General features: G+C 60.1%; 97 protein-coding genes, 3 tRNA genes, 1 other RNA gene and 1 pseudogene (1 of these 102 only partly in view). 67 read left to right on the forward strand and 35 right to left on the reverse strand.

The genetic code is table 11. The features are described from left to right. Positions 1–119 precede the first annotated feature (119 nt). The 3 genes from I6E73_RS07350 (at position 120) to I6E73_RS07360 (ending at position 1,621) form a co-directional block, all read left to right on the forward strand. On the forward strand, positions 120–656 hold the full coding sequence (locus tag I6E73_RS07350; RefSeq protein WP_197124241.1) for a hypothetical protein: 537 nt from the start codon (positions 120–122) through the stop codon (positions 654–656). A 158-nt stretch (positions 657–814) separates the two neighbouring features. Further along, positions 815–1,462: a DsbA family protein gene (locus I6E73_RS07355; protein ID WP_197125196.1), complete on the forward strand. Its 648-nt coding sequence runs from the start codon at positions 815–817 to the stop codon at positions 1,460–1,462. A 3-nt stretch (positions 1,463–1,465) separates the two neighbouring features. After that, positions 1,466–1,621, forward strand: a complete 156-nt coding sequence (locus I6E73_RS07360) for a hypothetical protein (protein ID WP_197124243.1) — start codon at positions 1,466–1,468, stop codon at positions 1,619–1,621. Positions 1,622–1,643: 22 nt separating this feature from the next. Here the strand turns inward: I6E73_RS07360 and I6E73_RS07365 are convergent, their stop codons facing one another. Further along, complete coding sequence (locus tag I6E73_RS07365) at positions 1,644–2,084, reverse strand: hypothetical protein (RefSeq protein WP_197124256.1); 441 nt, start codon at positions 2,082–2,084, stop codon at positions 1,644–1,646. Continuing rightward, complete coding sequence (locus I6E73_RS07370) at positions 2,084–2,563, reverse strand: aminoacyl-tRNA deacylase (protein WP_197124258.1); 480 nt, start codon at positions 2,561–2,563, stop codon at positions 2,084–2,086. Before I6E73_RS07370 ends, I6E73_RS07365 begins: the two co-directional genes overlap by 1 nt. 15 nt (positions 2,564–2,578) lie before the next feature. Between I6E73_RS07370 and dusB the strand changes: the two genes are divergently transcribed. From dusB to I6E73_RS07440, 14 genes and pseudogenes are all read left to right on the forward strand, one after another. Beyond that, positions 2,579–3,787 (forward strand): tRNA dihydrouridine synthase DusB, encoded by a 1,209-nt coding sequence (gene dusB / locus I6E73_RS07375; protein ID WP_231600587.1) that lies wholly within the window; start codon positions 2,579–2,581, stop codon positions 3,785–3,787. Continuing rightward, positions 3,777–5,021, forward strand: coding sequence for a deoxyguanosinetriphosphate triphosphohydrolase (locus I6E73_RS07380; protein WP_197109848.1), 1,245 nt, complete (start codon positions 3,777–3,779; stop codon positions 5,019–5,021). Before dusB ends, I6E73_RS07380 begins: the two co-directional genes overlap by 11 nt. Before the next feature lie 32 nt (positions 5,022–5,053). Beyond that, positions 5,054–6,961 carry a DNA primase gene (dnaG, locus tag I6E73_RS07385; protein WP_197124262.1) on the forward strand — a complete coding sequence of 636 codons (1,908 nt, stop codon included), beginning with the start codon at positions 5,054–5,056 and terminating at the stop codon, positions 6,959–6,961. Positions 6,962–7,121: 160 nt separating this feature from the next. Next, complete coding sequence (locus I6E73_RS07390) at positions 7,122–8,744, forward strand: ABC transporter substrate-binding protein (protein ID WP_197124264.1); 1,623 nt, start codon at positions 7,122–7,124, stop codon at positions 8,742–8,744. Positions 8,745–8,852: 108 nt separating this feature from the next. Next, on the forward strand, positions 8,853–9,947 hold the full coding sequence (locus I6E73_RS07395; RefSeq protein ID WP_197124266.1) for an ABC transporter permease: 1,095 nt from the start codon (positions 8,853–8,855) through the stop codon (positions 9,945–9,947). 2 nt (positions 9,948–9,949) lie between these two features. Then, the gene (locus tag I6E73_RS07400) at positions 9,950–10,978 is read left to right on the forward strand and encodes an ABC transporter permease (protein WP_197124268.1); all 1,029 of its coding nucleotides are present in this window, start codon (positions 9,950–9,952) and stop codon (positions 10,976–10,978) included. Next, entirely contained in the window at positions 10,975–12,654 is a 1,680-nt protein-coding gene (locus I6E73_RS07405) for an ABC transporter ATP-binding protein (RefSeq protein WP_197124270.1), read from the forward strand. The genes I6E73_RS07400 and I6E73_RS07405 overlap by 4 nt, the downstream gene beginning before the upstream one ends. Before the next feature lies 1 nt (position 12,655). Then, on the forward strand, positions 12,656–13,477 hold the full coding sequence (locus I6E73_RS07410) for an ABC transporter ATP-binding protein (protein ID WP_307784248.1): 822 nt from the start codon (positions 12,656–12,658) through the stop codon (positions 13,475–13,477). After that, positions 13,464–14,501, forward strand: coding sequence for a beta-propeller fold lactonase family protein (locus tag I6E73_RS07415; RefSeq protein WP_307784249.1), 1,038 nt, complete (start codon positions 13,464–13,466; stop codon positions 14,499–14,501). Before I6E73_RS07410 ends, I6E73_RS07415 begins: the two co-directional genes overlap by 14 nt. A gap of 51 nt (positions 14,502–14,552) precedes the next feature. Beyond that, positions 14,553–14,625 (forward strand) — tRNA-Asn (locus I6E73_RS07420). Between the two features lie 68 nt (positions 14,626–14,693). Further along, positions 14,694–14,876 carry a hypothetical protein gene (locus I6E73_RS07425; RefSeq protein WP_197124272.1) on the forward strand — a complete coding sequence of 61 codons (183 nt, stop codon included), beginning with the start codon at positions 14,694–14,696 and terminating at the stop codon, positions 14,874–14,876. Positions 14,877–15,171: 295 nt separating this feature from the next. Continuing rightward, positions 15,172–15,699, forward strand: a complete 528-nt coding sequence (locus I6E73_RS07430) for a hypothetical protein (protein WP_197124274.1) — start codon at positions 15,172–15,174, stop codon at positions 15,697–15,699. A gap of 123 nt (positions 15,700–15,822) precedes the next feature. Then, positions 15,823–15,999: pseudogene (locus I6E73_RS07435) on the forward strand (recombinase family protein); the annotation flags it as partial. 151 nt (positions 16,000–16,150) lie between these two features. Beyond that, positions 16,151–16,861, forward strand: a complete 711-nt coding sequence (locus tag I6E73_RS07440; RefSeq protein ID WP_197124276.1) for an HIRAN domain-containing protein — start codon at positions 16,151–16,153, stop codon at positions 16,859–16,861. Here the strand turns inward: I6E73_RS07440 and I6E73_RS07445 are convergent. Together I6E73_RS07445 and I6E73_RS07450 are read right to left on the reverse strand one after the other, a co-directional pair. Further along, the gene (locus I6E73_RS07445; protein WP_197124278.1) at positions 16,839–17,246 is read right to left on the reverse strand and encodes a hypothetical protein; all 408 of its coding nucleotides are present in this window, start codon (positions 17,244–17,246) and stop codon (positions 16,839–16,841) included. The genes I6E73_RS07440 and I6E73_RS07445 overlap by 23 nt on opposite strands. Before the next feature lie 1,796 nt (positions 17,247–19,042). Continuing rightward, entirely contained in the window at positions 19,043–19,771 is a 729-nt protein-coding gene (locus I6E73_RS07450; RefSeq protein ID WP_197124280.1) for a hypothetical protein, read from the reverse strand. 232 nt (positions 19,772–20,003) lie between these two features. On the opposite strand from I6E73_RS07450, the gene I6E73_RS07455 reads away from it, so the two are divergent. Further along, positions 20,004–20,879 (forward strand): hypothetical protein, encoded by an 876-nt coding sequence (locus I6E73_RS07455; protein WP_197124282.1) that lies wholly within the window; start codon positions 20,004–20,006, stop codon positions 20,877–20,879. 375 nt (positions 20,880–21,254) lie between these two features. Beyond that, positions 21,255–23,108: a DUF262 domain-containing protein gene (locus I6E73_RS07460; protein ID WP_197124284.1), complete on the forward strand. Its 1,854-nt coding sequence runs from the start codon at positions 21,255–21,257 to the stop codon at positions 23,106–23,108. A gap of 1,341 nt (positions 23,109–24,449) precedes the next feature. Here I6E73_RS07460 and I6E73_RS07470 read toward each other — a convergent pair. Together I6E73_RS07470 and I6E73_RS07475 are read right to left on the reverse strand one after the other, a co-directional pair. After that, positions 24,450–26,474 (reverse strand): SIR2 family protein, encoded by a 2,025-nt coding sequence (locus I6E73_RS07470; protein ID WP_197124286.1) that lies wholly within the window; start codon positions 26,472–26,474, stop codon positions 24,450–24,452. A 179-nt stretch (positions 26,475–26,653) separates the two neighbouring features. Next, positions 26,654–27,004, reverse strand: a complete 351-nt coding sequence (locus tag I6E73_RS07475) for a hypothetical protein (protein WP_197124288.1) — start codon at positions 27,002–27,004, stop codon at positions 26,654–26,656. A 640-nt stretch (positions 27,005–27,644) separates the two neighbouring features. Between I6E73_RS07475 and I6E73_RS07480 the strand changes: the two genes are divergently transcribed. The 3 genes from I6E73_RS07480 to I6E73_RS07490 all read left to right on the forward strand — a co-directional run bounded on the left by I6E73_RS07480 (position 27,645) and on the right by I6E73_RS07490 (position 30,347). Then, positions 27,645–28,091, forward strand: coding sequence for a hypothetical protein (locus tag I6E73_RS07480; protein ID WP_197124290.1), 447 nt, complete (start codon positions 27,645–27,647; stop codon positions 28,089–28,091). A 352-nt stretch (positions 28,092–28,443) separates the two neighbouring features. Continuing rightward, on the forward strand, positions 28,444–29,685 hold the full coding sequence (locus I6E73_RS07485) for a sensor histidine kinase (RefSeq protein WP_197124292.1): 1,242 nt from the start codon (positions 28,444–28,446) through the stop codon (positions 29,683–29,685). Further along, positions 29,682–30,347, forward strand: coding sequence for a response regulator transcription factor (locus tag I6E73_RS07490; protein ID WP_197124294.1), 666 nt, complete (start codon positions 29,682–29,684; stop codon positions 30,345–30,347). The genes I6E73_RS07485 and I6E73_RS07490 overlap by 4 nt, the downstream gene beginning before the upstream one ends. A gap of 4 nt (positions 30,348–30,351) precedes the next feature. Here the strand turns inward: I6E73_RS07490 and def are convergent, their stop codons facing one another. Then, positions 30,352–30,915 (reverse strand): peptide deformylase, encoded by a 564-nt coding sequence (gene def / locus I6E73_RS07495; protein WP_197105799.1) that lies wholly within the window; start codon positions 30,913–30,915, stop codon positions 30,352–30,354. Positions 30,916–30,955: 40 nt separating this feature from the next. Between def and I6E73_RS07500 the strand changes: the two genes are divergently transcribed. Both I6E73_RS07500 and I6E73_RS07505 read left to right on the forward strand, forming a co-directional pair. Continuing rightward, positions 30,956–31,897, forward strand: a complete 942-nt coding sequence (locus I6E73_RS07500) for a DMT family transporter (RefSeq protein ID WP_197124296.1) — start codon at positions 30,956–30,958, stop codon at positions 31,895–31,897. Between the two features lie 130 nt (positions 31,898–32,027). Next, positions 32,028–33,272, forward strand: coding sequence for a glycosyltransferase (locus tag I6E73_RS07505; protein WP_307784250.1), 1,245 nt, complete (start codon positions 32,028–32,030; stop codon positions 33,270–33,272). 56 nt (positions 33,273–33,328) lie between these two features. Here the strand turns inward: I6E73_RS07505 and I6E73_RS07510 are convergent, their stop codons facing one another. Next, positions 33,329–33,871 (reverse strand): Dps family protein, encoded by a 543-nt coding sequence (locus tag I6E73_RS07510; protein ID WP_197105796.1) that lies wholly within the window; start codon positions 33,869–33,871, stop codon positions 33,329–33,331. A gap of 131 nt (positions 33,872–34,002) precedes the next feature. Here I6E73_RS07510 and I6E73_RS07515 point away from each other — a divergent pair, with 131 nt between their 5' ends. Together I6E73_RS07515 and I6E73_RS07520 are read left to right on the forward strand one after the other, a co-directional pair. Next, positions 34,003–34,263, forward strand: a complete 261-nt coding sequence (locus tag I6E73_RS07515) for a hypothetical protein (protein WP_197124300.1) — start codon at positions 34,003–34,005, stop codon at positions 34,261–34,263. A 112-nt stretch (positions 34,264–34,375) separates the two neighbouring features. Then, positions 34,376–34,449, forward strand: a tRNA-Ile gene (locus I6E73_RS07520). A gap of 117 nt (positions 34,450–34,566) precedes the next feature. On the opposite strand, the gene I6E73_RS07525 is transcribed toward I6E73_RS07520, so the two are convergent. The 3 genes from I6E73_RS07525 to I6E73_RS07535 form a co-directional block, all read right to left on the reverse strand. Continuing rightward, positions 34,567–35,211: a hypothetical protein gene (locus tag I6E73_RS07525; RefSeq protein ID WP_197124302.1), complete on the reverse strand. Its 645-nt coding sequence runs from the start codon at positions 35,209–35,211 to the stop codon at positions 34,567–34,569. Between the two features lie 175 nt (positions 35,212–35,386). Further along, positions 35,387–36,064 (reverse strand): haloacid dehalogenase type II, encoded by a 678-nt coding sequence (locus tag I6E73_RS07530; RefSeq protein WP_197124310.1) that lies wholly within the window; start codon positions 36,062–36,064, stop codon positions 35,387–35,389. Positions 36,065–36,130: 66 nt separating this feature from the next. Then, positions 36,131–36,793, reverse strand: coding sequence for a Pr6Pr family membrane protein (locus I6E73_RS07535; protein ID WP_197124312.1), 663 nt, complete (start codon positions 36,791–36,793; stop codon positions 36,131–36,133). A gap of 222 nt (positions 36,794–37,015) precedes the next feature. Between I6E73_RS07535 and I6E73_RS14760 the strand changes: the two genes are divergently transcribed. Then, the gene (locus I6E73_RS14760; RefSeq protein WP_255528456.1) at positions 37,016–37,141 is read left to right on the forward strand and encodes a hypothetical protein; all 126 of its coding nucleotides are present in this window, start codon (positions 37,016–37,018) and stop codon (positions 37,139–37,141) included. Positions 37,142–37,283: 142 nt separating this feature from the next. On the opposite strand, the gene I6E73_RS07540 is transcribed toward I6E73_RS14760, so the two are convergent. Further along, a complete protein-coding gene (locus I6E73_RS07540) occupies positions 37,284–37,472 on the reverse strand; it encodes a PLDc N-terminal domain-containing protein (RefSeq protein ID WP_197124314.1) in 189 nt (62 codons plus the stop codon). Positions 37,473–37,506: 34 nt separating this feature from the next. On the opposite strand from I6E73_RS07540, the gene I6E73_RS07545 reads away from it, so the two are divergent. Next, the gene (locus I6E73_RS07545) at positions 37,507–38,865 is read left to right on the forward strand and encodes a CoA transferase (RefSeq protein ID WP_197124316.1); all 1,359 of its coding nucleotides are present in this window, start codon (positions 37,507–37,509) and stop codon (positions 38,863–38,865) included. 113 nt (positions 38,866–38,978) lie between these two features. Next, positions 38,979–39,806, forward strand: a complete 828-nt coding sequence (locus I6E73_RS07550; RefSeq protein ID WP_197124318.1) for a DUF1684 domain-containing protein — start codon at positions 38,979–38,981, stop codon at positions 39,804–39,806. A 56-nt stretch (positions 39,807–39,862) separates the two neighbouring features. Here the strand turns inward: I6E73_RS07550 and I6E73_RS07555 are convergent, their stop codons facing one another. Continuing rightward, positions 39,863–41,332 (reverse strand): helix-turn-helix transcriptional regulator, encoded by a 1,470-nt coding sequence (locus I6E73_RS07555; RefSeq protein ID WP_197124320.1) that lies wholly within the window; start codon positions 41,330–41,332, stop codon positions 39,863–39,865. Positions 41,333–41,474: 142 nt separating this feature from the next. On the opposite strand from I6E73_RS07555, the gene aceA reads away from it, so the two are divergent. From aceA to I6E73_RS07570, 3 genes are all read left to right on the forward strand, one after another. Next, a complete protein-coding gene (gene aceA, locus I6E73_RS07560) occupies positions 41,475–42,776 on the forward strand; it encodes an isocitrate lyase (protein WP_197109862.1) in 1,302 nt (433 codons plus the stop codon). An 80-nt stretch (positions 42,777–42,856) separates the two neighbouring features. Beyond that, entirely contained in the window at positions 42,857–44,476 is a 1,620-nt protein-coding gene (gene aceB, locus I6E73_RS07565) for a malate synthase A (protein ID WP_231600589.1), read from the forward strand. 125 nt (positions 44,477–44,601) lie between these two features. Further along, positions 44,602–46,284, forward strand: a complete 1,683-nt coding sequence (locus tag I6E73_RS07570) for a bifunctional 3'-5' exonuclease/DNA polymerase (protein ID WP_197124322.1) — start codon at positions 44,602–44,604, stop codon at positions 46,282–46,284. Between the two features lie 50 nt (positions 46,285–46,334). Here I6E73_RS07570 and I6E73_RS07575 read toward each other — a convergent pair whose 3' ends face one another. Further along, a complete protein-coding gene (locus I6E73_RS07575; protein ID WP_197124324.1) occupies positions 46,335–46,973 on the reverse strand; it encodes a PadR family transcriptional regulator in 639 nt (212 codons plus the stop codon). A 275-nt stretch (positions 46,974–47,248) separates the two neighbouring features. On the opposite strand from I6E73_RS07575, the gene I6E73_RS07580 reads away from it, so the two are divergent. Continuing rightward, positions 47,249–47,998 (forward strand): hypothetical protein, encoded by a 750-nt coding sequence (locus tag I6E73_RS07580; RefSeq protein WP_307784251.1) that lies wholly within the window; start codon positions 47,249–47,251, stop codon positions 47,996–47,998. 4 nt (positions 47,999–48,002) lie between these two features. Here I6E73_RS07580 and I6E73_RS07585 read toward each other — a convergent pair whose 3' ends face one another. Beyond that, on the reverse strand, positions 48,003–48,611 hold the full coding sequence (locus I6E73_RS07585) for an Lrp/AsnC family transcriptional regulator (RefSeq protein WP_307784252.1): 609 nt from the start codon (positions 48,609–48,611) through the stop codon (positions 48,003–48,005). Between the two features lie 113 nt (positions 48,612–48,724). Here I6E73_RS07585 and I6E73_RS07590 point away from each other — a divergent pair, with 113 nt between their 5' ends. The 8 genes from I6E73_RS07590 to I6E73_RS07625 all read left to right on the forward strand — a co-directional run bounded on the left by I6E73_RS07590 (position 48,725) and on the right by I6E73_RS07625 (position 55,702). Then, positions 48,725–50,287, forward strand: coding sequence for an ABC transporter substrate-binding protein (locus tag I6E73_RS07590; protein ID WP_197124328.1), 1,563 nt, complete (start codon positions 48,725–48,727; stop codon positions 50,285–50,287). A 14-nt stretch (positions 50,288–50,301) separates the two neighbouring features. Then, positions 50,302–51,363 (forward strand): ABC transporter permease, encoded by a 1,062-nt coding sequence (locus I6E73_RS07595; RefSeq protein WP_197105782.1) that lies wholly within the window; start codon positions 50,302–50,304, stop codon positions 51,361–51,363. Further along, entirely contained in the window at positions 51,360–52,214 is an 855-nt protein-coding gene (locus I6E73_RS07600) for an ABC transporter permease (protein WP_197105781.1), read from the forward strand. The genes I6E73_RS07595 and I6E73_RS07600 overlap by 4 nt, the downstream gene beginning before the upstream one ends. After that, complete coding sequence (locus tag I6E73_RS07605; protein WP_197124330.1) at positions 52,211–53,065, forward strand: ABC transporter ATP-binding protein; 855 nt, start codon at positions 52,211–52,213, stop codon at positions 53,063–53,065. The genes I6E73_RS07600 and I6E73_RS07605 overlap by 4 nt, the downstream gene beginning before the upstream one ends. After that, positions 53,062–53,904, forward strand: a complete 843-nt coding sequence (locus I6E73_RS07610) for an ABC transporter ATP-binding protein (protein ID WP_197124332.1) — start codon at positions 53,062–53,064, stop codon at positions 53,902–53,904. The genes I6E73_RS07605 and I6E73_RS07610 overlap by 4 nt, the downstream gene beginning before the upstream one ends. Before the next feature lie 195 nt (positions 53,905–54,099). Further along, the gene (locus I6E73_RS07615) at positions 54,100–54,603 is read left to right on the forward strand and encodes a DUF3145 domain-containing protein (RefSeq protein WP_197124334.1); all 504 of its coding nucleotides are present in this window, start codon (positions 54,100–54,102) and stop codon (positions 54,601–54,603) included. Between the two features lie 2 nt (positions 54,604–54,605). Further along, positions 54,606–54,761 (forward strand): hypothetical protein, encoded by a 156-nt coding sequence (locus I6E73_RS07620; RefSeq protein ID WP_197124336.1) that lies wholly within the window; start codon positions 54,606–54,608, stop codon positions 54,759–54,761. Positions 54,762–54,964: 203 nt separating this feature from the next. Further along, a complete protein-coding gene (locus tag I6E73_RS07625; protein WP_197124338.1) occupies positions 54,965–55,702 on the forward strand; it encodes an SDR family oxidoreductase in 738 nt (245 codons plus the stop codon). A gap of 130 nt (positions 55,703–55,832) precedes the next feature. On the opposite strand, the gene I6E73_RS07630 is transcribed toward I6E73_RS07625, so the two are convergent. From I6E73_RS07630 to aceE, 6 genes are all read right to left on the reverse strand, one after another. Continuing rightward, a complete protein-coding gene (locus I6E73_RS07630; RefSeq protein WP_197124340.1) occupies positions 55,833–57,068 on the reverse strand; it encodes a beta-ketoacyl synthase in 1,236 nt (411 codons plus the stop codon). Between the two features lie 113 nt (positions 57,069–57,181). Beyond that, positions 57,182–57,430 (reverse strand): acyl carrier protein, encoded by a 249-nt coding sequence (locus I6E73_RS07635; RefSeq protein ID WP_010202791.1) that lies wholly within the window; start codon positions 57,428–57,430, stop codon positions 57,182–57,184. 68 nt (positions 57,431–57,498) lie between these two features. After that, positions 57,499–58,503: a beta-ketoacyl-ACP synthase III gene (locus I6E73_RS07640; RefSeq protein ID WP_197124342.1), complete on the reverse strand. Its 1,005-nt coding sequence runs from the start codon at positions 58,501–58,503 to the stop codon at positions 57,499–57,501. Continuing rightward, entirely contained in the window at positions 58,500–59,420 is a 921-nt protein-coding gene (locus tag I6E73_RS07645) for an ACP S-malonyltransferase (RefSeq protein ID WP_197124344.1), read from the reverse strand. The genes I6E73_RS07640 and I6E73_RS07645 overlap by 4 nt, the downstream gene beginning before the upstream one ends. 93 nt (positions 59,421–59,513) lie before the next feature. Continuing rightward, positions 59,514–60,662 carry a CdaR family transcriptional regulator gene (locus I6E73_RS07650; RefSeq protein ID WP_231599685.1) on the reverse strand — a complete coding sequence of 383 codons (1,149 nt, stop codon included), beginning with the start codon at positions 60,660–60,662 and terminating at the stop codon, positions 59,514–59,516. Positions 60,663–60,713: 51 nt separating this feature from the next. After that, positions 60,714–63,440, reverse strand: coding sequence for a pyruvate dehydrogenase (acetyl-transferring), homodimeric type (aceE, locus tag I6E73_RS07655; RefSeq protein WP_197105773.1), 2,727 nt, complete (start codon positions 63,438–63,440; stop codon positions 60,714–60,716). Between the two features lie 179 nt (positions 63,441–63,619). Between aceE and I6E73_RS07660 the strand changes: the two genes are divergently transcribed. The 7 genes from I6E73_RS07660 to rnpB all read left to right on the forward strand — a co-directional run bounded on the left by I6E73_RS07660 (position 63,620) and on the right by rnpB (position 74,080). Further along, the gene (locus tag I6E73_RS07660) at positions 63,620–64,090 is read left to right on the forward strand and encodes a redoxin domain-containing protein (RefSeq protein ID WP_197124346.1); all 471 of its coding nucleotides are present in this window, start codon (positions 63,620–63,622) and stop codon (positions 64,088–64,090) included. An 81-nt stretch (positions 64,091–64,171) separates the two neighbouring features. Further along, a tRNA-Val gene (locus tag I6E73_RS07665) sits at positions 64,172–64,244 on the forward strand. A gap of 127 nt (positions 64,245–64,371) precedes the next feature. Continuing rightward, positions 64,372–65,775 (forward strand): aminotransferase class V-fold PLP-dependent enzyme, encoded by a 1,404-nt coding sequence (locus I6E73_RS07670; RefSeq protein WP_197124348.1) that lies wholly within the window; start codon positions 64,372–64,374, stop codon positions 65,773–65,775. 366 nt (positions 65,776–66,141) lie between these two features. Continuing rightward, complete coding sequence (locus tag I6E73_RS07675; RefSeq protein ID WP_197124350.1) at positions 66,142–72,078, forward strand: cytosine permease; 5,937 nt, start codon at positions 66,142–66,144, stop codon at positions 72,076–72,078. A 9-nt stretch (positions 72,079–72,087) separates the two neighbouring features. After that, on the forward strand, positions 72,088–72,906 hold the full coding sequence (locus tag I6E73_RS07680) for a Nif3-like dinuclear metal center hexameric protein (RefSeq protein WP_197105769.1): 819 nt from the start codon (positions 72,088–72,090) through the stop codon (positions 72,904–72,906). A 24-nt stretch (positions 72,907–72,930) separates the two neighbouring features. After that, positions 72,931–73,677 carry a zinc ribbon domain-containing protein gene (locus I6E73_RS07685; protein WP_231600592.1) on the forward strand — a complete coding sequence of 249 codons (747 nt, stop codon included), beginning with the start codon at positions 72,931–72,933 and terminating at the stop codon, positions 73,675–73,677. Between the two features lie 32 nt (positions 73,678–73,709). Next, an RNA gene (rnpB, locus tag I6E73_RS07690) (RNase P RNA component class A) lies at positions 73,710–74,080 on the forward strand. Positions 74,081–74,139: 59 nt separating this feature from the next. On the opposite strand, the gene I6E73_RS07695 is transcribed toward rnpB, so the two are convergent. The 3 genes from I6E73_RS07695 to map are packed head-to-tail and all read right to left on the reverse strand — an operon-like array spanning position 74,140 to position 76,504. Then, on the reverse strand, positions 74,140–74,850 hold the full coding sequence (locus I6E73_RS07695) for a VIT family protein (RefSeq protein ID WP_197105768.1): 711 nt from the start codon (positions 74,848–74,850) through the stop codon (positions 74,140–74,142). Between the two features lie 2 nt (positions 74,851–74,852). After that, complete coding sequence (gene ppgK / locus I6E73_RS07700) at positions 74,853–75,599, reverse strand: polyphosphate--glucose phosphotransferase (RefSeq protein ID WP_197124352.1); 747 nt, start codon at positions 75,597–75,599, stop codon at positions 74,853–74,855. Between the two features lie 38 nt (positions 75,600–75,637). Beyond that, positions 75,638–76,504, reverse strand: coding sequence for a type I methionyl aminopeptidase (gene map / locus I6E73_RS07705; protein ID WP_197124354.1), 867 nt, complete (start codon positions 76,502–76,504; stop codon positions 75,638–75,640). A gap of 49 nt (positions 76,505–76,553) precedes the next feature. Here map and I6E73_RS07710 point away from each other — a divergent pair, with 49 nt between their 5' ends. Then, positions 76,554–76,721 (forward strand): methionine aminopeptidase, encoded by a 168-nt coding sequence (locus tag I6E73_RS07710; RefSeq protein WP_197105765.1) that lies wholly within the window; start codon positions 76,554–76,556, stop codon positions 76,719–76,721. Positions 76,722–76,763: 42 nt separating this feature from the next. On the opposite strand, the gene panB is transcribed toward I6E73_RS07710, so the two are convergent. Beyond that, positions 76,764–77,594, reverse strand: a complete 831-nt coding sequence (gene panB, locus I6E73_RS07715; RefSeq protein ID WP_197124356.1) for a 3-methyl-2-oxobutanoate hydroxymethyltransferase — start codon at positions 77,592–77,594, stop codon at positions 76,764–76,766. A 151-nt stretch (positions 77,595–77,745) separates the two neighbouring features. On the opposite strand from panB, the gene I6E73_RS07720 reads away from it, so the two are divergent. From I6E73_RS07720 to I6E73_RS07740, 5 genes are all read left to right on the forward strand, one after another. Beyond that, positions 77,746–79,083, forward strand: coding sequence for a glutamine synthetase family protein (locus I6E73_RS07720; protein WP_197105763.1), 1,338 nt, complete (start codon positions 77,746–77,748; stop codon positions 79,081–79,083). 13 nt (positions 79,084–79,096) lie between these two features. Further along, the gene (locus I6E73_RS07725) at positions 79,097–82,030 is read left to right on the forward strand and encodes a bifunctional [glutamine synthetase] adenylyltransferase/[glutamine synthetase]-adenylyl-L-tyrosine phosphorylase (protein ID WP_197124358.1); all 2,934 of its coding nucleotides are present in this window, start codon (positions 79,097–79,099) and stop codon (positions 82,028–82,030) included. A 546-nt stretch (positions 82,031–82,576) separates the two neighbouring features. Next, on the forward strand, positions 82,577–84,070 hold the full coding sequence (locus tag I6E73_RS07730; protein WP_197105761.1) for a glycosyltransferase family 2 protein: 1,494 nt from the start codon (positions 82,577–82,579) through the stop codon (positions 84,068–84,070). Next, complete coding sequence (locus I6E73_RS07735; protein ID WP_197124360.1) at positions 84,054–85,520, forward strand: glycoside hydrolase family 26 protein; 1,467 nt, start codon at positions 84,054–84,056, stop codon at positions 85,518–85,520. Before I6E73_RS07730 ends, I6E73_RS07735 begins: the two co-directional genes overlap by 17 nt. 22 nt (positions 85,521–85,542) lie before the next feature. Next, the gene (locus I6E73_RS07740) at positions 85,543–86,991 is read left to right on the forward strand and encodes a UDP-glucose/GDP-mannose dehydrogenase family protein (RefSeq protein ID WP_197124362.1); all 1,449 of its coding nucleotides are present in this window, start codon (positions 85,543–85,545) and stop codon (positions 86,989–86,991) included. A gap of 71 nt (positions 86,992–87,062) precedes the next feature. Here I6E73_RS07740 and glnA read toward each other — a convergent pair whose 3' ends face one another. After that, complete coding sequence (glnA, locus tag I6E73_RS07745; protein ID WP_197124364.1) at positions 87,063–88,499, reverse strand: type I glutamate--ammonia ligase; 1,437 nt, start codon at positions 88,497–88,499, stop codon at positions 87,063–87,065. 137 nt (positions 88,500–88,636) lie between these two features. Here glnA and I6E73_RS07750 point away from each other — a divergent pair, with 137 nt between their 5' ends. Next, on the forward strand, positions 88,637–89,041 hold the full coding sequence (locus I6E73_RS07750) for an RDD family protein (RefSeq protein WP_197124366.1): 405 nt from the start codon (positions 88,637–88,639) through the stop codon (positions 89,039–89,041). 77 nt (positions 89,042–89,118) lie between these two features. Here the strand turns inward: I6E73_RS07750 and I6E73_RS07755 are convergent, their stop codons facing one another. Further along, positions 89,119–89,844 (reverse strand): DUF4191 domain-containing protein, encoded by a 726-nt coding sequence (locus tag I6E73_RS07755; RefSeq protein ID WP_197105756.1) that lies wholly within the window; start codon positions 89,842–89,844, stop codon positions 89,119–89,121. A gap of 177 nt (positions 89,845–90,021) precedes the next feature. Between I6E73_RS07755 and I6E73_RS07760 the strand changes: the two genes are divergently transcribed. After that, complete coding sequence (locus I6E73_RS07760) at positions 90,022–91,500, forward strand: hypothetical protein (protein WP_197124368.1); 1,479 nt, start codon at positions 90,022–90,024, stop codon at positions 91,498–91,500. A gap of 11 nt (positions 91,501–91,511) precedes the next feature. On the opposite strand, the gene sucB is transcribed toward I6E73_RS07760, so the two are convergent. From sucB to I6E73_RS07775, 3 genes are all read right to left on the reverse strand, one after another. Further along, positions 91,512–93,023, reverse strand: a complete 1,512-nt coding sequence (gene sucB, locus I6E73_RS07765) for a 2-oxoglutarate dehydrogenase, E2 component, dihydrolipoamide succinyltransferase (protein WP_197124370.1) — start codon at positions 93,021–93,023, stop codon at positions 91,512–91,514. Between the two features lie 59 nt (positions 93,024–93,082). Then, entirely contained in the window at positions 93,083–94,456 is a 1,374-nt protein-coding gene (gene lpdA / locus I6E73_RS07770; protein ID WP_197124372.1) for a dihydrolipoyl dehydrogenase, read from the reverse strand. A 99-nt stretch (positions 94,457–94,555) separates the two neighbouring features. Then, complete coding sequence (locus tag I6E73_RS07775) at positions 94,556–96,043, reverse strand: leucyl aminopeptidase (protein WP_197124374.1); 1,488 nt, start codon at positions 96,041–96,043, stop codon at positions 94,556–94,558. A 101-nt stretch (positions 96,044–96,144) separates the two neighbouring features. Between I6E73_RS07775 and I6E73_RS07780 the strand changes: the two genes are divergently transcribed. The 3 genes from I6E73_RS07780 (at position 96,145) to I6E73_RS07790 (ending at position 99,339) form a co-directional block, all read left to right on the forward strand. Beyond that, a complete protein-coding gene (locus I6E73_RS07780) occupies positions 96,145–97,080 on the forward strand; it encodes a proteasome assembly chaperone family protein (RefSeq protein WP_197109881.1) in 936 nt (311 codons plus the stop codon). 212 nt (positions 97,081–97,292) lie between these two features. Further along, a complete protein-coding gene (locus tag I6E73_RS07785) occupies positions 97,293–98,633 on the forward strand; it encodes an RNA polymerase sigma factor (RefSeq protein ID WP_197124376.1) in 1,341 nt (446 codons plus the stop codon). A gap of 7 nt (positions 98,634–98,640) precedes the next feature. Next, the gene (locus I6E73_RS07790) at positions 98,641–99,339 is read left to right on the forward strand and encodes a coenzyme F420-0:L-glutamate ligase (RefSeq protein ID WP_197124378.1); all 699 of its coding nucleotides are present in this window, start codon (positions 98,641–98,643) and stop codon (positions 99,337–99,339) included. A 56-nt stretch (positions 99,340–99,395) separates the two neighbouring features. Here I6E73_RS07790 and I6E73_RS07795 read toward each other — a convergent pair whose 3' ends face one another. Both I6E73_RS07795 and I6E73_RS07800 read right to left on the reverse strand, forming a co-directional pair. Next, positions 99,396–100,397: a sugar-transfer associated ATP-grasp domain-containing protein gene (locus I6E73_RS07795; RefSeq protein ID WP_197124380.1), complete on the reverse strand. Its 1,002-nt coding sequence runs from the start codon at positions 100,395–100,397 to the stop codon at positions 99,396–99,398. A 73-nt stretch (positions 100,398–100,470) separates the two neighbouring features. Then, a complete protein-coding gene (locus I6E73_RS07800) occupies positions 100,471–100,689 on the reverse strand; it encodes a hypothetical protein (RefSeq protein ID WP_197105747.1) in 219 nt (72 codons plus the stop codon). A gap of 215 nt (positions 100,690–100,904) precedes the next feature. Here I6E73_RS07800 and I6E73_RS07805 point away from each other — a divergent pair, with 215 nt between their 5' ends. After that, positions 100,905–102,983 carry a type IIA DNA topoisomerase subunit B gene (locus I6E73_RS07805; protein WP_197124382.1) on the forward strand — a complete coding sequence of 693 codons (2,079 nt, stop codon included), beginning with the start codon at positions 100,905–100,907 and terminating at the stop codon, positions 102,981–102,983. Between the two features lie 140 nt (positions 102,984–103,123). Here I6E73_RS07805 and I6E73_RS07810 read toward each other — a convergent pair whose 3' ends face one another. Then, positions 103,124–105,583: a DNA topoisomerase (ATP-hydrolyzing) subunit A gene (locus tag I6E73_RS07810; RefSeq protein ID WP_197124383.1), complete on the reverse strand. Its 2,460-nt coding sequence runs from the start codon at positions 105,581–105,583 to the stop codon at positions 103,124–103,126. 12 nt (positions 105,584–105,595) lie between these two features. Between I6E73_RS07810 and I6E73_RS07815 the strand changes: the two genes are divergently transcribed. Next, the gene (locus I6E73_RS07815; RefSeq protein ID WP_197124385.1) at positions 105,596–106,735 is read left to right on the forward strand and encodes an alkaline phosphatase family protein; all 1,140 of its coding nucleotides are present in this window, start codon (positions 105,596–105,598) and stop codon (positions 106,733–106,735) included. Here the strand turns inward: I6E73_RS07815 and sepH are convergent. Further along, positions 106,732–107,742, reverse strand: a complete 1,011-nt coding sequence (gene sepH, locus I6E73_RS07820; protein ID WP_197124387.1) for a septation protein SepH — start codon at positions 107,740–107,742, stop codon at positions 106,732–106,734. The genes I6E73_RS07815 and sepH overlap by 4 nt on opposite strands. A 199-nt stretch (positions 107,743–107,941) precedes the next feature. Here sepH and I6E73_RS07825 point away from each other — a divergent pair, with 199 nt between their 5' ends. Beyond that, positions 107,942–108,235, forward strand: coding sequence for a DUF4193 domain-containing protein (locus I6E73_RS07825; RefSeq protein WP_100389298.1), 294 nt, complete (start codon positions 107,942–107,944; stop codon positions 108,233–108,235). On the opposite strand, the gene I6E73_RS07830 is transcribed toward I6E73_RS07825, so the two are convergent. After that, a complete protein-coding gene (locus I6E73_RS07830) occupies positions 108,210–108,665 on the reverse strand; it encodes a DUF3093 domain-containing protein (protein ID WP_197105742.1) in 456 nt (151 codons plus the stop codon). The genes I6E73_RS07825 and I6E73_RS07830 overlap by 26 nt on opposite strands. Positions 108,666–108,734: 69 nt before the next feature. Here I6E73_RS07830 and dut point away from each other — a divergent pair, with 69 nt between their 5' ends. From dut to dxs, 5 genes are all read left to right on the forward strand, one after another. Beyond that, entirely contained in the window at positions 108,735–109,199 is a 465-nt protein-coding gene (dut, locus tag I6E73_RS07835) for a dUTP diphosphatase (protein ID WP_197124389.1), read from the forward strand. Further along, entirely contained in the window at positions 109,196–109,804 is a 609-nt protein-coding gene (locus I6E73_RS07840) for a DUF3710 domain-containing protein (protein WP_197105740.1), read from the forward strand. Before dut ends, I6E73_RS07840 begins: the two co-directional genes overlap by 4 nt. Beyond that, positions 109,801–110,532: a DUF3159 domain-containing protein gene (locus I6E73_RS07845; protein WP_197124391.1), complete on the forward strand. Its 732-nt coding sequence runs from the start codon at positions 109,801–109,803 to the stop codon at positions 110,530–110,532. Before I6E73_RS07840 ends, I6E73_RS07845 begins: the two co-directional genes overlap by 4 nt. 181 nt (positions 110,533–110,713) lie before the next feature. Then, positions 110,714–113,530: an aconitate hydratase gene (locus I6E73_RS07850; RefSeq protein ID WP_307784281.1), complete on the forward strand. Its 2,817-nt coding sequence runs from the start codon at positions 110,714–110,716 to the stop codon at positions 113,528–113,530. A gap of 141 nt (positions 113,531–113,671) precedes the next feature. Further along, positions 113,672–115,343 carry the 5' portion of a 1-deoxy-D-xylulose-5-phosphate synthase gene (gene dxs, locus I6E73_RS07855; protein ID WP_197124395.1) on the forward strand. It continues 275 nt past the right edge of the window, so 1,672 of the gene's 1,947 nt are visible here — the first part of the coding sequence; the start codon lies at positions 113,672–113,674; the stop codon falls past the right edge of the window.

The raw sequence follows: 115,343 nt of genomic DNA on the forward strand, positions 1-115,343 counted from the left end.
CCCAGAACGCCTCGCGATTGCGCAGCCAGTGGAATCGGCGGCGCCCACTGGGCCGAAGAAACGGGGTGCAGTTGCACTGGGATCCGCGCTCGGTCCACGAGCGGGGAACAACGTGGCACGTGAGTATTCTCGAGGCGCTCAGACGTGTGGTGGTCGACGAGAGCCTCGAGACGGCCGTTGCTGCAGTGGACTGGGCGCTGCACACCGGGCGGATCGATGAGTTCGATTGTGAGCAGTTGATTCTCATGCTGCCGCGGTACAAGCGCGGGATACGGTCCTGGGTGGATGGGCGTTCTGAGAGCTTGCCGGAGAGCCTTGCGCGCGTTCGGCTACAGCTTCGGGGCCATCGCGTCGAGATTCAAGTTCCTCTGGGGTCCAAGCGGATTGATCTGGTGGTGAACGGTGTCGTTGGGCTTGAGATCAATGGCAAGCAGTTTCATGCGCACACCTTCGAAGAGGATCATCTGAAGGCGATCGAAGTCACCATCGCGGGATTTCACGCGATGAGTGTCAGCGCCAAAATGGTTTTTGCGCAATGGGAGCTGTTTCTGACGGCACTGGAGACGGTACTCGCCTCTTATGCGCGTGCTGACGTTGGAAATTCAGGAGATCTGACGGCTTGCGCGGTCAGGCGCCCCAGATTCCGCGAGACCTAGCGGCGACGATCCCGAATCTCCTGAGTTTCCGACAGCACACGCGGAGAAAGCGCGAACCCAATGACCCAGCAGCGGGGAACGCAAGAGAGAACCCGCACGTGAGGGAATATCTTGGGGCGCAGCGCGTTGACCTTGAGGTGAATAATGCAGCAGCAACCGTGACCGAACCCGTACAAGTCGATATCTGGTCTGATGTTCAGTGCCCCTGGTGCTACATCGGAAAGCGACGCTTTGAAGCCGCCGTAGAAACGTCGGGCATCCCCGTCGAGATCGTGTACCACTCGTTTGAACTCGCTCCCGATACCCCGGTCGAGTATGAGGGCACCCCCATCCAGTTCTTGAGCGAGCGCAAAGGACTCCCGATGCCGCAGGTCGAAGAAATGCTCACGCGCGTCACCGACATCGCATCGAGCGTTGGGCTCGACTATGACTACGAACATATTCACCAGACCAACACGGTGAAGGCGCACGAGCTTCTGCACTTTGCGAAGGCTCGCGGTCGCCAGCTTGAGATGAAAGAGCGTCTTCTTGACGCCTATTTCATCAAGACTGAGCACGTCGGCCGCATCGAGGACCTCGCTGATATCGCGGCCTCGATTGGTTTCGACCGCGCCGAAGTGGTGCGCGTTCTTGAATCGAGCGAGTACCTCCCCGCGGTGAAGGCTGACATGGAACAAGCCATGCAATACGGCATCCAGGGGGTTCCATTCTTCGTGATTGATGGCAAGTATGGGGTTTCGGGCGCGCAAGAAAGCGAAACGTTCGCTAACGTACTCACACAAGTACTTACCGAAAGAGACGTCTAACCCATGGATGCCGCAACGAAGCCAATCCCGACCTTCGCCCTCCAGCAGCTCGGCGACCCGAACGCAGTAGCGTGTGAAGGCGATGCCTGTGGCATCGTCGTTGATGATCACCGCTCGCAAGCCTTCGTCAACCGCCAGATCGACGAAGGTCTGGTCTAGCCAAACGAGGGCAGTGCGCTATCTAACCGACGAAACCGCGGTTCGACCATTCGACGATTTCGGCAACGCTGGCATGTTCCGGTGCGGCTTTAGCCACTCGTGAGGGAATGAGCGTAAGCGGCACAGTGGTCGGGCGCGCCGGCAAGGAAGCGTGGTGCGCTTCGGGTGCGTTGAAGCGTTTGTTGATGAGAGCACCGAGAATGGCACCGCCTCCGAAGCCGAGCGGCAAGAGGAGCAGGTAGAGGGTCGGGTCGAGGTTCGACGCGGTTCCCACCGCCAAGATTCCTCCAACTCCAATGATTGCTCCGATGCTGAGGGCAACCCACCAGCGCTGAAGTCTCGCGTTGTCTTTATCCCAGGCGCGTTGGGCGCGCAGTTGTTCAAGCGCTTCCTCGCGCGGCGCCGCGCTCACCCAGAGGCGGGTTTCGAAGCGGAAGACATTCGGATGCTCGTCGATGGCCATTAGTCAGTTCCTGTTTCGCTCGTAATGTCGGCGACCGTGGCCTCGAGGCCGGTGATCAGATCATCCGTGTGAACCCATGCGGTGTAGCCGTGGTCTCCTGATCCCATCGATACTCGCTTTCCGGCGATGCGTTCGTCGGCGTACACGGGCCAGGCGGTGCTGCTGCCCAATGGGGTGATGGTGCCGCGCGCAAATCCGGTGGCTTCGAGCGCGAGGGAGGCTTCGGGCATCCGCAACTTATTGACGCCGACGACGGCGCGCAGCTTTGGCCACGAAATCTGGCGGTCGCCGGGAACGAGGGCGAAGAGGTAGCTGCCGTCGCTGCGTTTGACGACGAGCGATTTCACGATCTCGGCGGGGGTGATTCCGAGCAACTCGGCGGCGTGTTCGAGGGAGGTGGCTGGTGCGCGTTCGACGATCTCGATCGGGATGCCGCGGCGCTCGGCGTCGTCGCGGACGCGGTCAGTTCCTGCCGTCATTCGGGGCCTCCCGGTATGTGCGGCGCTGGTTCAGGCGCGCCGTGGGACAATTGCTACGTGACCATTCTTGCCCCTGCCGACCCGCGTGTCGCGCCACAGCTCTCAATCGGGAACCTCGACCTTGATGTTCCTGTCGTTTTGGCGCCCATGGCAGGCATCACCAACACCGCTTTTCGCCGGCTCTGCCGCGAGTATGGCGCTGGTCTGTATGTCAGCGAAATGATCACGAGCCGTGCGCTGGTGGAGCGCACGCCCGAGAGCATGCGTCTCATTACGCACCACGAGTCGGAAACCACTCGCAGCATCCAGCTCTACGGCGTTGACCCGAAGACGGTGCGCGAAGCGGTCACAATGTTGGTCGCCGAAGATCGTGCCGACCACATTGACTTGAATTTCGGATGCCCCGTTCCTAAGGTCACTCGCAAGGGTGGGGGAGCGGCGCTTCCGTGGAAGATCGATTTGTTCCGCGACATCGTCGAGGGCGCGGTGAAGGCTGCCGGCGACGTTCCGCTGACGATCAAGATGCGCAAGGGCATCGATTCTGATCATTTGACTTACCTTGAGGCTGCTCGCGTTGGCGCCGGCGCCGGCGTCGCCAGCATCGCTTTGCACGCGCGCACCGCTGCGGAGTTCTACTCGGGGCACGCCGACTGGTCTGCCATCGAAAAGCTCAAGAACACCATCACCGATACTCCGATTCTCGGTAACGGCGACATTTGGAGTGCTGCCGACGCTCTCCGCATGGTCGACGAGACCGGATGCGACGGAGTCGTTGTCGGTCGCGGTTGCCTCGGTCGTCCGTGGCTGTTCGGTGACCTCGCTGCCGCCTTCCGGGGAGAGTCCCTCAAGGCAGAGCCAACACTCGGCGAAGTCGCCATTGCATTTAAGCGTCATGCCGAACTGCTGGTGGAATTCTTTGGCGATGAAGATCGTGCGTGCCGCGACATCCGCAAGCATGTTGCGTGGTATTTCAAGGGCTATGCCGTCGGCGGAGAGTTGCGCGCAGCGATGGCGACCGTGCACGACCTCGCTCAACTCGACGAACTGTTGGCTCAGCTTGACTGGTCGCAGCAGTACCCGGGTGCCGACGCTGAGGGCCAACGCGGTCGCGCAGGCACTCCCAAGAAGCCATCGCTTCCGCAGGGCTGGCTCGATAGCCGTGAACTGCACGAGACTCACCGAAGCGAACTCAACCAAGCAGAATTGAGCACCAGTGGCGGCTAAGGGCTACACCGAGACTGACGCCGAGCGTTGGTTTCCCGAGCAGCACTCGAGTCGTCGGAGCGATTTTGCGCGCGACCGTGCGCGGGTGCTTCACTCGAGTGCGCTGCGCCGCCTAGCCGCCAAGACTCAAGTCTTGAGCCCCACGATGGGCACCGATTTTGCCCGCAATCGCCTCACGCATTCGCTCGAGGTCGCTCAGGTGGGCCGCGAGCTCGCTGACAGTCTGGGCCTCGACCCGGATGTCGTTGACACCGCCTGCCTCTCGCACGACCTCGGGCATCCGCCCTTTGGTCATAATGGCGAGCGGGCGCTCAACGAGTGGGCAGCCGACATTGGCGGCTTCGAGGGCAATGCTCAGACGCTTCGTCTGCTCACGCGCATCGAGCCGAAGGTGTTCGGTCCTGATGGCAAGAGCTACGGCCTCAACCTCACCCGCGCGAGCTTGGACGCGAGCACAAAGTACCCGTGGCCGAGCGCTCAGGGCATTCCTGATCCGAGTGGCCGCAGCAAGTATGGTTTTTTCGACGATGACACGGCCGCGTTCGAGTGGCTTCGCGCTGGTGCTCCCGATCGTCAGCGGTGCATCGAAGCGCAAGTGATGGATCTCTCTGACGACATCGCCTATTCGGTGCACGATTTCGAAGACGCGATCGTTGGCGACTTTATTGATGTCACCGCGCTCGGTGCTCGCGTCAACCATGACGACCTTGTGAAGTCGATGTTTGAGTGGATCGGCGGCGAGTTCACGCACGACGAACTCATTGCTGCCTTCGACCGTCTCGATCTTCTCGACCCGTGGCTCGATCAGTGGGATGGATCCCGTGCCGCCCACGGTCGCCTCAAGAACCTCACGAGTCAGCTCATTGGCCGCTTCGCCGGTGCCGCCGTTCAGGCCACGCGCGAAGCTCACCCCACTGATGCACTCGCTCGCTTCGGCGGCAGCCTCGTGATCCCGGCTGAAATCCAGGCAGAGATTGCGGTGCTCAAGGGCATCGTCGCCGCATTTGTGATGTCGACGAATGCGCGTCGTCCGATCTATCAGCAGCAGCGGGATGTGCTCACTGAGCTGGCCGATGTTCTGCTGTGGACGGCTCCGGTGAACCTCGATTCCGGATTCACCGCCGATTGGAATTCCGCTGAGAACGATCACCAGCGCAAGCGGGCAGTAGTAGATCAGGTGGCTAGCCTTACTGATCAGTCCGCGATTGCGTGGCATACACGTCTGGTTGGCTAGAGTCACATCCCGGTGAGCCTAGAATTGCGGTTGTGGCTGGCCTGATCAAACGAAGTGATATCGACGAGGTGCGTTCGCGCACGAACCTCGCCGACATTGTGGGCGACTACGTCACTCTCAAGAGCGCTGGTTCTGGCTCGATGAAGGGCCTCTGCCCCTTCCACGAAGAGCGCAGCCCTAGCTTCCATGTGCGACCTCAGGTCGGTTTTTATCACTGCTTCGGATGCGGTGAAGGCGGCGACGTCTACACCTTCCTCCAGCGCATGGATCACGTTTCTTTCTCCGAGGCCGTCGAGCGCTTGGCTGGGCGTCTCGGCTACGAACTTCACTATGAGGACGGCGGCGCGGCGACCGATCACGGCAATCGCGCTCGCATTTTGGCCGCCAACCAGGCGGCATCCGATTTCTTTGTTGCGCAGCTTGCAACCCCAGAAGCCGCTCCCGGCCGCAGTTTTCTCGGTGAGCGCGGTTTCGATCAGTCGGCCGCAGAGCGCTTCGGTATCGGTTTCGCGCCGCGCGGTGGCGTACTCATGAAGCACCTCAACACCCTCGGCTTTTCGTCGGAAGAGCTGGTCGTGGCCGGCCTCATCGGCAAGGGGGAGCGAGGCGACTATTACGATCGTTTCCGCGGCCGACTGGTGTGGCCGATCCGCGATGTCACGGGTCAGACGCTGGGCTTCGGCGCCCGCCGTCTACTGGACGACGACAAAGGCCCTAAGTACCTGAACACTCCTGAGACGCCGGTTTATCACAAGAGCCAAGTGCTCTACGGGCTCGATCTGGCCAAGAAAGATATTTCGCGCGGCAAGCAGATCGTCGTTGTCGAGGGCTATACGGATGTCATGGCCTGCCACCTTGCCGGCGTCACGACCGCTGTCGCTACCTGTGGAACCGCGTTTGGCGTCGACCACATCAAGATTGTTCGTCGCATGATCGGCGACTATGACAACGCAGATACCACCGCCACTGGCGAAGTGATCTTCACCTTCGACCCGGATGAGGCGGGCCAGAAGGCCGCAAACCGTGCGTTCGCCGAGGAGCACCGCTTTGCAGCGCAGACCTTCGTTGCGGTGGCATCCGACGGTCTCGACCCGTGCGATTTGCGACTCAAGAAGGGTGACGGCGCGGTGCGTCGTCTCGTCACCACGCGCAAGCCCATGTTTGAGTTCAAGATTCGTCGCGAGTTGGCGGTGCACGATCTCGAAACGGTCGAGGGTCGCGTTGCTGCCTTGCGTGCTGCGGCCCCCGTGGTTGCCGGTATTCGTGACTCGGCGCTCGGTATTGGCTACGTCCGCAGCGTTGCGGGCTGGCTCGGCATGGAGCCCACTGAGGTTCAGGCTGCTGTCACCGAAGCGAAGCGTCACGTTGCACCGTCTGGGCCCTCGAAGGCACCGCAGCAGTCACAGTCCGCATCGTCGTCGCAGGCTCCGCCTGAGGGCTTCGGGGAGGCCCCTGCGCAACCGGGGCCGTCCATCATGAACTTGCGCGTCGATGCCATTACTCGCCTTGAGCGCGACGCCCTTATGGCGGTACTGCAGCATCCGGATGTCGTGGGCGCCGAGCTGATTGGCAAACTGACCCAGATCTCCATCGCTGAGCCATCGCTTGCTGTCGTGCGGGATGCAATTGCCTCTCTTGCCGATCGAGCGCTGGAGCCAGGGTGGGCATCCGCGATCGCCGATGAGGTGCCGTCGTCGTTTTCCACGTTCGTGAAGCAGCTGAGTGTTGCGCCGATTCCGGAGCGTGAGGAACGAATCCCGGTGTATTGCGTTCAGGTGACGACCGACCTGATTGAGCGTGATTTCTTGAGGCAAAAACGTGAACTTCTGGGGGTACTCCAGCGCATGGATCGCGAGAGCGATCCGGAGCGCTATGTGCAGACTCAGCGCGACCTCATGCGGATCGAAGCGGAGCGTCGAGCGCTGCGCGACGAGTCCTAGCTGCTGCTCTTTGGTTGCGTTCGTGTAAATATCCCTCTTTCGCGGGTAAACGATCTAGTCTCGAAGGTTCCTCGTGTGTTACTACTGAGGAACTACGATGCGCGGTGCCTACAAACGCGCCGTCGCATGTTCTGCACGCAACAGGAAGAGGTAGACGGATATGACATCCGCATCCAAGAGCAGCAAGCGAGTCCTTGCTGTCATTGCCGGCTCAGCAGCGTTCGCGCTCGCTTTGACCGGTTGCCAAGTTGGAGGAGACTCCAGCGGTGGCGGTTCCGAGTCGCTTATCGTGGGCACGACTGACAAAGTCACGTTCCTCGACCCGGCTGGTTCGTACGACAACGGTTCTTTCGCCCTGATGAATCAGGTGTTCCCGTTCTTGCTCAACTCGCCGCTGGGCACCTCCGATGTTGAACCTGACATTGCAGAGTCCGCGGAGTACACGAGCGACGACGAGTACACCGTAGTGCTCAAGTCGGGCCTCACGTTTGCCAACGGCAACGACCTCACGTCGTCAGACGTGAAGTTCAGCTTTGACCGTCAGGTTGCGATCAACGACGAGAACGGTCCTTCCGTGCTCTTGGGCAACATCGACAGCGTTGAAGCCGTCGATGACACCACCGTTGTCTTCCACTTGAAGAACGGAAACGACCAGACGTTCGCGCAGATCCTGTCGAGCCCGGCCGCCCCGATTGTTGACGAGGAAGTTTTCTCGGCTGACGCAGTCACCCCCGACGAGGAAATCGTTGATGGTATGGCGTTCGCTGGCCAGTACGTCATCGAAAGCTACGACTTCAACAACATCGTGTCGTTCACGGCCAACCCTGACTACCAGGGTGTTCTTGGCGCTGCAGCGACCGACAGCATCACGCTGAAGTACTACACCGATGCTTCGAACCTGAAGCTCGATGTTCAAGAGGGCAACATTGACGTCGCGCACCGCAGCCTGTCTGCAACCGACGTCGCTGACCTCGAGGGCAACGACAATGTCAACGTCATCGTTGGCCCCGGTGGCGAAATCCGCTACATCGTCTTCAACTTCGACACGCAGCCGTACGGCGCGAAGACTCCCGAGGCTGACGCCGCGAAGTCGCTCGCTGTTCGTGGTGCTGTTGCTGACCTCATCGACCGCCAGGAAATCTCTGACCAGGTTTACAAGGGCACCTACCTGCCGTTGTACTCCTACGTTCCGGACGGACTGACCGGCGCTACCGAGGTTCTCAAGGACCTCTACGGCGACGGCGACGGGGGACCGAGCGTTGAAGCAGCTCAGAAGCGTCTTGCTGATGCTGGTGTTGACACTCCAGTGAAGCTCAACCTCCAGTACAACCCTGACCACTACGGTGAGTCTTCGGGTGACGAGTACGCGTTGGTTAAGAGCCAGCTTGAGGCTGACGGAGTCTTCGAAGTCAACCTGCAGTCGACCGAGTGGGTTACCTACGCGAGTGAGCGTACGGCCGATGCTTACCCGGCTTACCAGCTGGGTTGGTTCCCGGACTACTCCGACGCTGACAACTACCTGACCCCGTTCTTCGGTGATGGTAACTTCCTCGGAAACCACTACGCGGATGCCGAAGTCAACGATCTGATCGTTGCTCAGGCAACCGAACTCGACCCCGCCACGCGTGAGGGAATGATCGAGGACATTCAGGCGAAGGTTGGAGCTCAGCTGTCGACCGTGCCGTTCCTTCAGGGAGCACAAATCGCTGTTACGGGCAAGGACGTTACCGGAGCTACGCTCGACGGTTCGTTCAAGTTCCGCTACGGCAGCTTGGCCAAGTAGGAGCAATTCGCTCTAGTTAGGCCTTGGCCTAGCGAAATGACTCAAGGGGGTGGCCCACACACAATGTGGGTCACCTCCTCGTCTTCGTTCTCTGCACGATAGGTAGGTATGTCGCAGTCCGCTCCCGCCGTGATCAATCCGGCACAGTCAGAACCGCCCACCCGGCGTTTTCGGGGGATCACAAATCCTCTCGCTCGTTTTCTTATAGTCCGTTTTATCCTGATTTTCCCGACCGTGTTCATCCTTGTGACGATGGTGTTCTTGTTGATGCGCTCGATCGGTGATCCCATCACGGCGGCCCTGGGTGACCGTCTGACGGCCGCTCAGCTCGCTGAGCGCATTAGTGCTGCAGGCTACGACCGTCCGCTCTTGGTCCAATATTTCGAATACCTCGGGCAGGTCTTCACCGGCAACTTCGGCACCGCCATCACCGATGGTCGTCCCGTCTCCGAGTTGCTCGTGACCTACGGCAGTGCAACGCTCGAGCTCGCGTTCTACGCGGTTCTGGTGGCGCTGGTCGTCGGCATTCCCCTCGGTATGGTCGCGGCGTACTTCCGAGACAAGTGGCCGGATGCCGTGCTGCGTGTTGCCGCGATCCTCGCCTACGCAACTCCGGTCTTCTTTGCGGGGCTGCTTCTCAAGCTCGTGTTTGCGGTGTGGCTGAAGGTGCTGCCGGTGGCAGGCCGAGCATCCACTCGCACAGAGTTGCAACTGACGTCGCTCGACAACAAGTCGGGCATCTATCTGATTGACGCGTTCCGGCTCGGTAGCCCGGCAGCAATCGGTGATGTGCTCTCGCACGCCGTGCTGCCTGGTCTTGCGCTCGGTCTCCTCACGGCCGGCATCTTCTTGCGGCTCGTGCGCACCAATGTCATCGGTTCGCTATCGATGGACTACGTGGATGCTGCGCGCTCTCGTGGCGTGAGCGAATACCGTCTCGTGCGCAAGCACGCCTACAAGCCCGCGCTTATTCCGATCATCACGGTGATCGGCTTGCAGATCGCCCTCCTGTTGGGAGGCGCGGTGCTGACTGAAACCACCTTCGAGTGGAAGGGCCTTGGCTTCAAGCTCGTCGAGTATCTGGGTGCTCGTGACTTTGTAGCGGTGCAGGGCATCGTGGTGTTGCTCGCTGTGATCGTGGCACTGACCAACTTCATCGTCGACATCATTGCGGCGATTATCGACCCGAGGGTGAGGTACTAATCATGACAACGACACCCTCACGTTTTGTGGCTGTGTGGCGCAAACTGCCTATTGTTCATCAGGTCCGCCAGTCGGTAGGGCTCCAGCGCGGCATGCTTGTTGCCGGGCTCATCTTGACGGGCATCTTCTTGCTGACGGCACTTTTTGCTCCGCTGCTTGCTCCCTACGGTTTCTCGCAATTGCGCGACGACGAAGGTTCCTTTGGCGCGCAGGTTCCGCCGGGCGGCCAACACATTTTGGGCACCACCGTCGGTGGCTACGATGTGCTCTCGCGAGTGATTTGGGGTTCGCGTACCGCGCTGCTCGTGATCGTCGTCGCCGTTGCGCTGTCGATCTTTGCTGGAGTGCTTCTCGGTCTGGTCTCGGGTTACCTCGGCAGCTGGATCGACCGCGTTCTCGTGGTTATCTCTGACGCGGTGTACGCGTTCCCGACCCTCCTGCTCGCGATCGTCGCGGCTATTGCGATTAGCGGTGGCCAGTCGAGTTTCTGGGGTGGTGTGTTTGCGGCGGCGGTATCGATCACTGTGGTCTATATCCCGCAGTATTTCCGCGTCATCCGTGCTGAAACGGTGCGCATCAAGTCGGAGGCCTACGTCGAGTCGGCGAAGGTCATTGGCTCAAGCACTCCGCGGATCATGTTCCGTCACGTGTTCCGCAACGCGACGCGCACCCTGCCCTTGATCTTCACGCTCAACAGCTCGGAGGCCATCCTGACTCTCGCGGGTCTTGGCTTCCTCGGCTTCGGTATTGAGCCGTCCGCTGCGGCCGAGTGGGGTTACGACCTCAACAAGTCGATTTCGGATGTCACGAGCGGCATTTGGTGGACGTCGCTGTTCCCCGGGCTCGCGATCGTTCTCGTAGTTCTCGGAATCACTCTGGTGGGGGAGTCTCTCAATGACCTCGCTGATCCCCGCTTGCGCACGCGTCGTCGTGCCGACCAGTCGGCGCCGGTTCTCGAAACCGCCGCTCTCTCGACGGTCGACCTTGATGGCGATGTGAATTCTATTGACCCGCTGGAGGCTCGCTCATGAGCAACATTGTTGAGATCAGGAATCTCGAAGTAACGTTCGCGACCGATGGCGGAGACGTCAAAGCTGTCGATGATGTGTCGCTGAGTCTCGCTCCGGGCGAGGTTCTAGCGATCGTCGGCGAGAGTGGCAGTGGCAAGAGCGTGACGGCCAAGTCTGTTCTCGGGCTGTTGCCCGAGACGGCGGTGTCACGCGGTGCCATTGTGCTCAATGGCAAAGAAGTTATTGGCATGTCGGGCAAGCGTTTGCGTGAGCTTCGTGGCGTCGACGTGGCGATGGTCTTCCAGGAGCCATCGACAGCGCTCAATCCCGTTTTCACGGTGGGGTGGCAAATCGCAGAGGGGCTTCGCGCCCACGGCAATGTGAGCAAGCGCGAGGCTCGAACGAAAGCGATCGAGATCCTGCGCAAGGTGGGCATTCCGGAGCCAGAGTCGCGCGTTGACTACTACCCGCACCAGTTCTCGGGTGGACAGAAGCAGCGTGTCGTCATCGCCATGGCGCTCGTGCTCGAGCCAGAGCTCATCGTGGCCGACGAGCCAACAACCGCTCTGGATGTCACCGTTCAGGCAGAAATCCTCGATCTGCTGCGCCGGTGCCGTGATGAGTTCGGTGCCGCGATCATCCTGATCACCCACAACATGGGTATCGTCGCCGATCTCTCCGATCGTGTTGCCGTGATGTATCAGGGCAAGCTGGTTGAAGAAGCCCCAGCTCAGCAGTTGTTTGATTCGGCCAAGCACCCTTACACGCAGAAGTTGCTTGCCGCCGTTCCACGTATCGGTTCTGGTGCTTCGCGCGCCGCGGCACGCGTGTCTGATCGTGCGGCTGCTGGAGGCGAGAAGGATGTCGAACCTGTCGTCATCGCTGACAACCTCGAGATCGAGTTCCCGGGCCGTTTCGGTCGCGCACCGTTCCGTGCTGTCGATCGCGTGAGCTTCACAATCTCACCCGGCGAAGTCCTCGGGCTGGTCGGCGAGAGCGGTTCGGGCAAAACCACGATCGGTCGTGCCATTGGTGGGCTCAACAAAATCACCGGTGGTTCGTTGTCTGTTCTGGGCCACGAGATGCTGGGCTTCAAGGAACGTCAGTTTCGGCCACTGCGCAGCGACATTGGTTTCGTCTTCCAAGACCCTGCCTCCAGCTTCAACCCGCTGCTCACCATCGCCCAGTGCGTTGCTGAGCCGCTGATCGTGCACGGTAAGGCCGAAGACCCGAACGATGCGCGCGGACGTGTTGACGAGCTTCTCGAGGCCGTTCAGTTGCCGCGCGCTTTCGGCGACCGTTTCCCGCATGAGCTGAGCGGTGGACAGCGCCAGCGCGCCAGCCTCGCGCGTTCACTCGCGCTGCGGCCGCGGCTGCTGATCGCCGACGAACCGACGAGTGCGCTTGACGTGTCGGTTCAAGCGAAAGTGCTTGAGTTGTTCGCTGATCTGCAACGGGATCTCGGATTCGCGGCCCTGTTCATTAGTCACGATCTTGCGGTTGTCGATATGCTCTCCGATCGCATTGCGGTGCTCTACAAGGGGCAGCTTGTCGAGGAAGGCGTGGGGTCTGAGGTGCTCGGCAATCCGCAGCATCCGTACACTCAACGACTGTTGGCATCGCTGCCCGTGCCGGATCCTCGCGAGCAGACCGAGCGCCGCGAAGCACTGAGGGCGCTGACTGCCGTAGATTATTGAGGTGACTTCTACTCAGCCCACCGTGAGCGCCCGCGACTTGTCGCTGCGTTACCCGTCACGGAACCCTGAAACGCGTTCGGTTGCCGTCAATGGGCTGAGTTTTGAGATTGCCGCTGGCGAAGTATTGACTGTCGTGGGCGAGAGCGGCTCGGGCAAGAGCACTCTCGCCAAAGCGATTGCCCTTCACGCCGAGACGGGCGCCTACGGCTCGCCGCTGTTCAGCGGGGGAGAGCTCTCTGTGCTCGGCACCGAACTGCGCTCGGTGAGTCGGCGCAAGCGCGATCACTTGAGCTTGCGCGTGGGCTACCTGCCTCAGGATGCCGGTAATCACCTCAACAGTCGTCTCACGGTTGGCGAGAACATCGCCGAACCAATTTTCGTGCGCGATCGTCGTTTCAATCAAAGAGAAGCTGCCGAGGCTGTGGCGACCCTCATTGACACGGTGCGTTTGCCGCTTTCGGTCATGAACCGCTACCCGTACGAGTTGAGCAAGGGGCAGCGTCAACGTGTTGCGATCGCCCGCGCCATGATCTTGGAACCGCAACTTCTCGTGGCCGACGACCCCACCGCGGGTATTGACGTCAACGTGCGCGCAGCCATCCTTGACCTCATCGTTGATCTGCAAGCGCAGCGCGAATTCTCGGCACTGCTGGTCACCGCTGACCTGGCCGCGGTTCGCCGGGTGGCGACGAATGTTGCCATCATGCATCGCGGCATCCTCGTCGGCACCGGAGAGCTGTCAGAAGTCCTTTCCGACCCGTGGCATCCCTACGTGAAGGGGCTCGCCAACTCACTTGTGGAGCTCGAACGTGACCAACACTAGAGAAACAACGCCCGACATCACTCCCGTGCCTGCCTCGACCTGGTTGGTCGGCGGCTGGGGTGCTGACATGGAGTGCGAGTCCGAAGGCATCTCTGTCCTGCGCAGTAGGCCGGATGGATCGCTCGAGCTCGCGCACCGCGTTGCAGACGTGCCCTCGGCATCCTTCATCGTGGTCGACGGTGACCGGGTGTATTCGACGCTCGAAGGATCAGGCCAGGTCGCAGCATTCGAGCGCGATGGCGAGACACTCAGCAATCCGGCGTTCACCGCTAGCGGAGGTCAATACCCCTGCCACATCACGGTTCACGGCTCCACGATTATTGCTGCAAACTATGGCACCGGCACGCTCGGAGTGATTGAAGCCGGCGCTGAGTCCACGGCGCTCGACACGCGTCAGGTCGTCGAGACTGTTGGCCTCGGTCCGCGACCGCAACAGGAGGGGCCGCACGCGCACTCCTCCGTTTTTGTCGATGACAACACCCTCTTCACGCTCGATTTGGGCGCCGACCTCATCCGCATTTTTAGCTATGCCGATTTCGCGATCGAACAGATCGCTGAGCTCGCTACCCCGGCAGGGTTTGGGCCGCGCGATATCGTCGCCCGCCCCGGCAATCTGTTCTATGTGCTGGGGGAACACGGATGCGGCTTGCTCGTTGTCGAGTGGAAGAACCGTGCACTGAAGCAACTGTGCTCCATCGCGCTGCCCGGTGCTGTGGAAGGCGACCAAGCCTCCGCAATCGCGATCTCTGCAGACGGCCGTTTCGCCTATGCCGGCGTGCGCCATAGTAACCAGATTGCGGTCATGACGATTGCCGACGATGGTCGCAGCGTTGCACCGCTTACTTCTGTGTCGTGCGAGGGGAACTGGCCGCGACACATCATCATGGGCGACGACATTCTTCACGTCTGCAACCAGTATTCGCACGAAGTGGCTAGTTTCAGAATCGATCCGAACGGTATTCCGCAGCTGATTGCCCCGCCAACTCGGGTACTTTCGCCAACATACCTCGCCAGAATCGTCTGATGGTTTTTCAACTGCGAAATCATTTGCTAAAGTAATTGAGTTGCACAGCGATCCTCGATAGCTCAATTGGCAGAGCAACGCACTGTTAATGCGTAGGTTCTTGGTTCGAGTCCAAGTCGAGGAGCGGACGCCCCCTGAATTCCACGGAATTCGGGGGGCTTTTTGTTTTCCGATTTATTCGAGAGACGAACATTGGCCAGCAACGTGGCCAAAAACCCGTCTTTGAGCAGCGACGGCGATGGATGCTCGTATGCGACGAGCACTACTCCGTACTGGCGGGTGGGGCTGGCAGTCTCGACGAAAGCTCATGGCCAGCTCCATATCGTTACCGACGGATCGCTTGCCATCCACGTTGTCGACGAAAAGAAGAATTGAACGACTTGGGTCGCAGAAAAACCAAAGGCAGGCACCCAAGAGAGTCCGGGTACTTGCCTTTAGTGCGTGTGAGATGCTGCCGCGCACAGCCCCGATAGCACCTGAAGGACGGGTGCGTCAGATGAACGCGCCCTGCAAGCTAATCCTGTCTCTCAAAGCGGCTCTGTTTTCTGCTCTGTGGCCCGTACTGGGGCACGCGCAGACCTGATGGGCGTCACTAGGCTTTTGGGCGGCCGGATACGCACAGCAACCGAGGCGTTTTCTTTTCGTCTGGCCGTTACAGACAAGGTGTGAATTGACCATTCCAGATGTTCCAACAAATCCCGAAGAACCGACTGGCGAGCCTGCTGCTCCCGAGGCCCCGTCAGCGGGTGCCACCACTGAGCCTGCTGCTGAGGCGAAAGAGGTAGGGTCGTTCAAAGCTCTGATTACGCGACTTCCGTTGTGGGCTCGCATTGCAATCCCCGCGGCCGTTGTTGTGGTGATCGCAGTGATTGTTCTGCTCGCAATTTTGGCGGCACAGCCGTCGAAGTTCACCGCCTCTCTTGACTCGTGCGGGTTGGAAAGCAATTCGGCTGCACGTATCGGCGATGCTGGCCAGAGCCTCATCCTTGACATGGAAGGCGAGGAGGACTGGGAGAAGCTCACCTACAACGAAGTCTTCTGTGTACTTGACGAACTTGAGGTGCCTGACAGCGTCACCGCTCAGATGGGTGAAACCCGTTCGCTCGATGGTCGCCAGACTGCCGAGTGGGACGACATCAAAGCATCCTGGTCCTATCACCCCGATGACGGGTTAGACCTCATCCTTTCGTTCAACTAGCTTGCATCAGCCATCAGGTCACAGCCGGGTTTCGACTCTGCCGCTGCGACCTGATGGCTTTTCTGCACCCGGAGGTCAGGTTGCTGCGGGCCAATGTCTTCCGCGCATGGGACGATCAGGCTCATGTCTGGCATCTCGATCGGCTACGCCCGCGTTTCCACCCACGACCAAGACCTCACAGCTCAGCAGGATGGGCTCACAGCTCTTGGTGTCGCCACTGACCGCATTTATGTCGATCACGGGCTGACGGGAACGAATCGTGACCGCCCTGGTCTGCGTGAGGCGCTGGCGGCGTGTAGGTTCGCAGCGCCCATGACCGAAGTCCTCGCTTTCCGCTTGCGGTGAAACACCTAGACCGATGGATTCGCTCATCCTTCGGCAGAAGTCTCAACTTCACTGACGCTGACAGTCTCGTTTCGATGAGATATGGTCAGCCGAAGAAGCGAGGTAAATGGTGGACCAAACAGAAGCACTGCGTGTGGTGGGCGATGAGTACTTCGCGTCGCCTTTCAAAAAAGCTGGCTTAGACGGAAAAACTGTGCAGGCACGCCTGGTGCGCGACCCCAACAACCGGCACGACAGAAACGCTGTCGGTGTTCATGTCGGCAAGCATCAAGTCGGGTTTCTATCCTCAACCCGAGCCCAAAAAGTCGCCAAATGGATAGACGCTGCCGGGGGAGTATTCGAAACAACTTTGACGCACCGCGGTGGCGGCGCTGACGTACTCGTGCCGGCCGAATGGGTCTACGTTCCCCGCAAAGGTCGCATCAACGTTCAGCAAACCACCAAACATCAGGAAGCGTTAGCTGAGCTGGGCGTTGGCAGCCATAAATGCAAAGTTGTCCGTAACGGCGAGCACATCCATGTCGAAGTAGGTGGTGTTCTCATTGGCAAGCTCTACCCGAACCAGCTCGACGAGGCCACGTTGCAGCGGGTCGACCACAATCGTCAACAAGACCTTCTTGTAGCAGAATCCGACCACCGCAAAGGTCTCTACGCCACAATCATCACCCCGGCTCCTAAGGCACCTAGACCGCCTACTCTCCACGTTCCGCTGCCAGCCACAGCACCAGCAGAGCCAGCGCCCCCGACAGCAACAGGTTCACCGGCAGCACCTGTGCTAGGAATCAAAGGCTTCATCAAGTCTCTGTTCGGTAAGTAGCGCGACGACCTCCAGAAGCAGTCGAAGCAGTTTCTGACAGATCAGAACCGACCTGAGTGTCACGACCGATGATGCTGCCGGCCTCATACCGGGCAACAGCAATGTGCTTCGATTCGAACAGCTCCGGCACGTCTTCGACGAGCTCCACAGCGCGAGCAGCAACCGTCTGCGCAAGATGCAACGCTGACTGCTCCACACCGGTCTCATCCGGGGCAATAAACCAGTGGGTGAGTCCCTCATCATCGCGCCGCGTCACCAGCACAGTTCCGTCTGGAGCTGACGCCGCAAAAGTTGCTGCCCGCTGATCCGTTGTTGTCGCATTCGGGTCGATCGTTCCGGTGCGGGCAAGCCGCCAAACACGAGGTGCTGCCAGTAGCTTGCTCACAACAAAATGCCTTCCCGAAGTCCGACGAAGCACTGGTTGCGCCTCACTGCAAAGACATGCGGCGAAAGCGTCGCCGAAACTGGCAGCCGGCCCAACATTTTCGTCCCGTAAATCGCCCAAGCCGTTAGCCGCCGACGGCCGAGCCTCGCTCCGTAATCTGTGCTCCGCCCTGCGATCTAACTCCGGGCCACGTCACGTTGCGTTCTCGTACCTCACCAAGACTTCGCTTCGCTCAGTCGCCCCGGCGGCTCTCCGGTTCGCTGCGCTCACTCGTCGTGGCCCGCCTCCGGGGCTGCACTCCAGAGCTGTGCCGCCCTGGGGGCGTCCCATCTCTTCCGTGCGCTCTCTCCAAGCCCGCTGTTGGTTTCCGCATCCGCTCCAACCTCAGTGGCCTTTCCGTTCGCCGGTGGCTGGGTGTGACCTCTACGCCAAGTGACCGGTCTGGTGGCGTCACACACCAACTGTGGTGTCTCACCTGGTCTCGGGCCCCGTCACGTGTCGGTACGCATACGCTGCGTCAACGAAGCGGAACCTCGGACCTCCAACGCCACCACTGCCGAAGGCTGCCCCCGGCAGGGAAACCCCACCGAAGAACCGTCACGGATACGGACAGGAAACGGCTCGTTGCGGGAAGGAAACTTGGGGAGCCCACAGAACAGGTTGGGGCCCATGTGAAAGAACACAGACCGGTGAACCCCCAGCAGACACCACGAAGCGAAACGACCAACATGACGATGCACGGGCGAAGCCCGGCGAACGAAGAGAGCCCCCAGAGGACACCACGGGAACATCACGGACCACGAACAGAAGCACAGGGGCGAAGCCCCGGCGAACGAAGAGAGCCACAAGCAACTCAGGCATCAGACGCACAACCTCGACATCACCGCGAACCTGAACGGTTCACGGCAACATCTCGTTGCACGCCCGCTGCCCTCGCCGAAACACTTGCGCAGCAAGAAAAGGAAACACATCGCAGCACAACGAATGGCATCACGGAGTCACGCGAGGCGCCCCGGCGCCGAGCTCTTAACATCGTCGCCTCCAACGCACAGTCACAGATCGGCTCGGCATCGGCTACCGCCGCGAGGAATTTGCTCCGACAGTCCGCCTGCGCACAAGTAATCCATGAGGGCCGCTAGAGACAAGCGGAATTTGTCAAAGCTTCGGCACAGTCAATGTCGGGGGGAACGCTTACGGTCGCAGTTGAGAGGGGACTAAACCGCAGCTTCCCTACAATCCAAGTGAGGTCACCATTGGGTGAGGACGAAACTCCCGAAGACGAAAAGCTTCTTCCGGATAACTTGGACCAGGATTCAGACGGCCTAGTTGCGCTGTCCAACGGCATCTTGACGAATGTGCACAATTCCCGGCTATGCGAGGGCACGTATTGTTGGGTGCATAAGCCCTCTAGTCACCACATGGCGACGTGGCCAATCAGGTGGCGCTCCAACCGGAGTGTGGCACATCGGCTTTGCATACATGGTTTCGGGCATCCCGATCCTGACGACGTCAACTTCAACGTGCGCGCTGGCAGGAATGTGAACGCGCACCGATGCGATGGTTGTTGCGTTGACCTTGCTCGTGTCGCCTAGCCTCGATTGCAGCTTCAAGTTGCACGCTCGTGCGCACCCGGCCTGGTCGCCGTTCCGTTGCTCATCTCTTCGATCAGGTCCTGCGGTGTAATTCCGAGACCCGATCAGCGTTTTCGAAATTCCTAAGTATGCTCCGGCGTTGACCTGACCTTCTCGAACTTTCGATGGGCCTCAATCGGCCGTCCATTGCAGCGTGTGGCTTGGTTAGAGTTCCTCATCATCGCTTGTGGCGTTGTGCGTGTTTTCGAGTAGTGCGTGTGCTTTGGCTGACGAAATAGAAAAGGCTGCCGCAATTGCTAGAAGTGCGACGACGATTCCTCCACTAATTGCGAGACGTCGATTCAGCTCGCCCTGCGTGGATGCGACTATCGCTTCGGCAACCAACTGCAATTCGCCCGCCGACTTAGCATCCTCCACCAAACTCTGATGCGTGTCTTGACCCTGCTCGTTGTCGCGCTGTCTCGATTGCAGATTTTCCGTTGCACGCTCATGTGCACCGGCGCTTGTCGCCGTTGCGTTGCCCATCTCCTCGATTAGGTACTGCGGGGGAATTCCGAGACCAGAGTAGGGGTTTCGGGCTATCTTTCCCTGAAGCGCAAGCGCCTCCACTGCGGAGTCAAAAGCGAAAGCTGCTCTGGACTGAGCAGAACTTAGCGAGAGCAACGTCGCGGCTTCTCGGGTGATAGCTCTGTCCAGCGCGTCTTGTGCTTCAGCCGCCGCTTCGCGACTCTGATGGAGGTCGGCGAGGTCTGATTCGTGCGTCCGCTCGGTGAGAGCCGCGACTTCTTGGGCGCTATCCAAACTTCCTACTTGTTGAAAGGTCCAGACTGCGCATAGCGTCACCGCGAGGACAAGAACGATCCAAGCGACCATGGATGTGTAGCGCGCTCGACGTACGTAAGGATGACGTGGTTTCAATCGAGTAATGGTCATCCGTTTACCCTAAGCGGGACAATGATGACGGCTGACATCGTCCGATAGATCGCCGTAATTTTGATCGAGTTCCTGTCGCTCCTGGTCGTCGCCGCGATCATTTCGATGAAGAGCCCGGCCCCAGTTTGCGGCTCATCGGAGAAGCTGTGCTTTCGCCGCTGCGGGCGTGTTCAGGCGGCGTTCCCGATATGACAAGGTGGGGCGGAACATCCATACCGCGAAGGAGCTTCGAGTGAGCGCAACCTGTCCTAATGGCCATCAAAGCTCCGATGGGTCTCTGTTCTGCAATGTTTGTGGTTCGTCGATCGCTGCGGCGGAAACTGAAGAGAGCTCGGACACGAAGGAACCTGCAGAGATGGGGGAGAACTTCGGGTCGATGCTGGATAACAAGCCTATTGACCGATTAGCGAGCCCGGATGTCAAACGGTTACCGCTGTGGGCGAAAATCGTCGTCCCGGTCGGCGTTGGGGTGATTGCGCTGGGCTTCGCAGTGGGAGGGGAGCCTCTGCGGTATGACCCTTTACAGGTTGAGTACCTAGACGCGACTAGTGATTCAGTGACGCATTCAGGCGTAGCTCCCGAAATAACTAATGTGAGTCCCGAGGGGATCGCAGGGTTCGACATCGACTGGGTCTCAAATAGTGATGCACAGGGCTGGCAAATTCAATATTCCGTCGATCACGGCGAGACGTGGATAGACGAGACTAGTGAGGGCATGATCGGAGAAGATGCCGCGCGCTATGCCGGGTCGGATATCACTTGGTACGACCGCTCGGATCCAGGTGGAACCGAGCTGGTCATACGACTACGGATGGCCTTCGGCTCAGAAACAGTTACTCCTTGGGCGGAAGCGGGCCCCTTTCGGACTGCGGGCTCCATTAGCCCTGCTTGTCTGGACGGTTTCCGAACCGCCATCGATGAAGCTGAAGCAGGTTCAGGTGACAGCGAGCTAAGACGAACTCTCGATATCTGCGAAGATCGCGACGAATGGATTCTCGCGGCGCAGATGCTGCCACGTGCGATGGGGGTGACTAGCTCGACGGCGTCGGAGGCCGCGTCGACCTTCGCAATCATCTGCGAGATCTATCCCGGTCAGGTGTGCACCTAAGTCGAAGGTAAACGGCCGGTGCGTTGTAGCCGTCGAATACGTCATTTATCGCTCAGCCAGAGGACTCGACGGGTATTGCGTTGATCAGCCATTGTGAGTTCGGTCAAGCGGTCGCGAGCATTGATGCAGGTGTTCTTATTCGGTCACCGCGGCGGCATCTCTAGTTAGGCTTGTGCACGAAAGCTCGGATATCGGTGAACCGTCGAGAACGCTGCGTCAGCGTATGGAGGACGAGCGTCAGTTCCCTGCTGCCGTGTCCTTTTAGTTGTTGCCCCGCGGTGGTGTCCACCTGCGGGGGCGACGGGTACGGCTATGTACGCCCGCAGCGCGGTGTTTGTCTGACGACAATGCGGCAGCTTCCGATATGGTCAACGCGTGCAAGCAAATACGTACCCGTTGAGTCAGATTCTGCTACCCGATCGCCGTTATTTGATTCCGACGTTCCAACGAGACTATGAATGGACTCAGGAAGGTCAATGGGAACTTCTATTTGAAGACCTCGCAGCGACCGCGGATCGGCTTCTTGATGCGCGGTCTAGCGGGGAAGTTGGTCACGCACTCCTAGCGAAAGAAGCGCTCGTCTCCCCGCACTTCCTCGGAGCGATCGTCGTCGCGCCTGTCCTTTCGGCGACGGGCGGGATCACGCTGCGGTCCGTCATCGATGGTCAGCAGCGACTAACGACGACACAGCTGCTAATACGCGGAGTTCTCGATGTTTTGACTTCCGAGGATTCTGTGAAGCAGCACCAACTCCGAGAGATGCTCTATAACAAGCCGTATCTCGTTGCGAAGCCCGAAGAGAAGTACAAACTTTGGCCACGACGAAACGACCGAGCAGTGTGGCCTACAGCGGTAGAGGACGTCGTTCCAGACTACGTCTCGGAGGACCACCTTTATTTCAGCGCCCGCGCATACTTCGCGGAGAGCGCGCGTGGATATGTATCCGAGGGCGGCCAAGTGGCTTCGGAACGGATGGATGCGCTTGCAGATGCGCTCTCCACGCTGTTGAAGCTTGTCGTTATTGATCTCGAAGAGAACGATGATGCGCAAGTCATTTTCGAGGTTCTAAATGGCAGGCAATCGCCTTTGGCAGCGATCGACCTCGTGAAGAACCTTCTTTTCCTTCGAGGGGAGCTTGCCGAGGACGACGTCGAGACCCTGTACGACAAATATTGGGCGCATTTTGATGATGAATGGTGGAAAGAAGAGGTCGGCAGGGGCCACGCGGCACGAGGCCGTCGTGACGTTCTACTTTCAGTCTGGCTAACAGCCGAGACGGCTAGAGAAGCGAGTGTTGGCCACTTATATGGGGAAGCCCGTGCGTACCTAAATGACGGTCCTAGCACGGAAGAAGTTCTTAAGTCGCTGGCGGCATATTCGACCGCTTACGAAGCAATTTATTCTCATGTAGAAGTTTTAGATGACAGCCTCAAGACAGCATATGATCGGATTCGAAAACTCGAAGTTGCGACAGCGGTTCCTCTGCTTTCGTGGCTGCGCACGCTCCCTGAAAGCTCGATGTGCAACGCAGATCACGTCCGTGCAGTGCGCGCAGTGGAATCCTGGGCGCTTCGAAGGGCATTTCTTGGGCTTCAGACGCGAGGGTACGGAATGCACTTGGTTCGTACGCTCAGCGAGGCAAAGTCTGCTTACGACGCAGGCGGGGATATCGCAAACGCGGTGATCGTTTCTCTCCAACGCGGCGCGCTTGGCTGGCCCACGGACAGAGACGTCGCCGATGCGTTCCTCCATAATCGCTATTACCGCGTAATTGGCCAGCCGCGGATAGCGCTGCTGTTGTCTGCGATTGATGCACACGTAAGAGCGAATGACCCCCATCAACCGGACGCCAAAATCGACTATTCCAACCTTCAGATCGAACATGTAATGCCTCAATCTTGGGAGCAAAATTGGCCAATTACCGTGGACGGAAGAGTTGTTGAGGGAGACGAAGATGATCCGGTTTGGCAGACGGCCAGTGACGTCCGCAGACGCGCGGTCAACCGTCTCGGAAATCTAACGCTAGTTACTGGTTCGTTTAACAGGCGACTTTCGCATGGGGCCTGGCAGTCCAAACGACCCGAGTTTTCGAGACAGAATACCCTTGTGATAAATTTCCCAATCGCCAACACGGACTCTTGGGACGAGAGCCACATTGACCGTCGCGCCGCAGATCTTGCACGGATTGCAATCGAGATCTGGCCATCTCCCGAGGCGTTGGGATCCTAGCCAAAGTTCGGCCTCGTCGCGACGACAGATGCGGGCCATGCGAAGCCTCGCTGCGCAGGGGTCAGCAATTGTTAGGTTCGCGACAACGCCCGAGGCGGCGCTACCAAGACCACTAAGTTGCGTCAGCACTAGTTTTTGGCTCAGGGACTTCGCCTCCCGGAAAAGGGGATCACACGGCCTCAAGATTTGTGGTGTCACTGGTGAGCACTAGGTTTGGGAAGCGCTAGACGTGCACGGTCAATATATTTGCTTGCCGAATCTTTGGTCCATCAATCCGGCGCGGACCCCCTGTCGTGAACCGGTGCGATCACTCGGCAGCGTCGCTCCTTGCTGCGACCAACAAACACTGCCCCTTTATCGGTGAATCTTGTCTAAAGACTCATCAACGATGGGACTGTCTCAGGTGTTTGCACGGTAAAGCCCATCACGACTGGACCGGTGATCTGCGGCCCGATTCGGCTATACGCAGCCGACAACCGGATCTTAGGGGATGTTGCGGACAAGGCGTTTGGCCCCGGTAGGCGCGTAGTACCGGGGGCGGCAGACCATTGCAGAAGCGCGCAGGACGAGCACGTCTACGATCGCCGTCTTCGGAAAGAAGTGGGGCGGAGAGCTACGTTTACCCCAAAAGAACGGACAGGTGCATATTGGGCGGATTGGGTGTTGGCTAACCTGGATGCCTCTGGGCAGTTAAAGGAATTCGTCGCCTTCGAAGTGCAGACGATCGATACCACTGGCAGCTATCGTGATAGCCGCGATGGGCTTATAACCGATGGTCGCGAAGTAGTTCGTTCAACAGTCGGCTTGAATTTTGAAAATGTGAGCAAGAGAATCTTGCCGCAACTCATTTACAAGGGCCAGATTCTTCAACGAGAAAGTCTTTGTCGACGGGGGTTATTTTTCGTTTGTCCCATACCTGTTTACGAACGAATCATGCGGCGACTTGGGGGGAAGAAGCCGCACTAATTCGCTATCCCCTCCAGCCTTCCTCCATCACGTTCATGGCGTACGACCACGAAGATGCGCCGTTCCGCGATGGCGAAACGGTGCCCTTGGAAATCAGAACAGATCATTCGACCACTGTTTACAAACTTCAAGAGGCATTCAAAAATGTGACCTTTCCCGATGCAGATGTATGCATAACGGCGATCTCTTCGGCGCTCGCCTCTGAGAGCTCAACCGCTCAGGCCCTTGCGGAATCTGAGGGCCAGCCTGACTGATTTCAGTTTCGTAGAGCAGCCCAAGTCTCGTAAACGGGACTTGGTACTCGGCCGCATTGTTCTATTTGCCAGATGAAGTTCGCGGAGCGACCCGATGTGGATATCTGGAATCGGTGCATAGCTAGAGGATTACGGGCCATGCTAACGCCATGATCACGTCACAGTCCTGCATGGAAGCATCTGCCTCATGATTCCATCCATTTATGCGGAAGCCCGCGGCGAGATTGGCAATTTCCTCGCCGCGCATTGATAACGTGAAAAGTTGGGCTCGTGCGGAGAGGCTGCCGGCTCCCAACCGAGCAAATTCACGGTGAAGGCGGGCAAGATCTTGCGAGGGTTGCGCACTAGGTGCTGTGAGCGCGAGTGTCTGACTGAGTGAGAGTTGCGCGATCAGTGAGGCGAGCTTCAACCCACGAGCACTATCCTGCGCGCGGGCCGCGAAAGATATAGAGGCGTCTAGGGAGCCCCAATGCCGCTCCCGCTCCGCCTCAATCAAGAGCAAATAAACTTTCGAAATCGGCGAGTGATTGGGTATGTCTTCGCGAGCGAGTGCTATCCAATAGCTTGTTTTGAAGTTCGAGAGTCGTAAATAAGTGTTTGCCAGGCACGCTGCGGACCAAAACGATACCTGGCGATCGCCGAAGGCGCGGGCTTCCTCGTATAGCTCTCGAAGTAACACCCTAGGTGCCTTTGGCAGTTCGTTCTCAGCGGCTGCCACGGTCTCCATCCCAGAAAGATCTGCGATTTCGGCTAGACGGCGTATCGCGAATGCGCGTTGGGACAAATTCGCATACGAAGCCTGTGCAGTGGCACGTCGAGCTATACGAAGAGCTTCTGTGTAGTCGCCGAGAAGCTTCAAAGTATCGGAGTAGGCAGTGAGCGCGTCAACGAGTCCAGGAATGCCAATCCGTTGGTGAACTAGCGGATCTTCGCACGTCGCTTTGAGAGACTCGCGTGATCGATCCAAACGACCGTCGATTTGCATTTTCGCAGCGATCCGAACTCTCGCTGAGTCTCTCATCCTTGGGTGCTTCGCAAGCAGATGATCGGCTGCATTCCCTAGCAAAGGGTGACCGGCAGCGGGCAAGATTGCCGCTATCTCATTTACCGTGCGGGGCCACGCCCTAAAAGTCTGTATGTCGCGGGGCGCGGCAGCCAGAACCCGCAAGCTGGCCGAGTGATTGGCGAGTCGAGAGTGGGAGCGGGCAAGGAGCTTGCGCCGACCAATCTCGTCTTGTCCGACAAAACGGTATGACGACAGTGTTTCGATAACTACATTGTTCAGGCCGAGTTCGAAAGCTATTGCTGATGTTGCGAGCAACCTTCGTGGTTGAGGAATTTCATCAAATCGATCCTCAGCGCGGGGGTTTGCAGGGAGAGGCGCCGGCTTTGGCTGCTTTGTGCCGTGGAACAATGGAAGCACGTCTTGGGCTCCGCCGGAGAATATTGACATCACACCACCTAGCTGGTGTTGAAGGCGCTCCACCCTCCCGTCGACTGGGGCGCTTCCGAAGTGCATCCAGTGCAGCAACTTTGGGCTGGTTTTCATCAGAATGGGTATTACGTCGGTATCTCTGCCCGAATACCCCAGCACAAGAACATTCCTATGTTCGAGCGCGGCGACTAGAGCTAAAGAGACTTTTGGCGGGAGCCCATCCGAGTATTGGCGAACCGTCGTTACTATGGATGCTGGGTCGTCCCATCGTCCATGAAGGTGCCAAGCTTCGCCGCCTGCAGCTTCTAAAAGAGTGTCCACATTCAGTGTGATCTGCAGCGCGTCCATTGCCGTAAGCATCTGATGGTGGACATTCCATTTCTGCGTACTCACGTCCACATATGTGCTGACCAAAATATCGCGTTCGCCAACACGGGTGTCGACTATCTCGGCCAGCGGCTCCAACCAAATTGGTGCGGGAGAGCTGTGGATAGCGGATGTTGCAGGTTCCAGAACAGCACGTTCGGCTTCGGCGAGACCACGGATGAGTCGATCCCACGTGTTACGCATCAGATCATCTCCGGTCGGGACATTCGACGGCGCCGCCAAAGATATGCCCGCCCCGGAGATGACAATGTCATATTTCTCTACGCGAGGATGAGCCCCGTATGGCTCGTACGTACTGTCCTGCTTGTGATCAGGGATAGCCAATACCACCTTGATCAGTGTGGGGAGAATGTCCGAAATCTGTGTGCGCTGGACGCGAGAGGACTGGAGTGCCGTTCTTGCAATTTAGCGAAGCCCAAGAAGCGAAGACGAGCCTTATCAAGTGTTCTGGCCCGGTCCAGCGAGGTGGAGTGCAGCTCGTGGCCTTTCACGAAGCTCTCGATTCACGCGATCGCGTCGATTATGGCGCGCGCCATTTTCTTGCTTGGGCCGAACTCTCGAAGCCCTGACATATCCTTTGCGAATCCCATCGCGACGTTATCGGCGAAGGTGGTCGCAAGTGCAATGACCGTGACTTCTCGGTGACTGCCTTTGTCGGCCACCCTGAGATCAACGATTCCACGCCCGCCAAACAGGGCTGGCTTAGCATCTATATACACCGCAATGTCCGCGGCTTCGTCGAGCGCCGTCAATTCGATATTCTCGACAACTGGGTTTTTGAACACCGTTCGTACTATTTCTCGAATCTGCGCGACGTCCTTAGCTGTCGAATGCAAGAACGGGTACTTTTTCAATTTTGCCTCCTAGAAAAAACAGCTCGACAGGGTTCAGTTGCGGGGTAAATTTCGATAGGCGGGCGAAGCATTGCGTGTCTACTGTCGATCGTAGCGTTTAGTCGTCGTGGACCACAGTGAGAATTTGAGGAAATTCGCACGCGAACCTTGAATCCTTTCCTCTTCGCGAGGTTGTCCTGGTGAAGGCACGAACTAGGTGATTGCAGCCCAGCCACGTCAAGACGTGGCGAGTGACAATGCATTTTGTGGATTGCTGCCGCAAAGCGATCGAGTCGGGTCTTTCCTCGCACGCTCGATCGGGCTCGGCATTCTCGGAACGGGGCGGTGAGCGAGTTCGCCGTTGGCTGCCGACAGCCTTGCTCGACGCCTGAAGTCCGTGCAGACCGTTTTGCCGTCTCGTATCTCTATATCGTCGCCTTCAACGGCGATCGTTGAAGCGGTAGCTGCATCGAGCCGAACGTCAAGAAGTGCTTTTCGGTGGAATCACTGAGATATTCGCCGCTGTGCGAACTCGTCGCGTGGATTTACCCGTTATCTGTTGCCCGTGACTCGGTACCTGTTACCCCGTGGATGCGGGGGCGCAGCGTGAGTTCCGCGCTGCTACGCTCGTTGTAATTTACGGATGAAAAGGAGCCACGCGTTGGGAAACTTGGACGACTACACCGGTTTGTCGGAGATGGCTAAGGACGCAGGTGGCCCCGCTGAACTAATTGAGAAACTCACGAGGGATGGAGTCACTAAGGGATCGGTTGTAACCGCCGCTACTCTATTGGCGCTTTACGGTGCGCAAAAGGGCGCCAGTTTCTTGTTCGAGAGATACACGAGTAAGAAGGCGGAAGAATTCGCTGCGGCGGCAGCGGACGCGATCGCGAAGGCCAACGCCCGTCCCCTCTATACGGTGAACACGCCGCGAGAGATGCAGCGGGACGTCACGCTTATGACCGGAGATAAGTTTCGGGCACTCACCCGCGACGGCGATGTGATCATGCTTGAGGTCGACGGGCGCGATTACAACCCAATCTTCGTCTCCGGTGCACAGCTCCAGCAGATTTCAGATTTCAAGCTCGACGACCTCGATGACGCCTGATCTGAATAATATTGGGAGAGCCGATGGGGTAATCAGTAAGGGAAAAGATCTGGCCGTTAACGTGGCCAATAACCTCATGGATGGCCAGTGCGAGTACGTAGCTATGCGTGCCACAACGTAGCTTCACCCAGACATACGCAGGCGTTCAGTAGCGTTCTTAGTCCTCAATTAGACGCGTAGGTTCTTGGTTCGAGTCCAAGTCGAGGAGCTTATGAGTCCCGGCCACTAAGGTGGCCGGGACTTTGTGCGTTCCGGCCCTGCTGCAATTTGAGCGCAGGTACTCCGCGGGGAGTACCGAGGCCTGCACCTGGCAGGCGATGTTCTCGCGGGGCGTGGCAACTAGCATCGAAGCATGCTTCCTTCTGCCTCACCACGCTCCCCGCGTTCGGCGAATGCAATGGTGGAGTCGCTCATGAAGGGCACCGGTTTCGGGCAACCCCGTTCGCGGCGGTCGCAACGACTGCGGCTCTGGTTGCCAGTGGCTATTTCTTTTGTTATTCAGGTGCCGCCCACGATCGCCAGCGTGTTGTGGGTCGAACCATCGTTGCTCGTGGGCATTGCTACGGTCACGCTCGCCGTTCTCGGGCCCGTGCTGCTTATCTGGGTGCGGCGCTATCCGGGACCGATTGTCGCGATTCTCTCGGTGGCAGGAGCCGCAGACTTCCTTCTGGGCTACTCGTGGACCACTCCGCCCTACTTGGCTCTTGCCTTTGCTGTTGTTATCGCGATCTCGCATGGGGCACGCACGTGGACGTGGGTGTCGATGATTGTGGCGTGGGAGGGCACGTTGCTCGCCGCGCTACTCGCGGGTGTTGCCTTGGAGCCGCCGCGCGTCGTTGCGACAACGGTCGGACTTTTGCTCGTGCTGGGCTTCGCTGAAGCCAATCGTCGTCGTCTCGAGAACTTCGTGCAGTTTCAGAAGGCGTTCACTGATCGCCGGGAGCAAGAACTGCGGGAAGAACGAGTGCGTATCGCTCGCGAACTGCATGACGTTCTGGCCCATTCGCTCAGCCAAATCAATGTGCAGGCGGGCGTGGGGCTGCATCTCATGCACAAGCAACCCGAACAGGCCGAGGCGGCGCTGGCGAGCATCAAGAGTTCGAGCAAGGATGCGCTCGACGAGGTGCGCTCGTTGCTCGGCATGCTCCGCAACGAGGATGCCGCAGCCGGCGAGTTCGACAGCGATGCGGTTCCGCCTGTGCCTGAACCTGATCTCTCACGGCTCGAGAGCCTCGCCGCCTCGGTTCGCACCCAGGGGCTCACGGTCATCCTCTCGAACGACGTTCCGGAGCAGACCCCCACGGCGGTGCAACTCGCGCTGTTTCGCATTGCGCAGGAGTCGCTGACGAACGTGGTCCGCCACGCAGCGGCGACGGCGGCCACGGTCACGTTAGTGATCGACGGACACGACTATGTCGCTACTATTGCCGACAACGGTGTCGGTATCGATACCGACGGACACACAGCGGGGCGAGGGTTGTTGGGTATGCGCGAACGGGCCGAACTTCTCGGTGGCACGCTCCGCGTGGCCGAAGCCAAGCCGCGCGGCACCGTGGTGACCGCCCGCATTCCGCGTCGTTCGGCATCCGCATGATCCGTGTTGTTGTTGCGGATGATCAGCAACTGATTCGCGCGGGCTTTCGAAGCCTGCTCAGCGCCGAAGATGACATCGAGGTCGTGGGCGAGGCTGCCACCGGAACCGACGTTATCGAGGTTGTGCGGCGCGAACGTCCTGATGTCGTGCTGATGGACATCCGGATGCCCGATGGTGACGGCCTCTGGGCAACCGAGCAAATTGCGACCATTCCCGACCTCGCTGAGACGCGCATCGTTGTCGTCACAACGTTCGAGGTCGATGAGTATGTCGCGCGGGCTATTCGCGCCGGAGCGAGCGGCTTTCTTGTGAAAGACACTGAGCCGGTCGAGCTGATCCGGGCGGTGCGTGTGGTCGCTTCCGGCGACGCCCTGCTGAGCCCTGGCGTGACAAAACGACTGCTCGAACGCTTTGCCCGCGGCTCACAAGTGGCGGTTGATGCCAGCATTCTGTCGGCGATCACCGAGCGCGAACGTGAAGTTCTTGCCCTGGTCGGGCAGGGGCTCACGAATGCCGAGATTGGCATCAAACTCTTTCTCAGCCCGCTGACGGCCAAAACTCATGTCTCCCGCATTATGTCCAAGCTCATGGCGCGCGACCGCGTACAGCTTGTCGTCATCGCCTATGAGACCGGGCTGGTATCGCTGGGGCGGGCGGTGTGACGAGTTACGCGTCGAGCTGTTCCTCGGTGGGGAGCCACGAGAGGCCAGGCTGACCCCAGCCTTGCTTGCGGATCGCTTTCGCGGCGGCCTTGGCATCCGGTGCTTGCAGACGGTCGGCATAGAGCACGCCGTCGAGGTGATCGTATTCATGCTGAAAAATGCGGGCGAGCCAGCCCGACGCTTCGATTTCGAACGGCTGCTGCTGCAGGTCGAAGGCGCGCAGAATGACGCGGTCGGCACGCGCGAGGGGGTAGCGTTCGCCGGGGATCGAGAGGCAGCCCTCTTCGTCGGCTTCGTCAGCGTCGAGCACGGGAGTGGGGCTTTGCCAGAGTTCGGGATTGATGGCGACACCGTGCCAGTGCACGTCGTCATCATCTGTCCAGTCGTAGACAAATATGCGAAGGCCCACGCCCACCTGCGGGGCGGCCAAGCCGACGCCGGGCGCTTCTTCCATCGTCTCGATCATGTCGTTGACGAGAGTGGTGAGCTCGCTATCGAAGGCCGTTACCGGGTTCGCTGGAGTGTGGAGCACCGGGTCGCCGGTGATAATGATGGGAAGAACGGCCATGTACCCAGAATATCCCGTGTGAACCGAGTACATTTGACGGGTGCCGCCGGACATCCTTGACCTCAGCGATCAGATAAGCCTGACGCCGCTGCAAGCCGTGGGCATCCCGCTAGCCCTCATCGGCGCGATCCTGTTGTCTCTGGGAGCACAGTTCCAACATCGTGGCGTTGCCCGCATGGAACAGCACCACGGTAGCGAAGCCAGCACTGGCCTCAACTTTTCCCAGATCAAGGCGCTGCTTGCCCGTCCGTCGTGGGTAATCGGCACGGCGTTCCTCGGGCTCGCCATCGTTTTTCAGCTCTCGAGCCTGTCGCTTTCCCCGCTCATGGTGGTGCAACCGCTCGGCGCCGTAGCGCTCGTCATGACAGCGATCATGAATTCCCGCATTACCAAGGTGCGTTTGGATGCCATTTCCATTCGAGCGATCGTGATGTGCGTTGTCGGCGTTGGCGTTTTCGTCGGAATCGCGGCGATGTTCGCGAAGTCCACCGTTATTACGCAGCGTGAGCTCTCGATTGTGCTCATCGTATTGGTGATCGTCTTGGCGCTCTGGATTGTGCTGTTCCTGATCTTCCGCAAGAACGCATCACCGGTGTTTTACATCCTGGGCGCCGGCATGCTGTTTGGATTCGTCGCGACGCTTGCGAAGGTTGTTATCGACCGGATCAAGACCATCGTCATTTCGGGGTCGGGGTTCGAGAGCACGGACTTTCTCACCATCCTGTGCATCGTCGGACTGATCGCGGCATCCCTTCTTGGTTCGTATTTTGTGCAGACGGCGTATGCATCGGGGCCGCCCGATCTCGTTGTTGCGGGGCTCACTGTCGTCGACCCCCTTGTGGCCGTAACCGTCGGCATCATCGTGTTGGGCGAAGCGGCGGATGCGCCCATGTGGGCAGTGATCGCGTTCGTGATTACGGGTGCCGTGGCCATTTTCGGCGTCTTCTCACTCTCTAAGCACCACCCGCAACTGAAGTCGTAGCATTTCGAGCAGCTCGGCTCAGCGACCCGTGGGTGCAGGCGCCGTGAGGTACGTTATTAGGTGCCGTTGACCTGACCGGGTCGTAAACAAGATGGCTCGTGACGCACAACTGTTAAGGAACTCTTCGACTGTGACTTCCGCTGTGAAACGCTCGCCCCATGAGGGCAAACCGCGACTTCGCATTCTGATCGGCGCCGACACCTTCTGGCCGCAAATTAACGGCGCGGCAACCTTCATTGCTCGATTGGCGGCTGGTCTCGCTGAGCGCGGTCATGATGTTCACATTGTGGCTCCCTCGTACTCCAATAAAAAGTTGGGCACGATGGTTGAGGAGCATGAGGGCCAGAAAATGACCCTGCACCGCCTCTATTCGTGGCGCTGGCTCGGCCACCCGTGGCTTCGGTTCATGATGCCGTGGCGGGTCAGGCAAAATTCGGCACGCATCCTTGATCAGGTGAAGCCCGATGTCATTCACTTTCAGTCGCACATTATCGTCGGTCGCGGCATGACGATCGAGGGCGAGAAGCGAGGAATTCGTCTCGTCGGCACTAATCACTTCATGCCCGAGAATTTGCTCGATCACGCCTACATCATCCCCAAGTTTTTGCGCCGAAAAGCTATTCAGGCGGGGTGGGCGGCTGCCGGGCGTTCCTTCTTGCGTGCCGCGTGGGTAACCACTCCGACCCGGCGCGCCGCCGAATATCTCGAAGCAAACACGAGCGTGCGCAACGTCGTTGCGGTGTCCTGTGGCATCAATGCCGATGGTTACAACGGCAATCTTGAGCCCAAGCCGGAGAACCTCATTGTGTTCTTGGGGCGTCTCTCCGACGAGAAGCAGATCGATAAACTCATTCGCGCTCTCGCGATTCTCGACCCTGCGCTCGACGCGAAGCTCGAGATCGTGGGCGGGGGGGAGCTCGAGGGAAAACTTCGTGCCCTCGCAACCTCGTTGGGTGTCGCAGATCGTGTCACCCTCACCGGATTTGTCGAGCAAGATCAACTGCGTGATGCGCTTCAGCGTGGTTCAGTGTTCGCGATGCCATCTATTGCTGAGTTGCAAAGCATCTCAACAATGGAAGCGATGGCTTCTGGGCTGCCCGTCGTTGCTGCCGATGCCATGGCTCTGCCTCACCTGGTTCACGATGGTGAGAACGGGTTCCTGTTCGAGCCCGGCAATGTTGAGGACCTGGCCGCAAAGCTTACCCGGGTGCTGTCGATGCCGGCGGATGAGATTCTGAAGTTCAAGAAAGAAAGCTTGGCGATTGTGGCCGCCCACGACATTCAGCGCACCTTGGATACGTTCGAGAGCATGTATCGCGGCGAAGAGGTCTCTGCCGCTGTGTCATCGGGCAGAAAAAACGAGAGCGCCTCCTAATCGGAGACGCTCTCGTGGGAGCCACAGCAATCGGCTCGTGAGCGTAGGCGTGGAGCCTACTTCTTTGCGGGAGTGCGGTTTTCGGCCGACACCATCCAGGCGTACTGTTCGAGTGTTTCGAGGATGCCGTGCAGCAGATCCGCGCTCGTGGGGTCCTCTTCGTCAATAGGATCGTGCACTTCGCGGATAGTCGCGATGGTGCCTTCGAGGCGTTCCGTCAGCAGGTCGATGGTGTGCGTGGTGTCTACTTCGCCAGCGGGAAACTCGGGGAGTGTGGTAGTGGCGGCAACGGTGTCGCTGCGGCCATCGGGTGTGGCGTGGAGTGCACGCATCCGTTCTGCGATGGTGTCGCTGAAGCCACGCGCGGCGTCAATGATCTCGTCAAGCACGAGGTGGGTGTCGCGGAAGTTCTTACCGACGACGTTCCAGTGGGCCTGCTTGCCCTGGAGCTGAAGTTCGAGCAGTTCTACAAGAACCTGCTGAAGACGATCCGCCAGCCCCTTGGACGCAGTGAAGCCTCGCTCAGCATTCTGCTGGCGGGTTTTGCGAGCCCCAGATTTGGCCGGACTTGTGGTCTGCGCTTTCTGTGAATCAGTCATGGTGCAACCGTACGAGCGTCGGTTTAGCGCTGGCTTGGTGTTGCTTGGGAGGAAGCTGAGCGTGTGAGACTAGCTCGGGCGCGACTCGTGACTTAGGCCCGGATTTACCGTCCGATGTGAGGGAGAGCGCTGTGGCGATGAGATTTCTGTTGGTATTCGCTTGGCTCGTGCCGGCATTCATCGTTGTGCTCGGGCTCAATGCAGGCGCCACGATCTGGCATTACTTGGAACCGCAGATGGGCGTAGTTCCGGATCCGGGTACCTACTACGTTGCCGTATTTACGGGACTCATAGCCCTGCTATTAAGCATCGCCGTAGCGATGGGCATCTCAATCCACGTCGGTAGTTCCCGCCCTCACGCGAACGCGAATCTTGCTTCATCCGATCGCTAAATCGGGCGCGGAGATTCCTAGTCCGGTACTGGGCACTGCTCTGTGCTGTGGCGTGTGTTGACTCGCCGACTTTGCCGGTAACGTAGATACGCGCTCGCACTCGTGCGGGCACGGGGCGGTAGCTCAGCTGGTTAGAGCAGCGGACTCATAATCCGTCGGTCATGGGTTCAAGTCCCATCCGCCCTACATTTCGCGTTCACGCCAATCGCTTCTGACGCGCCCTCCGCCCCGGGGTGCTCACGGTGGCTCACACGAGAAGGGCCCCATCCGCTTCCGAATGAGGCCCTTTCGATCATGTCGTGTCTACTTGAGGAACGACAGAGGCTTTCCGTCGTAGTAGGCATACACGGAGTCATACTCGGCATAGATCACGCCGGCAACGTCGTTTCCGTCCTCGACTGTTGCGGCGATGAAGCACTGTTCAATCGTGGCGCCATCGGTGTCGAATTCTTTCGTGAACGACTGAGTTGTGCAGTCGTCCCAACCGATGACGGTGACGTCTTGAACCTTCTCGCTGTTGGCATCAACGGGGGAGAACCCCGTGTAATCGGCGTCGAAAGCGATCGAATCACCGGATACCTTCTGCTGCTCAACAGACAGGAACCACACGTTGTATCCCTTGAGCTGGGAAATCTGCTTGACGAGGTAATCCGTCTGCGCAGCTGATGCTGGCTCGATGCTCACGAGACGTGCAGCGATTACTGCAGTCGCGTCATCAATTCCGGCATAGTCGTAGGATGCCCACTCACCGAGCTTCACGGTTGATCCGGGGGCTGCGACATCGCCAGAAGCGGTGCCGGTCGACTCCTCGGTGGTCTCCTCCGTTGGCTCGACTGAGGGCGCGGCAGCTTCCGGTACTTCTTCGCTGGCTGTGGGCGCGCATCCAGAGAGTGTGAGCCCGGCAATAATTGCCCAAGCGAAGGCGCTGCGTTTACGTGCTGATATCAACTGAGATCTCTTCCCCACCGCGTTGCGGTCGACGGCCCTGGCGCTCGAACGCACGCGTGCGTTTCCCCCGAGCTGCAGGGTCACATTGCAACAATGAATATTGCTTGTTTTTGAAGGTTACAAGGAAAAATCAGTTATTGCGAACTCACGAATGTGCGAACTCGCTAACGGGGCGTCAGCCGTCGAGCCGCTCGGCTAGCTCGCTAATGCTCAGAACCGTTTCTGTTGGTGCGCGGAAATGGGGCGGATACAGAGAGTCTCCTCGGTTCACCCACGCCGTCGAGAGTCCAGCTTCTGCGGCTCCGTGGATGTCCCACGGGTGGACCGCCACGAGGTATGCCGCTCCGTGAGCATGGGCGTTGGTGCGGGTGAGCGCATCCTCGTAAGCGCCACGCGCCGGTTTCCACGGCGCGTGTTCTTCCACGGACAGGGTGCCATCGACTAGATCTGACAACCCTGCTTCGCGTAGTAGCCGCTCGGCGGTGCTGGCGGGGCCATTGGAGAGCGTAAAGAGTCGGTGCCCAGCAGCGTGGAGAGCGCGGATGCCGGGCGCAACGTCGGCGTGAAGCTGAACTGTGGAGAAGGCGTCGAGTACGGCATCCACAGAGCTCTCTAATGAGCCGGAGAGCGGAAGTCCGCGCAGGATGTCGCGCGCATTAGTCTGTGCGATTTCAAGAAAACGCGCCTGGCTGCCGGTTGAGGTGAGGGCGAAGCCGTCCCGCAGTACCGTGTTGAACCAGGTAGCGGACACTCCACGTCCGGCGCCGATAGCCTCGAATGCATCCCCGACGGGCGTCAGATCTGAAAGCGTCTCGTTGACGTCGAAGAAGATCGTGACAGGCTTGTTTGTCATCTCACACCGGCTTTCTGTGCCCGATCGCCGCCGCGGGAATGCGGAGGCAACCTCGAGCACTGAGCTCTACGGTACGCGCAGCAGCGAACGCTTTCCTGAGATCCAGAACACAAGCGAGCCAAAAGCGAGCATGACGACGACAATGAGGCCGACGTAGAAGAAAACGCTGCCGTAGCCGGTGTCGGGGTGCAAGAAGGGATAGGGCACCCAGCCGTCCGTTGCGCCGCGCACGAGTACAACGATGACCCAGACAATCGGGTAAATCAACACAATCCACAGACGACTGAAAGCGATGCGGCCGCGGTCGGAGAAGAGAATCCAATCGGCCAAGGCATATACGGGCGTGATGATGTGCAGCGCCGCGTTTGCCCAGGCGACCGGAACGCCACCGGCTGCACCCAACGGTGCGAGCAGCGTCGCATACACGACACCGACGATGATGATGTAGGTCGTCACCGAAGCGCGCGCGATATTCAGGGCCGGCGAAGCAGCCTCGCCGCGCAGGGCAACAACCGCGATGACCGCGTACACGACCGCAAGGATGATGTTGGACTGAATGGTGAAATACCCGAACATATTGAACGGGTTAATCACGGTGCGACCTGCTGCCTCGGCAACCGTTGCGATTACTGCGGCGGTGACGAGAGCAGCAATCGCTAAGCGCAATACGGCGACGATAACGGTGCCGTTTCGGGTTTCGGGTGCGGCGAGTTTGGCGGCGTAGGTCATAGTTCCCCTCGAACTAAAGCAAGTCTGTGCATGACTATAGCGGAGCGAATCGCCGGCCGCGGATCAGGCACACTTCGGGTTGACATCAGCGTGCCGCGACGAGGTTCAGCGCACTTCTCTGAGCGGATAAAAAAGCCGGTCAGACGGGAAGTGCTTTCCTCTGAGGAATGGGCTATGGTCGAGATGATCGCGCCAACTGAGACAAGGGGAAGCGGAATAATCATGGCTGGAAAATCGCCTAGAGGAAGCACCAAAAAGGAAGCCAAGCTGTCTATCAAAGACAAGCGGGCACACAAGCGGGCCAAGCTCGAAGACACCGGCTTCATCAAGCCGCGTAAGGGTCGCTAACGGCCCACCAACGGAACTCGTCAGGTTCCACACTCAAGCCTGATGAGTTCAGCGTGGCGGCGCGCAGTCGCAGGCACGGAAATCCCGTGTCCCTTCAGTGCGCCTCCGCCGCCACGCACCCTTACCCGATCGCTCGGAGTGGCTAGTTGCGCACCTTGCCGCGACCGAAGATCAGCCACAGGATCGAACCGAAGATTGACAGGAAGAACGCCACCAGGATCCAGAGGAACTTGCCGACGACACCGTGGTTGGTGCTCTTGGCGATTGATACGACAGTGATGATGAAGACGATGAGGCCAACGATGCCAAAACTGAAGCTAATAGGTTCCATGGTCTAAATCTATCGGGCATGGCACTATCAAGTTATGAGTTTGCTGGATGCAGCGTGGCAATCCCTCGGGGAAGATGCCGCCGCCCTCGCGTTAGTGCGCGACCAAGGCACAGCTGTGCCCCTGACAGGAGTGCTGCCCTCTGGCCGCTTCGTTCATGACGCCATGGCTGCGGCGTCGTTTTCTGCGTCGCTGCTGGCGGCGCGGAGGGTCGGATGCGCGGTGCCTTCCGTCGAGCTGAATCCGCTCAAAGTTGCGACTGCCGTCACGAGCGACAAACACTTTAGGCAGGATGGCGAACCGGTAGCGGCGTGGGCTGAGCTCTCTGGCTTTTGGCCCTGCAGCGACGGTTGGGTTCGCACCCACGCCAACTATCCACATCATCGCGCAGCGCTGCTGAGCGCTCTCGAGCTGCCCTCCGAGACAGGCGCCGACGAGTTCATGCTCGCCCTCCACGCTATGACCGCGGCCGACGTTGAAGAGAAAGTTGTCGCCGCCGGGGGAGTCGCGACCGTCGTGCGTACCGCAGAGGAGTGGGCCGAGCATCCGCAAGCCCAAGCGTTGGCCGGACTGCCCGTTGTCGAGCTGACCTCGCTCGGTGATACCGAATCTGCCCAGCTCACCGAGACAACCGTCGATGCGCCGCTGGCAGGCCTGCGCGTGCTCGACCTCACTCGCGTGATTGCCGGGCCCGTCGCGGCACGAACCTTGGCGCTGTGGGGCGCTGACGTTCTGCGCATCGACAGCCCGCAGCATCCCGAAATCCCGTGGCAGCACCTCGACACCGGCGCAGGCAAACGCTCAGCCCTGCTCGACCTCGACGATGACACTGACCGAGCAACGTTCGAGAAACTGCTTGAGACCGCGGATGTCGTACTCACCGCCTACCGCCCCGGTTCTTTAGATAAGTTCGGACTTTCGCCCGCGGCTCTCGCCGAGCGCCGCCCGGGAATTATCGTGGGCCGCCTTAGCGCGTGGGGAACGGTCGGACCGCTGGCTGAACGCCGCGGCTTCGACAGCATCGTGCAGGCGGCGACGGGAATTGCGTTGGCGGAGGGTGAAGGCAAGGGAACGCCGGGCGCCCTGCCGGCGCAGGCTCTGGATCATGCGGCCGGTTATCTGCTTGCTGCCGGCATCACGACGGCGGTGCGTCGCCGCATCGATGTGGGTCATTCGTGGCTCGTGGAGGTGTCGCTTGCGCGACTGGCGACCGAACTCGTGCAGCAGCGTCGTCCGCGGCACGCGCCAACGGCATCCGCTGGCTTCACGCCGACGGTGACAACTCACGACGGGGTGACCAGTGCGGTGCCTGCGCCGGCCTACGCGGGCGGCCCTGGACGCTTCACGGCTCCCGCTGTTGCGTGGGGTTCGAGCGAAGCAGCATGGCTCTCGTGATGTGGTGTTGTCGGCTCGCGTGATGCGTTTCTTCAGCGGGATCGATCTGGCTTTCCTGAAATAATCCCGTGTCGGCGGTGGTTGGCATGATGGACTTCAACAAGGATGGACTTATGACTGACACTGCTGCACCCACGCTCACGCCCGAAGCTAAGCTCGCAACTTTTCGCGAACGTCGCGATCAGGCGGTCGTGCAGCAGAATGGCAACCTTGCGCTGACCAACACGCAGTGGGTCGACGCCGAGCAGACCATTTGGGGTGTGCCCGGCACGTGGGCTCCCCACGAGGATGGGCTCACGGTCACCGCCACCGCAGAAGACAACATTGTTGTCGACGGCACGCTTGTTGAGGGCAGCGCCGTTGTGCGCAGCAAGAGCCACGAGAACCCGAGCGCCATCGTCTTTGGTGAGACCGTCACGGGTTTCGTCATCAAGGCTCCTGAAGGCAACCACGCGCTGCGCGTCTGGGACACCAACTCGCCCGCCATTCAAGAGTTCGGCACGATTGATGCCTACGCCTACAACCCGGACTGGGTTATCAAGGCCACCTTCACGCCCAACCCCGAGGGCACAACGCTTGGTTTCGAGCACATCAAAGACAACGGTCAAGAGCGTGAGCAGCCGATTCCCGGTGACATCTCGTTCACAAAGGATGGCGTTGACTACAGCCTCGCCGCGTTCAAGTCGGGCCGCGCCCTTCAGCTCGTCTTTGCGGATGCCACGAGCGGCGTTGACACCTACAGCGTTGGCCGTTTCCTCTTCGTTGCGCCCAACCCCGACGGAACGATCGTGCTCGACTTCAACCTCGCGATCCTGCCGCCCTGCGCTTTCAGCTACAACTTCAACTGCCCCATGCCTCCGAAGCAGAACCGTTTCGCGGTCGCCATTGACGCAGGCGAAAAGAACGTACTCAAGAAGGACGGCTCGCTGCTGCACGAGTAGGTGGTTCTGGGCGGTTGGGCAGTGGGATCGCACGGCCTAGTCTGGCCGCCGAACGACTACAGGCGCGGCGAGTGCGACTCTAAGAATTCAAACACTTCAGTGGTGTCAACGCCGGGATACATTCCCGTGGGCATTGCCGCGAGCAGCGAACTGTTGAGGCGCGCGCTCGGGATCGAATGCTGCGCCCAGCGTGACGACAGGTTCTCGGGTGCGCTGCGGCAGCATCCGTCATCTGGACACGTCGACACGGCACGATTCGTTGTGTCGCGCCCACGGAACCACTTTGCTGACGCAAACGGAGTTCCGAGGCTTACCGAGAAGTCGCCGCGGCGACCCGACTGGATGCGCGACGTGCACCAGTAGGTTCCGCCCGGCTTGTCGGTGTACTGGTGATAGGGGCTGAACCGGTCTTCGACATCAAAGACTTGGCGCGCGCTCCACTGCCGGCACACGATTTGACCCTCGATCGCGCCAAGCGCATCCGTAGGAAACGCAGCGCTGTCGTTCTCGTAGGCCTTCGAAATCGTGCCACCCTCGTGCACCTTCAAGAAGTGCACGGGAACGCCCAAATGTTCGGTCGCCAGGTTGGTGAAGCGGTGGGCCGCCGTCTCGTAGGGCACGGCAAAAGCATCCCGCAGATCCTCCACCGAGAGCTCGCGTTGCGCCTTCGCCGCGGTCAAGAATTCGACCGCTGTCTTCTCGGGCACCATGAGAGCGGCAGCGAGATAGTTTGTCTCCACTCGCTGGTAGAGAAACTCTGAATAGTCAGCAGGCTCCCGGATGCCCAACACATGCCCCGCAAGTGCCTGCAGCAGCGTCGAGCGTGGGTCGGTGCCCTCAGCCTGCGCGACGGGCAGATAGATGCGGCCGTTGCGCAAATCCGTGACGCTGCGCGTCGTCGCGGGCAGGTCGGGCACGTAGTGCAGTGAAAACCCGAGGTGCGAGGCGAGGTCGGAGGCGACCCGCTGAGAGAGCGGTCCGCCCGTGTGGCCAACAGCATCCAACAGTTCTCGGGCTGTCGTCTCAAGTTCACCAAAGTAGTTGTTTCGCTTGCGCATCATGCGCCGCAGTTCGGTGTTGGCGCGGCGGGCTTCTTCTGGCGTTGCCGCACGTTCGCGGTGGAGGCGCTGCAATTCGTCGTGCAATCCGAGCACGGTTTCGATTGCCTCATCGCTGAGGGTCTTGCGCACCGGCAGCTCGGGCAGCGCGAGCGAGTTGTAGAGCGGGCCACGCTGCGCGCGTTCGAGAGCGATCTCGAGGGCAGCACGCCGTGACGGTGGCTCTGGGCTCAGCAGTTCATCCACCGAAACGTCGAAGAAGCGGGCGATTTTCTGCAGCTCGCTGAGTTTGAGCTCTCTCTTGCCGTTCTCGATAACGGAGACCTGAGAGGCCGCACGCTCGAGCGCGGCACCGAGGTCATCGAGGGTGAGACCGCGATCGGTGCGGAGTTGACGGATGCGGCGGCCAACGGTGAGGGAATCGAACATGTCCTCATCGTCTGCCTGCGTACGCGTGCGTGGGGTCATCCGAACATCCTCCTTGATGGCCTTCTGTCGAAAAACAGAAGAATCATGACAATTCTGCAACAAATCGTGGTGAAGAACTAGTGCAGGGGCACCAGAGTCGAAGAAACGAAGTACCGATGAACCACTGACGAAGGAGCCAGCAATGACGAACAACCGCCCCGGCGACCAAAACCAGACCGCAGCCGAACTCGAAACCGAGTGGAAGACGGATGCGCGCTGGAACGGAATCGAACGCGATTTCAGCGCCGAAGACGTCATCGCCCTCCGCGGAAGTGTTCGGGAAGACCGCACGCTTGCTCGTCGCGGCGCCGAGAACCTCTGGAATCTCCTGCAGCGCGACAACACCGAATGGGTCGCCGCGCTGGGAGCGCTCACCGGCAACCAGGCCGTGCAGCAAGTGCGCGCCGGGCTCGAAGCGATCTACCTCAGCGGTTGGCAGGTTGCCGCCGACGCCAACCTCTCCGGCCAGACCTACCCCGACCAGAGCCTCTACCCGGCCAACAGCGTGCCGGCCGTTGTGCGCCGCATCAACAACGCGCTGATGCGGGCCGACCAAATCGAGACCGCCGAGGACGGCGCTCCGCGGATCGATTGGATGGCACCGATCGTTGCCGATGCGGAAGCCGGCTTTGGCGGGCCCCTGAACTCCTACGAGCTCATGTCATCCATGATCGAAGCCGGAGCGGCCGGCGTGCACTGGGAAGACCAGCTCGCATCAGAGAAGAAGTGTGGCCACATGGGCGGAAAGGTTCTCATCCCGACCGCGCAGCACGTTCGCACTCTCAACGCGGCTCGACTCGCCGCCGATGTTGCGGGTGTCTCGAGCATCATCATTGCTCGCACCGACTCTCTTGCTGCCGACCTCATTACCAACGATGTGGATGACCGCGACAAGCCATTCTTGACAGGGGAGCGCACGAGTGACGGCTTCTACCGCACTACTCCGGGCATCGAAACGGTCCTCAGTCGCGGCCACGCCTACGCGCCCTACGCAGATCTGCTCTGGGTGGAGAGCGCGAAGCCTGATCTTGAGTTGGCGCGCACCTTTGCGGAAAGCATCCACAAGGAGTTCCCTGGCAAGAAGCTCGCCTACAACTGCTCGCCGTCGTTCAACTGGAAGCGTCACCTTGACGACGACCAGATCGCGAGCTTCCAGCGCGAGTTGGCCGCCATGGGTTACGCCTTCCAGTTCATCACCCTTGCCGGGTTCCACGCCCTCAACCACTCGATGTACACCCTGGCTCGGGGCTACAGCGAGCGTCACATGAGTGCGTATGTGGAACTGCAAGAGGCAGAGTTCGCGTCTGAAGCAGACGGCTACACGGCAACGCGCCACCAGCGCGAGGTCGGAACAGGGTACTTCGATCGCATCGCGACGGCCCTCAACCCCACGAGCGAAACCCTCGCCCTCGTCGGCAGCACCGAAACGGCGCAATTTCATTAAACCGGCACCACCACTAAGCCGGCACCGCCACTAAGCCGGCAACACCACCCCTCGACTACACAATTTTCTAAGGACAGATCATGACTACTCGCAGAATGGAACCGATCGCTGAATCGGAGGAACGATTCGACGACATCCTCACTCCGGATGCACTGCATTTCCTTACGCGGCTGCACGACCAGTTCGCTGGTCGCCGCCATGACCGCCTCGCGGCTCGCATGGAGTCGCGCAAGCACATCACCAACGGACGCAACTTGCGCTTCTTGCCCGAGACCGCTGCGATTCGCGAGGACGACAGCTGGCGTGTTGCCGGCGCAGGTCCTGGACTCGATGACCGGCGGGTTGAGATCACCGGGCCGACCGATCGCAAGATGACCGTCAACGCCATGAACTCGGGTGCGAAGGTATGGCTTGCCGATCAGGAAGACGCGACAAGTCCGACGTGGCACAACGTCATCGGTGGGCAAATCAATTTGCACGACGCGATCCGTCGTCAGATCGACTTCACGACCCCCGAGGGCAAGACCTACGCTCTCGGCGAGGAGACGCCCACAATCGTGATGCGACCACGTGGGTGGCACCTGGTAGAAAAGCACCTCCGGTACACCGACCGGGCAGGGTTGCGCACGCCGGCATCCGGCTCGCTCGTTGACTTCGGGCTCTACATATTCCATAACGCGCACGAACTCATCGAGCGCGGCAGTGGCCCGTACTTTTACATCGCCAAAATTGAGAATCACCTCGAAGCGCGCCTGTGGGACGACGTGTTCACGTTCGCCGAGAACGCTCTCAACATTCCCCACGGAACCATTCGCGCGACGGTGCTGATCGAGACGATTCCTGCGGCGTTCGAGATGGAAGAGATCCTGTACGAGCTGCGCGAACACTGTGCTGGCCTCAATGCTGGTCGCTGGGATTACATCTTCTCGATCATCAAGAACTTCCGCGGTCGTGGGGCGAGCTTTGTGCTCCCAGACCGCTCGGCGATCACGATGACGGTGCCGTTCATGCGGGCCTACACCGAGCTGCTCGTTGCGACCTGCCACAAGCGGGGAGCACATGCCATCGGCGGCATGAGCGCGTTCATTCCGAACCGTCGAGACCCTGAAGTGACCGCTCGTGCCCTCGACGCCGTGACGCGCGACAAGCGCCGCGAGGCCACCGATGGCTTCGATGGCACCTGGGTCGCGCATCCCGACCTCATCCCCACCGCTAGGGCCGAGTTTGACGCGGTACTGGGGGAGCGCCCGAACCAGGTTGATCGCCTGCGCGACGATGTTCACGTGACGGCGGATGACCTGCTCGACCTACGCATCGATGGTGCGGTAACGGATGCCGGAGTGCGCTCCAACGTCTCTATTGCGCTGCGCTACATCGAGAGCTGGCTCCGCGGAGTCGGCGCCGCTGCGATCGACAACCTGATGGAGGACGCCGCGACCGCTGAGATCAGCCGCAGCCAACTCTGGCAGTGGATGCACCAGCACGTGGTGACGGCGGAGGGCACTCCCATCACACACCGCAGCATCGAGGAGGAGCTCGCCCACGTGTTCGCCACGATCGAGCGCACACCAGGAGATCGTTTTGATGAGGCCGCTGCGGTCTTCCGCGAAGTAACGCTGGAAGAGGAGTTCCCGACCTTCCTCACCCTCAGCGCCTACAGCAGCTACCTCGTAGAACAGCCCCGCGAGAACGCCGCCTGACCCGCCCATGGGCTAGCCGCGCGATGCTTTCGGCTGATCAATGAGGATCACGAAAGCGCGGCTAGCCCGTGACTCGCGCGAGCAGATAAGCGGCCGCTGTCGGCGCAGCACGGCAGACTAGTCACGTGTACCTCGTGCTCGCGACTAGCGGCCGCACCCTCACCGCCACACGCGTGGATGCTGCGGGAGCGGTTGTTGGCGAACCCGCTGTCGAGAATCTGGCGGCGTTTGTCGCGCAGACGCAAGCTGCGCAGCCTGACACTCGGTGGGTGTGGCATGACACGGCGGCGTGGTATCCGTCGCTGCTCGAGGCTCGCGTGCGCGTCAATCGCTGTTTCGACCTGCGGTTGTGTCACGCCATTCTGCGCAATTCGGTGTTCACTCGGGAATCCACCCTGGCGCGGGCCCGAGCAGGCAGCTGGGACGCCCTCGCTCAGGCTGGGCATGCGGCCCCGGTGGATCCGCTCAGGCCGCAGCATTCAACACTGTTCGACTTCGACGATGACGCTCAGAAGGTAGCCGATGGCGAGCTCGATGTTCTGGCCGAATTTCTTCGGCAGCTGGATGCGGTAGCAACGTCGCGCGAGGCCGGGCGGCTGCAACGGCTTCTTTCGGCAGAGTCGGCGGGTGCGCTCATTGCCGCCGAGATGCGATTCGCTGGGCTCCCATGGAGTGCCCAAGCCCACGATGAAATTCTAACCGAGATGCTTGGACCGCGACCGAGCGTAGACGGCGAGCGGCCAGCAAAGCTTCAGGCGCTCGTCGACGAGGTCCGCCTCAGGCTCGACTCGCCACGTTTGGCCCCGGAATCTCCCGCTGAACTCCTGAGGGCATTGAGCGTCGCAGGCATTCAGGCGACCACGACCCGGTCGTGGGAGCTCAAACAGTTGAAGCATCCGGTGATCGCACCGCTGCTCGAGTTCAAGAAGCTGCAACGTCTCATGACGGCCAACGGATGGTCGTGGCTCGACTCGTGGGTTGTCGACGGGCGCTTTCGCCCCGACTATGTTCCCGGCGGTGTCGTGACCGGCCGTTGGGCGACCAGCGGTGGTGGGGCCTTGCAGCTTCCGCATCTCATTCGCGGGGCGGTCAGGGCCGATCCGGGCTGGAAATTTGTCGTCGCGGATGCCTCGCAACTCGAGCCCCGCATCCTCGCGGCAATGGCCGGTGACCGCGGAATGGTCGCAGCCGGAGCATCCGGTGATCTCTACGAAGGCATCGTGGCGAGTGGAGCTGTCGACACCCGCGCCCACGCCAAACTCGCGATGCTCGGCGCAATGTATGGTGCCACCTCGGGGGAGAGCGGCCGATTGATGCCGCGGCTCGCTCGGGCTTACCCGCAGGCGATTGCTCTCGTCGAGCAGGCAGCTCGAGCCGGTGAGCGAGGCGAAGTCGTGAGCACGCAACTTGGCCGCAGTTCACCGCCAGGGAAACATGCCGCAGCGTATGACGACTCTCAGTCTCCGGCGCAACGAGCTGCCTCGCAAGAACGGGGGCGGTCGTGGGGCCGCTTTACGCGAAACTTTATCGTGCAGGGAACCGCTGCCGAGTGGGCGCTCTGCTGGATGGCGAGCATCCGTAATCGACTCAGTCAGCTTTCGGATAACGCCTGGCTTACCGACGCGCCACACCTCGTGTTTTTCCTGCACGACGAGGTCGTTGTGCATGCTCCGGCCGAGCTGGCAGACAGCGTCGCCGAGCACGTGACCGCAGCGGCGGCGGATGCTGGCCGCCTCATATTTGGCGACATCCCCGTCACGTTCCCGCTCACGACCGCTATCGTCGATCGCTACGATCACGCCAAATAGCGGCGCGCACGGAGCCGCGAAATTCTAGCGGGAAGCATCGTTCGGAGCGGTTAGGCGATCGCCGCTTCGTTCGTCGGGGCAGTCGTCGCCGGGCGACCCCGTTTGGGCTTGGTGAGGTTCAGGGGAAACGCTTCAACGAGGCCATGTGATTGGGCGGTCGTCAGAGTCGCCTCGACACGATCAAGCCACAGCAGCTCTGCTTCGGCGTGCGCACAGAGTGAATCAGTGACGAGTTGCTCGGCAAACTGGCTGGCATCGCGAGCGTCTTCCCGTACCTCAACGGTGAGGGAGAGAGCGTCGATGGCGCCCCGTGTTGCCTGACGCTGGTGCTCGATCACGGTGTGCGCGTCAACGTCGGGCAGTGTGACGGCGATAGCGAGTTTGATGGCGAGTTCATCGCGACTGACGGAGTAGCTGTCGACGGGGCTGTTGAGCCAGTGCTCGGCTTCGATCTTTCCCGCGTCCGTAATCGTGTAGTAGGTCTGTTGCGTAGCATCAGGTCCCGAGTCAACGGGTGCGCTTGTCTTCGTCACGAGGCCATCCCGCACGAGTCGGTCGAGCGTGTTGTAAATCTGCCCAACATTGAGCGGCCAAGTTGATCCGGTTCGCCGGTCGAATTCGGAACGCAACTGATAGCCGTAGCAGGGGCCTTGCGCCAAGATTGAGAGCAAACTGTGGCGGATTGACATGCCAGACCTTCCGGGTAAGTCGATACTGAGTATGTAGTAACTGACCATAGCGACGGGGTGGATGCTCGGCCGCTACTGCCCGGTGTGTCGGTTTCTTCGCGCCGAGGTAGTGCCGCCATTGTGGTGTCGGGGCCGATATTTCAGGATGGATTAACGGAGCCCAACACGGCGGATTTGCTTACAGAACGTCCACGCCGGCGCGGTGTGCGCTGGATGAACTGGACTCTTCGCCGCGGATTTCGTGCAGACCGACTTGTAGCCCCATACTCATCTGCGTGAGTGATGCCCCCGTAGCCGCCGCAGCGGCCCAGCCTGTTCCTGAGTCGATCAACGATCGCGAATTCATCTTGACCTCGTCATCGGGAAGCGCCGTCTCTACGACTTCTCCTACGCGATTCCGCTACCACCAAGACGGCCAGATGGTCTGGGGTGAGTACTACGGAGACACCGTCGCTCTCGGGCGCTTCGTCGGTCGTCGCGATGGCGATGTTGTGTCGATTCGCTTTGCTCACCGCCTGGCCGCAAGCGACGACGTCGTGCTCGGAATGGCCTCAAGCACCATCCGTTGGAACGCCGACGGCAAGCTTGAGCTGTTCGAAGAATTCGAGAAAAACGGCGAAGCTCAGGTCAGCATTTGCGTCGAGGCAGATCGCCGTGGCGCGTGGCCAGAGCTTGACCCTGCTCAGCGCAGCAGTCCTCAGCTTGACGGCACCACCTTCATCCTCGAAGAGTCGACGGCGAGCACTGTCAGTGCTGAGCCAACCCAGTTCGAGTTCGACGAGAACTCCGGCGTTGTCTGGGGTTTCTACTTCGGTGACACCGTGACGGCTGGTCGGTGCGTCGGTCGTTACCGCGACGGTGTGCTCGATGAGTTCTTCGTTCACCACGTCATCGCGAGCGACGCGACCCTGCTGGGCGACAGCAGCACGACTCTCGGGTCACGTGCTGATGGCCGCCTTGAGCTCGTCGAGGAGTTCGTGCTCGATGGCGTGCCTGGCAAGAGCGTGTGCGTTCAGGTCGTCTAGCGAGCTAGTTGTTGAGCCCCGCGCGGTTGGGATCTGCCCGCGTAAAGCGGGTGAGGCCCAGCTGTGCCGGCTCTTGCGGCCGCTCGGGCAGGTCCGAGGGCAGCAGGTAGGGCCGTTGGAAGACCTCATCGAGTACCAGCACGGTCTCGAGTGACTTCACTTCGGGGAGCACGGAGAGAACTCCCACGATGAAGTCGTGAATCGCGCCGACCTCGTGTCCGCGAATCAACAGCATTGCGTCGTGTTCGCCCGTCGTAATGCGGCAGGACTCGATTTCAGTCATGTTGGTGATGCGGTCGCGAAAGCTCGCCCAGGTTTGCGGATGCACCGAGAGAAACACGAGTGCGCAGATGCCGAGCCCCGCTTTAGCGGGATCAATTTGGGCGCTGAAGCCGGTAATGACGCCGTCTGTCATCAGCTGCTCAACGCGCGTGTACACATTGGCGCGGGAGACATTTACCTTCTCTGCGAGAGCCGACATTGATATTCGTCCGTTATAGCGGAGTTCACTCAATATCTTCAGGTTGATCTCGTCCAATTCCGACGGAGATTGTCCAGCGGTGGGTGAGCCGTTAGTGCCTTTACTGGACATATTGTGTGAAATCTCCCTCATGTTTAACTCATGGTCTGAATGATTGCGCCTTTGATTGGACAGACTAGCGGGAATTGTGCCAATCTCAAGCACAGCCGTCCAGAGGCTGTTCTATAACCACCAAGGAGTTCCCTTTGCGCACTAAGTTCCGCTACGTAGCGGCCGCATTCGGGCTAACTGCATCACTGGCACTCGCCGGTTGCGCTGCAGCAGCACCCGAAGCAAGCGACAGCATCGTTATTGACACCGCTTTCACGCTCGAGACCAGCGACCCTGGTCGCAACTACGTGCCCACCGGGTACATGGTGTCGAAGGCTCTCTACGAGACGCTCCTCGACTTCGCCGGCTCCGACGAGTCGACCCCCGTTGATGGCCTCGCCTCCTATGAGTCGAACGAAGACGCAACAGCCTTCACCTTCACGCTCAAAGATGGTCGCGTCTTCTCCGACGGTTCAGCAATCACCGCTGAAGACGTTGTCTTCTCGCTCAACCGCGTCGCCGGTATGACCGAGAGCAAGGCGAACTTCTTGATGAACGGCATCACCGTCACCAAGATCGACGACATGACCGTTGAGCTCAGCACGGAGACCCCGTCGCTCAAGCTCCCCGCCCTCATGACTAACCCGTCGCTCGCCATCCTGAATTCCGCTCTCGTTATTGAAAACGGCGGAACGACCGATGATTCGGATGCTGCTGAAGCATTCTTGAACGAGACGTCGGCGGGTTCCGGCCCGTACATCCTCGACACGGTTAACTTCGAGTCGCAGGTTGTTCTCACTGAGAACGAGAACTACAACGGTGACGAAGACATCGACTTCACTCGCGTTGTCATCCGTAACGTTTCTGAGGCTGCAACCCAGAAGATCAACCTTGAGGGCGACGACTCGCAGGTAGCCGTTGACCTCAGCGGTGACCAGGTCGCCAGCTTGAGCGATGGCATCAACGTGTTCTCGACTCCGTCGGCACAGACCATCTTCTTGCTGATCAACCAGAGCGAAGAAGTGGGTGGAGTTACCTCCAACCCCGACTTCGCTAACGCCGTTCGCTACGCCCTCGACTACCCGGCTCTCCTTGAGCTTGCTGGTGCAGGTTCCGAGCAGGCAACTGGCGTAATCCCGCCGTCGTTCCTCGGCGCGCTGGAGAGCGGTGTTGAGCAGGACCTCGACGCTGCAGCAGCATCGCTCGACGCATCCGGCTACGACGGTGAGAGCATCACCCTCGAGTACCCGAACGACTACCCGGTTGGTGGCGTGAGCTTCACCCCGCTCGCTGAGCGCATTCAGTCGCAGCTTGCGGATGCTGGAATCACTATCGAGCTCGCTCCGGCACCGTTCACGACTCAGATCGACAGCTACGTCAACGGAACCGAAGCTTTCAGCATCTGGTTCTGGGGCCCTGACTACGCCGACTCGGCCAACTTCCTGCCGTTCTCGGCCGGACAGAAGGTCGGACTGCGCGCTGGTTGGACTGCCGAGCAGGACAGCGACGTTGTGAACCTCGCTGCAGCAGCAGAGAACGCCACGAACTTCGACGAGCGCGAGACTGCCTTCAGCAACTTCGCTGAAGCGCTGCAGCAGCGTGGCCCGTTCGTTCCGTTGATCGTTCCTGGCTCGAACATTGCGACCGCCTCGTACATTGATGGAGTTGCCTACAACTCCACATGGACGATGGACATCGCTGAACTGCAAGCTAAGTAGAAAGAATCTCTAGCGTGGGAAATACACCCCGCGCGACTCGCAGGTACTCGGCCAGATCACCTCTGGTCGGGTACCTGCTTCGTCGCCTCGGAACCTCAGTCCTGCTCCTCTTCGGAGTCACCATCGTCACATTCGCTCTCGCGAACCTTGTGCCGGGTGACCCCATTGCGGCAGCGCTCGGTGAAGGGGCGGCGAGCAACCCCGCCACTGTTGAGGCTTATATCAAGGAGCGCGGGCTTGATCAGCCGCTTCCGGTTCAGTACGCCAACTACATTGGTGGACTGTTCCAAGGCGACATGGGTATCTCGTTGCGTACGACCCAGCCTGTGGCCGACGATCTGGCCAAGGCCGTTCCTGCCACTGTGGAGATCGCCCTGCTGGCCATCATCGTGAGCCTCGGCATCGGCGTTGCTCTCGGTTCGCTCGCGGCCTACCGCCGCGGCAAAATCAGTGACCAACTTGTTCGCGTCTTTTCGTTGATCGGCCTCAGCATCCCTACATTCTGGATGGCACTGGTCAGCTTCAATTTCTTCTTCCTCCAGTTGCGCATCGCGCCTGGTTCGGGGCGGCTCTCGCCGGCGCTGGCACCGCCGCCCACAGTGACGGGTTTCTACACGGCCGACGCTCTGCTGGCCGGCCAGTGGGTCACGTTCACTGACGCGCTTGCTCACCTCATGCTTCCGGTCTTCGTGTTGTCGCTCTTCACGATCGGCCTTCTCACGCGCTTCGTGCGAACCTCCGTTCTCGAAGTGCTGGATGCCGACTATGTTCGTGCCGGGCGCGCCAAGGGCCTCAGCGGCTCACGCTTGCTCTTCGGCTACGTGTTGCGCGGTGCATCGCTGCCCATCCTCACTATCGTCGGTCTCGCCTTCGGAACACTCCTGTCGGGCACGGTGCTCGTTGAGGCAGTGTTCGCCTGGCCTGGCCTCGGCAGCTACGCCTATAACTCGGCAACGAGCCTCGACCTGCCCGGTGTCATGGGCGTCGGTCTCGTCGTCGGTGTTGTCTACCTGTCCATCAACTTCGCCGTCGACCTGCTTTACGGTGTACTCGACCCGAGGGTGAGGCTCGCATGAGAACGCGTTGGCTAAAGATTCCTGCCGCGTGGATCACTCCGCTCGGTGTCATTGGCGCTGTAATCGCCATCACGTGGGTGGGCATTGCCTTCACTGCCCGGTTGTGGGTTCCGTTTGACCCGCTGTCGCAAGATTTGCCTCGACTGCAGGCTCCCGGCATCGACACCCTCATGGGCACGGATGCTCTCGGTCGCGACATCTTCTCGCGCCTCATGACCGGTGCCAGCGTCACTATCCCGCTGGCCCTCATGCTTGTGCTCATGTCGCTCGCGGTCGGAACCCTCATCGGCGCGATCGCCGGTTACTTCGGCAAGTGGGTCGACGAGTTGCTGATGCGCCTGACGGACCTCGTGATGGCGTTTCCCACGGTCATCCTTGCGATGGTCGTTGCAGCAGCCCTTGGCCCGTCGCTCTTCAATGCGGTGATCGCAGCTTTTGTTGTCTCGTGGCCGCAATATGCGCGAATGACACGGAGCATTGTGTTGGGGCTTCGAACCCAGAACTACGTCATGGCCGGGCGCCTTATGGGCTTCTCGCCATTCAAAACCTTGCGCGTCGACATCGCCCCCAACGTGGTTGGTCCGATTCTTGTTCTCGCGAGCCTCGATGTGGGAACGGCAATCCTGTTGCTCTCCGGCCTCTCGTTCTTGGGTCTCGGCGCTCAGCCACCAACGGCCGAGTGGGGCTCAATGATTTCCGCGGCCATCCAGAACTTCGATAGCTGGTGGATCGGGTTGTTCCCCGGTCTCGCCATTCTCACTGTGGTGATGGCCTTCAACTTCGTGGGCGACTCGCTGCGTGACATTTTCGACCCCACCTCCCAGGTATCGCGAGCGGGGGCTCGGTCATGAGCGACATCACAACACCTCAGACTGCGGATGCCGCAGCGGCAGCCACCGCGCCGGTGCTCACTGTTGACGAGCTCACGATCGGCATCGGCTCCCGTAAGAACCTGAAGTCCATCGTTAAAGGCATCAGCCTCACACTCACCCCCGGACGCATTCAGGGTCTCGCGGGGGAGTCGGGCTCGGGCAAGACGGTCACGTCGCTCGCGATGTTGGGCTTGTTGCCGAGCAATGCGGTTGTTGGCGGGTCTATTCGCTTGAACGACACCGAGCTCGTTGGGATGACTCATCGTCAGCTGAACGAGATTCGTGGTCGCCGCATCGCGATGATCTTCCAGGACCCTTCGTCGAGCTTGCACCCGCAGCTCACGGTTGGCGTGCAGTTGACCGATCATGTGACTCGACACCTCAAACTGTCGAAGAAGCAGGCTCGCGCTCACGCTATCGAGTTGCTCGAGCGCGTGAGGGTGCCGAACCCTGCGGAAGCCCTTGCCCGTTATCCGCACCAGTTCTCGGGCGGGCAACGTCAGAGGATCGCAATCGCGATTGCGCTGGCCTGCGACCCGATCGTTCTGCTAGCTGACGAACCTACAACGGCGCTCGACGTGACCGTTCAGGCGGGCATCCTGCATTTGCTGCGTGACTTGGCCGATGAGCGTCAACTCGCGGTGCTGTTGGTGACCCACGACTTGGGTGTCATGAGCGCCATCGCCGACGACATCGCGGTGATGCGGCACGGCGAAGTTGTCGAGTCCGCTGTGCGCCAAGAGATTTTCGCTAACCCACAGCACGCCTACACGCGTGAGCTGCTCGCGTCGCTTCCGGGCGCCGCCGGCTTCGAGGAGGCAACCGAATGACCGAACTGCTTGAGGTTTCAGACCTCGTTATCGAGTACCACGGCGCGACCGTAGTGCGCGCTGTCGACGAAGTGTCGCTCACGATTGCTCCCGGCGAAGTGCTCGCACTCGTGGGGGAGAGCGGTTGCGGCAAATCGAGTCTCGCGCGCGCTGTCGTAGGCATGGAAAAGCCTCGGGCTGGCGCGGTGACCTACCGTGGTGCCGAGGTCCCTTTGCTTGGAGTGCGTCGTCGTCGTGCGCAGTTCACCTCGATTCAGATGGTCTTTCAAGATCCGAACTCGTCGCTTAACCCGCGTGTTCGCGTCGGTCAGCAGATTTCTGAGGGTATCCGTGCCGCCGTTGAACGTGGCGATGAAGGCTCGCAGCCCGAAGAGTGGCTCGAACGCGTCGGACTTCCCACCGAGATGGTGTCCCGCTACGCTCACGAACTGTCGGGCGGGCAACGCCAGCGCGTTGCTATCGCACGTGCTTTGGCTGCGCGCCCTGATCTCTTGGTCGCCGACGAACCGATTTCTGCTCTGGATGCGTCGAGTCAAGCATCCGTCGCTGACATGATGCGCAAGCTCGCGCTCGATGCCGGCGCAGGGCTGCTTTTTATCTCTCACGACCTTGCGATTGTGCGGCTCATTGCCGACCGCACTGTCGTGATGTATCGCGGAAAGGTCGTCGAGTCCGGAGTCTCCGACCTCATTTGGAATGATCCCAGGCACCCGTACACTCGTGCCCTCATCTCGGCGATCCCGGAACCGGATGGCACCGGCACGTTGCCTGCCGCTCCGGCTGCAGAGGCTCCAGAAGAGTGGCGGATGACGCTTCCTGAGGCCCTCAACCGCGCCTGATCCACGGCTGCCCGTGCTTTCGCGCGGGCCCGTTCGCGTCCAAATCCCGTAAATGTAACTACATGCTTGTGTTTTGGCGGATTCTTCGGGGATAATGTCCCCAAGCGGTTCGCCGCACAATTTAACAGCCATGTGCCGTCACAGGCACCGTTCGTGGGTCGATGGGGAAGTCGCATCCAACGGAACGGAGATATCGTGACTGCACAAAACGCTCGCGGAGTGCTCTATGTGCACTCTGCCCCTCGCGCGCTCTGCCCACACATTGAGTGGGCTGCTGGTCGCGCTCTTGAACGTGCCGTGAACTTCAACTGGGACGATCAACCCGTGCTCAGGGGTTCTCAGCGTGCTGAGTTCTACTGGGAGGGCCCCCAGGGTTCTGGCGCCACGCTCGCTTCGGCATTGCGCGGGTGGGAGCACCTCCGGTTCGAGGTCACCGAAGATCCCAGCCCAGGTTCCGACGGCGGACGCTGGATGCACACTCCCGACCTTGGTATTTTCTTCGCGCAGACCGACAGCGTTGGCAACATGGTGATCCCCGAGGATCGTCTCCGCTACGCCATGGAGGCTGCGGGCTCCGATGCCTTCGATTTGCACCGTGAACTTCGTCTCGCTCTCGGTCAGGCGTGGGATGACGAACTTGAGTCGTTCCGTCACGCCAGTCAAGATTCTGCAGTTGTGTGGCTTCACAAGGTCGGTTGACGATGATTTCCGAACGTACGACTGTCTCTGAGGTAGTGGCTGACACACGGATTCCGCTCATCGAATGGCGCGACTGCGTGGACGTCGTGCTCGACTCCGTCGACTCGACGTTCGATGGCGAGTGCACTCTGCACGACGGGTGCCGTTCAATCCTTTAGAACTGGTCGCTGCATCCATCTGCACCTGTGTGTGACTGATGGTTCGCTGCGAGCGTGCCGTTCAGGTCGCGCCCAGCCGACTCACGGCGTAGCGTTGAGGCGTGGCCGGAAGTATTCGGGCACGGTTGCCACAACGGACCGTCCCCGGGTCCTCGGACCTTGTTCTTCCGGCTGAAACTATTTCAGGATTTGGAAGGAACATCATGTCTCGTTTTGACGGAAAAGTAGTTCTCATCAGCGGTGGTGCCCGCGGAATGGGCGAGTCGCACAGCCGTGCCATCGTCGCCGAGGGTGGCAAGGTTGTCATCACTGACGTTTTGGATGCTGAGGGTCAGACTCTCGCAGACGAACTCGGCGAGAGCGCCGTTTACGCCCACCTCGATGTCACGAACGAAGATGAGTGGCTTGCAGCAGTGAAGCTGGCTGTCGACACCTTTGGTGGCCTCAACGTTCTGATCAACAACGCGGGTATCGCTAACTTCGGCACCCTCGACACCTATACCGCTAAGGACTGGTCGCTGATCATCGGGATCAACCTCACCGGCGCCTTCCTCGGCATCAAGTCGGCGGCACCGGAACTGGTCAAGAACGAGACCTCCTCGATTGTGAACATCTCGTCGACGGCCGGAATGCAGGGCTTCGCCGCCCTCCACGGCTACACTGCCTCCAAGTTTGGCCTTCGCGGTTTGACGAAATCAGTCGCGATGGAACTCGGCCACCAAGGTGTGCGGGTCAACTCGGTCCACCCGGGAAACATCCGGACTCCGATGACCGACGGCTTGGAGATCGACGACTCAAGCACACCGATCCCTCGTCTCGGAGAGCCAGAAGAAGTCACCAAAATGGTTCTCTTCCTGGCCAGCGACGACGCCAGTTACTCCACCGGCTCCGAGTTCATCATCGACGGTGGTGTTCTCGCCGGAGACGGTGCGGTCAACTAGCTCACGAACCTCACGGAGCGTGCGCACGCACTAACGACGCTCAACGAGATATCGCCCGCCCGATCAATGATCGGGCGGGCGATTCTTCGTTAAGGCTCAATTCGCTAGAGCGGCCGAGCTGGCTCCGTGGCTAGACCGAGCGGAATGCGGCGACAGCGTTGTGTCCGCCGAAGCCGAACGAGTTGCTGATGGCCAACTGCGGGCCGGCGCCGAGGTCGCGAGGCGACGTGACGACATCCAGCGGGATCGCAGGGTCCTGGTTGGTGAGGTTGATCGTCGGGGGCGCTGTGCGGTGGTGGAGCGCGAGAACCGTGAAGATCGCCTCGAGTGCCCCCGTGCCGCCCAGAAGGTGGCCTGTGGCGCCCTTCGTGGCCGAGACGGGAATGTTGGGCAGGTGATCGCCGAAGATGCGCAGGAGCGCTTTGTACTCGGCAATGTCGCCGACGGGCGTGCTCGTGGCGTGAGCGTTGATGTGGGTAACGTCGTCTGGCGTTGCTCCGGCGGCGTCGAGGGCGTCGCGCACGGCGCGTGCTGCGGCGGTTCCCTCGGGGTCGGGAGCGGTGATGTGGAACGAGTCGCTCGTTACAGCGCCACCGGCGAGCTCAGCGTAAATGCGAGCGCCACGGGCGAGAGCGTGCTCCTCAGTCTCGAGAACGAGCGTCGCCGCTCCTTCGCCGAGAACGAAACCATCGCGGGAGACGTCGTAGGGGCGTGAGGCGGTAGCCGGGTCGTCATTGCGCTTCGAGAGCGCTTGCATCGACGCGAAGGCGGCGATCGGCAGAGGATGCACGACAGCTTCAGTTCCACCAGCAATGACGACATCCGCGAGTCCGGCCTGCAGGTGCGCGTAGGCGTTAGCGAGGGCCTCGGTGCTGGAAGCACAGGCGGAAACGTCAGTGCGCGCGTAGGCACGTGAGGGGATAGCCATGCTGATCGCGGCCGCAGCAGCGTTCGGCATGAGCATGGGGATAGTCATGGGCAGAACGCGACGCGGGCCCTTTTCACGCAGGGTGTCCCAGGCGTCGAGAAGCGTCCAGAGTCCGCCGATTCCGGTGGAATAGTCAACACCAATACGCTCGGGGTCGACGTCAGGTGAGCCAGCGTCCGCCCAGGCTTCACGAGCCGAGATGAGAGCGAACTGGCTGGAAGGATCGAGTCGCTTGTACTCGACGCGCTCCAAAACCTCTTCTGGGCGCACTTTTGCCTGCGCCGCAAACGTTACGGGGAGAGAGTACTTTTCAACCCAGTCCTGCTCGAGTGAGCGGGCTCCGGATTCGCCAGCGAGAAGGGCGTTCCACGACTCGGTCGCGGTTCCGCCGATGGGCGTGGTGGCACCGATACCGGTGACAACGATCTTTTTGGTCATTTCACGTTCCTTTTGAGTGCATGGCTCAGAAAGCCCACCAACGGCAGACTCCTGGAGTGCTGCGCGGAGGCCAACCGCAGTGAGTGCGGTTGGCCGTCCACGTCGAGCGGGTGTTACGCCTGAGCGTTGGTGATGAAGCTCACTGCGTCACCGACGGTCTTGAGGTTCTTTACCTCTTCGTCGGGGATCTTGACGTCGAACTTCTCTTCTGCGTTGACAACGATCGTCATCATCGAAATGGAGTCGATGTCGAGGTCATCGGTGAACGACTTGCCCATTTCAACGGTGTCGGTCGCGATGCCGGTCTCATCGTTGATGAGCTCAGCCAATCCGGCCATAACTTCTTCAGTGGACAGTGCCATGTTTTTCTCCTTGGGATGTAAATTGACCGTTAGCCAGTGTAGGCCAGCAGCGGTGATTCTTAGGGGTACTACGGCAGAACGATTACTTGCGCGCCGAAGACGAGCCCGGCACCGAAACCGATTTGAAGGGCGAGGCCGCCACTCAGTTCGGGGTTCTCTTCGAGCAGACGGTGAGTCGCGAGCGGAATGGATGCCGCAGACGAGTTGCCCATGTCGGCAACATCGCGAGCAATCACGACAGACTCGGGCAGCTTCAGCTGCTTCGCGAACTCGTCGATGATGCGCATGTTGGCCTGGTGGGGGATGAACGCAGCGAGGTCGTCTGCGGTGATCCCCGCGACATCCAGTGCTTCCTTCGCTACCTTCGCCATGTCCCAGACAGCCCAACGGAAGACTGTCTGACCCTCTTGACGGAGCGTCGGCCACGCGGCTTCGCCTTCGCGGAAGTCGACGAGCGTCGCGTTCATCTTGATCGCGTCAGCCTTCGAGCCGTCTGAGCCCCAGACCGGAGCCGAGATGCCGGGGGTGTCGCTCGGGCCGATAACAACAGCACCGGCGCCATCAGCCAGAAGGAACGAAATGCTGCGGTCGGTGGGATCGACAATGTCTGAGAGCTTCTCGGCGCCGATCACGAGGGCGTATTTTGCTGCGCCCGCGCGGATCAAAGCATCAGCCTGAGTGACCGCGTAGCTGAAGCCAGCGCAGGCAGCGTTCACGTCGTACGCCGCGGCAGGGTTGGCTCCCACACGGTCGGCTACAACAGCGGACATCGACGGCGTCTGCAGGACGTTGCTGATCGTCGCGATGATGACAAGGTCGATCTCCGACGGGTTAACGCCCGACTTCTCAATCGCTTCGCGAGCGGCATCCGTGGCGAGATCAACCGCGAGGATGCCCGCTGACGCGCGACGGCGGGTGACCATGCCCGTGCGCTGCTGAATCCACTCATCGCTCGAGTCGATCGCTTCAACGAGCTGATTGTTGTCCACAATCAGGTCGCCGCGGGCGGCGCCATAACTGTAAATTTTGGTGAACTGTGACCCGGCGGACTGGGTGAGGGTGGGTGCGGTCATGCGTTGGCCTCCATCAGGTCAAATGCTGCGGATAGATCATCAGGTGTCTTCACTGCGACGGCCGGGATGCCCCGGAGTCCGCGTTTTGCGAGGCCAACAAGAGCGCCAGCGGGCGCAAGTTCAATAATTCCGGTGACTCCGGCATCCGCCAGGGAATTCATCGTGAGATCCCATCGAACCGGCGATGACACCTGACCAACGAGGAGATCGACGAAGTGTGAGCCGCTCTCGATGAGCGAACCGTCACGGTTGGTGTAGATCGGTAACGTCGGATCGTTTGCAGTGAGTCCCGCGGCAAACGTCTCGAGGTGAGCGACGGCCGGCTGCATGTAGCGAGTGTGGAACGCGCCGGCGACCTGAAGCGGAATAACCCGCGTGCCCTTGAGCGGTTCTTCGGACAGTTTCGCGAGAGCATCGAGGGCGCCGGCAACAACAATTTGTCCACCGCCGTTGAAGTTGGCTGGTTGAAGCCCCAGCTCGGCAAGGCGTTCGAGCAGTGCCTCTTCGTCTCCGCCGATGACGGCGGACATACCCGTGGATTCGAGGGCTGCGGCGGAAGCCATTGCCGAGCCACGCTCGACGACAAAGCGCATCGCGTCGCTTTCGGAGAGGATTCCGGATGCCGCAGCGGCGGTGATTTCTCCAACCGAATGTCCAGCGACAGCGCCGATGTGCTTGCGGCGGTCGCCCGCTGTCAGCGCGCTCAACGTGAGTAGGCCAGCGGCAACGATGAGCGGCTGAGCCACTGCGGTGTCACGGATGGTGTCGGCATCCGACGTGGTTCCGTGAGCAATCAGATCGATGCCGGCGGCGTCAGAGATCGCGCCGAGCTGGTCGCGCAGAGAGGAATCTTCGAGCCATGGCTCAAGAAACCCGGGGGTCTGGGAGCCCTGTCCGGGCGCTACTACAACAATCACTTAGCTAGTCTGCCAATCTTTCGTCGGAATCGCTTGGATAACCCCACCAAAGCTTGGAGGGATCGTTGTGTGAAATCGCCAAAAGCGAGGGTGTTAGCGGGCGCGGCCCGGCTCGGGGTCAGAAATTGAGCCCACGATGAGAGCCGCCTGCAAAATCAACGCTTCGCGCGCGCCAGTGGCATCCCAGCCAATGACCTCGCTAACCCGCTTCAAGCGATAGCGCACCGTGTTCGGGTGCACAAAGAGTTCACGAGCAGTTGCTTCAAGAGAGCGCCCATTGTCGAGATAACACCACAGTGTGGTGAGCAGATCGGTCGAGTGTGCCTGAAGTGGCTTGTAGATCTTGTTGATGAGGGTCGAGCGTGCCAACGGATCACCGGCGAACGCACGCTCCGGCAGCAGGTCGTTGGCGAGCGTCGGTCGAGGAGCATTGCGCCAGGACCGAGCTACAGCAAAGCCGGCAAGAGCAGCTTTTGCGCTCTTGGAGGCATCGACCAAGCTCGGCACTTCTGGCCCGAGCACAAGGTGGCCGCTCCCGAATCCCGGCTCGAGCTGTTCGGCGATCGTAATGAACGGCAGGGGCTCAGCATCTTCCGCTTTTTCAGAACGGGGAGCCGCACGACCAATTACGAGCACGAGACGACTGCCTTGCACGCCAATGAGAACATCAGCATCAAGATGACGAGCTGTTCGCCGAAGCTGATCGACGTCGAGCTGGCGGGGGGAGGTGCCGACGAGTACACACACCTCGCCGTGACCATTCCACCCCAGGGCGGCGATACGACTCGGGAGTTCGTTGTCATACTCGCCGCTCAGGATCGAGTCGACAACGAGTGCCTCGAGTCGGGCATCCCACAGTCCGCGAGCTTCCGCAGCGCGGGCGTACACATCTGCCGAGGCAAACGCGATTTCGCGGGAGTACAACAGGATCGCTTCCCGCAATACGTCGTCATCCGCTTTGACACGCGCCTCAACTACTTCAACAGCGATGCGGATGAGTTGAAGCGTTTGCTGGAGCGAAACGGAACGTAGTAGTTCGCGAGGGGCAGCACCAAACACATCCGCCGCAATCCACGGCGTCGTCGTGGGGTCTTCAAACCAGCTAATAAAACTCGTGATGCCGGCCTGAGCAACTAAACCGACCGCGGAACGCCGCCCTGGTGGCATTTCGCTATACCAGGGCAGCGTGTCCTCAAGTCGCTTCAGCGTTGCTGTCGAAAGTTCGCCCGTGATGACTCGCAACCAGGCGAGCGTCTGCGCCTTAGTTTTCTGTACCGGGGGAATGGTTGCGACCTAGCTTTCGCCGCCGGCAGAACCGGTGGTGCCTTCGTTGACGTCGTGGAGGCTGTACTTCTCAATTGCTTGAGCCGGAACAGCAGGATCCATCTCGCCGCGCTTCACGAGCATCTCCAAGGTGCGAACAACCAACGAGTGGCTGTCGATCTTGAAGAAGCGGCGTGCAGCAGCTCGCGTGTCGGAGAAGCCGAAGTCATCAGCACCCAACGTCGCGAACTCACCGGGAACAAAAGCCCGGATCTGATCGGGGACCGCGTGCATGAAGTCGGTGACCGCAACAAACGGGCCCTTGGCGTCCGCGAGCTTTGTCGTGACGTAGGGAACGTGAGGTTCTTCGTTGGGGTAGAGGAAGTTGTGCTCTTCAGCAGCAAGTCCATCGCGACGAAGCTCGGTCCAGGACGTGACCGACCAGACGTCGGCGGCGACTCCCCAGTCCGAGGCCAGAAGCTGCTGGGCCTCGAGAGCCCACGGCACAGCGACACCGGAGGCCATCAGCTGAGCCTTGGGGCCAGTGATCGTCGGCGACGACAGGTGGTAAATACCCTTGAGCGCACCCTCGACATCGAAGTTCTCCGGCTCAGCAGGCTGAACGTGAGGCTCGTTGTACAGGGTCAAGTAGTACATGACGTTGGGATCTTCGTGCTTGCCGCCGTACATCCGCTCGATACCCGCGCGCACAATGTGGCCGAGCTCGTAACCGAACGCAGCGTCATAGCTGATGACCGCAGGGTTCGTGGATGCCAACAGGATCGAGTGTCCGTCAGCGTGCTGCAGTCCCTCACCCGTCAGCGTCGTGCGACCGGCGGTGGCGCCCATGATGAAACCACGGGCCATCTGGTCGCCAGCAGCCCACATGGCATCGCCGGTGCGCTGGAACCCGAACATTGAGTAGAAAACGTAGACCGGGATGAGGGGCTCACCGTTGGTGGCGTACGAGGTGCCGACGGCGGTGAACGCAGCAAATGCTCCTGCTTCGTTGATGCCGACGTGCACGATCTGGCCCTGCGGGCTTTCCTTGTAGGCCAGCAATTGCTCGCGGTCTACCGAGGTGTAGTGCTGCCCGGCGGGGTTGTAGATCTTCGCCGTGGGGAAGTACGCGTCCATACCGAACGTGCGCGCCTCATCCGGGATGATCGGCACAATGCGGTTACCGATGGACTTGTCGCGCAGGAGGTCCTTGAGCAGACGGGCGAAAGCCATGGTGGTGGCGATCTCCTGCTTGCCGGAGCCCTTCTTGACGACGTCATAGGTTTTTGCTTCGGGAAGCTCAAGCTGCGTGTACTTGGTGCGACGCTCAGGGACGTAGCCGCCAAGCTCGCGGCGGCGCTCTTGCATGTACTGAATGGCCTCATCGTCTTCACCGGGGTGATAGAACGGGGGCTGGTACGGATCTGCTTCGAGCGCGGCATCCGTAATCGGGATGTGCATTTCGTCGCGGAACTTCTTGAGGTTGTCGAGCGTGAGCTTCTTCATCTGGTGGGTCGCGTTGCGGCCCTCGAAGCTGGGACCGAGGCCGTAGCCCTTGACCGTCTTCGCGAGAATGACGGTTGGCTGGCCCTTGTGCTCACTCGCTGCCTTGAAGGCGGCGTAAACCTTGCGGTAGTCGTGACCACCACGCTTGAGGTTCCACACGTCGTCGTCCGAGAGGTGTTCAACCATCTTGAGCGTGCGGGGGTCGCGGCCGAAGAAGTTCTCGCGAACGTAGGCGCCAGACTCTGCTTTGTAGGTCTGGTAGTCGCCGTCGGGGGTTTGGTTCATGAGGTCGCGCAGAGCGCCCTCTGAGTCGTTGGCGAGCAAGTCATCCCACTCGCGGCCCCAGACAACCTTGATGACGTTCCAGCCGGCACCGCGGAAGAAGCTCTCGAGCTCCTGGATGATCTTGCCGTTACCGCGAACCGGGCCGTCGAGACGCTGGAGGTTGCAGTTGATGACGAAGTTGAGGTTGTCGAGCTTCTCGTTGGCTGCCCACTGCAGGGCTCCACGGCTTTCGACCTCGTCCATCTCGCCGTCGCCGAGGAATGCCCAGACCTGCTTGTCAGACACATCCTTGATGCCACGGTTGCTGATGTACTTGTTGTTCTGGGCCTGATAGATCGCATTGATCGGGCCAAGACCCATTGACACGGTGGGGAACTGCCAAAACTCCGGCATGAGGCGCGGGTGCGGGTAGCTCGAGATGCCATTCGGTGCCTGCGACTTTTCTTGACGGAAGCCCTTCAGCTGGTCTTCGCTCATGCGACCTTCGAGGAAGGCGCGAGCATACATACCGGGGGAGGCGTGGCCCTGGTAGAAGATTTGGTCTCCGCCAGATTCGTGGTCTGCACCACGGAAGAAGTGGTTGTGTCCTACTTCGTAGAGAGCGGCAGATGACGCGTACGTCGAGATGTGGCCGCCAACGCCAACGCCGGGGCGCTGCGCGCGGTGCACAGTGATTGCGGCATTCCAGCGAATCCACGCACGGTAGCGACGCTCGAGCTTTTCGTCACCGGGGAAGTCGGGTTCATCTTCTTTTGCAATGGTGTTGATGTAGTCGGTGGTCGGAACCATCGGCACGCCAAGGTGCAAGTCTTTAGAACGCTTGAGAAGGCTGAGCATGATCTCGCGACCGCGCTCGTGGCCTTGTGCTGCAACGAGGGAGTCGAGTGATTCGTTCCACTCGGCGGTCTCCTCCGGGTCCTTGTCGGTGTTGGTTACCGAGTATGGGTCCTGGTCGTTTACCGTCACCGTTGACCTCTTTCGTGTAGAGAACAGAGTCGTGCGAGTCGAGGCACTACCGGGTTACGGATGTGATGGGATCGACTACGCCCATCGATTCTAGTTGTCGAATGCGGCAAGATTCGAACCGGGCCAATTTCTCCTGTAATTGTGGGGAATTCGGACGGTTTTCTGGGGGAAGGTTTCGTATGACCATCACGCGAGGGGCAATTGCGCCCGACTTTGAGCTTCGCAATCAGCACGGACAGACAGTCAGCGGGCAGGAACTGCTTTCACGACGAGCGGTACTCGTCGTTTTCATTCCCCTCGCGTTTTCTCCCGTGTGTACCGACGAGGTAACTCAGCTCAATGAGTGGCACGACGTTGCCGCCAGTGCCGGGGTCGAAATCGTCGTGATTTCTGTGGATTCGACGGCCACTTTGCGGGCATGGTCAGAGGCTGACGGCATCCGTCTCTCGTTGCTTTCTGACTTTTGGCCTCACGGAGCGGTTGCGCAAGCCTTCGGCGTATTCCTTCACGACAAGGGTTTTGCGAGCCGCACCAGTTTCCTCATCGATAAAGCCGGAATCGTGCGGGATGTTATTAGTTCCGAGCTCGGCGAACCCCGCCTATTTGCTGATTACGAACGGGCAATCGAACAGCTTTCGTCCGACCGGTAGTGACGGTTTTGTGGTGGGTGCGCAACCGGCACCAAAATCCCGTGTAACATTATCGAGCGCTGCTTCGCATTGCGTCGCTGCGGGCCTTTAGCTCAGCTGGTAGAGCGCCACGTTTACACCGTGGATGTCATCGGTTCGATCCCGGTAGGGCCCACCGCAACAGAAAACCCCCGTCACTGACGGGGGTTTTCTTCGTTTCCAGCGCACATTCGGCGCTATGCTCCCTGCACGACCCGCGGCAGTCCGGTCGATGCGGTCCCAACCTGACGAGGTGGAGCTCCATGTCGAATGACGTCTCAGATTCTGTGCTCGAGCGCGCGCACGACCTTTCCCAGCGCTATCTTCAGAGCCTGGCTGCTCGCCATGTCGGTGCGCGCGCGGGGCGCGACGAGATGATGGCGGCGCTGCACGAACCACTGTCGAGGCTCGGGCACGACGACCATGCCGTGATCGATCTCCTCGCTGGCCAAGCGGAAACAGGGATGACCGACTGCGGCTCTCCGCGGTATTTCGGTTTCGTCATCGGCGGCGCCCACCCTGTTGCTCTTGCCGCCGATTGGCTGGTGTCGACGTGGGACCAGAATGCGGGCATCCACGCGATATCTCCTTTTGCTGCTGCAGTCGAGGAGATCGCCGCTGAGTGGCTGCTTGACCTGTTCGGTTTGCCTGATGACGCCTCGGTCGGCTTCGTTACAGGCGGACAAATGGCGAACTTCACGTGCCTTGCGGCAGCCCGTCACAACGTGTTGAGGCGAGCCGGTTGGGATGTCGAACTCGACGGACTCGCGGGTGCGCCGCGAGTAACTGTCGTGGTCAGCGCCGCAGCTCACGTGACGATCGATGTGGCATTGCGGTACCTCGGCTTTGGCACACGTTCGCTCGTGACCGTCGACGCCGATGATCAAGGCCGGATGCGCGCAGACAGCCTGCGCGACGCGCTTGCCACTGTGCGTGGCCCCGTGATCATTTGTGCTCAAGCCGGAAACGTCAATAGCGGTGCGTGCGATCCTCTGCGCGAGATCGCCGAGATTGCCAACGAGGTGGATGCGTGGCTCCACGTCGATGGGGCGTTCGGTCTCTGGGCCCGCGCTAGCGCTGAGCTAGCGCCCCTCGTCGACGGCATTGAGAACGCAGATTCATGGTCCACCGACGCCCATAAGTGGTTGAACGTTCCCTACGACAGTGGCGTCGCGATTGTGAAGCACGCGGCCGACCACCGTGCGGCGATGAGCGCATCAGCGGCCTATCTCATCCAGACCTCAGGGGCTGAGCGCGACGCAATCGATTGGGTTCCAGAACTCTCACGGCGGGCCAGAGCGATACCGATTTATGCCACATTGCGCACGCTGGGCCGCAAGGGCGTCGACGACCTGATCGCGCGTAGCTGCAGGCGTGCTCGCCACATGGCGTCGACTCTCCAACGTGAAGACGGTGTAGACGTGCTCAACGAGGTTGTGCTCAACCAAGCGCTCGTGCGGTTTGCCGATTCTGACGACGTCACTCGTGCGGTCGTTGCTGGCGTGCAAGCGGAAGGCACCTGCTGGGTCAGCGGCACAACGTGGAACGGGCACGCGGCAATGCGAGTCTCGGTCACCAATTGGGCGACGACCGAACGAGATATTGATCTCAGCGCTGCCGCAATTCTTGAGGTCTACAGTGCCGAGCGAAGTCGCGGCATCCAGTGATCTAGTAGCGCCGGTGAGCGCGCTCTGGATCGAATGGGCCGGTGAGCGTGCAGGCGCTCCGCGCTCGGCGTGACGCGTCCCCGGCGCACTGCGCTGTCACCGTGTCGACAGCCGCAGCAATCCGCTTGGGCCCGCTCGCAATCGGAGAGGTCACGATGGCGGGCGGCGGCGACCCTTTATCGATGCTGAACGTACGCCCCGCTACATGGGGTACTGATGCGCACGCTCTGCGCGCTGACCTCATCGTGGGGGGAGGCGCGTTGTTCACTCTCGTGGATCGGTCTATCCCTCATATTTGTTGCACTATCTGTTCTGAGTACGGCTCGGCATACCCGCAAAACATTGGTATCGCCTTAGGATTTGTGCATGGCATTCCACGACGACGTTGACGACGCGAACGATGCGAACGACAAAACGTCTTCAGAGCATGAGTTCGAACTACCCTTTCCGAAGCCCGCAACCGGCACATCTCCCGGTGCGGACTCGGCGAATGACACGACCGCTGACGGTCTTGTCGACCTGAGCGAAGCATCCACTGACGGCATTTTCAATCTGGATGCTGCGCTCAATGCAGACACGTCCGTGCCGGTTGCGCCGCCCGCAGACTCTGTCGCACCGCCGGCGCCGCCCGTTGGCGCCTCAGGATTTGCGCCCATCGACCTCAACGAAGAGTTCCAGCGCTCTGACGTCGCAGATGCGCTCGACCAGGGAATGCCTCCTTGGGCCATGGCGCCCGCTCCTGATCCCACCCAGGCTGTTTCGCAGCTCGATGCTCCGAGTGATGCAGATTCCGAGCACGCCGCCGCACCGTCGGCAGCCGATGACAACGATGACGACGACCCCTACCAAATTCCTGCTGATTACACGACGCCAGATTTCTTCGCGTCCCGTATTTCTCGCCGACGCACTCCAGAAGAAATGGAAGCCCACGCTGCGGCAGTAGACGCTGAAAGCGACGCATTGGCTACTGCTCTTGCCGCTGGCGAGGCGGCAGCTGCCGGTGAGAGCGCAACTGCTCCGACTGAGCCTGCGCCGGTCGAATCCGCAGCCGCTCAATCAGCAGCCGCTCAGTCCGCACCGGATGATTCCGCAGCAACCGAATCTGCCCCCGTTGAATCTGCGCCGCTCGATGCTGCGCCGCTCGATGCTGCGCCGCTCGATGCTGCGCCGCTCGATGCTGCGCCAGTCGCACCTGAGCCGCTCGCGTCAGAATCGGTCGAGCCAGCCCCCGTTTCTGCTGACGCCATTGCGCCTGCCGCGGACGAGTTCGACGAAGATCTTGGTGCGTTCGATCTTGGCGCTACCGAGGGCGCAGATGACTCCGAAGAGTTCAGCTTCGAATCGCTCTTTGCAACGCAGGAACCAGAAGCAGCTGCGCCTCACGCGCCCGCTGAAGACGCACCGTCCGGTGACACACACTGGGCAGAAGTTTCTCCTGTCGCGGGCGACAGCTCCGATTCAATTTCAGCCGAATCGGATGCGCCCGCTAACCACATCTGGAAGCTCGGGCCGCTTGAGCCCAACGTTCAGGGCTCCACTCCCGCACCGGCTCCCGTAGAGGAGCAGGCTGCGGCAGAGGCGCCTCTTCCTGTGGAAGAAGTCATCGACGGTGCCCCCATGTGGAATCTCGACGGCAAGGATGCTCCGCCCGTTGTCGACGCACCTAGCCTGAATAGCGACGGTTTCCTTTCGCTCGATGAGGTTCTCGCTCCCGACCCCGACGTTTCGGATACCACGAGCGAGGCTTCTGTGCCCGCAGCTGAAGAGGTCGCGCCGCAGGAAGACGCGACGGACTCAACTCTTGCCGATGCCGATTCGAGCTCACCTGCTGATGACGACGCTGAAGCAAGCGAACTCGCCAGCGCCCCGTCCGCAGCGAGCGTTTCGGCTTTCGACCTGGATGCTGCGTTCCGCGAAGCCGCCGTTCCTGAGCCCTCTGCTGAGAACTCCACGAGCGAATACCTCGCACCGCCCACGCCTGAGTCCGCGATCGAGCCTGAGTATGTTGCGGCGCCAGCGGTTCCGGCAGATTCAGCGGCCGCAGACGAACCAGCGTCGACGACGGAGCCCGAGACGATCGAGGCCGTTGAAGACGTGACCGAAGCGGTTGCCGAAGAGCCTCTCGACGTGTTCTTCCCCGCCCCGGCCGCAGAGACTGCTCTCGACGAACCAGCGGAAGTTGGCGCGGTTGAGTCCGCAGTCGCCGAAGCGGACGACACTGTGGAATCCAGCGGCATCGCAGAACCTAGTGAAGTCTCAGAAGTCACTGACGCGGCCGAAGCAGATTCACCCTTCGCGCGCCGTCAGTCGTTCATCGCACCGTCTGATGAGGAGCCGGCAGCGAATGCTGCGGACGCCGTCGAAACTTTCGAGAGTGTGGCACCCACGACTGAATCAGCAGCTCCCGTCGCAGAAATTCCTGATGTCGTTGCTCCCGTAAATTTCGCTGCTGATGCTGTCGAACCGGCGTTCGTTTCAGAACCGGAAACAGAAGCGGAACCAGAAGCCCAAGCAGAAACCGAAGCAGCGCCTGAGGCAGCCAGTGCTCCTGAGACTGAGATTGCTTTTGAGGCTGTGACGCTTCCTGAGGCCCCGATCGCCCCGGAGGCAGCTGGCGTTGTCGCTCCCGCGTTTGAGCTCCCGGCCGAGCCCTTCGTCGAGTCTGTCGAACCTGCCGAACTTGGCGAACCCGTCCAGTCGAACCCAGTGCAGACCGCGCCGTTCGTTTCGAGTTTTGCACCGGAAGCATCCTTCATCCCGGTCGCGGAGCCAACTCCCGCAGCAGAAGAAAATCCAGCAGCCCCAAACACTCCCGTTGCGGACGAGTCGGCGACTGCGGAAGCACCGGCAGCGAGCGAAGAACAGCCTGCAAGTGCAGAAACTGCGACAGCTAACGACGTCCCGACGCCTCCCACCCGCCGTTCGATGGCGGATGAAGATATTCTGAACTGGGCAGACAGCCCCGAAAACCAGTCAACGGGAACGCTGAGCGTCATTGAGGTTCTCGAAGCTCAGTTGCGATTGCGCGAAGAAGAAGCCCGTGAGTACCGCGAATGGGAAACTACATTCCGGTCCCGAGGCGGCCCCGTCGCCGATCAGGTCATCGAGCAAGTTCGGTCCGAATTCTCGGATGTCGTCGACCAGGATGAAGCGCCCTCTGCGGCTGCGGAGACTCACACGCCAGTCGAGCCCCAGGCAGAGACCGCGGACGTCGACATTGATCAGGCTGCTTCTCACTCCGCTGGAACCGCCAGCGAGACAGCGGATGCGCCTCCAGTCGTGCCGGAAGAATCGTCCGCCACAGCTGCACCCGCGCCAGCACCTGCTGCGGCCCAATTGCCGTCGTGGGACGTTCCGCCGCCCAGCGAGTCGTGGTCGCCTCCCGCGGACTTCGAAGACGAGATCCCCTTTGCTGCTCACGCAGATCCGACCGGGTCGATCACACTTCCTGTTCTAGGCGACGACTCTGAGCAGCCGTCTAATGAGCAGCCGTCTGTCGAGCAGCCTGCTGCTCCGGCAGCGGCTACCGAGCCCATTGCCGACCCCGCAGCTTCTTCGTTCGATGCCGAGTCCGGCTTTCTTTCCTTGGGCGATGCTCCGGAAGCTCCCGCGGCCGAAACGCCTGATGCTGCCATCATTCCTGAAGCACCGGTAGTTTCCGAATCGTTCGCTGCGCCCGAGTTGCCTTTCGCCACACTGCCAGCAGCTGCGCCCGAGGCGCCCGCCGCGCCCGAAGCGACTGACGAGACCGCAGCTCCGGCCCCCTCTGACGTTCAGGCTGCTCCTGAATTCCCCGCCGACGAGGATGGCGACTACGACGAGGTCGAATTCGCTCCGCCTGCTCTCGTGGAGCCGGACGTCGCGCCGAGCATTCCGCGCGCGAACCTCGACGAGCATGTCTCGTTCGGTGATTTCGGATTTGCTCCGCCGCCCGCAGACGGCGCATCGGACGAGGTCAACGCTGAGGCGGCCTCCGCTGAATTCGCTGTCGACTCGGCCGCTGATGAAAGCGACGCACCCTTCGCGTTCGATCTCCAAGCGGACCTGCCGAGCACCGCAGCATCGACGCCTGCTGAGGCGCCGATTGAAACCGAGCAGGACTCCGCAGAAACGACTGCTGTGGCCTCCGAGCCGGTGTCGGAATCTGTTCCCGACGATTCTGCAGCAGCGACCGCCACAACGGAGGGTGCTGCAGCTTTCAGCTTCGCCTCGACCGAGACTCCGAAGTACGTCGCATCGGAACCGATCAGCTTTGATGACCTGCTGAAGACCGATGACATCGTGGATGCTGACGTCGATTCCGACGCCGATGAAGCGGATGTTGATCCATTGCAGGCGCTCCTCGCGAACGCCGCACCGCCTCTCCATGGTGACCCGCTCTCTGAAGTTCAAACTGGCTCGATGCCCATTGCCCAAGCCGCATTTGAAGCGGACGAGTCTGAAACGGATGACGCTGTTGACGACAGCGACCGCCTTTCGTACCCGACAGAGCTGTCCACCGCCGCATTCAGCGCCGGAGTGAGCGCTGCGCCAATCGACAACGCTGCGCCAATCGACAACGCTGGCGCCGAGAACGTTCACGCTGATAACGCCGACGACGAAATTCCCTTTGCCGCCGGGGCGGCAGGTGCTGCGCTTCTTGGTGGCGCTGCCGTTGCTGGTGCTTCGCTTGCGTCGCAGCCGGCACCAACGGGCGCTCCGGCACCTCTCGCTGCACCACCAATCACTGAATCAAGCGCGGCTGCGCCAGCGCCAATAGATTCAATGCCTCAGCCAGTTGCTCATTCAACGTCGGTAGTTGCTCAGCAGCCGCTCGGTCTTGATGAGGTCGCTCCTACGGCGCAGCGCGTCTTCAGCCTTGAGGAGAGTGGCCTGGAGCCGACTCCGGTTGATCGCCGCATCGGTCACGCCGCACGTCTCTTCTGGCTGTGGTTTGCTGCCAACTCGTCCATCGTGAGCCTCGGTCTCGGTGCAGCGGTGTTCGCTGTGGGGATGAGCCTTCGCCAGTCGATCGTCGCTATCCTCGCGGGTGTCGCGCTGTCCTTCATTCCCTTGGGCCTCACGACTCTTGCGGGCAAGCGCAGTGGCCAGCCAACCATGGTTGTCTCGCGGTCGACGTTCGGGCTCCTCGGCAATATCGCTCCGTCGGTGGTTGCCTTAGTGGCACGACTCTTCTGGGGCGCTGTGCTCTTGTGGGTCTTGGCTTCTTCGGTCGCCATTGTGCTGATCGGCTCCGACCTCAACGGTGGTCTTGGTGACCGACAGTTGCTTCTCATCGCATTGGCGCTGTCGTTCCTGATCGCGCTGGTAATCGCTTTCGCCGGTTACCCGCTGTTTGCGCGCATCCAATTGATTCTGAGCATCATCTCGGGTGTGCTGATTGTGGGCCTCATCGGCTTCACGGCGCAGTACATCGACGTTTCGCAGGCGCTCACCACTCCCGACGGTTCGTGGCTGCTGACAGTCACCGGCGCCGTCTTGGTGTTCAGCTTCCTTGGTTTGGTGTGGGCCTATAGCGGTGCAGATATTGCCCGTTACCAGCGCCCGTCCTCGAGCGGTCCAGCGTCGATGTTGTCTGCCACCTTTGGTGCAGCACTTCCCGCCTTCGTTCTCATCGCCTACGGTGCGCTTCTTGCGGCTTCAGACCCTGCAATTGCTCGCGGCTTCCTCGCTTCGCCACTCGACACCCTGCTGCTCTTGCTGCCGAGCTGGTACCCGATTCCGTTGCTGCTTGCTGCTGCACTGAGCTTGCTCTCGGGCATCACGTTGAGCCTCTACTCCGGTGGTTTCGCCCTCCAGGCAATTGGAGTGCGGGTGCCGCGTCAGTGGTCAATCGTCATCGTTGCGGTCGTGCTCGGTGCTCTCGGCATCCTCTTCGCCTTCGGCATCGATGGTGGAATCAACGAACTGTTCCGGGATGTCGCAACCACGCTTGCGGTTCCCACCGCTGCGTGGGCGGGCATCTTTGCTTCGGAGACGATGATTCGCACTCGCAAGCTCGACAGCGCTGGGCTGCTTGCTCGCGGTGGAGTGTATGCCGATGTCCGCTGGGTCAACCTCGGTGCCTACATCGTGATCTCGGTGATCGGCTTCGCTCTCACGAGCGCAACGATCAGCTGGCTTTCGTGGCAGGGGTACGGCTTTACGGCACTCGGCATTGATCTGAGTTCTGACCTCGCCGGCACCGACCTTGGTGTGCTCGTCGCGCTTGGCCTCGGAATCCTGACGCCCCTGGTGGCAGGTATTCCAGCGATTCGTCGTCAAGAGGCCGAGCAGCCTGAGCGCGCACCGCGTCCCGCCTAGACTGATCGCGTGTCTACTACTGTCGCTCATGTCCTTGCCGCGGCCGAACGGCTCTGGCCTGCATCCGGTGCCGAGTCGTGGGATGCGGTGGGGTTAGTCGCGGGAGACCTCGACGCCCCGGTGTCTACGATCTCTTTCGCGGTCGACGCGGTCATCGACACCGTCGACGAGGCTATTGCTGGTGGTGCGGACATGCTCATTACGCACCATCCGTTGCTCCTGCGCGGGGTCACATCCATAGCGAGCGACCGCTACAAAGGAGCGGTGCTCACCAAGCTTGTGCGTGCTGAGTGCGCTCTGTTGGCCGCACACACGAACGCGGATGTCGTAGAAACCGGAACGTCAGGTCGCTTCGCCTCCAAGCTGGGCTTGTCGTCGATCGCCCCCATCGTCGCCGGTCAGACTCCCGATCGCGGCATTGGCCGCACGGGGCAACTGCCGGAGCCGATGACCCTCGGTCGTCTCGCTCGCCTGATCGCGGAGATTCTCCCGCCCACGGCTACCGGCGTTCGTGTTGCTGGTGATTTTGAGCAACTCGTTCAATCGGTGGCGTTGTGTGGGGGAGCGGGTGACGCATACTTGAACGAGCCTGCCGTGTTGGCGTCGGATGTCTACATCACGAGTGATCTGCGGCATCATCCGGCTTCTGAAGCTCGTGAGAATGCTCGGCTCCTGAATGGCCCGGCGTTGATCGATGTCTCGCATTGGGCGAGTGAATGGTTGTGGCTCGACGCTGCAGCCGAAGAGTTGCGGGCATTGCTGCCAGACGTAACGATTACGGTGAGCGAATTGCGCACCGATCCTTGGGATTTTGCGGTTGTGCAGTAAGCACACCGGTATACAGAGAGAAACATGACTATGGCATTGACCGCTAGCCCCGCTGATCAGGCGCTGCTCCTCGACCTGCAGGCCTTTGACACGAAGATTGCCCAGTTGGAGCACCGTGCCAAGAAGCTTCCTGAGCACGAGAAACTTACCGAACTGAAGCAGCACCGCGACAAGCTTCAGTTGACGATGCTGGAAGAGCGTGGCATCAAAGAAGACATCGAGCTCGAAATGAGCCGCGTTGAGTCGGATGTCACGGTGGTTGAGGCTCGCATCGCCCGTGATACTTCGCGCCTTGATGCGAGTTCGTCGGCGAAAGATGTTGCTGCGCTTGAGCAGGAGCTCGCCGCGCTGCGCACCCGTTTGAGCAACCTCGAAGACATTGAGCTAGCCGTCATGGAGAAGCTTGAAACCCAGCAGAAGGTTGTCGACAATCTCGCTGAACAGGCGGACAACCTCCGTACCCAGGCCGCCGAGCTCGAAGGCAGCCGCGATGAAGCCCTCGTCGTCATTGAGACGGAGTTGGGCACGACCCGTACCGGTCGCTCTGCTTTGCAAGCTACGATCCCGGACGATCTTTTGGCGCTCTACGAACGTCAGCGCGAACGTTACGGTGTTGGCGCTTCGCTGTTGCGCGGGGGAGTTTCGCTGGCATCCGGCGTGAAGCTCCTCGAGAACGAAATGCAAGAGATTCGGGCCGCAGCACCTGACACCGTGATCATGTGTGCCAGTAGTGAAGGCATTCTTGTTCGCACCAACGAGTCGGGACTCTAACCGCTCGCTGAACGCTAAGCTTGGCAGTTGAATGGGTCGGCAAGACGGTCGCGTTATCCGCAAGGGTACCGAGGAACGTCCGGGCTCCGCAGAGCAGGATGGTGGGTAACACCCACCCGGGGCAACCCGCGAGAACAGTGCAACAGAAAGCAGACCGCCACAGACTTCGGTCTGGGGTAAGGGTGAAACGGTGGTGTAAGAGACCACCAGCGGCCGCGGTGACTCGGCCGGCTAGGTAAACCTCGTCCGGAGCAAGATCAGACAGAAGACGCTAAGGCTGCTCGCCAAGTCTTCGGGTAGATCGCTAGAGGTGTGCGGCAACGTACATCGTAGATAGATGACCGTCCAGCACGAGATTTCGGTCTCGTGTGAACAGAACCCGGCGTACTAGCCGGCCCATTCCTCAGTCTGAATGTGAGCGTCAGGCTCAGCCAGACTCGCCCGTGCAATCGCCGAGTGCCTCTAGACGACGCCCGAAGTGCCCAAAAGCGTACCGATGAGGAACGTGGTGGCGAGGGCGAGCGCTCCACCGATCACAATCCGCAGCGTTGGTCGCACCCAGCTGTTGCCGCCAACACGTGCCGACAGCGCCCCGGTGATCACCAGTGCTGTCAAGACGGCGATGAAGGTCGCTAGGACCCGGATGGGTTCTGGTGCCAGCAGGATGGCGGCGAGCGGCAGCACTCCACCGATCGTGAACGCGAGCGCAGATGCCCCGGCTGCTTGCCAGGGGCTCACGACGGCATGTTCGGTGATGCCTAGCTCCGCTTCGAGGTGGGCCGCTAAAACGTCGTGTTCGGTGAGCTCCTCTGCCACGCGTTGCGCTGTTTCTGCGCTGATTCCTTTAGCGCGGTAGATGGCCGCGAGCTCGGCGAGTTCCTCCTCCGGCATCTCGGCGAGTTCTCGTCGCTCTTTCTCGATGAGTGCCCGCTGGCTATCGCTCTGGCTGCTCACGGAAACATATTCTCCCAAGGCCATCGAGATGGCGCCACCGACGAGGCCGGCGACTCCCGCGGTGATCAGGGGAGCGATGGCGGATGTCGCACCAGCGACGCCGACAACGATTGCAGCAACAGAGACAATGCCATCGTTCGCGCCAAGAACCCCCGCGCGGAGCCAGTTCAGGCGCCCAGCGATGTCGCCGGAATGGGGTTCATTCGTGTGAAAGCTCATGGCTATTCCTTTACGGCGAGAGCGGCAGCGCCGAGAATGCCAGCGTTGTTGCGAAGTTTGGCTGGCACGATCGGCGTCTTCAACTTCAGCAGTGGGAGAAACTTTTCGTGGCTTTTTGACACGCCGCCACCGACCAAGAAGAGGTCGGGGGAGAAGAGCAGTTCGAGGTGGGTGTAGTAGCGCTGGAGGCGCTTAGCCCACGCGTTCCAGCTGAGGCGGCGCCGTTCCTTCGCGGAGAATGACGCGCCTTTTTCGGCATCCTGGCGCCCAATGGTGAGATGACCCAGCTCTGAATTCGGTACGAGGGTTCCGTTATAGATCAGCGCACTGCCGATGCCGGTGCCGAGCGTTGTGAGCAAAATCAGACCGGGTACGCCTTTAGCCGCGCCGTAGCGCACTTCGGCAACGCCAGCGGCATCCGCATCATTGACAAAGTGGATATCGCGGCCGAGGGCCTTCTCGAACAACGCTTCGGCCTCGAGACCGATCCACTCTTTGGAGATGTTTGCGGCAGACATCGTCTTGCCGTTGCGCACGATTGCGGGGAAACATACGCCAACCGGCATCGACTCGGGAATCCCGCCGAGTTTTTCGATGAGCTCAACGACGACCGCCACGATCGCATCAGGCTTGCCCGATTTGGGCGTCGCGATCTTCATCCGTTCGCTCACCAGCTTGCCGGTGTCGGTGTCGACAATGGCCCCCTTGATTCCGGTGCCACCGATGTCGATTCCTAGAGCCTGAGTCATGCTGTCCTCTTTCGCGTGGTTAGGGGAGCGTCAGATTATTACGCGAGAGTCAAAATGTCGGTGCCACGTTCGGTGACAACCATGGTGTGCTCGAATTGTGCGGTCAGGCTCTTGTCGCGAGTGGTGACGGTCCAGTCATCGGCCCACAAATCCCAATCGTGGGTTCCGAGAGTCAGCATGGGTTCGATTGTGAAGACCATTCCCACCTCGATGACGTCGTCGAACTGCGGTGCAGAGTCGTAGTGAGGGATGATGAGGCCGGTGTGAAAAGCGCGGCCAACGCCGTGTCCGGTGAAGTCGCGAACCACGCCGTAGCCAAAGCGCTTTGCGTAGGACTCAATCGCCCGGCCGATCACGTTGACCTGACGCCCAGGGGCTACGGCCTTGATGCCCCGGTTAAGCGCTTCTTGCGTGCGTTCAACGAGATTGCGAGCGTCGTCAGAAACGTTGCCGACGAGGAAGGTCTTATTGAGGTCACCGTGCATGCCGTCTTTGTAGGCGGTGATGTCGATGTTGATGATGTCGCCATCGTTGAGCACCGTGTCATCCGGAATGCCGTGACAAATTACTTCATTGATGCTCGTGCAACACGACTTCGGGAAGCCACGGTAGCCCAGCGTTGACGGGTAGGCACCGCGGGACACCATGTACTCGTGCGCGATCTGATCGAGGTGTGCGGTAGTGACTCCGGGGGCAACCGCCGCACCAACTGCTTCGACGGCGCCGGCGGCAATGGTGCCTGCGGCACGGATGCGGTCTACTTCTTCAGCCGTGTAAACATCTGAACCGGTGAAGGTGCGCGGCGCCTTCTTGCCCACGTATTCGGGGCGGGTAATAGCCGAGGGGACGGCAAGTTGGGGTGGGATTACTCCCGGAACGAGGTGACCAGAATTATTCCGAGGCATTTCAGCAGTCTAACCGCGTAGCCTTGCTCTCGACGAAGGGACGAACCGCATGGAGCAATGGTGGTACAACCACAAGACCGGCGAAGTCGAAGAAGGACCGCAGTCGCTAGCCGTAGATCGTGATGGCCCATTCGATACTCGGGCTCAAGCCGAACACGCCCCGCAAATCATTGCGGAGCGCGCACGCAAGTGGGCAAGCGAAGATTCTGAAGACTAGACGCTCGGAGCACTCACGGGCCGTTCCCGGCCGAGGAGACTCCTAGTAGGAGTGCTCCTCTGTCGGGTACGTACCCGCGGCCACATCGGCGCGGTACTGGTCGACAGCGCCCGCGAGCGTTGCGCGCAAATCGGCGTACTGCTTAACGAACTTCGGGATGCGTCCCTTGGTGAGGCCCGCCCAGTCAGTCCAGACCAGAAGCTGCCCATCAACGTGAGGGCCGGCACCGACACCGATTGTCGGAATCGACAGTGCTTCGGTGATCTTGGCTGCGGCATCCGCGGGAACCATCTCGAGCACGACGGCAAACGCGCCAGCCTCTTGAACGGCGAGAGCGTCGGCGAGCAATTGCTCAAACCCTTCTCCGCGACCCTGAATAACGTGGCCGCCGAGACCGTGCTCGCTCTGGGGAGTGAACCCGATGTGAGCCATCAACGGGATGCCGGCATCCACGATGCGTCGGATCTGTTCGGCGCTGCGCACACCGCCTTCAAGCTTCACGGCGTGTGCCCCGGTCTCTTTCATGAAGCGGAACGCGGTATGAAGCGCCTCCTCGGAACCTGTTTCGTAGGATCCGAAGGGCATATCCGCCACGACAAAAGCGCGCGTAACAGCGCCGGCGACGGCGCGCGTCAGGGGGATCAGGTCATCGATGCTCACCGGCAGAGTGGTGTCGTAGCCATAGACATTGTTGCCAGCGGAGTCGCCGACCAGCAGGAAGTCGATGCCGGATTCGTCGAAGATTCCGGCAGTCAGTTGGTCGTAACTGGTGAGCCCAACGATCTTGATTCCGTTCTCTTTCGCCGTCTGAAAATGGCGAGTGCGAACTCGTTTGAGCTTGGCTTGGGCTTCAGCGGCGGCAGAGTCAGTCATAGCCGCCAGTCTAACGACACCGGCGCAGAGTTCAATTGGGCTACCACGGCGGCGAGTGCGCTGCAGAGATGGCCTAGAGCAAGTACCCTTAGAGCGGCAGAATCGATGTCGCAATCTCGCGGCAAAGCACGGATCGAGGGACTATATGTCAATGGACAAGCAGCGCGATTTCGTTCTTCGCACAATTGAAGAACGTGGCATCAAATTCGTTCGACTCTGGTTCACAGATGTTGTGGGAACGCTCAAGAGCGTTGCTGTTGCGCCCGCCGAGATCGAGGGTGCATTCGCTGAGGGTCTTGGCTTCGACGGTTCTGCCATTGAAGGGTTCACGCGCGCCTATGAAGCAGACATGCTCGCGCATCCCGATCCCACCACTTTTCAGATCTTGCCGTGGCGTGGAGAGATCGACCCCACCGCACGCATGTTCTGCGACATCACGACGCCTGATGGCCAGCCCGCAGCATCCGACCCTCGTAACGTGCTCAAGCGCACGCTCGAGAAGGCAGCTGAACGTGGCTTCACGTTCTACACGCATCCCGAAATCGAGTTCTACCTTCTCAAGTCGAGCAAGCTTAAGAATGGCAGCCCGCAGCCGGTAGATTCCGCTGGTTTCTTTGACAACGTTCCCGGCGGCACGGCACACGACTTCCGTCGCCGTTCGGTGCGGATGCTCGAAGACCTCGGCATCTCGGTAGAGTTCAGCCACCACGAGTCCGGCCCCGGCCAAAACGAGATCGACCTTCGTTACGCCGACGCACTCACCACTGCAGACAACATCATGACGTTCCGCACTGTCATCAAAGAAGTTGCCATTGAGCAGGGCGTGTACGCCACGTTCATGCCGAAGCCGATGTCTGGCCAGCCAGGCTCGGGAATGCACACCCACATGTCGCTCTTCGAGGGCGACCAGAATGCGTTCTACGACGCCAGCGGGCACTACCAGCTGTCGAAGGTTGGCCGCCAGTTCATGGCCGGCATTCTCAAGCACGCTCCGGAGATCACGGCTGTCACTAACCAGTTCGTCAACTCCTACAAGCGCTTGTGGGGCGGAGACGAAGCTCCGAGCTTCGTCACGTGGGGGCACAACAATCGTTCGGCTCTCGTACGAGTTCCGCTGTACAAGCCCGGCAAGGGCCAGAGCGCGCGCATCGAATACCGTGCTCTCGACTCGGCAGCAAACCCCTACTTGGCTTACTCGCTGTTGCTCGCCGCTGGGCTTAAGGGCATCGAAGAGGGCTACGAGCTTCCGCTCGAAGCCGAGGATGCCGTTGGCGACCTGTCCGAGCACGAACGCCGTGCCTTGGGTTACGAACAGCTTCCGTCGAACCTGAACCATGCGCTGAGCATTATGGAAAACTCCGAGCTCGTCGCAGAGACGCTCGGGGAGCAGGTGTTCAACTTCGTGCTGCTCAACAAGCGTCGCGAATGGAAGGCGTACCGCGCTCAGGTCACTCCCTACGAATTGGAGAGCAGCCTAGAGATCCTCTAGACCCTCCGTCACCATGTCGTCGCCGCCATACACTCTGACCGAACTCGCCAAGCTGGGTTTCTTGGAACTCAGCGAGGCCCGAGAGCGTCTTGTGGCGCTCGACCGTCCCGAAGTGCCCGCAGCGTTATTCGCGCGCGCAGCAGACCCCGATCAGGCTCTTCGGCTGCTCGTGGAACTCTCCGAGGGCTCACCGCAGCAACTCACGCCAGTGCTGGCCAACGACGAGGCCGCAGTGCGACTGGTTCGAGTCCTTGGCGCGTCTTCGGGGCTTGGCGACTTCTTTGTGCGGCATCCGCAAGAACTCGACGCGATGTGTTCGCCCATTGCGCAGCCCTACTCGCCCGAGGAATACGTTGAGCTTCTCACCGAAGTCACCAACGACCTCGAGGGCGAAGACGCGTGGGTTGCCTTGCGGGTGCGCTATCGGCGAGAGCTCGCGAAGCTGACCGCCTGGGATCTCGCGCAGGAAGACCCTCTTGCTGCTGTTGACCGTGTGGCAATGGCGTTGGCTGACCTAGCCGGTGCCGCGCTGGAAGCCTCACTGTCTGTGGCACGCCGATCGGTGAACTTTCCAGAAGCTGACATCGCCGCTACCCGGATTGCCATCATTGGTATGGGCAAGGCCGGCGCCCGTGAACTGAACTACGTGTCGGATGTCGACGTCATTTTCGTCACTGAACCCGACGGTATTAGCGCCGACCGTGCGGTCACGATCGCTACCCCTTTGGCGGTGCAGACGATCCGCGGCATCCAAGACCTCACGGTGGAACCCGCACTGTGGGAGGTCGACACCAACCTTCGCCCCGAGGGCAAAGACGGTGCCCTTGTGCGCACGCTTGAATCGCATCTTGCCTATTACGATCGCTGGGCAGAGAGCTGGGAGTTCCAAGCACTTCTGAAGGCTCGCCCTCTTGCGGGCGACTGGGAACTCGGTGGTCGCTACATTGAGGGCGTTTCCCCGCTCGTGTGGTCCAGTGCGTCTCGTGAGAACTTCGTGGCCTCAGTGCAGAGGATGCGCGAGCGTGTCACCGAGAACATCCCACCGCAGGAACGCGATGTGCAACTCAAGCTCGGCCCGGGTGGACTTCGCGATATTGAGTTCACGGTTCAGCTGCTGCAGCTCGTTCACGGACAAAGTGACGAAGGGGTGCGTCAAACGTCCAGCCTGCGCGCTCTCATTGCTCTCGCCGAACACGGTTATATCGGCCGCACTGAAGCTGGCGAGTTCGCTCGGGACTACCGCTTTCTCCGGCTGCTGGAACACCGCATCCAGCTGTCGAGACTTCGCCGCACCCACCTCATGCCGCGAGATCAAGATGACCTGCGCGTACTCGCTCGTGCGACGGGCATTGCGACAAGCGCGAAAGATCTCACGGAGCAGTGGCAGCGCACCAAGATTGCCGTGCGCAGACTTCATGAGCGCCTGTTTTATCGCCCGTTGCTCTCGGCCGTGGCCGCTTTGCCCGAAGAAGGCCTCGCGCTCTCGAGCGAGCAGGCCGTCGCTCGACTGGCCGCTATCGGCTTCCTCGACCCCAAAGGCGCACTAGCGCACATTGCGGCGCTCACCGGCGGCGTCTCCCGGCGGGCCACTATCCAGAAGGCTCTGCTGCCCGTGATGTTGCAGTGGTTCTCAGATGGAGCCGATCCTGACTACGGCCTCCTCGCGTTCCGCCGGCTCAGCGAAGCACTCGGTGAGGCGTACTGGTTCCTGCGCATGCTTCGCGATTCTTCTGGGGCTGCAGAGCGGCTTACTCATGTGCTCTCGGCATCCAAATACGTGGGTGGGCTCTTCGAGCGCATCCCCGAAGCTGCAGCGTGGCTGGAGCACGACAAAGAACTCAAGCCGCGCTCTCTTGCGGTGTTGCAAGACGAAGCTCGGGCCATTGTCGCCAGACACAAAGGGCACGAGGATGCCGCGGCCAAGGCGTTGCGCACAGCCCGTCGCCGCGAGATCTTACGCTTGGCCATCGGCTCGATCGTCGGAATGACCACGATTCAAGAGCTGGGCCGCGGGCTCAGCGACGTTACAACGATGATGCTCGAAGGAGCGTTGGCGATTCTCCGGCCAGAACCTGACGGAATCGAGTTCGGGATTATCGCCATGGGGCGTTTTGGGGGAGCCGAAGCAGGTTTCGGTTCCGATACCGATGTCATGTATGTCTACCGGGCGACGGACGGTACTAACGAAGAGGCTGCCAAACGAGCCGACAAGCTCGCCAAGGGGCTCACTCGCATCACTGAGGACGTCAAGCTTCCGCTCGATCTCGACCTCGACCTTCGACCCGAAGGCAAGAATGGGGCCATCGTGCGCTCCCTCGAATCGTATGCGGCCTATTACGCCCGCTGGTCGCTCACCTGGGAAGCTCAGGCGCTCTTGCGCGCCCGTGGCGTTGCCGGCGACGCCGCGCTGCTCACTGATTTCGAAGCACTCGCGAACCGCGTTCGCTACCCCTCCCTGATTTCGCCGCAGGACGTGCGTGAAGTCAAAAGAATTAAGGCTCGCGTGGAGTCTGAACGTCTTCCGCAGGCCGCGGATCCGTCCCGCCACCTCAAACTAGGCCGCGGTTCGCTCAGCGACGTCGAATGGTTCGTGCAGCTCTTGCAGCTTCAGCACGGAGCTACGGTCGAAGGTTTGCGCACAACCTCAACACTCGATGCCTTGAATGCGGCTGTCGCCGAGAAGCTCGTGACAGCCTCCGACGCGGCTCGCCTGCGTGAAGCGTGGGTTCTCGCCTCCCGCGCACGTTCGGCTATCACCCTGTGGACCTCAAAGACCTCGGATGTCTTACCCACGGATCGACTTCAACTCGAGGGTGTTGCCCGCATGCTCGAATATCCACCGGGCTCAGCGAGCAAGCTCGAAGAGGACTATTTGCGCGCCACGCGTCGCGCTCGACGCGTCTTTGAGCGCCGTTTTTATGGCGTCGCTAATGTGCCGAGGTCGTAAGACTCGAGGCAAAGTCTGGCTGCTTCTGCCATCGGTTCGGGTTGCCCTGAAACCGCTCCGAATGTTACGGGCATGTTAAACTTGTAACCACTTATGGTGCCAACGAGCGTCCCCCGGGGGCCTGAAAATCGTGTACCCCATTGTGGGGCAGCAGGTGGGTGCATCCTCGGCAGCCCCTGCTCCGTGCGCCAGGGGCAGACTACTGGTTCTACCCATAAATGGGGCGTCGAGCTGTGGCCAATAGGGTTCCTGACGTGCACTTTTCCGCCTTCACCCGAGTTCGCTTTCGGCTCCGATTGCGCCGGGATTCGAGCGATTCGTTCCCTCCTGGTGGGGTACAAAATTGTGCACAAAATGCGACAGCCTAAGTGCCGACACTCTTGTCGAACTCCTGACCCGGGGGAGACCACCTGGAGGCGTAATGCGACGAAATACCCGTATTGCGGTGGGCAAATCCATCGGGCAATAATCAAGCAACTCACCGCTGAGAAGCATCCTCAGCGTCGCGGATGATCACCTTTCCCATTCACAATGTCGGGGGCATCCGTGTTCATATTTATTCTGCAACTTCGCCACATGATCGAGGGTCACCCTGAGATCTACATGTTCGCAATCTATTCGTCGCTCATCTGGGCGCTGTGGTTGCTCAAAGTCGTGTTGTCGTCGCGCTACCGTCCGTATACGGGCACGTTCACCGGAACGACGAGCGTAGTAGTGCCCGTGCTCGATGAGCCGGAGGATCTCTTTCGGGATGTGCTCGCCCGCATGGTCGAGCAACAACCGTCTGAGATCATCGTCGTCATCAACGGTGCGCCGAACCCCACGTTGGAACGCATCAGTGAAGAGTTCGCTCCGCTGGTGCGCTGGGTGCACACGCCGATTCCCGGTAAGCGCAATGCCGTGATGATCGGTACGGAGCTGTCGACAGGCGACATCACCGTTCTCGTCGACTCCGACACCGTCTGGACCGACAACACCCTTTCGGAGCTGGTGCGGCCGTTCGCTGATGCGAAGGTCGGCGGCGTCACAACACGTCAGCGCATCCTTGAACCGGAGCGAAGCTGGATCACTCGCTGGGCTGACTGGCTGGAGAACTCGCGAGCTCTCTACTCGATGCCCGCTCAGAGCGTGCTCGGACAGGTCGGTTGCTTACCTGGGCGCACCATTGCGTTCCGTCGCTCGATCATGACGCGCGTCATGGACCGCTTCATGAACGAACGTTTCATGGGCGTATTTCTTGAAGTAAGCGACGATCGCACTCTCACCAACCTTGCTCTTCAAGAGGGTCACCGCACGGTGTACCAGCACACCTCGCTCGTCTATACCGATGCGCCGCTTGAGGTCAAGAAGCTCTACAAGCAGCAACTGCGCTGGGCTCGTGGCAGCCAATACAACACGCTTCGCATGCTGCCGTGGATGCTGGGGCACGCACCAGTACTGGCCGTCTTCTTCCTGATGGACATCATCCTGCCGTTCCTTTTGGCTGGAGTGATCGCTGGTTGGATCTATCGCGCCATCAGCGGACAGGGATACAACTTCTACGAAGGGTTCCTCTCGGAGTATGGCGTTCAAAGCGGAGTGCTTCTCGTGCTCGCGCTCATGGTGGTGTCTTCGGTACTGAGCATGGCGATCCGACAGATTCGGCACCTTTCAGAGAAACCGATGGACTTCTTCCGCTTGCCGGCGTTCATCATCGTGTCCACTGCCTTCCTGATGCCCATCCGCCTTATTGGATTCTTCAGGATGGGGCATGCCAGTGGCTGGGGCACCCGTGCCGGGGCCTATGCCGGAGGCAACTCCAACGACCTCTTGGTCGGACAGCTCGACCACGACAGTGCGACGATCGCCGACCTGGACTTCGAACCAAGCACTGCTACTGGTGCTGTTGCCGTGCTGGAAGCGCCTCCGAGGCGGTCAACACGAGCAGCTGCTCCGGCGGCGCCACAGCGACGCCGGCTCAACCCCAAGGCCGCATGGCCTTACGTGATCGGTTTTTCAATCTTTGCAGTAGAGGCGGTTTCCATTGTTTTCTTCTCGTAGTTCCCATGTCCGAAACGGTGCAGCAGCCTGGTGGGCTGTCAGCAGCAGCCGAACCCGCTGGACGGGAGTCGGCAGTGCCGCGCTCGTGCTCACGCTCGGTGCGACAAGCGCATTCGTCTGGATTTCACCCAGCAGCACGGTAAATCAAGCTCTCAGCACGGCAGCCAAAACGGTTCTCCAAGCGGACACCGTGGCCGAGGAACGCGCTGACTGGGAGGCAGAAAAAGAGAGCCTGCTGTCGGAGATTGATGAACTTGAAGCGTCGATTGGTGTCGCCAAGAACAACCTGAAAGAAACGAATGCCCAATCAGCAGCGATCCAACAAGAGCTCTGGTCTGTTGAAGGAACACTGAAAGCTCTTCAATCCGGTCGAGCCGAAAACGCGACGGTGGCGTCACCGTCGAAGTCGAACACGCCCAATACCTCGTCGGGTCCCGCAGCTATTACTGCCCCGTCAAAGGCCGCGATCGTGAACCCAGCCTCGACGTATCTCGGGCTCTATACCGAACAAGCACCGTTCAACTGGGCGACGTACGACTCGACCGCTACCAAGGTGGGCAGCAACCCGAACGTTGTCGGCTACTTTGGCGGCTGGGATGAGGACTTCCGTGCGAATGCGGTCACGCGTTCGTGGGAGAAGGAAACACTTCCGATTCTTACCTGGGAGTCACGACCAATTGGTTCTGGCAACGATCAGGTAGAAGAGCCTGACTACACGTTGCCGGCTATCATCGGCGATCCTGAAGCGGGCACGCCGGGAACTTTCGATGACTATTTGCATCAATACGCGAAAGACATCGTGGCGACAGGACTACCTCTCGGCATCCGACTGGACCACGAGATGAACGGTGTCTGGTATCCATGGTCCGAGACAGACGGCCAAGGCAATTCGATTAACGAGAACCGCGTTGGTGACTTCGTCTCTATGTGGCAGCACGTCCACGATATCTTCGCCGAGGAGGGGGCCAACGATCTCGTGATCTGGATCTGGGCACCCAACATCATCAATAACCTTCCGGCGACGCATCAATCGTCGGACTTCCTCGACGGGTTGTATCCGGGCGACGAATACGTGGACTGGGTGGGGCTGTCGGGGTACCTTCGCCCCGCTTACAAGCCGGAGAACGACTTCACCTTCAGCTACACGTTTGACGCCAGTTTGAACGAGTTGCGCCGGATCACCAACAAGCCAATCTTCCTGACGGAAATCGGAGCATCCGAGACGGGTGGCCACAAAGCCGGCTGGGTGACCAGTCTCTTCGAATCGCTCGCGAAGCCAGAGAACGACGACATCATCGGGATTTCGTGGTTCAACTTAGCTGTCACGACCTATGTTGAGGGTGAGCGCTCGACCAATGACTGGCGCATCGACTCTCGCGCAGATTCTCTAGCCGCCTTCATCGAGGGCTTGGCGCGACCTGACAGCGATTTCACCCTCACCGCACGCTGAACCGATGAATAAGGAGCACAACATGAACAGCACAGCACCTTCAGCCCAGAACACCATCGGTCAGTATGGAGACGCAGAACGTCCCCGACTGAGCGTCGTCGGCACCGGATATCTTGGTGCGACTCACGCAGCGGCTATGGCAGAAATGGGGTTCGATGTCATCGGCGTCGACACCGATCCGGCCAAAGTAAAGGAGCTCAGCGAAGGAAGGGTTCCCTTCTTCGAACCGGGACTTCCGGAGCTCATCCGCACGCACGTTGCGAGCGGGCGACTGCGGTTCACAACCGACCTTGCTGAGGCTACGGCGAATTCCGACATCCACTTCATCTGTGTCGGTACGCCCCAGCAGCGGGGGAGTAACGCTGCAAACCTAGATTACGTGGAGGAAGCTACGCGGCAGGTCGCCCGCTATCTGACCCACGACGGCCTAATTGTCGGCAAGTCGACCGTACCGGTAGGAACGGGAGCCCGCTTGCGTTCGATCATCGCCGATTCTGCCCCGGCAGAGGTGAACGTTGAGTTGGTGTGGAACCCTGAGTTCCTGCGAGAGGGTAAGGCAGTCGAAGATACGCTGCGCCCCGATCGGATTGTTCTGGGCGGAGTGTCACCGCGTTCTGAAGCAGCAATGCGCGCGGTCTACGCCATTCCCATCGAGACGGGAACCCCCGTGATCGTGTGCGATCTGCCGACCGCGGAGCTCGTCAAAGTGAGCGCGAATGCCTTCTTGGCGACAAAGATCTCCTTCATCAACGCGATCGCCGAAGTGTGTGATGCCTCGGGCGCTGATGTAGCAGTCTTGGCTGACGCACTCGGCCACGACGTGCGCATCGGGCGCCAGTTCCTCAACGCAGGGCTGGGGTTCGGGGGCGGATGCCTTCCCAAGGACATCCGGGCGCTCATCCACCGTTCGAGTGAGCTCGGCGCTACCAAGGCTGCGGCATTGCTGCAGCAGGTCGATGAGATCAACATGTCCCAGCGCTTGCAAGTCATCGGTCTCGCGATCGATGCCTGTGGTGGTTCGGTTCTCAACCGCAGAATCGGCATCCTCGGCGCGGCCTTCAAGCCACTGACTGACGATGTGCGGGATTCTCCAGCGCTCAACGTTGCGGCCGCGCTGCATCTCCGGGGAGCTCAGGTCGTCGTCTACGACCCCGAAGCATCCGAAACGGCTCAGCGGATGTTCCCTACGCTCACCTATGTCGACTCGGTAGACGAAGCTGCCGCGGGATCGGACGCCCTCTTGGTCTTGACGGAGTGGGATGAGTTCAAGGCCAGCGACCCTGTGGCGCTAGGGCAGATTGTCGGCAGCCGCGTCATGATCGATGCCCGCAATTGCCTCGACGCCGCAACGTGGCGTGCAGCTGGTTGGTCGTTCAGCGGGCTAGGGGCGTCGTCGTCACGTGCTCCTGTAATCGATGGCACCGGACTGGACCTGACTCGTCGCACGCCGCAGCTCGTGAGCGCCTACTAAAACACAACCGGGCTAAATAATAAGGGCCGCATCCCGAAGGATGCGGCCCCTATTGTGTGCTGTGTTAGCGCTTAGACGCCGAAGTACAGTTCGTACTCGTACGGGTGCGGGCGCTGTGCGAACGGAAGCAGTTCGTTCGTACGCTTGTAGTCGATCCAGGTTTCGATGAGGTCCTTGGTGAAGACGTTGCCTTCCATCAGGAACTCGTGGTCGGCTTCAAGGGCTACAAGTGCCTCTTCGAGAGAAGCGGGAACCTGAGGAATCAGGCGTGCTTCCTCGGGTGGCAATTCGTAGAGGTCCTTGTCAACGGGCTCGTGCGGCTCAGTCTTGTTCTTGATGCCGTCGAGGCCAGCCATGAGCTGAGCAGCAAACGCGAGGTAAGGGTTACCCGATGCGTCTGGTGCGCGGAACTCGATGCGCTTTGCCTTGGGGTTCGTTCCGGTGATCGGGATACGAATGGAAGCCGAACGGTTTCCAGCCGAGTACACGAGGTTTACGGGAGCTTCGAATCCGGGGATCAGGCGGCGGTACGAGTTGACCGTCGGGTTGGTGAAGGCGAGCACAGCAGGTGCGTGCTTGAGCAGTCCACCGATGTACCAGCGAGCGGTGTCGCTGAGTCCGCCGTAGCCCTTTTCGTCGTAGAACAACGGGGTTCCGTCGTTCCACAGCGACTGGTGCGTGTGCATTCCCGAACCGTTGTCGCCGAAGAGCGGCTTCGGCATGAACGTTGCCGTCTTGCCCCACTCGTTGGCGGTGTTCTTGACGATGTACTTGAACTTGAGGATGTCGTCACCGGCGTGAACGAGGGTGTCGAACTTGTAGTTGATCTCACCCTGGCCTGCAGTACCGACCTCGTGGTGGCTGCGCTCAACCTCGAGTCCAACATCGATGAGCTTCATGACGATGTCGTCACGGATGTCTGCGTGCTGGTCAACGGGGGAGACGGGGAAGTAGCCGCCCTTGAAGGGCGTCTTGTTGGCGAGGTTTCCGCCGGCTTCGGTGCGTCCGCTGTTCCAAGCGCCTTCGCTGGAGTCAACTTCGTAGAAGCTCTTGTTGGCGCTTACTTCGTAGCGAACATCGTCGAAGATGTAGAACTCTGCTTCGGAGGCAAAGAACGCGGTGTCGGCGATCCCGGTCGAAGCGAGATACTTTTCGGCCTTCTTGGCAACCTGGCGCGGGTCGCGAGCGTAGATCTCGCCGTTGCGGGGGTTGTAGATGTCGAAGATGATGATGAGGGTGCGCTCGACGCGGAAAGGGTCCACGTAGGCGGTCGTGACGTCAGGGATCAGCTGGAGATCCGACTCGTGGATCGACTGGAAGCCACGGATCGATGAACCATCGAAGAGCTGGCCGACAGCGAAGAAGTCTTCATCAACTGCGGCGGCGGGGATGTTGAAGTGCTGCTGGATACCGGGGAGGTCGGTAAACCGGATGTCGACGAACTTGACGTCTGTGTCCTTGATAAAATCAAGAACCTCAGACGAATTGGAAAACTTCGGATGAGACATTGAGTGGAACTCCAAGGGGTTCATTTGATGATCGGCTGTCGTTACAACCATCTCTTAGGGTACAGAAGAAGGATTTCGCAGTCATCTCCGAATTGTTTCCGGCATGTTACGGAGCCGCAATTCGTTAGGCTGAACCAGTGAATCAGCATCAAGAAGTTCCCGATGAATGGCCAGGTAAGCGTATTGGGCTCCCAGCGGCAGGCCCGCGTTCGATTGGCCGGCTGGGGCGCAGGCTCATTGCTCTCGCTATTGACTGGGGCTTTGCCGTCGTCGTATCGATAGCGTTTTTCAACTACGACGCGTTCGCGACTCTCGGTGTTTTCGTCGCAGCCCAGATCGTCGTGCTGATCACCACTAACGGAAGTTTCGGTCATCTCATCACTGGAATGCGCGTCGTTCCGCTGGCCGGCGGCTACTTGGGTATTTGGCGTCCCGTCGTGCGCACTCTCCTGATGGCGTTGGTTATCCCCGCTGTTATTTGGGATGGTGATCAGCGAGGCATGCATGATCGCATCGCGGGAACCCTGCTCGTTCGACGCTAACCTCCGGGTTAACGCGACAGAGCCGACGAGCACAGCGGCTCATCGGCTCTGGAAGCGCGAAAGGGTGATGCGGATTGTTAGGCGCGCTGTGAGCGCTGTGCGCGGGCCTTCATGGGGTCGACTCCCTTAGGAATCGGGAGGCCGTTCTTGTCGAGTGACGTCAGCCGGTTGGAGACTGCGAGAATCTCGGGCTTGCGAAGAACGTTCTTGAGACGGCCGAGGGTGGGTGCGAGCTTGTGCAACGCAACGGAGTCCGCGTCGGGTCCGACATAGATGAAGTGCACGGGAACATTGGGCAGGAAGCGATTCATCTTGCGACGCTCATCTTCCAGCATCTTCTGCGTGCGGCTGCGGGGTCCTTCGCCGATGAGTGCGATACCACCCTTGCCGATTGCGCGGTAGACAGCATCCTGCGTCTTAGGGCTGATCGCAACAGGCATTTCACTCGCGGTCCAACCGCGACGCAGCGAACTTTTGAGCACGGCACCGACAGCACCGGGCTGGCCGGCAATTTGCGAGTAGGCGGCGCGTTCTGCGCGGCGTCCCAAAACAATGAGGAACGCGAGAAGGCCAGCCATTACACCGGCAATGATGTAAAGCACAAAGCCGAAAACGTTGTCCCCGGCGAGAAGGAAAGCCAGAACGAGCCCGACCACAATGGGCAAGAGGAAAGCCAAGAGGAAGAACCAGATTGCGAGGTTGTCGTAGCGCCTCGTCATTTGGAAGACCTGGTACATCTGCTTGATGCGACCGGGTTCTTTTTGAGCCTTCGGAGCCTTCGGAGTCTTTTCGCTGCGTGCCATGCATCTAGGATACGGCCTCTGACGCCTCTATGGATTCGAAGTTCTCACGCGAGGCGTCCGTCGGCCCGTGGGAGCACTATTCCGAGTCCTGTCCTGAGTGATTTCGCGCCATGGCGCTTGTCCACATGCGGCTGCTGTCGGCGTCAGCGGGCGCGTGTGAGGCCGAAAGATGGAGCTGTGAATGATGACTCGATAGCTGGCTACCGCACGGTACGCACCCTCGCAGAGGGCTCATCCTCGCGACTTGTTCTCGCGTGCCCGAGCGGTGATGCCGAACGGGACGAAGCCTCGAGCGTGCGGGTGATCAAACGCCTGCTTCCCGACAGCAGAGCGTTCGACTTGCTCGCCGAGATCGAGTGTCTGTCTCTAGTGCAGGGCGCTCACGCCGTCGAACTGGACGATATCGCGGCGGCCCCTGATGGCTCGCCGGCGCTGATTACGCACTGGCGCACCGCGATAACGCTGAGGCGCGTAATGCGTGAACGACAAGCGCTGCGCCCCGGAGAGGTAATCACGATTCTTGCGCCGCTCGCTGCGGCATTGGATCGAGTGCATCGTGCCGGCGTCACTCTCGGAAACCTGACAATGGACGCTGTGCACTTCGATGGCTCCGGAATGCCCTTCTTCGGCGACTTTGGCTCGGCTCGATTGCACGGCAGTATTCCAACACCCGCAGAGCTGTGCGAGGAGCCGGGGTTCCAGGAAGACCGCTCAGCCTATGCCGTCATGGCAAGCGGCGTCATCGCTGCGATGGCGCTGGAGCATGACCTCCGAGCGCCGATCGCGGAGCTGTTGGCTTGGCTGTCCAGCGAGGAGCACATGCGCAGTGCTCAGTGGCAGCGGGAATGTGAACGGCGGCTGTTTGCGCTGGGAGCGCCAGAACCGGTGCGCCTGGGTCCCGTTGAGTCGACGCAGACGTTCGATTCCGTTCAGCTCGCACGGGGTAGCGCGGTGGCACCACATGATCAACCGCGTCCACCACGAACCGAACTCGATTCGGTGGTGGCGCTTCCGGAGTGGCTTCAGGGCAGGGTGGGCGAACTGGTTGCCGCGGCGAAGGATCAGGCTGCGCGCGGCAAGACGATTCTTCGGGACTGGTGTCGCCCGATCAGAAAGCGCACATGGGCTCTCGCTGCAGTCGGTGCGCTCTGTGTGGCGTTGGCGGTTGTTGTCGCGTCTTTTGGCAGCACAGAAGCCCCGGCCGCGGTCGCGTTTGCTGATGGCGATTCGTCGGCAGCAGAGTCTCAACCCGAACGCGAGAACGAGGGGGAGGAGATCGCCGTTGGCTCATCAGAAGAGGGCGCCTCAGAGTCGTGGCGCAACGACCTCCCGGCTGAGCCCAAGGCGGCCCTTGACGCGTTGCTTTCGACTCGAAACGAGTGTCTACGGGATCTGTCGATCGAATGTCTTGAAGCAGTTTCCCGTTCCGATTCACCTGCATTCGCCGCAGATTCTGCCCACATTCACAATGTGTTGAATGGTGCAGAGTTATCTTCCGACGTTCTGTTGACTGCCGCGGATGCCGCAGAGATTCAGCGGCTCGGAGACAGTGTGCTGTTCGAGTTCGCTTCTGCCGATGAAAGCAAACCGGCCTCGCTACTTCTAGTGAAGAGCGAGGCCGGTTGGCGAATCAGGAGCTATACGCTGCCTGAGTGAACTGAGATCAGTTAAATTCCAAGCTTGTCAGCGAAGTCTCCGCCTTCGAGGCGGTTCTTCACGTCCACGAGGAAGCCAGCAGCGTCGGCTCCATCAACGATGCGGTGATCGTAGCTGAGCGCGAGGTAAACCATCGAACGGATGCCGATGGAATCACCGTTGGCATCGCTGATCACTACGGGCTTCTTGGTCACAATTCCGGTGCCGAGGATTGCCGACTGCGGCAAGAACACGATCGGAGTGTCGAAGAGAGCGCCACGTGAACCGGTGTTGGTTAGCGTGAACGTTCCGCCCGAAAGCTCGTCAGGGGTCAACTTGTTGTCGCGGGTGCGCTGAGCAAGATCTGCGATCTCGCCAGCAAGTCCTGCGATGTCGAGTGACGCAGCGTCGCGGATAACGGGCGTAAGCAATCCACGCTCGGTGTCCACGGCGATGCTCATGTTCTCCTGGGCGGGGTACACGATGGCATTGTCTTCAATCGTCGCGTTGATGATCGGGTGAACGGTCAACGCTTCTGCGGCAGCAAGGGCAAAGAACGGCAGGAACGAAAGCTTCGTGCCAGTCTTAGCCAAGAACTCGTCTTTCACAGAGTTGCGGTAGTTAGCAACTGCAGTGACGTCAACTTCAACGACGGAAGTGAGCTGAGCAGATGACTGCATAGAGAGAACGGCACGCTCGGCGATAACCTTGCGCAGTCGCGACATCGGAACGGTGGTTCCCCGCAGCGGCGAGACTTCCCGAGCTGCCGGAGCCGCGGCAGCAGGTGCCTCTGATTCAGCATCAGTTGCGGCTTCGCTTGCAGCGAGAACGTCCTGCTTGCGGATGCGACCGCCGACACCAGTTCCCGTAAGCGTGCTTACGTCGACGCCGCGCTCGTTTGCGAGCTTGCGCACGAGAGGAGTGAGGTATCCGGCTTGCGAGTCATCGCTGTCAGACGCTTCCTCGGCGGCGGGAGCAGACGCAGCGGGTGCTGCTTCGGCTGCAGGTGCAGCTTCAGCAGGGGCCTCGGGCGCGGCGACCGGCGCGGCAGCAGCAGCCGGAGCGGGAGCCGCTGATTCTGCGACGGGCTCGGCAACTGGCGCTTCAGGTGCAGCAGGCGCCTCGACGACGGGAGCGGGCTCGGCCGCGGGGGCGTCAGCAGCGGGTGCTGCAGCCTCTTCGGCGGGCGCTTCGGCGGGCGCTTCGGCGGCAGGTGCTGCAGCCTCTTCGGCGGGAGCCTCTGCTGCAGCGGGAGCCGCTTCGGCAGGTGCTTCCTCAGCGGCGGGAGCAGCATCTGCGCCGCCCGATCCGTCGCCGATTTTTACCAGCGCGGTGCCAACTTCTACTGTTTCGTCTTCGGCAACCAAGATCTCTTCGATGACTCCGGCAACGGGAGAAGGAATCTCCGTGTCGACCTTGTCAGTGGAGACCTCGAGCAGGGGCTCGTCAACCTCTACACGCTCGCCGACTTGCTTCAGCCAGCGGGTCACCGTGCCCTCGGTGACACTCTCTCCGAGTGCCGGAAGGTTAACGGATTCGCTCATCAGTACTGCTCCTTTGTGATGCTTGTCATCAATAGCTTAGTTCCGTGGTTAGGCGGAGCCTAGACCGCGTGCAGCGGCTTGCCGGCCAGAGCGAGGAATGCCTCGCCGAGAGCCTCGTTTTGGGTGGGGTGTGCGTGAAGCAACGGGGTGATGTCTTCGGGGTGTGCTTCCCAGTTGACGATCAATTGTGCTTCACCGATCAGTTCGCCAACGCGAGCTCCGATCATGTGAACTCCGACGACTGGACCGTCGACTACGCGAACGACCTTGATGGAACCGGCAGTGCCGATGATGGCGCTCTTGCCGTTTCCGCTGAGGTTGTAGTCGTAAGCCTTGACGTTGTCAGCGCCGTGAGCTTCGATAGCCTTTGCTTCGCTCAGGCCGATGGACGCTACCTCGGGGTCGCTGTAGGTGACCTTCGGAATGTGGAGGTCATCGATCACGATGGGCTTGAGGCCAGCGATTTCTTCGACAACGAAGATTCCTTGCTGGAATCCACGGTGAGCGAGCTGGAGGCCAGGAACGATGTCTCCGACGGCATAGACGCCAGGAACGTTGGTGGCGAGGCGCTCGTTCGTGAGAACGAAGCCGCGGTCCATCTCAATGCCGACTTCTTCGAAGCCGAGTCCAGCGGTCGACGGGCCACGGCCGACGGCAACGAGCAGGAGCTCGGCTTCGACTGTTTCGCCGTTTTCCAAAGTAACGACGACGCCGTCGTCGTTCTGCTCGACACTCTTGAAGCGAACGCCGGTGTGGAAGTTGATGCCACGACGGCGGAATGCTCGTTCGAACTGCTTGCTGACCGACTCGTCTTCCATGGGAACGAGGTGGGGGAGACCTTCAATAATGGTGACGTCGGCTCCCCAGCTCTTCCAGACGCTCGAGAATTCGACGCCGATGACGCCACCACCGAGCACTGCGACCTTCTTCGGAACGAAGTCGAGTTCAAGTGCCTGTTCGGAGGTGATGACGCGGCCACCGATTTCGAGCCCTGGCAGCGAGCGAGAGTAGGAGCCAGTCGCCAAAATGACGTTCTTGCCTACTACGGTGTCTTCGCCGACCTGAACGGTGTTGGGCGCGACGAGCTTGCCTTCGCCCTCGATGACGGTGATCCCGCGCATCTTGATGAGGCCCTGGAGCCCCTTGTACTTGCTCGCGACGATGTCTTGGCGGTACTTGGTTACCGCCGAGATGTCGATGCCGTCGAGCGTGGCGGTGACACCATATTTCGCTGCTTCGCGCGTCACGTCAGCGACTTCTGCGGAGTGCAAAAGTGCCTTAGTCGGGATGCAGCCCACGTGCAGGCAAGTGCCGCCGAGCTTGTTCTTCTCGATCAGGCCAACGGTCATCCCGAGTTCGGCGGCGCGCAACGCAGCTGCGTAGCCTCCGCTTCCTCCACCAAGAACGACAAGGTCAAAATTGTGCTCAGCCAATACAGCAGCTCCTCTGTAAGGAAATTTTTCGTCGGAACGCACTGTGTGTAGTCAGTGCGACCGGATGGTGCGGAAAGATCCCGCGTTTAAAAAACCTTACTACGGACGAGAAAATTCCTCGGCCAGTTCAATGAGTGTTCGAACACCGATTCCAGTGGCGCCCTTGCCCACGTAGCCCCAACCTCCGCCGCGGTTGTCTGATGGACCAGCGATATCGATGTGAGCCCACGGGATGGTTTCGGTGCTGTTCGGCCGCTTTCCTACGAAGTCTTTGAGGAACGCAGCGGCGATGAGCATGCCTCCAGCGGTGTTACCTGGTTTGATATTGGCGATATCGGCAATATCGGACGCGAGCAGCGGGCGGAGTTCAGGGCTAATCGGCATCGGCCAGAAGGGCTCGCCCACACGGTCCGCAACCGCGACCACTTGGTTGACGAGATCTTTATCGCCCATCGCGCCGGCGTAGCGGTTGCCCAAAGCGACAACGGCTGCACCGGTGAGCGTTGCAATGTCCACGATGGCGTCGGGGTTCTCTTCGCTGGCGGCGACCAGACCGTCAGCCATAACGAGTCGACCTTCGGCATCCGTGTTGAGAACTTCGACGGTCTTTCCGCCGCGGATTGTCAACACGTCATTCGGCCGGATTGCGCTGCCAGACGGCATGTTCTCGGCGAGGCAGAGCCACGCGGTCAAACGCACGTTGGTGCCGAGCTTCGCGCACGCTTCGACAACGGCCATGACAGTCGCTGCACCGCTCATGTCAAATTTCATGCCGATCATGCCGAGTCCAGGCTTGAGGGAGAGCCCGCCCGAATCGAACGTGATTCCCTTGCCAACAAGAGCGAGGTGCTTTGCGGAGTCAGAAGGGGTGTAGCTGATTTTTACGAGGCGAGGACCGCGAGTGGATCCTTGGCCGACTCCGAGAATTCCACCGAAGCCACCCTCCTCAAGTTCTTTCTCTGCGTAGACCTCGACCTCGACGTTGTCGAGCGACGCGAGTTCACTCGCACGATCGGCGAAGGTTTCGGGATAGAGCTCTCGGGGGGCCTCGTTGACCATGTCGCGAGTGACGTGCGTGGCATAAGCAATTACGGTCGCGCGTTCAATGAGCGCGGCATCCTCAATCGGGCTCACTACGGTGATGTCGGTTGCGAGCTTCTTGCTCGCTTCGGGAGTAGTTGAGCGGTAGGCATCATAGGAATAAGCGCCGATCGCAGCGCCCTCGAGTACAGCGAGCGTTTCCTCACTCGACTGCGCTCCGAGGGACAGAGTAATGTGCGGTGCCCCTCGCAATTGGCGAGCGGCTGAACCGGCGGCGTAACGCAAGGATTCGACGGTGGGGGAGGCATCTCCTAGACCGATGAAGGCGACTGCCGGAGCGGCGATGTCGGTGGCAGGAATGCGGTGAAGTTCGTCAGCGGCACCGGTCGCGCCAATGACGCTCAGGGCCTGCTCGAACGCTGCAAGTTGCGACGACGTGTCTACAAGCTTCGGCCCGGTGTCGGTTTTCACCACCCCGATAACGAGAACATCGGATTCAACTTCGGAGGCGGGCACGGTGGACAAGTGCAACGTAGCAACGGTCATGTCCTCATGATAACCAGCATCCGCCTTCGTGTTCGCTAGGAGCTTGACGCTGTGGAGCCGAAACAGAAGGATGCCATCGCACCCGCGATTAGAGTGGAGGCATGCGAGATCCAGCCGGTTTATATGACATCGCCACCGATGTTGCTGGGGTGCCGCGCGGTCTTCCTCTTGTAGCGGGACTCACGGGCTTTGCGGATGCCGGTGGTGCCGTCAGTCAAGTGAGCCAATATCTGCTCGACACCCTTGAACGCACCGTTGTCGCATCGTTCGACAATGATGCTCTCCTGGATTACCGAGCGCGTCGTCCCACGATCTATTTTGATCAGGACCATTTGAGTGACTACCGTCCAGCCAAGCTCGAGCTTTACTTGGCGAAGGATGAGCTGGGGCAGCCCTTCCTGCTTCTCACGGGTTACGAACCTGACTTCCAGTGGGAGCGATTCTCGGCAGCAGTGCTGAGGCTCATTTCGAAGCTCGACGTTAAATCGACCACGTGGCTGAGTTCCATCCCGATGCCGGTGCCGCACACGCGCAGCATCGGAGTCACCGTGAGTGGCAATCGCTCGGAGCTGATCGACTCACTTTCAGTGTGGAAGCCCCACACTCAGGTGCCTGCTAACGCAATGCATGTGATTGAGTACCGCTTGCAGGAGATCGGGCATCCCGTCGCCGGTTTCGTGCTTCTCATTCCGCACTACCTTGCCGACACCGAATGGCCGACCGCTGCCGTAACGGCGCTCGAGAGTGTGAGTGCTGCAACCGGATTGATCTTCCCCACGGATCGCCTTCGTGAAGAAGGGCGCGCATTCGTGGCAAAGATTGATGGTCAGGTTGAGAGCAACCAAGAACTTGCTCGCCTAGTAGGAACGTTGGAAGAGCGACACGACAACTACATGGAGGAGAACCCCATGCGGTCGCCGTTGACTGATGAGGCGGGTGAGCTGCCTTCAGCAGACGAAATCGCCGCCGAGTTGCAGAAGTTCCTTGCCATCAAACGCGCTGGTGACACTGACGGCACCTCTGGTCTCCCTTTGTAGTACCCGCGGTGTTCCGCATCCGCGACTCTCACCGCGGGGGCTAAGGGCGTTCGCTTTGCTCCGTCACCCGCATGGTGCGAAGCATGAGAAAAGCGTGGCATAATAGGAGTAAGACCCGGTCTTGTTTCTAGATCTGTTTCGCCATGCGGTGAGATGGGCGGAGACTTGACATGGGTCTTAGTACTGCCCGAAAACCTCAGAAAGGTGTTCAGATGGCGACCCGAACGAAGGCTGCAGAGTCCGCACCCGCAGCAAAGAAGGCTCCTGCTAAAGCAGCCACAAAGGCTGGCACGCGCAGTAAAGCTGCCGCTGCAGTCGAAGAAGTAGCCCCCGACGCAGAAGGCGCCGAGAGCACGACTACTAAGGCAACGACGAAGAAAGCTGCGACGACGAAGTCGACTGCTGCTGCGTCAACCGCCAAGAAGCCTGCCGCCAAAAAGCCGGCGACGAGGAGCAAAAAGGCAGCCGCAGCTGCAGCTGCTGAAATCGTTGAGGCAGACGGCGAAGAGGCGAAGGCCGAAGACGAGCAAGAAGAAAAGTCAACGAGTAAAGACGAGGCGTTGCCCACAGGTGCGCTCGTTCTTTCGCTCGTCGATGACGAAGACGAAGTTCCTGTCTACTCGGCAGCCATTACTGGCGCTACCGCCGACCCTGTCAAGGATTACCTGAAGCAAATCGGTAAGGTTGCTCTGCTCAACGCCGCTCAAGAAGTTGAGCTCGCGATGCGCATTGAGGCCGGCCTCTTCGCTGAAGACAAGCTTTCACAAATGGCCCCCGGTGAAGTGCGTTCGACTCTCGGTCGAGAACTTCAGTGGGTAGCTAAAGATGGTCAGCGCGCCAAGAGCCACTTGCTCGGCGCCAACCTCCGCCTCGTCGTATCGCTCGCTAAGCGTTACACCGGTCGCGGCATGCAGTTCCTTGACCTCATTCAAGAGGGCAACTTGGGCCTGATTCGTGCAGTCGAGAAGTTTGATTACACCAAGGGCTTCAAGTTCTCGACCTATGCAACGTGGTGGATCCGTCAGGCCATTACACGTGCCATGGCAGACCAGGCTCGCACCATTCGTATTCCTGTGCACATGGTCGAGGTCATCAACAAGCTTGCTCGCGTTCAGCGCCAGATGCTTCAGGACCTTGGTCGCGAACCTACCCCCGAAGAGCTGTCGCGTGAGCTCGACATGACGCCAGAAAAGGTCGTCGAGGTTCAGAAGTACGGCCGCGAGCCCATCTCGCTTCACACACCGCTTGGTGAAGACGGTGACAGTGAGTTCGGTGACCTTATCGAAGACACTGAAGCAGTTGTTCCGGCGGATGCTGTGGGCTTCACGATGCTGCAGAAGCAGCTTGAAAGCCTTCTCGATTCCCTTTCGGAGCGCGAAGCCGGGGTTATCCGCATGCGTTTCGGCCTGGGCGACGGAATGCCCAAGACTCTCGACCAGATCGGCGACACGTTCGGCGTAACTCGCGAACGCATCCGTCAGATCGAGTCCAAGACGATGGCGAAATTGCGCCACCCGTCACGCTCGCAGTCACTGCGCGACTACCTCGAATAGGCCAATAATGGGTGCTGAAGCGAACGCTGGAAAGAGTCTCACTGTTGAGGTTGATGGAGCCGTCTATGAACGGCTTCCCATCAAGACTCGATTGGTGGTTCGTGAAGACGACATCGTTCAGGTCGTATCGGAGTACGCTTCGTCTGTCGTGCAGGATGGCGACCTGCTTTTCGTGACCGAGAAAATCGTGGGCATCACTCAGGGTCGGGCCTACCCGATCTCTGAGGTCGAGCCACGCAAGCTTGCGACCTTCCTCTCGAAGTACGTTACGAAAACGTCGCACGGTATCGGTCTCGGCATGCCAGAGACGATGGAGATGGCGTTGAGGGAGTGCGGAACGCCGCGCATCCTGTTCGCGGCTGCTGTCGCAGCGGTGACCAAGCTTGTGGGTCGACGTGGCGACTTCTATCGCATTGCCGGGCCCAAGGCTCGTGCGATCGATGGTCCGACGAAGAACACCATTCCGCCTTACAACTCGCACGTGGTGCTCGGCCCGGCGCGTCCAGACGGTGTCGCGAAAGACATCAAGGTCGCTCTCGGTCGCAACATTGAGGTTCTCGTCGTAGATATTAATGACTTCGGTGGCAACATCCTCGGGTCAACGACAACCAAGGCCAACAACGCGCTCGCGCTCAAGGTATTGAAAGACAACCCTCTGGGGCAAGATCACCAAAGTACGCCGCTTGGCGTCATCCGTCGGGCTTAGCAACACTTCAGCACCAACCAGCCACCGCAAGGTGAACTGGCCGGGGGAGTAATGCCCTAGAAGTCGATGACTTCGCGGAACTTGGGCAACAGGCCTGTCTTGATTCCAGTGAGGCTCGGCTTCATCTGAAAGACGCCAGTGTTGTAGTTGCCCTCGATGATTGCCGGTCCGTTTGGCGTGATCGCGACGTCCCACCCGACATAGGGGATTTCTGGGATGATGCGGCTGACCGTGTCGAGCATGGCGAGCACTTCGTCGTACAGCGGAACCTGAAACCCCACGATCGGGGTGCCGGTCTGGGGATGCACGGTGAAGGTGTTGGCGTACTTGTCGAAGGCGCCGTAGTTCGCAATTCCGGTCTTTTCGTCGAGCACGGTGTACATGCCACCGCGACCATAATTGTCAACGTCGGCGCCATTGCCCATTCGCAGCACGGCTTCCATTACGTGCACGTCGGTGCCATCGAAAAAGGTGATCATCCGCAACGAGTTCACGCTGGTGGGGCAGAGTGCAGACATCCCGGGGTGCTGCTTGAGAAACGCTTCGACCAGGAACTGGCGCTTGTCCATGAGCTCTCGGTACAGAGCATGCGCGTCAGCGAGATCGTCGCCGCCGTGCTTTTCGATGCCGGCACCGCTCATGCTGTCGACAACCTTCACCATGATGGGGTCATGGTGCGCGACGAACTCGACGAAGTCAGCTTCGGAAGCCGTTCTCAAGTCGAGCCAGGCTCGACCAAGCCACTTGTCGAAAGTGGTGTTGAAGGTCGGCTTGTCATAGAAACGTTCGCGGTACTCGCGCTGGTTGTACTTCACAACGATGGAGTTGGCGTTGCCGCTCGTAATCCACGTGCGGCGTTCAGCACGACTGAGAACGTTGAATTCGAACTCTTCGTAGTCGAGGTAGCCCGCTTGGTAGACAAGGGAACACCACACCATGTCCAGCAGGATCGCAAATACGGGCGTACCGCTGCGTTTACTGATTGCTCGCGCGACGGCGAGCATGTTTGATACGTCGAGCGAGATAAGTCGCGACACGTAGTGCCGGATGCGCTTCACAGTTCTCCTACGAAGGTCATACCGACACACGTGTCGGCGGCGAGCAAACTATCTGATGATGCTCAACGCTACGTTACGCATTCAGACGGCTGGACTCGTCGTGCCACTTAATCGCTGTCGGGAACAGCTTGTCTTTGAATTTGGCGCCGTGGTGGGCGCAAAAGAGAAGATCGCCACTGGCGAGCGTCGCGCGGATATATGCCTGCGCGCCACAACTGTCACAGCGGTCAGCCGCCGTGAGGGTGTAGTCCATCTCATCGACTGGGGTGTCTTCGGTTGCAATGTTCGACATGGCCTACTCCTTCTTGCTTGCGGTTGTTATTCCGTACGCCTATACAAGCATGGGTGCCTGAAGATTCTTCCTACATTGCGGGCATTTCGCTCAGCGCGTAGCGCGGTTGACGGCTGGCGGTGTGCACGGGGCAGCGGGTGTCGGTGAGCAGCAATGTCGGGCGGAGAACGTACTCTAGAAGATGGCCTTCCGTCGTCAAACCCTAGGAGATCACTATGGCGAGCTCTGACTACTCAGCCCGTCACCTGTCCGTACTCGAAGGGCTTGAAGCCGTTCGTAAACGTCCGGGTATGTACATCGGCTCCACCGACTCCCGCGGGCTCATGCATTGCCTGTGGGAGATCATCGACAACTCGGTGGACGAGGCGCTCGATGGGCACGGTTCAGAGATCAATGTCATCCTGCACGCCGACGAAAGCGTTGAGGTCCGCGACAAGGCCCGTGGCATCCCTGTCGATGTTGAGCCCAAGACAGGTCTCACCGGCGTCGAAGTGGTTTTCACCAAGCTGCACGCGGGCGGAAAGTTCGGTTCGGGCTCCTATGCCGCATCTGGCGGGCTCCACGGAGTGGGCGCTTCGGTTGTGAATGCCCTTTCGGAGCGACTCGACGTCGAAGTCGACCGCAATGGCAAGACCTACGCGATGTCGTTCCATCGCGGCGAGCCAGGCACTTTCGCCGATACAGGTGAACCAACTCCGGATGCTCCGTTCAGCCCCTACGTGTCGGGCAGCGAACTGCGCGTTATTGGCAAGGTTCCCAAGGGGCGTACTGGCACAAGAGTGCGCTACTGGGCTGATCGCCAAATCTTTACGAAGGGCGCGAGTTTCCAGTCTGAGGGGCTGATCGACCGCCTACGCCAGACCGCGTTTCTGGTTCCTAACCTCACCCTGAATGTGTCAGATGAGCGTGGTGAAGAACCCATCCGCGAATCGTTCTCGTTCGAGGGCGGCATCTCTGAGTTCGTTGAGCATCTGGCCGTTGATCCACCCATCACCGACATTTGGCGCCTCACAGGATCCGGCGGGTTCACTGAGAGTGTGCCGGTGCTGCAAGACAATGGCCACATGGTTTCCACCGAGGTCTCCCGCGACTGCGTCGTGGATGTTGCACTGCGCTGGGGCACCGGCTACGACACCGTGATCAAAAGCTTCGTCAACATTATTGCGACGCCCAAGGGCGGAACGCACCTCGCAGGGTTCGAGCAAAGCCTGCTCAAGTTCTTGCGTGCCGAAACGGAGAAGAACGCTCGTCGCCTGAAGCTCGGTAACGACAAGCTCGATAAGGATGATGTGCTCGCGGGCCTCACGGTCGTGTTGACCGTTCGTCTTCCTGAGCCGCAGTTCGAGGGGCAGACCAAAGAGATCCTAGGTACACCCGCGGTACGGGCGATTGTCGCCAAGGTGGTGGCGGCCGCGCTCTCCGTGCGCTTTACGTCAACCAAGCGCGATGACAAGTCACAGGCAGCGCTAGTGCTCGACAAGGTCGTCGCCGAAATGAAGTCGCGCATTTCTGCGCGCGCTCACAAGGAAACTCAGCGTCGCAAGAACGCGCTTGAAAGCTCGAGTCTTCCCGCCAAACTTGTTGACTGCCGCTCCAACGATGTCGCAAACAGCGAATTGTTTATCGTCGAGGGTGACTCGGCGCTCGGCACAGCGAAGCTCGGCCGCGATAGCGAATACCAGGCCCTTTTGCCCATTCGAGGCAAGATTCTCAACGTCCAAAAAGCATCCATCAGCGACATGTTGTCGAATGCGGAGTGTGCGTCGATCATCCAAGTCATTGGAGCTGGTTCGGGGCGTAGCTTCGATTTGTCGACAGCGCGCTATGGCAAGGTCATCATCATGGCCGATGCAGACGTCGACGGCGCTCATATCCGCACGCTGCTGCTTACGCTCTTCTTCCGCTACATGCCCGACATGATTCGCGACGGGCGGGTGTACGCCGCAGTGCCGCCACTGCACCGCGTCGTCGTAATCAATCCGGGCTCTAAGCCCAACGAGACTATTTACACGTATTCCGAAAAGGAACTCAACGGCGTGCTCGCCGGGCTCAAGAAATCGGGCAAGCGCTATCAGGATCCTATCCAGCGCTACAAGGGCCTCGGTGAGATGGATGCCGACCAGCTGGCAACCACCACAATGGATCGCAATAACCGCGTACTCCGTCGTGTGAATATTTCGGATGCCGAGAGCGCGGGAAGTGTTTTCGAGCTTCTGATGGGCAACGAAGTTGCTCCGCGCAAGGAGTTCATCATTCAGGGGCAGGGTCTCGACCGGGACCGCATCGACATTTAGTTGCCAAGCGGATGCGGGGCGTCGTCGACGGCCCGGCACTGATGGTGAACGAAGCAGCGAGAGGGCTGCCCTCTGAATCAATCAGGTGGCAGCCCTCTCGGACGTGCGGCTGTGTCTGTTGCTGCTCGGAGCCAGCGGTCCTACGGCGTAGTGCCGATGGACCCGATGACGCTGTCGAGTGGCATGCCTGAGCCGTCTCGCTTGGTACGTTCGGTCGGCAGCTGGCGCACGGCACCATCCGGGCCGACCGCCGTTGCCGGGACTGCTCCGACCCACGCCAGGGTGAGCACATCTTCGCCCTTGAGCAGAGAATGCGCCCGCACTCCGCCGGTGCCGCGGCCTTTTGCTGGGAACTGGGAAAACTCACTGAGCTTCACCCGGCCCGGATCTGTGCCCGGGATAGTGACGCTTGAGCCTGAGATCGTGACGGCAACGTTTTCGGAGTCAGCATCCAGTGCGTCGAAGAAGATTACTTCGGCACCAGAACTGACCCGCACACCTGCCATGCCGCCGGCGCTCAGCCCCTGAGGGCGAACAGCGGACGCCGCAAAGTGCAGCAGTTGAGTGTCGGAGGTGACAAACGTTAGCTCTGCGTCGTCGGCGCTGTGAGCCGCACCCACGAGTTCGTCTCCCGGCTTGAGCGAGATGATCTCGAAGTCCGGTTTTGACGGCCAGATGCCCGGTGTGACGCGTTTGACGGTGCCTTGGCGAGTAGCGAGAGCAACGGGCTGATCACTCTCTAGCGACACAATCGCCAACACACGATCTTTCTTGTCGAGCGTCAAGTACTCACTAATCTTGGCACCGGCACCGAGCTGAACAGAACTCGTTGGCACGTTGGGTAGGTCTATTGCAGTGAAGCGGATGAGTCGGCCGCGGTTCGTGATCGCACCGATCTCAGTGCGGCTTGTCGTTGTCACGCGCGAACGGATTGCGTCGTGCTTCGATCGACGTGACCCGGCCAAAACGGTGTCGCCCTCGCTGATTCCGACTCGAATGATTCGACCTGTTGTCGAGAGCAGCACCACGCACGGCTCGTCGGCGATCTCAAGCACTGGCTGGTTCTTGCGCGCAGCTGCACGTGATGTTGTGGCGATGGAGGCAGGAGCTTCTGTCAGCAGCGTGCGTCGCGGTGTTCCAAATTTCTCCGCCACGGCGTCGAGTTCGTTTCCGACGAGTGCTCGGATGAGAGTCTCATCGGCGAGCAAGGCCTGAAGTCGAGCGATCTCGGCTCGAAGTTTCTCTGCCTCGGCTTCCAGCTCGATGCGGCTGAATTTGGTGAGTCGACGCAGGCGCAGCTCAAGAATGTACTCGGCTTGCAACTCGCTCAGATCAAAGACCTCGCGCAGGCGTGTGCGAGCTTGATCGCTGTCGTCACTCTGACGAATGACCTGGATCACTTCGTCGATGTCGACGATCGCGATCAGCAAGCCTTCGACCAAGTGCAGGCGTTCGAGGTGACGAGCAAGGCGATACTTGCTTCGACGAGTGACCACCTGAAGGCGGTGCTTCAAAAAGACTTCCAGCAGGGCTTTCAGCCCGAGCGTCTGCGGGCGCCCATCGACGAGAGTGACCGCATTGATGCTGAAGTTGTCTTCGAGCGGAGTCAGGCGGTAAAGCTGCTCGAGTACGGCATCCGGACTGAAACCGGTCTTGATGCCAATGACGAGGCGCAGCCCGTGGTTACGGTCGGTGAGATCTGTGACATCAGAGATGCCGACAATTTTCTTGTTGTTGACGCCATCCTTGATCTTTTCAATGACGCGTTCGGGGCCAACCAAGTACGGCAGCTCGGTAACGACGAGTCCCATCTTGCGGGCAGTGATTGACTCCACGGTTACGGTGGCACGAGTCTTGAATGCACCACGACCGTTCGCGTAGGCGTCTTTTACGCCGCTGAGGCCAATGATCCTTCCTCCGGTGGGGAGGTCGGGGCCGGGCACAAACTGCATCAGCTCTTCGAGCGTGGCGTCGGGGTGCGCGAGCAGATGCCGCGCCGCCCCCACGACCTCAATGAGATTGTGCGGTGCCATATTGGTGGCCATACCAACAGCGATACCGCTGGCGCCATTGACCAAAAGGTTGGGGAAGGCTGCGGGCAACACTTCGGGCTGCGTAGTCGAGTTGTCGTAGTTGGGAACGAAGTCGACAACGTCTTCATCGAGATCGTCCGTCATGGCGATCGCGGACGCTTGCAGGCGTGCTTCGGTGTACCGCGGTGCAGCGGGGCCGTCATCCAGCGAACCAAAGTTGCCGTGGCCATCGATGAGGGGCACTCGCAGGATGAAACTCTGCGTCAGACGCACCATGGCGTCATAAATGGAGGCATCACCGTGTGGGTGCAGCTTTCCCATGACGTCGCCAACAACGCGAGACGACTTGACGTGGCCCTTTTCGGGGCGCAGGCCCATCTCGCTCATTTGGTAGAGGATGCGCCGTTGCACGGGCTTCAAACCATCGCGGGCATCGGGAAGGGCGCGCGAGTAAATGACGGAGTACGCGTACTCCAAAAACGAGCCCTGCATCTCAGTCGTGACATCGATGTCTTCGATGCGTTCGCCGGCGGGGGAGTCTGGGGTGGGTTTCGTGGGAGTAGCCATAGGATTGCTCTAATGTTACCGGCGCTCAACCCAGACTCAGCGAACCTTACCGATGTGTTGTCAAGTTCATTCCAGGCAATTGCGGGCGAGGAGAATCGGCTGAGCCTGCCTCCCGTGCGCCACGCCGTCGTGTTGCTCGTCGACGGCCTCGGCGCGCATAACCTCAAGGCCCGTGTGGGGCACGCGAGAACTCTGGCCGGTGCGTTCTCAAAGAGTGCCGTTATCCAGTCGGGATTCCCCACCACCACCGCGGCGGCAATAGCGAGCCTGACGACAGGCCAGCGAGCAGGACAGCATGGACTGGTGGGATACAGCGTTCTCGATGCAGGCAACGATCGTGTTATCAATCAACTCTCGGGATGGGATTCCCGCATCGACCCGGCGACGTGGCAGCGGGTGCCGACTTTGTTCGAGCGCGCTACGGAGCGCGGTTTCACTGCGGTGGCGGTCGGAGCCGCTCGCTACCGAGCTTCGGGCTTCACTCACGCGGTCTTGCGCGGTGCACGGTATGTCGCAGCGGGTTCCCTCGCCGAGCGGCTGCGTGTAGCCGTAGCGGTGGGGCACGCCAGCGCCGAGCCGTCACTCACCTATGTCTATGCGCCAGAACTCGATATGGCAGGTCATGCCAATGGCTGGCAATCACCCCAGTGGACGCATGCGCTCGAGTCTCTTGACTCTGCGTTGGCGAGTGCCGTGCGCGAACTCACTTTCGACCAAGGGCTTCTGGTCACCGCCGATCACGGAATGATCGATGTGCCTCATGAGTCACACGTGTTATTCGACACAGCCCCTGAACTGCTCGACGGCGTCGCCTACGTTGCGGGGGAGCCGCGCTGCCTTCAGCTGCACCTCGCGCCCGAGCTCGCTGCAACAGAGCGAGCGGCGGTGCTTGATCGGTGGCAGCAGGCTGAGGGGCAACGTTCGTGGGTCACGAGCCGCGACGCTGCGATCGCTGCGGGGTGGTTCGGTGAAGTACACCCCGAAGTCACGCCACGTATCGGCGACATTATTGTCGCCGCACGCAAGGGGATCGCGTACTACGACTCCCGCGTAACTAACAACGCTGGTCGAAAAATGGTCGGACAGCATGGATCTTGGTCAGACGAAGAGCTTCGTGTTCCGCTACTGAGATTCGGCGCCTTCGCTCGCTAAGCGGGGTCTTCGTCTGGCTTCGTTCCGAAGACGATGTCGTCCCAGCTCGGCATAGCAACCCTGCGGCGCCGTGATTTCGCTGTCGGCTGGGGTGCGGTTGCTTGCGGCGGCGCTGGTGCATCGCGGCGTTGCTCTGCGGCGGGCGGATCAAGCAGGCGCATCGATGGCTCGGAACCGGATGGGGGGCTCGACTCGTCATCGTCGGATTCAAAGTTGGCCGGCTCACGTTCGCCGCGGCGACGGCGGAGAGCATCGAGCAAGTCTGCCGTCTGGTTGCCGACACCCGCTTCAGCGCTGCGGTCGCGCATTACAGGAAGTTCCGCTGGCTTGATGGGGGCGGGCTCGTCGTGGAGTTCATCAACGTCGAATGCTCCGCTGTCGAAGCGTGCGGCATCCGTATTTCCCTCAGCGGGCGCAACGGCGCGAAGTCGGGGGATAAGCGCACCGGTCGATTCGCCCTGCTGCGAGAGAGTCTTAGCTTCGTTATTGAGCGGAACAAGAGATTGACGCTTCGGGTCGTACTGCCAACGCGCGTCGTGATCGATGCTGTTCGAGCTGAACGAAAGCTTGACTGTCCAACCATTCTCAGGATCTTTCCAGCTAGCCCAACGCTCGTCGGCGGCGTTGACATCCACAAGTCGTTCGCGGATAGCGGATCCGAAGGTGCGTGACGACGTCAGCGAGTCAGTTTCGCCCGCGACATGGACCGGCACCCCGAGCGCAGATTTGACGACGAACTCGCGTTCAGCGACGACAGGCCCCTCGAAGCGCTCGATGTAATCGATGTCGGCTCCCGTAAGGCTCGCAACGTCCTGGGCGGACATTCCTGCCCGGATATGCGCCTGAATCTCACGGGGAGCAAGCTTGGGGCCGCTGCCTGTCTGGGCTCGGCTCTGTCGCAGACGTGACTGCAACACGTTGTCAACGGCGAGACGGAAGCGAGTTCCGTCATTGCTCGACACGATCAGCGCACCGTCTTGTACTTCGATTACCCGAAGGTCTTCCATAGTGAACTTCTCCAGCCCTCACGATTCCCTTTAGGGTCGCATGCATTGAGTGGTTTATATGGGAATAACACGCCTCCATGAACAGTTATCACAGGCGCTGCACAGTGATGCAGAATTGGCGGTTTGCAATTCGTCTCGCTTTCATGGAGACTGTGCCCGCCGATTCCGGTGATTCAACGTAAAAAAGAAGTGGATGGGCATGGCCACCGACTACGACGCACCTCGTAAGACCGACGACGACTCCGAGTCGATCGAGGCTCTTAAAGAGCGTGTTCCTGACAAAATGTCGGGCTCGGTTGACGTCGACGATTCAGACAACCCGGCGAACTTTGAGCTTGCCGGCGCAGACCTTTCTGACCTGGACCTCGATGTGGTCGTTCTGCCTCCTCAGGCGGACGAATTCACTTGCGTGAGCTGCTTCCTCGTGAAGCACCGCTCGCAGGTCGACCACACAACCAAGCTGGGCGCTATTTGCCTGGAGTGCGCAGCCTAGACTGCGCGATTGCTCCAGCTAACAATTCGGGAGTGCGACTCGACAACAACCAATACGGTGTCGGGTCGCTCTCATCGAGTAGCTCAAGTTTGACCACGGGCGAGACCCACCCTCGGATCATCAGCCAGGCACGCGCATCCAGTCGCTGCCCGCGTTCGAGCGTCGCTTCGTCACCGGTGTAACTCGTGACTTCGCCGATGATGGCTATCGGCAGCCGGGCACTTCCCGCACGAAGCTCCTTGTCGTCGACAGTGATCTTTGGTGCAGACCACAGCAGGAACAGCACGATCCCGATGTAGAGCACTGCTGCGGTGATGTATCCCACAAAGATATTGATCGGCAGGAACACCAAAATGCTCGCGGGAATGATGAGTGCGGTGCTGATGTAGAGCCACGCTGTGGGCCACAAGCGTTCACGGTAGTAAGTCACTCATCCATTACACACTGATTTTGCGTCGGGCGTTTCGGGCCGACTCCTTATTTGCACTAGCCTCGACTCGTGATTGACAACGTAGAGGTGCTTATTTCAGCAGGCCAAACACCTGCGTACGCGCACCCGGGGGATGCCGGTGCTGACCTGTATTCGGCGGGTAACTACACTCTCGCCCCCGGTCAGCGCGAGACTGTCGCGACGGGCGTCTCGATCGCCCTGCCCGACGGCTATGTGGCGTTCGTGGTGCCTCGCAGCGGTCTTGCTGCCCGCCATGGCATCACGGTGGTCAATAGTCCAGGAACTGTGGATGCCGGCTACCGGGGTGAAATCCGCGTTACGTTGCTCAATACTGATAGTTCATCCACATTCGAGATTGAACCGGGCGATAGAATCGCGCAATTGATCGTTATGCCCGTTTCTCGGGCCAGATTCATTCCCGTTTCTACTCTTCCCGGAAGTCATCGCGGTGAGTCGGGCTTTGGTTCGACTGGATACCGCGCAGAGTCAACACAACAAGGAGCCACTTCGTGAGCGACACCACTGAAACCGATCAGCCGCAGGATCACCCGAAGTCCGCGCCGGAGAATCGTGCGACTGATGGTCCTCTCGACGAAAGCGAAGCGAATGCGGTTCGCCCGTATGTCGATCTCGGTGGCGTGAAGATTCTTCCGCGTCAAGAGCTTCATTTGCGCCTCGAAGTCGAGGAAGCAAGCAAGCGCGTTGTCGCCGTTGGGCTCGACTACGCCGGTTCGACCCTCCAAATTCAACCTTTTGCTGCACCCCGGTCAAGCGGACTCTGGCACGAAATTCGTGAGCAGATCATCGATCAGGTCCACACGCAGGGTGGGACAACGAAGGTCTCTGATGGTCCTTTCGGTCCTGAGGTATTCGCTGAGATTCCTGTCGCGGGCAAGCCGGGCGAGAAGCGAATCGCGCGTTTCGTCGGAGTGGATGGCCCGCGCTGGTTCCTGCGGGGAGTAATCGCCGGTGAGGCGCTTACTAGTCCGGAAGCAGCAACTAAGATCGAAGATTTGTTCCGCTCGATTGTGGTCATCCGTGGCACTACGCCGATGCCTCCTCGTGACCTTATCCCGCTCCACATGCCAGCAACGGGTGAGAAAGAAACTCAGGCGTGAGTTCGGTCGACGAACCCTCGAACGCCCCTGACGATGATCAGGTTCCCGCGGATCCGACGGTTCGTGAAGCGCTAGCCGCGGCGGCCCGTCGTTCTGCCGTTGGCCACGTTGCACCAGGGGAAGCACCGACCTCTGGCGCTCTGCTGGCAGCAATGGGCGGAGTGCGGGGCTTGGTGGAGTCCATTTTGCCGGGGCTCGCTTTCTTGGTGATCTTCACGATCACTCAAGAGTTGGTCGCTTCCGTCGTGGCTCCCGTCATCGTAGCGTTGGGTTTCGTCGCGGTCCGTCTAGCGACGAGAACTCCGGTCTCGTCAGCGATGGTGGGTGTTGTCGGCGTTGCGCTCTCTGCAGGCCTTGCGCTTTTTACCGGCCGTGCTGAAGATAACTTTCTCCTCGGTTTCGTCATTAACGCCGTTTTTCTGGTCGCGATCGTGGTGAGCGTAATTGCACGACGACCCCTCGTTGGCCTTATCGCGGCGTTGCTGGTGCCAACCGCAGCTGATTGGCGAGAGGACAAGGCAAAGTTTCGCGTTGCACTCATCGCAACCGTGCTCTGGGCAGGCCTATTCTCAGTGCGATTGGGTATCGAACTTCCCCTTTATTTCGCCGAAGCAACCCAGGCCTTGGCGACCATGAAGCTTCTCCTCGGCGTTCCGCTGTACGCCGCAGTGCTGTGGGTTACATGGCTTCTCATGCGCACGGCTTACGGACGCACAGCGTCCGAGTAGTTCTTCACCATCGCCGTGGCGTCGAGGCGAGCGGATGACGATGGTGTATATTTATCTCGACGTCAAGATACTTTTGGCCTCGATCGCAGCGCGCTTGTTGCGATTCAGCCTTAGGCTTGCCTTGCTGGATGCAGCGCACGCTCCGCGCAAGGATTGAAGAACCGTAGCAAGGGAGATGACAGTGTCGACAGTCAATAGTTTTGGGTCGAAAGACACCCTCACAGTCGGGTCATCCGACTATGAAGTGTTCCGCATCGACAAGGTAGCGGGATACGAAAAGCTACCGTTTAGCCTCAAGGTTCTGCTGGAGAACCTGTTGCGTACAGAAGACGGTAAGAACGTCACGAAGTCGCAAATCGAATCCCTCGGATCGTGGGTGCCCAGTGCAGACCCCGACACCGAGATCCAGTTCACGCCTGCACGCGTTGTTATGCAGGACTTCACGGGTGTTCCGTGCATCGTCGACCTCGCTACTATGCGTGAGGCCGTCGCTGAACTCGGGGGAGACCCCACGAAGATCAACCCGCTCGCGCCGGCAGAGCTCGTGATTGACCATTCGGTCATCGCCGACCTCTTCGGTTCGGACAACGCGCTTGAGCGCAACGTCGAGCTTGAGTATGAGCGCAATGGTGAGCGCTACCAGTTCCTTCGTTGGGGCCAGAGCGCGTTCGACGACTTCAAGGTTGTTCCTCCGGGAACCGGAATCGTTCACCAGGTCAACATTGAGCACCTTGCTCGTGTCACCTACACGCGTGAAGTTGACGGCAAGACTCGGGCATTCCCCGACACCCTCGTCGGCACCGACTCGCACACCACGATGGTCAACGGCCTCGGAGTGCTCGGGTGGGGCGTCGGTGGAATCGAAGCCGAGGCAGCAATGCTTGGCCAGCCCGTTTCGATGCTCATCCCCAAGGTCGTCGGTTTCAAGCTCAACGGCACGATCCCCGCCGGCGTCACCGCGACCGACGTTGTTCTGACGATCACGCAAATGTTGCGCCAGCACGGCGTCGTTGGCAAGTTCGTTGAGTTCTACGGTGAGGGAGTCGGCGCAGTGCCGCTCGCCAACCGTGCAACTATCGGAAACATGAGCCCCGAGTTTGGTTCTACTGCCGCGATGTTCCCCATCGACGACGTGACCCTTGACTACCTGCGCCTCACCGGTCGCAGCGAAGAGCAGGTCGAACTCGTCGAAGCGTACGCAAAGCTTCAGAAGCTCTGGCACGACCCGAGCGTCGAGCCCAACTACAGCGAATACATCGAAATGGATCTCGGCACCGTCGTTCCGTCGATCGCCGGACCGAAGCGCCCTCAGGACCGCATCGAGCTCACCAAGGCCAAGAGCCAGTTCGAAATCGATCTCAACAACTACGCATCGATGGATCACTCCAAGGTCGACGCTGCGGTTGAAGGAACGTTCCCGGCATCCGATCCTGTAGGTCTCACTCCGCAGGATGAGGACTCGGCTCACGAGCGTTCGCACTCGCACTCGAGCCACGCTCCGTTGACGGTCTCGCAGCCGACTTCGGTGAAGGTCGACGGCGGAGAGTCGTTCACGATCGACCACGGTTCGGTTGCCATCGCTGCAATCACGTCGTGCACGAACACATCTAACCCTTCGGTGATGCTTGCTGCTGGCCTTTTGGCTCGCAACGCGGCAGCTAAGGGCTTGAAGTCGAAGCCGTGGGTCAAGACCACGCTGGCTCCAGGCTCCAAGGTTGTCACTGACTACTACGCCAAGTCGGGACTTGATGAGTCGCTTGAGGCCCTCGGTTTCTACACCGTCGGTTACGGCTGCACGACGTGTATCGGCAACTCCGGTCCGTTGGAAGATGAAATCTCCACCGCGATCAATGAGAACGATCTTGCGGTAACTGCAGTTCTTTCCGGTAACCGTAACTTCGAGGGTCGCATCAACCCCGACGTGAAGATGAATTACCTCGCGAGCCCGCCGCTTGTTATTGCATACGCCCTTGCCGGAACGATGAACTTCGACTTCGACAACGACGCCCTTGGCCAAGACCAGGAGGGCAACGATGTCTACTTGAAGGACATCTGGCCCGACGCCGCCGAAGTTCAGGCCACGATCGATTCGTCGATTGACCGCGAGATGTTCACCCACGAGTATGCGGGTGTCTTTGACGGCGATGAGCGCTGGCAGAACCTGCCGACGCCAACCGGTTCCACGTTTGAGTGGGACGACGAGTCGACTTACGTGCGTAAGCCCCCGTATTTCGAGGGAATGACCATGGAGATCACTCCGGTCAGCTCGATCACGGGTGCTCGCGTTCTCGCCAAGCTGGGTGACTCGGTCACGACCGACCACATTAGCCCCGCCGGTTCGATCAAGGGTGACAGCCCCGCTGGTGTCTACCTCGCGGAGCACGGCATCGACCGCAAGGACTTCAACTCGTACGGTTCGCGTCGAGGAAACCACGAAGTGATGATTCGCGGAACGTTCGCCAACATCCGTCTTCGCAACCAGCTTCTCGATGGCGTTGAGGGTGGCTACACTCGCGACTTCACCACGCCGGATGCCGAGCAGTCGTTCATCTATGACGCAGCTCAGAACTACGCAGCTCAGGAAACTCCGCTCGTCGTTCTTGGTGGCAAAGAGTACGGCTCTGGTTCGTCGCGTGACTGGGCAGCCAAGGGAACTAGCTTGCTCGGTGTCAAGGCCGTCATCTGCGAGAGCTTCGAGCGTATTCACCGCTCGAACCTCATCGGAATGGGCGTTCTGCCCTTGCAGTTCCCTGAAGGCCAGAGCTGGGAGTCATTGGGACTTGACGGTACCGAGAGCATCAGCATCTCGGGCGTCGAAGAGCTCAACGATGACCGCATCCCGAGCACCTTGCACGTTGTGGCCGAGCCGACCGCTCACTCGCCCGAGGGCAAGGTAACGATTGAGTTCGACGCGAAGCTTCGCATCGATACTCCCGGTGAAGCTGACTACTACCGCAATGGTGGCATCCTTCAGTATGTATTGCGTTCGCTGGTCTAACTAGCGGATACACGACAGGCGCGCGGCGGAGAGCATTGCTCTCGCCGCGCGCCTTTTGTGTGTGCTGCTGAGGCTGTGGGTCGCCCCAGAACCTCATGCACATTTGTTCAAAACGCGCACGAAGAAGCCTAGACTGGATGCATGAATTTACTCGAGGGAATCAACGGTCCCCGAGATCTTGACGGTCTCTCCACGGCGCAACTTACTCAACTCGCGCAAGAGATTCGTGAGTTTTTGATCGAGAACGTTTCGCGGACTGGTGGGCATCTTGGCCCCAATCTGGGCGTTGTAGAACTCACCACCGCTATTCACCGGGTGTTCGATTCCCCACGGGATGCTGTGGTATTTGATACCGGACATCAGAGTTACGTTCACAAGATTCTTACCGGTCGCAAAGACTTCGCGAAGCTTCGGTCGCAAGGCGGACTTGCGGGGTATCCGCAGCGTTCCGAATCCGAGCATGACATTGTCGAAAGCTCGCACGCGTCTAGTTCCTTGTCCTGGGCTGACGGAATCTCCCGTGCTTTCGAAATGACGGGGCAGGGCGATCGGCACGTGGTTGCCGTTGTGGGTGATGGTGCCCTCACCGGCGGCATGACGTGGGAAGCGCTCAACAACATCAGTGATGACAACAGCCGCAACCTCGTGATTGTCGTCAATGACAACGGTCGTTCCTACGCGCCAACTATTGGTGGCATGGCACACTTCCTCAACAGCGTGCGAACGCGGCGTTCCTACCGCTCGCTCCACGGCTCGAGCGAGCGATTCTTTGGTGCATTTGGTGGGCCTGGGCGCGCTCTGTATCGCGGTATCCGCGGTGGCACCCACGGCTTCCTCTCACGCTTCAGCAACAACGAAGCCCTGTACTCCAATCTCGATATTAAGTACTTGGGTCCGGTTCACGGCCACGACATCGGTGCACTCACCGAGGCACTCCAGCAGGCGAAGTCGTACGGTGCGCCGGTAATCGTTCATGCGATCACCGAGAAGGGGCGTGGCTACGAGCCTGCTCTTATGGATGTCGCTGATCAGTTCCATGCGGTGGGACAGATCGACCCGGTGACCGGCGAACCGATCGAACCCAGCGGTGCGGCATCCTGGACCTCGGTGTTTTCCGAGGAGATCGTCAAGCTTGCGGATGAGAATCCACGACTCGTCGGTATCACTGCAGCGATGTTGCGCCCTACCGGGCTTCACCGCTTTGCAGAGAAGTATCCCCAGCGGGTCCACGACGTTGGCATCGCCGAGCAGCATGCGGTTACGTCTGCCGCCGGACTCGCTTTTGGTGGGTTGCATCCTGTTGTGGCGCTCTACGCCACCTTCATGAACCGGGCGTTTGATCAAGTTTTGATGGATGTCGCACTCCATCGTGCCGGAGTAACCTTCGTGCTCGACCGAGCCGGCGTGACCGGCCCCGATGGTGCCAGTCATCACGGAATGTGGGATCTTGCGCTCTTGCAGGTCGTGCCCAACATCCGCATTGCTGCACCTCGCGACGCTGCGCGCCTCCGTGAGGAGCTGGGGGAGGCTGTGGCGGTCGATGATGCGCCAACCGTCATTCGCTTCGCTAAGGGCACTGTAGGAACCGAGTACGACGCCGTGCGGCGCACTGATGATGGCGTCGATGTGTTGCGGGAGGACAACCAGTGTGATGTTCTCATCGTTACGGTCGGTTCGATGGCAAAGACCGGGTTGCAGGTCGCTGAACTCCTTGCGGCTCAGGGCATTGGCGCCACTGTGATCGACCCGCGCTGGGTGGTTCCGGTGCCGAAGAGCGTGATTGATTTTGCTGCCGACCACCGCATCGTGATTA

The sequence above is a fragment of the Salinibacterium sp. SWN248 genome (assembly GCF_015864575.1).
Lineage (GTDB): Bacteria > Actinomycetota > Actinomycetes > Actinomycetales > Microbacteriaceae > Rhodoglobus.

Coding starts and splice junctions, on each gene's coding strand:
- I6E73_RS07785 (WP_197124376.1), top strand. CDS start 97,293: ATGGCGACCCGAACGAAGGCTGCAGAGTCCGCACCCGCAGCAAAGAAG.
- I6E73_RS07535 (WP_197124312.1), bottom strand. CDS start 36,793: ATGACCTACGCCGCCAAACTCGCCGCACCCGAAACCCGAAACGGCACC.
- I6E73_RS07450 (WP_197124280.1), bottom strand. CDS start 19,771: ATGACCATTACTCGATTGAAACCACGTCATCCTTACGTACGTCGAGCG.
- I6E73_RS07390 (WP_197124264.1), top strand. CDS start 7,122: ATGACATCCGCATCCAAGAGCAGCAAGCGAGTCCTTGCTGTCATTGCC.
- I6E73_RS07625 (WP_197124338.1), top strand. CDS start 54,965: ATGTCTCGTTTTGACGGAAAAGTAGTTCTCATCAGCGGTGGTGCCCGC.
- I6E73_RS07825 (WP_100389298.1), top strand. CDS start 107,942: ATGGCCACCGACTACGACGCACCTCGTAAGACCGACGACGACTCCGAG.
- I6E73_RS07365 (WP_197124256.1), bottom strand. CDS start 2,084: ATGGCCATCGACGAGCATCCGAATGTCTTCCGCTTCGAAACCCGCCTC.
- I6E73_RS07545 (WP_197124316.1), top strand. CDS start 37,507: ATGAGTTTGCTGGATGCAGCGTGGCAATCCCTCGGGGAAGATGCCGCC.
- I6E73_RS07725 (WP_197124358.1), top strand. CDS start 79,097: ATGTCGTCGCCGCCATACACTCTGACCGAACTCGCCAAGCTGGGTTTC.
- I6E73_RS07440 (WP_197124276.1), top strand. CDS start 16,151: ATGGTGGACCAAACAGAAGCACTGCGTGTGGTGGGCGATGAGTACTTC.
- sepH (WP_197124387.1), bottom strand. CDS start 107,742: ATGGAAGACCTTCGGGTAATCGAAGTACAAGACGGTGCGCTGATCGTG.
- I6E73_RS07740 (WP_197124362.1), top strand. CDS start 85,543: ATGAACAGCACAGCACCTTCAGCCCAGAACACCATCGGTCAGTATGGA.
- def (WP_197105799.1), bottom strand. CDS start 30,915: ATGGCCGTTCTTCCCATCATTATCACCGGCGACCCGGTGCTCCACACT.
- I6E73_RS07780 (WP_197109881.1), top strand. CDS start 96,145: ATGCGAGATCCAGCCGGTTTATATGACATCGCCACCGATGTTGCTGGG.
- I6E73_RS07640 (WP_197124342.1), bottom strand. CDS start 58,503: ATGACCGCACCCACCCTCACCCAGTCCGCCGGGTCACAGTTCACCAAA.
- I6E73_RS07575 (WP_197124324.1), bottom strand. CDS start 46,973: ATGTCAATCCGCCACAGTTTGCTCTCAATCTTGGCGCAAGGCCCCTGC.
- I6E73_RS07800 (WP_197105747.1), bottom strand. CDS start 100,689: ATGTCGAACATTGCAACCGAAGACACCCCAGTCGATGAGATGGACTAC.
- I6E73_RS07675 (WP_197124350.1), top strand. CDS start 66,142: ATGGCATTCCACGACGACGTTGACGACGCGAACGATGCGAACGACAAA.
- I6E73_RS07400 (WP_197124268.1), top strand. CDS start 9,950: ATGACAACGACACCCTCACGTTTTGTGGCTGTGTGGCGCAAACTGCCT.
- I6E73_RS07810 (WP_197124383.1), bottom strand. CDS start 105,583: ATGGCTACTCCCACGAAACCCACCCCAGACTCCCCCGCCGGCGAACGC.
- I6E73_RS07630 (WP_197124340.1), bottom strand. CDS start 57,068: ATGACCAAAAAGATCGTTGTCACCGGTATCGGTGCCACCACGCCCATC.
- I6E73_RS07710 (WP_197105765.1), top strand. CDS start 76,554: ATGGAGCAATGGTGGTACAACCACAAGACCGGCGAAGTCGAAGAAGGA.
- I6E73_RS07600 (WP_197105781.1), top strand. CDS start 51,360: ATGAGAACGCGTTGGCTAAAGATTCCTGCCGCGTGGATCACTCCGCTC.
- I6E73_RS07660 (WP_197124346.1), top strand. CDS start 63,620: ATGACCATCACGCGAGGGGCAATTGCGCCCGACTTTGAGCTTCGCAAT.
- ppgK (WP_197124352.1), bottom strand. CDS start 75,599: ATGACTCAGGCTCTAGGAATCGACATCGGTGGCACCGGAATCAAGGGG.
- I6E73_RS07540 (WP_197124314.1), bottom strand. CDS start 37,472: ATGGAACCTATTAGCTTCAGTTTTGGCATCGTTGGCCTCATCGTCTTC.
- I6E73_RS07635 (WP_010202791.1), bottom strand. CDS start 57,430: ATGGCACTGTCCACTGAAGAAGTTATGGCCGGATTGGCTGAGCTCATC.
- I6E73_RS07360 (WP_197124243.1), top strand. CDS start 1,466: ATGGATGCCGCAACGAAGCCAATCCCGACCTTCGCCCTCCAGCAGCTC.
- I6E73_RS07815 (WP_197124385.1), top strand. CDS start 105,596: ATGTTACCGGCGCTCAACCCAGACTCAGCGAACCTTACCGATGTGTTG.
- I6E73_RS07510 (WP_197105796.1), bottom strand. CDS start 33,871: ATGACTGATTCACAGAAAGCGCAGACCACAAGTCCGGCCAAATCTGGG.
- I6E73_RS07555 (WP_197124320.1), bottom strand. CDS start 41,332: ATGACCCCACGCACGCGTACGCAGGCAGACGATGAGGACATGTTCGAT.
- I6E73_RS07685 (WP_231600592.1), top strand. CDS start 72,931: ATGACTATGGCATTGACCGCTAGCCCCGCTGATCAGGCGCTGCTCCTC.
- I6E73_RS07490 (WP_197124294.1), top strand. CDS start 29,682: ATGATCCGTGTTGTTGTTGCGGATGATCAGCAACTGATTCGCGCGGGC.
- map (WP_197124354.1), bottom strand. CDS start 76,504: ATGCCTCGGAATAATTCTGGTCACCTCGTTCCGGGAGTAATCCCACCC.
- I6E73_RS07610 (WP_197124332.1), top strand. CDS start 53,062: ATGACCGAACTGCTTGAGGTTTCAGACCTCGTTATCGAGTACCACGGC.
- aceA (WP_197109862.1), top strand. CDS start 41,475: ATGACGAACAACCGCCCCGGCGACCAAAACCAGACCGCAGCCGAACTC.
- aceB (WP_231600589.1), top strand. CDS start 42,857: ATGACTACTCGCAGAATGGAACCGATCGCTGAATCGGAGGAACGATTC.
- I6E73_RS14760 (WP_255528456.1), top strand. CDS start 37,016: ATGGCTGGAAAATCGCCTAGAGGAAGCACCAAAAAGGAAGCCAAGCTG.
- I6E73_RS07605 (WP_197124330.1), top strand. CDS start 52,211: ATGAGCGACATCACAACACCTCAGACTGCGGATGCCGCAGCGGCAGCC.
- I6E73_RS07585 (WP_307784252.1), bottom strand. CDS start 48,611: ATGAGGGAGATTTCACACAATATGTCCAGTAAAGGCACTAACGGCTCA.
- I6E73_RS07620 (WP_197124336.1), top strand. CDS start 54,606: ATGATTTCCGAACGTACGACTGTCTCTGAGGTAGTGGCTGACACACGG.
- I6E73_RS07405 (WP_197124270.1), top strand. CDS start 10,975: ATGAGCAACATTGTTGAGATCAGGAATCTCGAAGTAACGTTCGCGACC.
- I6E73_RS07485 (WP_197124292.1), top strand. CDS start 28,444: ATGCTTCCTTCTGCCTCACCACGCTCCCCGCGTTCGGCGAATGCAATG.
- dusB (WP_231600587.1), top strand. CDS start 2,579: ATGTGCGGCGCTGGTTCAGGCGCGCCGTGGGACAATTGCTACGTGACC.
- I6E73_RS07775 (WP_197124374.1), bottom strand. CDS start 96,043: ATGACCGTTGCTACGTTGCACTTGTCCACCGTGCCCGCCTCCGAAGTT.
- I6E73_RS07695 (WP_197105768.1), bottom strand. CDS start 74,850: ATGAGCTTTCACACGAATGAACCCCATTCCGGCGACATCGCTGGGCGC.
- I6E73_RS07670 (WP_197124348.1), top strand. CDS start 64,372: ATGTCGAATGACGTCTCAGATTCTGTGCTCGAGCGCGCGCACGACCTT.
- panB (WP_197124356.1), bottom strand. CDS start 77,594: ATGACTGACTCTGCCGCCGCTGAAGCCCAAGCCAAGCTCAAACGAGTT.
- sucB (WP_197124370.1), bottom strand. CDS start 93,023: ATGAGCGAATCCGTTAACCTTCCGGCACTCGGAGAGAGTGTCACCGAG.
- I6E73_RS07790 (WP_197124378.1), top strand. CDS start 98,641: ATGGGTGCTGAAGCGAACGCTGGAAAGAGTCTCACTGTTGAGGTTGAT.
- I6E73_RS07550 (WP_197124318.1), top strand. CDS start 38,979: ATGACTGACACTGCTGCACCCACGCTCACGCCCGAAGCTAAGCTCGCA.
- glnA (WP_197124364.1), bottom strand. CDS start 88,499: ATGTCTCATCCGAAGTTTTCCAATTCGTCTGAGGTTCTTGATTTTATC.
- I6E73_RS07720 (WP_197105763.1), top strand. CDS start 77,746: ATGGACAAGCAGCGCGATTTCGTTCTTCGCACAATTGAAGAACGTGGC.
- I6E73_RS07805 (WP_197124382.1), top strand. CDS start 100,905: ATGGCGAGCTCTGACTACTCAGCCCGTCACCTGTCCGTACTCGAAGGG.
- I6E73_RS07530 (WP_197124310.1), bottom strand. CDS start 36,064: ATGACAAACAAGCCTGTCACGATCTTCTTCGACGTCAACGAGACGCTT.
- I6E73_RS07755 (WP_197105756.1), bottom strand. CDS start 89,844: ATGGCACGCAGCGAAAAGACTCCGAAGGCTCCGAAGGCTCAAAAAGAA.
- I6E73_RS07395 (WP_197124266.1), top strand. CDS start 8,853: ATGTCGCAGTCCGCTCCCGCCGTGATCAATCCGGCACAGTCAGAACCG.
- I6E73_RS07370 (WP_197124258.1), bottom strand. CDS start 2,563: ATGACGGCAGGAACTGACCGCGTCCGCGACGACGCCGAGCGCCGCGGC.